Annotated in this window: 97 protein-coding genes and 3 pseudogenes (2 of these 100 only partly in view); 56 read left to right on the plus strand and 44 right to left on the minus strand. The window is 41.3% G+C overall.

Annotated features, from left to right (window positions below; genetic code table 11):
* On the minus strand, nt 1-98 hold the 5' end (the start) of the coding sequence (locus V7L01_RS26275; protein WP_335040009.1) for an NmrA/HSCARG family protein. It extends 793 nt beyond the left edge of the window; only the first 98 of its 891 coding nucleotides appear in the window; the start codon lies at nt 96-98; the stop codon falls past the left edge of the window.
* A 131-nt stretch (nt 99-229) separates the two neighbouring features.
* Here V7L01_RS26275 and V7L01_RS26280 point away from each other — a divergent pair, with 131 nt between their 5' ends.
* From V7L01_RS26280 to V7L01_RS26315, 8 genes and pseudogenes are all read left to right on the plus strand, one after another.
* The gene (locus V7L01_RS26280) at nt 230-1,147 is read left to right on the plus strand and encodes a LysR family transcriptional regulator (protein WP_335040011.1); all 918 of its coding nucleotides are present in this window, start codon (nt 230-232) and stop codon (nt 1,145-1,147) included.
* 284 nt (nt 1,148-1,431) lie between these two features.
* Nucleotides 1,432-1,611, plus strand: a pseudogene (locus tag V7L01_RS26285) (Uma2 family endonuclease); the annotation flags it as partial.
* A 159-nt stretch (nt 1,612-1,770) separates the two neighbouring features.
* A complete protein-coding gene (locus V7L01_RS26290; protein WP_335040013.1) occupies nt 1,771-2,118 on the plus strand; it encodes a DUF1493 family protein in 348 nt (115 codons plus the stop codon).
* Nucleotides 2,119-2,283: 165 nt separating this feature from the next.
* Nucleotides 2,284-2,931 (plus strand): histidine phosphatase family protein, encoded by a 648-nt coding sequence (locus V7L01_RS26295; protein ID WP_335040015.1) that lies wholly within the window; start codon nt 2,284-2,286, stop codon nt 2,929-2,931.
* 84 nt (nt 2,932-3,015) lie between these two features.
* Nucleotides 3,016-4,041 carry a glucokinase gene (locus V7L01_RS26300; protein ID WP_335040017.1) on the plus strand — a complete coding sequence of 342 codons (1,026 nt, stop codon included), beginning with the start codon at nt 3,016-3,018 and terminating at the stop codon, nt 4,039-4,041.
* Between the two features lie 45 nt (nt 4,042-4,086).
* Complete coding sequence (locus V7L01_RS26305) at nt 4,087-4,698, plus strand: hypothetical protein (protein ID WP_335040019.1); 612 nt, start codon at nt 4,087-4,089, stop codon at nt 4,696-4,698.
* A gap of 476 nt (nt 4,699-5,174) precedes the next feature.
* A complete protein-coding gene (locus tag V7L01_RS26310) occupies nt 5,175-5,573 on the plus strand; it encodes a fasciclin domain-containing protein (RefSeq protein WP_335040021.1) in 399 nt (132 codons plus the stop codon).
* A 752-nt stretch (nt 5,574-6,325) separates the two neighbouring features.
* On the plus strand, nt 6,326-6,574 hold the full coding sequence (locus V7L01_RS26315; RefSeq protein WP_335040023.1) for a DUF1816 domain-containing protein: 249 nt from the start codon (nt 6,326-6,328) through the stop codon (nt 6,572-6,574).
* Here the strand turns inward: V7L01_RS26315 and V7L01_RS26320 are convergent.
* Nucleotides 6,538-6,942 carry a DUF3775 domain-containing protein gene (locus V7L01_RS26320; protein ID WP_335040025.1) on the minus strand — a complete coding sequence of 135 codons (405 nt, stop codon included), beginning with the start codon at nt 6,940-6,942 and terminating at the stop codon, nt 6,538-6,540. The genes V7L01_RS26315 and V7L01_RS26320 overlap by 37 nt on opposite strands.
* Nucleotides 6,943-7,340: 398 nt before the next feature.
* On the opposite strand from V7L01_RS26320, the gene V7L01_RS26325 reads away from it, so the two are divergent.
* Nucleotides 7,341-9,653: an NACHT domain-containing protein gene (locus V7L01_RS26325; protein ID WP_335040027.1), complete on the plus strand. Its 2,313-nt coding sequence runs from the start codon at nt 7,341-7,343 to the stop codon at nt 9,651-9,653.
* A 368-nt stretch (nt 9,654-10,021) separates the two neighbouring features.
* Nucleotides 10,022-10,513, plus strand: a complete 492-nt coding sequence (locus V7L01_RS26330) for a response regulator (protein ID WP_335040029.1) — start codon at nt 10,022-10,024, stop codon at nt 10,511-10,513.
* On the opposite strand, the gene V7L01_RS26335 is transcribed toward V7L01_RS26330, so the two are convergent.
* From V7L01_RS26335 to V7L01_RS26350, 4 genes are all read right to left on the minus strand, one after another.
* Complete coding sequence (locus V7L01_RS26335; protein WP_335040031.1) at nt 10,476-11,693, minus strand: ABC transporter permease; 1,218 nt, start codon at nt 11,691-11,693, stop codon at nt 10,476-10,478. The genes V7L01_RS26330 and V7L01_RS26335 overlap by 38 nt on opposite strands.
* Nucleotides 11,694-11,799: 106 nt before the next feature.
* Nucleotides 11,800-13,266, minus strand: coding sequence for an efflux RND transporter periplasmic adaptor subunit (locus tag V7L01_RS26340; protein ID WP_335040033.1), 1,467 nt, complete (start codon nt 13,264-13,266; stop codon nt 11,800-11,802).
* A gap of 402 nt (nt 13,267-13,668) precedes the next feature.
* A complete protein-coding gene (locus V7L01_RS26345) occupies nt 13,669-13,908 on the minus strand; it encodes a hypothetical protein (protein WP_335040035.1) in 240 nt (79 codons plus the stop codon).
* Complete coding sequence (locus V7L01_RS26350) at nt 13,909-14,202, minus strand: hypothetical protein (RefSeq protein ID WP_335040036.1); 294 nt, start codon at nt 14,200-14,202, stop codon at nt 13,909-13,911.
* 134 nt (nt 14,203-14,336) lie between these two features.
* On the opposite strand from V7L01_RS26350, the gene V7L01_RS26355 reads away from it, so the two are divergent.
* On the plus strand, nt 14,337-14,696 hold the full coding sequence (locus tag V7L01_RS26355) for an ATP-binding protein (RefSeq protein WP_335040038.1): 360 nt from the start codon (nt 14,337-14,339) through the stop codon (nt 14,694-14,696).
* A 198-nt stretch (nt 14,697-14,894) separates the two neighbouring features.
* Nucleotides 14,895-15,659 carry an ABC transporter ATP-binding protein gene (locus V7L01_RS26360; RefSeq protein ID WP_335040040.1) on the plus strand — a complete coding sequence of 255 codons (765 nt, stop codon included), beginning with the start codon at nt 14,895-14,897 and terminating at the stop codon, nt 15,657-15,659.
* A 196-nt stretch (nt 15,660-15,855) separates the two neighbouring features.
* Here the strand turns inward: V7L01_RS26360 and V7L01_RS26365 are convergent, their stop codons facing one another.
* Nucleotides 15,856-16,386, minus strand: a complete 531-nt coding sequence (locus V7L01_RS26365; protein ID WP_335040042.1) for an orange carotenoid protein N-terminal domain-containing protein — start codon at nt 16,384-16,386, stop codon at nt 15,856-15,858.
* Nucleotides 16,387-16,608: 222 nt separating this feature from the next.
* Between V7L01_RS26365 and V7L01_RS26370 the strand changes: the two genes are divergently transcribed.
* Nucleotides 16,609-16,983: a hypothetical protein gene (locus V7L01_RS26370; RefSeq protein WP_335040044.1), complete on the plus strand. Its 375-nt coding sequence runs from the start codon at nt 16,609-16,611 to the stop codon at nt 16,981-16,983.
* Nucleotides 16,984-17,323: 340 nt separating this feature from the next.
* On the opposite strand, the gene V7L01_RS26375 is transcribed toward V7L01_RS26370, so the two are convergent.
* A complete protein-coding gene (locus tag V7L01_RS26375; RefSeq protein WP_335040046.1) occupies nt 17,324-17,959 on the minus strand; it encodes an HAD-IA family hydrolase in 636 nt (211 codons plus the stop codon).
* Nucleotides 17,934-18,908: a tRNA epoxyqueuosine(34) reductase QueG gene (queG, locus tag V7L01_RS26380; RefSeq protein ID WP_335040049.1), complete on the minus strand. Its 975-nt coding sequence runs from the start codon at nt 18,906-18,908 to the stop codon at nt 17,934-17,936. Before queG ends, V7L01_RS26375 begins: the two co-directional genes overlap by 26 nt.
* 152 nt (nt 18,909-19,060) lie before the next feature.
* Between queG and V7L01_RS26385 the strand changes: the two genes are divergently transcribed.
* On the plus strand, nt 19,061-19,993 hold the full coding sequence (locus V7L01_RS26385) for an alpha/beta fold hydrolase (protein ID WP_335040051.1): 933 nt from the start codon (nt 19,061-19,063) through the stop codon (nt 19,991-19,993).
* Nucleotides 19,994-20,070: 77 nt separating this feature from the next.
* Here V7L01_RS26385 and V7L01_RS26390 read toward each other — a convergent pair whose 3' ends face one another.
* A complete protein-coding gene (locus V7L01_RS26390) occupies nt 20,071-20,439 on the minus strand; it encodes a BON domain-containing protein (RefSeq protein WP_335040053.1) in 369 nt (122 codons plus the stop codon).
* A 268-nt stretch (nt 20,440-20,707) separates the two neighbouring features.
* Between V7L01_RS26390 and ilvN the strand changes: the two genes are divergently transcribed.
* Both ilvN and V7L01_RS26400 read left to right on the plus strand, forming a co-directional pair.
* The gene (ilvN, locus tag V7L01_RS26395; RefSeq protein WP_335040055.1) at nt 20,708-21,226 is read left to right on the plus strand and encodes an acetolactate synthase small subunit; all 519 of its coding nucleotides are present in this window, start codon (nt 20,708-20,710) and stop codon (nt 21,224-21,226) included.
* A 709-nt stretch (nt 21,227-21,935) separates the two neighbouring features.
* A complete protein-coding gene (locus tag V7L01_RS26400; RefSeq protein ID WP_335040057.1) occupies nt 21,936-22,136 on the plus strand; it encodes a heavy-metal-associated domain-containing protein in 201 nt (66 codons plus the stop codon).
* Between the two features lie 265 nt (nt 22,137-22,401).
* On the opposite strand, the gene V7L01_RS26405 is transcribed toward V7L01_RS26400, so the two are convergent.
* The 3 genes from V7L01_RS26405 to V7L01_RS26415 all read right to left on the minus strand — a co-directional run bounded on the left by V7L01_RS26405 (nt 22,402) and on the right by V7L01_RS26415 (nt 27,437).
* On the minus strand, nt 22,402-23,364 hold the full coding sequence (locus V7L01_RS26405) for a general stress protein (protein WP_335040059.1): 963 nt from the start codon (nt 23,362-23,364) through the stop codon (nt 22,402-22,404).
* 788 nt (nt 23,365-24,152) lie between these two features.
* Nucleotides 24,153-26,420, minus strand: a complete 2,268-nt coding sequence (locus V7L01_RS26410; RefSeq protein WP_335040061.1) for a pentapeptide repeat-containing protein — start codon at nt 26,418-26,420, stop codon at nt 24,153-24,155.
* 9 nt (nt 26,421-26,429) lie between these two features.
* Nucleotides 26,430-27,437 carry a zinc-dependent alcohol dehydrogenase family protein gene (locus V7L01_RS26415; RefSeq protein WP_335040063.1) on the minus strand — a complete coding sequence of 336 codons (1,008 nt, stop codon included), beginning with the start codon at nt 27,435-27,437 and terminating at the stop codon, nt 26,430-26,432.
* A gap of 159 nt (nt 27,438-27,596) precedes the next feature.
* On the opposite strand from V7L01_RS26415, the gene V7L01_RS26420 reads away from it, so the two are divergent.
* Both V7L01_RS26420 and V7L01_RS26425 read left to right on the plus strand, forming a co-directional pair.
* Entirely contained in the window at nt 27,597-27,860 is a 264-nt protein-coding gene (locus tag V7L01_RS26420) for a type II toxin-antitoxin system Phd/YefM family antitoxin (RefSeq protein ID WP_335040065.1), read from the plus strand.
* Nucleotides 27,850-28,185 (plus strand): type II toxin-antitoxin system RelE family toxin, encoded by a 336-nt coding sequence (locus V7L01_RS26425; RefSeq protein WP_335040067.1) that lies wholly within the window; start codon nt 27,850-27,852, stop codon nt 28,183-28,185. The genes V7L01_RS26420 and V7L01_RS26425 overlap by 11 nt, the downstream gene beginning before the upstream one ends.
* Nucleotides 28,186-28,517: 332 nt before the next feature.
* On the opposite strand, the gene V7L01_RS26430 is transcribed toward V7L01_RS26425, so the two are convergent.
* Complete coding sequence (locus tag V7L01_RS26430; protein WP_335040069.1) at nt 28,518-29,264, minus strand: creatininase family protein; 747 nt, start codon at nt 29,262-29,264, stop codon at nt 28,518-28,520.
* A gap of 106 nt (nt 29,265-29,370) precedes the next feature.
* Between V7L01_RS26430 and V7L01_RS26435 the strand changes: the two genes are divergently transcribed.
* Nucleotides 29,371-29,931 carry a hypothetical protein gene (locus tag V7L01_RS26435; RefSeq protein ID WP_335040071.1) on the plus strand — a complete coding sequence of 187 codons (561 nt, stop codon included), beginning with the start codon at nt 29,371-29,373 and terminating at the stop codon, nt 29,929-29,931.
* Nucleotides 29,932-29,993: 62 nt separating this feature from the next.
* On the opposite strand, the gene V7L01_RS26440 is transcribed toward V7L01_RS26435, so the two are convergent.
* From V7L01_RS26440 to V7L01_RS26465, 6 genes are all read right to left on the minus strand, one after another.
* Entirely contained in the window at nt 29,994-30,266 is a 273-nt protein-coding gene (locus V7L01_RS26440) for a cupin domain-containing protein (protein WP_335040073.1), read from the minus strand.
* 22 nt (nt 30,267-30,288) lie between these two features.
* Nucleotides 30,289-30,648, minus strand: coding sequence for a Mo-dependent nitrogenase C-terminal domain-containing protein (locus tag V7L01_RS26445; RefSeq protein ID WP_335040827.1), 360 nt, complete (start codon nt 30,646-30,648; stop codon nt 30,289-30,291).
* Between the two features lie 800 nt (nt 30,649-31,448).
* Nucleotides 31,449-32,906 carry a protein kinase domain-containing protein gene (locus V7L01_RS26450; RefSeq protein ID WP_335040075.1) on the minus strand — a complete coding sequence of 486 codons (1,458 nt, stop codon included), beginning with the start codon at nt 32,904-32,906 and terminating at the stop codon, nt 31,449-31,451.
* Nucleotides 32,907-32,953: 47 nt separating this feature from the next.
* Entirely contained in the window at nt 32,954-33,502 is a 549-nt protein-coding gene (locus V7L01_RS26455; protein WP_335040078.1) for a GIY-YIG nuclease family protein, read from the minus strand.
* Nucleotides 33,503-33,567: 65 nt separating this feature from the next.
* Nucleotides 33,568-33,897 carry a hypothetical protein gene (locus tag V7L01_RS26460; protein ID WP_335040080.1) on the minus strand — a complete coding sequence of 110 codons (330 nt, stop codon included), beginning with the start codon at nt 33,895-33,897 and terminating at the stop codon, nt 33,568-33,570.
* Nucleotides 33,898-34,350: 453 nt separating this feature from the next.
* Entirely contained in the window at nt 34,351-34,542 is a 192-nt protein-coding gene (locus V7L01_RS26465; protein WP_335040082.1) for a hypothetical protein, read from the minus strand.
* 269 nt (nt 34,543-34,811) lie between these two features.
* Between V7L01_RS26465 and V7L01_RS26470 the strand changes: the two genes are divergently transcribed.
* Nucleotides 34,812-35,324 (plus strand): GNAT family N-acetyltransferase, encoded by a 513-nt coding sequence (locus V7L01_RS26470; RefSeq protein WP_335040083.1) that lies wholly within the window; start codon nt 34,812-34,814, stop codon nt 35,322-35,324.
* An 82-nt stretch (nt 35,325-35,406) separates the two neighbouring features.
* Here the strand turns inward: V7L01_RS26470 and V7L01_RS26475 are convergent, their stop codons facing one another.
* A complete protein-coding gene (locus V7L01_RS26475; protein WP_335040084.1) occupies nt 35,407-36,024 on the minus strand; it encodes a class I SAM-dependent methyltransferase in 618 nt (205 codons plus the stop codon).
* A gap of 316 nt (nt 36,025-36,340) precedes the next feature.
* Here V7L01_RS26475 and V7L01_RS26480 point away from each other — a divergent pair, with 316 nt between their 5' ends.
* The 5 genes from V7L01_RS26480 to arsS all read left to right on the plus strand — a co-directional run bounded on the left by V7L01_RS26480 (nt 36,341) and on the right by arsS (nt 40,712).
* Nucleotides 36,341-36,628, plus strand: coding sequence for a Mo-dependent nitrogenase C-terminal domain-containing protein (locus V7L01_RS26480; RefSeq protein WP_335040086.1), 288 nt, complete (start codon nt 36,341-36,343; stop codon nt 36,626-36,628).
* A 192-nt stretch (nt 36,629-36,820) separates the two neighbouring features.
* Nucleotides 36,821-37,495: a response regulator transcription factor gene (locus V7L01_RS26485; RefSeq protein WP_335040089.1), complete on the plus strand. Its 675-nt coding sequence runs from the start codon at nt 36,821-36,823 to the stop codon at nt 37,493-37,495.
* 221 nt (nt 37,496-37,716) lie between these two features.
* Nucleotides 37,717-38,685, plus strand: a complete 969-nt coding sequence (gene arsM / locus V7L01_RS26490; protein WP_335040091.1) for an arsenosugar biosynthesis arsenite methyltransferase ArsM — start codon at nt 37,717-37,719, stop codon at nt 38,683-38,685.
* Nucleotides 38,686-38,700: 15 nt separating this feature from the next.
* Complete coding sequence (locus V7L01_RS26495) at nt 38,701-39,660, plus strand: inorganic phosphate transporter (RefSeq protein ID WP_335040094.1); 960 nt, start codon at nt 38,701-38,703, stop codon at nt 39,658-39,660.
* A gap of 47 nt (nt 39,661-39,707) precedes the next feature.
* The gene (arsS, locus tag V7L01_RS26500; protein WP_335040096.1) at nt 39,708-40,712 is read left to right on the plus strand and encodes an arsenosugar biosynthesis radical SAM (seleno)protein ArsS; all 1,005 of its coding nucleotides are present in this window, start codon (nt 39,708-39,710) and stop codon (nt 40,710-40,712) included.
* 709 nt (nt 40,713-41,421) lie between these two features.
* Here the strand turns inward: arsS and V7L01_RS26505 are convergent.
* The 4 genes from V7L01_RS26505 to V7L01_RS26520 all read right to left on the minus strand — a co-directional run bounded on the left by V7L01_RS26505 (nt 41,422) and on the right by V7L01_RS26520 (nt 46,693).
* Nucleotides 41,422-41,808 carry an endonuclease domain-containing protein gene (locus V7L01_RS26505; RefSeq protein ID WP_335040099.1) on the minus strand — a complete coding sequence of 129 codons (387 nt, stop codon included), beginning with the start codon at nt 41,806-41,808 and terminating at the stop codon, nt 41,422-41,424.
* Nucleotides 41,809-41,943: 135 nt separating this feature from the next.
* Complete coding sequence (locus tag V7L01_RS26510; protein WP_335040101.1) at nt 41,944-44,229, minus strand: PhoD-like phosphatase; 2,286 nt, start codon at nt 44,227-44,229, stop codon at nt 41,944-41,946.
* A 163-nt stretch (nt 44,230-44,392) separates the two neighbouring features.
* On the minus strand, nt 44,393-45,784 hold the full coding sequence (locus V7L01_RS26515; RefSeq protein WP_335040103.1) for a malic enzyme-like NAD(P)-binding protein: 1,392 nt from the start codon (nt 45,782-45,784) through the stop codon (nt 44,393-44,395).
* A gap of 210 nt (nt 45,785-45,994) precedes the next feature.
* Nucleotides 45,995-46,693, minus strand: coding sequence for a Uma2 family endonuclease (locus V7L01_RS26520; RefSeq protein WP_335040105.1), 699 nt, complete (start codon nt 46,691-46,693; stop codon nt 45,995-45,997).
* 396 nt (nt 46,694-47,089) lie between these two features.
* Here V7L01_RS26520 and V7L01_RS26525 point away from each other — a divergent pair, with 396 nt between their 5' ends.
* The 3 genes from V7L01_RS26525 to V7L01_RS26535 all read left to right on the plus strand — a co-directional run bounded on the left by V7L01_RS26525 (nt 47,090) and on the right by V7L01_RS26535 (nt 52,187).
* The gene (locus tag V7L01_RS26525) at nt 47,090-48,118 is read left to right on the plus strand and encodes a helix-turn-helix transcriptional regulator (RefSeq protein ID WP_335040107.1); all 1,029 of its coding nucleotides are present in this window, start codon (nt 47,090-47,092) and stop codon (nt 48,116-48,118) included.
* 122 nt (nt 48,119-48,240) lie between these two features.
* Nucleotides 48,241-50,946: a TonB-dependent siderophore receptor gene (locus V7L01_RS26530; protein WP_335040109.1), complete on the plus strand. Its 2,706-nt coding sequence runs from the start codon at nt 48,241-48,243 to the stop codon at nt 50,944-50,946.
* A 107-nt stretch (nt 50,947-51,053) separates the two neighbouring features.
* On the plus strand, nt 51,054-52,187 hold the full coding sequence (locus V7L01_RS26535; RefSeq protein WP_335040111.1) for a PepSY-associated TM helix domain-containing protein: 1,134 nt from the start codon (nt 51,054-51,056) through the stop codon (nt 52,185-52,187).
* A gap of 62 nt (nt 52,188-52,249) precedes the next feature.
* Here V7L01_RS26535 and psbA read toward each other — a convergent pair whose 3' ends face one another.
* From psbA to V7L01_RS26550, 3 genes are all read right to left on the minus strand, one after another.
* Nucleotides 52,250-53,332 carry a photosystem II q(b) protein gene (gene psbA / locus V7L01_RS26540; protein WP_334842041.1) on the minus strand — a complete coding sequence of 361 codons (1,083 nt, stop codon included), beginning with the start codon at nt 53,330-53,332 and terminating at the stop codon, nt 52,250-52,252.
* A gap of 351 nt (nt 53,333-53,683) precedes the next feature.
* Nucleotides 53,684-55,183 carry an MBOAT family O-acyltransferase gene (locus V7L01_RS26545; protein ID WP_335040113.1) on the minus strand — a complete coding sequence of 500 codons (1,500 nt, stop codon included), beginning with the start codon at nt 55,181-55,183 and terminating at the stop codon, nt 53,684-53,686.
* A 197-nt stretch (nt 55,184-55,380) separates the two neighbouring features.
* Entirely contained in the window at nt 55,381-58,392 is a 3,012-nt protein-coding gene (locus V7L01_RS26550; protein WP_335040115.1) for a DUF1574 domain-containing protein, read from the minus strand.
* Between the two features lie 441 nt (nt 58,393-58,833).
* Here V7L01_RS26550 and V7L01_RS26555 point away from each other — a divergent pair, with 441 nt between their 5' ends.
* From V7L01_RS26555 to mtnA, 10 genes are all read left to right on the plus strand, one after another.
* Nucleotides 58,834-59,088: a hypothetical protein gene (locus tag V7L01_RS26555; protein WP_335040117.1), complete on the plus strand. Its 255-nt coding sequence runs from the start codon at nt 58,834-58,836 to the stop codon at nt 59,086-59,088.
* A gap of 84 nt (nt 59,089-59,172) precedes the next feature.
* The gene (locus tag V7L01_RS26560) at nt 59,173-62,262 is read left to right on the plus strand and encodes a phosphoenolpyruvate carboxylase (RefSeq protein ID WP_335040119.1); all 3,090 of its coding nucleotides are present in this window, start codon (nt 59,173-59,175) and stop codon (nt 62,260-62,262) included.
* A gap of 129 nt (nt 62,263-62,391) precedes the next feature.
* Nucleotides 62,392-62,646: a hypothetical protein gene (locus tag V7L01_RS26565; protein WP_335040121.1), complete on the plus strand. Its 255-nt coding sequence runs from the start codon at nt 62,392-62,394 to the stop codon at nt 62,644-62,646.
* A gap of 172 nt (nt 62,647-62,818) precedes the next feature.
* Nucleotides 62,819-63,457, plus strand: a complete 639-nt coding sequence (locus V7L01_RS26570; RefSeq protein WP_335040123.1) for a COG4280 domain-containing protein — start codon at nt 62,819-62,821, stop codon at nt 63,455-63,457.
* A gap of 165 nt (nt 63,458-63,622) precedes the next feature.
* Nucleotides 63,623-63,928, plus strand: a complete 306-nt coding sequence (locus tag V7L01_RS26575) for a small RNA NsiR4-regulated ssr1528 family protein (RefSeq protein ID WP_100898458.1) — start codon at nt 63,623-63,625, stop codon at nt 63,926-63,928.
* A 245-nt stretch (nt 63,929-64,173) separates the two neighbouring features.
* On the plus strand, nt 64,174-65,136 hold the full coding sequence (locus tag V7L01_RS26580; protein ID WP_335040126.1) for an aldo/keto reductase: 963 nt from the start codon (nt 64,174-64,176) through the stop codon (nt 65,134-65,136).
* A 353-nt stretch (nt 65,137-65,489) separates the two neighbouring features.
* Complete coding sequence (locus V7L01_RS26585; protein WP_335040128.1) at nt 65,490-65,936, plus strand: hypothetical protein; 447 nt, start codon at nt 65,490-65,492, stop codon at nt 65,934-65,936.
* 540 nt (nt 65,937-66,476) lie between these two features.
* Nucleotides 66,477-68,384 (plus strand): 1-deoxy-D-xylulose-5-phosphate synthase, encoded by a 1,908-nt coding sequence (dxs, locus tag V7L01_RS26590; RefSeq protein WP_335040130.1) that lies wholly within the window; start codon nt 66,477-66,479, stop codon nt 68,382-68,384.
* A 952-nt stretch (nt 68,385-69,336) separates the two neighbouring features.
* A complete protein-coding gene (locus V7L01_RS26595; protein ID WP_335040132.1) occupies nt 69,337-70,068 on the plus strand; it encodes a class I SAM-dependent methyltransferase in 732 nt (243 codons plus the stop codon).
* A 504-nt stretch (nt 70,069-70,572) separates the two neighbouring features.
* Nucleotides 70,573-71,652, plus strand: a complete 1,080-nt coding sequence (mtnA, locus tag V7L01_RS26600) for an S-methyl-5-thioribose-1-phosphate isomerase (protein WP_335040135.1) — start codon at nt 70,573-70,575, stop codon at nt 71,650-71,652.
* 739 nt (nt 71,653-72,391) lie between these two features.
* Here mtnA and V7L01_RS26605 read toward each other — a convergent pair.
* On the minus strand, nt 72,392-73,813 hold the full coding sequence (locus tag V7L01_RS26605; protein ID WP_163939025.1) for an NADP-dependent isocitrate dehydrogenase: 1,422 nt from the start codon (nt 73,811-73,813) through the stop codon (nt 72,392-72,394).
* Between the two features lie 276 nt (nt 73,814-74,089).
* Here V7L01_RS26605 and V7L01_RS26610 point away from each other — a divergent pair, with 276 nt between their 5' ends.
* From V7L01_RS26610 to V7L01_RS26635, 6 genes and pseudogenes are all read left to right on the plus strand, one after another.
* Nucleotides 74,090-74,818 (plus strand): GUN4 domain-containing protein, encoded by a 729-nt coding sequence (locus V7L01_RS26610; RefSeq protein ID WP_335040137.1) that lies wholly within the window; start codon nt 74,090-74,092, stop codon nt 74,816-74,818.
* 25 nt (nt 74,819-74,843) lie between these two features.
* On the plus strand, nt 74,844-75,062 hold the full coding sequence (locus tag V7L01_RS26615; RefSeq protein ID WP_322685392.1) for a type II toxin-antitoxin system HicB family antitoxin: 219 nt from the start codon (nt 74,844-74,846) through the stop codon (nt 75,060-75,062).
* A gap of 65 nt (nt 75,063-75,127) precedes the next feature.
* Nucleotides 75,128-75,289: pseudogene (locus V7L01_RS26620) on the plus strand (type II toxin-antitoxin system HicA family toxin); the annotation flags it as partial.
* Nucleotides 75,290-75,341: 52 nt separating this feature from the next.
* Nucleotides 75,342-76,502: an ABC transporter ATP-binding protein gene (locus V7L01_RS26625; protein WP_335040139.1), complete on the plus strand. Its 1,161-nt coding sequence runs from the start codon at nt 75,342-75,344 to the stop codon at nt 76,500-76,502.
* Between the two features lie 111 nt (nt 76,503-76,613).
* Nucleotides 76,614-77,405: a superoxide dismutase gene (locus V7L01_RS26630; protein WP_335040141.1), complete on the plus strand. Its 792-nt coding sequence runs from the start codon at nt 76,614-76,616 to the stop codon at nt 77,403-77,405.
* Between the two features lie 384 nt (nt 77,406-77,789).
* The gene (locus V7L01_RS26635) at nt 77,790-78,326 is read left to right on the plus strand and encodes a hypothetical protein (RefSeq protein WP_335040143.1); all 537 of its coding nucleotides are present in this window, start codon (nt 77,790-77,792) and stop codon (nt 78,324-78,326) included.
* Nucleotides 78,327-78,424: 98 nt separating this feature from the next.
* Here V7L01_RS26635 and rsmG read toward each other — a convergent pair whose 3' ends face one another.
* The gene (gene rsmG, locus V7L01_RS26640; RefSeq protein ID WP_335040145.1) at nt 78,425-79,162 is read right to left on the minus strand and encodes a 16S rRNA (guanine(527)-N(7))-methyltransferase RsmG; all 738 of its coding nucleotides are present in this window, start codon (nt 79,160-79,162) and stop codon (nt 78,425-78,427) included.
* Nucleotides 79,163-79,198: 36 nt separating this feature from the next.
* The gene (locus V7L01_RS26645; protein WP_335040147.1) at nt 79,199-79,873 is read right to left on the minus strand and encodes an ABC transporter ATP-binding protein; all 675 of its coding nucleotides are present in this window, start codon (nt 79,871-79,873) and stop codon (nt 79,199-79,201) included.
* 317 nt (nt 79,874-80,190) lie between these two features.
* Here V7L01_RS26645 and V7L01_RS26650 point away from each other — a divergent pair, with 317 nt between their 5' ends.
* The 4 genes from V7L01_RS26650 (at nt 80,191) to V7L01_RS26665 (ending at nt 82,686) form a co-directional block, all read left to right on the plus strand.
* Nucleotides 80,191-81,150 (plus strand): Sll0314/Alr1548 family TPR repeat-containing protein, encoded by a 960-nt coding sequence (locus V7L01_RS26650; protein ID WP_335040149.1) that lies wholly within the window; start codon nt 80,191-80,193, stop codon nt 81,148-81,150.
* A 90-nt stretch (nt 81,151-81,240) separates the two neighbouring features.
* Nucleotides 81,241-81,693 carry a DUF3531 family protein gene (locus V7L01_RS26655; protein WP_335040150.1) on the plus strand — a complete coding sequence of 151 codons (453 nt, stop codon included), beginning with the start codon at nt 81,241-81,243 and terminating at the stop codon, nt 81,691-81,693.
* Nucleotides 81,694-81,701: 8 nt separating this feature from the next.
* On the plus strand, nt 81,702-82,133 hold the full coding sequence (locus tag V7L01_RS26660; RefSeq protein WP_335040152.1) for an NUDIX hydrolase: 432 nt from the start codon (nt 81,702-81,704) through the stop codon (nt 82,131-82,133).
* Nucleotides 82,134-82,476: 343 nt separating this feature from the next.
* Nucleotides 82,477-82,686 carry an antibiotic biosynthesis monooxygenase family protein gene (locus tag V7L01_RS26665; RefSeq protein WP_335040154.1) on the plus strand — a complete coding sequence of 70 codons (210 nt, stop codon included), beginning with the start codon at nt 82,477-82,479 and terminating at the stop codon, nt 82,684-82,686.
* A gap of 942 nt (nt 82,687-83,628) precedes the next feature.
* On the opposite strand, the gene V7L01_RS26670 is transcribed toward V7L01_RS26665, so the two are convergent.
* The 11 genes and pseudogenes from V7L01_RS26670 to mfd all read right to left on the minus strand — a co-directional run bounded on the left by V7L01_RS26670 (nt 83,629) and on the right by mfd (nt 93,096).
* Complete coding sequence (locus V7L01_RS26670; protein ID WP_335040156.1) at nt 83,629-84,315, minus strand: HAD family hydrolase; 687 nt, start codon at nt 84,313-84,315, stop codon at nt 83,629-83,631.
* A 509-nt stretch (nt 84,316-84,824) separates the two neighbouring features.
* Nucleotides 84,825-85,712, minus strand: a complete 888-nt coding sequence (locus V7L01_RS26675) for a hypothetical protein (RefSeq protein WP_335040159.1) — start codon at nt 85,710-85,712, stop codon at nt 84,825-84,827.
* A 9-nt stretch (nt 85,713-85,721) separates the two neighbouring features.
* Entirely contained in the window at nt 85,722-87,248 is a 1,527-nt protein-coding gene (locus tag V7L01_RS26680) for a DUF3696 domain-containing protein (RefSeq protein WP_335040161.1), read from the minus strand.
* 331 nt (nt 87,249-87,579) lie between these two features.
* A complete protein-coding gene (locus tag V7L01_RS35510) occupies nt 87,580-87,777 on the minus strand; it encodes a hypothetical protein (RefSeq protein ID WP_442937024.1) in 198 nt (65 codons plus the stop codon).
* A gap of 56 nt (nt 87,778-87,833) precedes the next feature.
* Nucleotides 87,834-88,154: pseudogene (locus V7L01_RS26690) on the minus strand (TRCF domain-containing protein); the annotation flags it as partial.
* 11 nt (nt 88,155-88,165) lie between these two features.
* The gene (locus tag V7L01_RS26695; protein ID WP_335040163.1) at nt 88,166-88,504 is read right to left on the minus strand and encodes a type II toxin-antitoxin system RelE/ParE family toxin; all 339 of its coding nucleotides are present in this window, start codon (nt 88,502-88,504) and stop codon (nt 88,166-88,168) included.
* Nucleotides 88,488-88,751 (minus strand): hypothetical protein, encoded by a 264-nt coding sequence (locus V7L01_RS26700; RefSeq protein WP_335040166.1) that lies wholly within the window; start codon nt 88,749-88,751, stop codon nt 88,488-88,490. The genes V7L01_RS26695 and V7L01_RS26700 overlap by 17 nt, the downstream gene beginning before the upstream one ends.
* Nucleotides 88,752-88,786: 35 nt before the next feature.
* On the minus strand, nt 88,787-89,098 hold the full coding sequence (locus tag V7L01_RS26705) for a type II toxin-antitoxin system RelE family toxin (protein WP_335040168.1): 312 nt from the start codon (nt 89,096-89,098) through the stop codon (nt 88,787-88,789).
* On the minus strand, nt 89,095-89,307 hold the full coding sequence (locus V7L01_RS26710) for a hypothetical protein (RefSeq protein ID WP_335040170.1): 213 nt from the start codon (nt 89,305-89,307) through the stop codon (nt 89,095-89,097). Before V7L01_RS26710 ends, V7L01_RS26705 begins: the two co-directional genes overlap by 4 nt.
* Before the next feature lie 52 nt (nt 89,308-89,359).
* Nucleotides 89,360-89,491 carry a hypothetical protein gene (locus V7L01_RS26715; RefSeq protein ID WP_335040172.1) on the minus strand — a complete coding sequence of 44 codons (132 nt, stop codon included), beginning with the start codon at nt 89,489-89,491 and terminating at the stop codon, nt 89,360-89,362.
* 35 nt (nt 89,492-89,526) lie between these two features.
* A complete protein-coding gene (mfd, locus tag V7L01_RS26720; protein WP_335040175.1) occupies nt 89,527-93,096 on the minus strand; it encodes a transcription-repair coupling factor in 3,570 nt (1,189 codons plus the stop codon).
* A gap of 240 nt (nt 93,097-93,336) precedes the next feature.
* Here mfd and V7L01_RS26725 point away from each other — a divergent pair, with 240 nt between their 5' ends.
* On the plus strand, nt 93,337-94,665 hold the full coding sequence (locus V7L01_RS26725; protein ID WP_335040177.1) for a hemolysin family protein: 1,329 nt from the start codon (nt 93,337-93,339) through the stop codon (nt 94,663-94,665).
* A gap of 83 nt (nt 94,666-94,748) precedes the next feature.
* Here the strand turns inward: V7L01_RS26725 and V7L01_RS26730 are convergent, their stop codons facing one another.
* Both V7L01_RS26730 and V7L01_RS26735 read right to left on the minus strand, forming a co-directional pair.
* Nucleotides 94,749-95,930, minus strand: coding sequence for an aldo/keto reductase (locus tag V7L01_RS26730; RefSeq protein ID WP_335040179.1), 1,182 nt, complete (start codon nt 95,928-95,930; stop codon nt 94,749-94,751).
* A gap of 618 nt (nt 95,931-96,548) precedes the next feature.
* On the minus strand, nt 96,549-102,377 hold the full coding sequence (locus tag V7L01_RS26735; RefSeq protein ID WP_442937032.1) for an amino acid adenylation domain-containing protein: 5,829 nt from the start codon (nt 102,375-102,377) through the stop codon (nt 96,549-96,551).
* Nucleotides 102,378-104,196: 1,819 nt separating this feature from the next.
* Between V7L01_RS26735 and V7L01_RS26740 the strand changes: the two genes are divergently transcribed.
* The 7 genes from V7L01_RS26740 to V7L01_RS26770 all read left to right on the plus strand — a co-directional run.
* Nucleotides 104,197-105,639, plus strand: coding sequence for a sugar transferase (locus tag V7L01_RS26740; protein ID WP_335040184.1), 1,443 nt, complete (start codon nt 104,197-104,199; stop codon nt 105,637-105,639).
* Between the two features lie 389 nt (nt 105,640-106,028).
* A complete protein-coding gene (locus V7L01_RS26745; RefSeq protein WP_335040186.1) occupies nt 106,029-107,462 on the plus strand; it encodes an oligosaccharide flippase family protein in 1,434 nt (477 codons plus the stop codon).
* A 7-nt stretch (nt 107,463-107,469) separates the two neighbouring features.
* On the plus strand, nt 107,470-108,525 hold the full coding sequence (locus V7L01_RS26750; protein ID WP_335040189.1) for a glycosyltransferase family 2 protein: 1,056 nt from the start codon (nt 107,470-107,472) through the stop codon (nt 108,523-108,525).
* Nucleotides 108,526-108,863: 338 nt separating this feature from the next.
* Nucleotides 108,864-110,090 carry an O-antigen ligase family protein gene (locus V7L01_RS26755; protein ID WP_335040192.1) on the plus strand — a complete coding sequence of 409 codons (1,227 nt, stop codon included), beginning with the start codon at nt 108,864-108,866 and terminating at the stop codon, nt 110,088-110,090.
* 136 nt (nt 110,091-110,226) lie between these two features.
* Nucleotides 110,227-111,315 (plus strand): glycosyltransferase family 4 protein, encoded by a 1,089-nt coding sequence (locus tag V7L01_RS26760; RefSeq protein WP_335040194.1) that lies wholly within the window; start codon nt 110,227-110,229, stop codon nt 111,313-111,315.
* 167 nt (nt 111,316-111,482) lie between these two features.
* On the plus strand, nt 111,483-112,676 hold the full coding sequence (locus tag V7L01_RS26765) for a glycosyltransferase family 4 protein (RefSeq protein WP_335040196.1): 1,194 nt from the start codon (nt 111,483-111,485) through the stop codon (nt 112,674-112,676).
* Nucleotides 112,677-113,208: 532 nt separating this feature from the next.
* Nucleotides 113,209-115,343, plus strand: partial view of a GumC family protein gene (locus V7L01_RS26770; RefSeq protein ID WP_335040198.1) — the 5' portion only. It continues 91 nt past the right edge of the window; the window shows 2,135 of its 2,226 coding nt (coding positions 1-2,135); it begins with the start codon at nt 113,209-113,211; its stop codon lies beyond the right edge, outside the window.

Genomic DNA, 115,343 nt, shown 5'->3' on the forward strand with positions numbered 1-115,343 from the left:
TTTCCGCGTTGGAGAAGATGACGTGCGATCGCACCGCCCTGATTGCCCGTGGCTCCGGTGACTAAAATGAGTTGCTCTGGTTTTGTTTGCTGTGCCATACGTGTTTTCTCACAATTGTTTATGGATTTAAAGTTTCAATTCATCTAAACAGTAACTTGTACAAGAAAAGAGAAAAAGTAGTTAAACTTCAAAACACTTGTGCAAAAAATTCAAAGATGCGGTGGCTTCAATGGACAAGCTCAAAAGCCTGATGATTTTTGTGCGCTCCGCCCAGTGTGGCAGCTTTTCAGAGGCAGCAAGGCAGTTAGGCATGGCTCCGTCAGCCGTGAGTCGAGCCGTATTGCGCTTAGAAGATAACTTGGGGGTGCGCTTGCTTGGGCGAACAACACGCAGTTTGACACTGACCGAAGATGGCAACCGATTTTATCAACGCTGTCAGCAAATTTTTAACGATTTAGAAGAAGCCGAACTCGAAGTTAAACAATCGCAGTCCCTGCCGCTTGGAACATTGCGGCTTGATCTGAGCTTTGCGTTTGGCAAACTGCATATCGCCCCGGCTCTCCTGCAATTTACCGCACAATACCCTGACCTCAAGCTGAATGTTTCGTTTAACGATCGCTTGATTGATCTAGTTGAGGAAGGTATTGATGCAACAGTGCGGATTGGACTGAACAGCGATAGCAGTTTAATCATGCACCACCTAGCAACTGCACGTTATATCACCTGTGCCTCGCCGCAGTATCTCGCTCAGAAGGGTATGCCCACAACGCCCACAGAGCTATCGCAACATCGCTGTGTCAACTTTATCTATCCGCAAAACCGACAAGAACCGACCTGGAAGTTTGAACAAGATGGCAAAGCAATTGACCTTGCTGTGGACAGTTATCTACGATTTGATAATTCAGAAGTCATTTTAGAAGCAGTTATTCAAGGCGCGGGTGTGGTTCAACTGCCTAAATTTATTGCCGCAAATGCGATCGCGCGAGGCGACCTTCAACCAATTCTTCAATCCTACGCGACTCAAGTTGGACTCTCGATCGCCGTGTTATATCCCCAGAAACGCTATCTCTTAGTTAAAGTGCGCGTCTTTGTTGAATTCATGACAGAATTGGTGACTGCCCTAAAGCGAACTGATGTGGTCGATTAAAACCTTTAACTCGCTCAATTGCCCGAAATCTCATGCCATTGACGTCAGCAATTCCAAATTCAAAATATTTCGGATGAGTCAGTGACTGAGGATAGAAGCGAGTCCGAGAGCATGAAGTCAATCAAATGCTGCCAACTGTCAAACAGCAAATACTTGGTGAGGCTAAGGATATCTTGAAATCATGTGTATTCGGGGAGTCTTGGATTGCCGATGGCAACCCTTGTCCTCTCCCATTATAATGATTATCATTTCTCTTAACTGTATATTTTATTTCTTGGAAGTCCCTAAAACATGGTAGTCGCTTCGGTTGGTTAATCGATCCAGGCGATCGCTCTGTTTTAGTTTATCCACCAAAGCAGCAACCAGAACTTTTACAAGAAGACCAAGAAATATTACCAGTTCCCGATTTAGTTAGCGGCTTTAAATTAACTGTAGGGCAATTATTTGGATGGTTGAAGTTATAAGTAATGGTATAGATTCATATCTAGCTTTGGAAAAACTAAAGGAATGCCTACAATAACCCTATCTTGCTACTAGCCTATAGAGGCTTAACCAGTATTTACTGCTAACAATTCCCTTGTTCATAGTATTCTTGCTAGTGGAGTTTGTCACCTAAAAAGCTTATGTCATTTACAGATAGATTTAAACAACTTGCAGCAATTCTTTCTAATGAACTGGGTGTGCAAACAAAAGATATTACTCTTAATACACGGCTTCGGGAAGACCTCAAAATAGATGGTGATGATGTTGATGAAGTATTTTGTAAAATTACTGAACAGTTTGGCATAGATTGGCAGGGGTTTATTTTTTACCGCTACTTCCGTGAAGAACCACATTTATTTTCTTTACTTTTTGAGTCTTACTATCGCAAACGTCACGGCATACTCAAAACAATTACCGTCAGCCATCTACTATCAGTTATTGAGTCTGGAGTTTGGTTTGAACCGTCCCAATCTGATATTTACATTTGAGTTCATTACACAATCTTAACTAATTTATACTTATAAGTTTTCCTGATCGTTAGTATTGTTAAATCTTATTACGATTTTTGTCATATATTAATATTTGCAGCCCTCCTTGCAGATATCTATATATTTGTTTAGCGGGGAATTCTATTCACCGGAATAATTAAACCCATGAGTCAAATAGTCTGGATCGCAAGACACGCTAACCGCCTCGATTTCGTAAACCCTGATTGGTTTCTCACCGCCGAACGACGCTACGATCCACCCTTGTCTGATGATGGTATGGTGCAGGCACAACAGTTAGCTAGACGATTGAAAAAAGAAAAGATTGCCCATATTTTCGCTTCTCCTTTTCTGCGAACCGTACAGACGGCAAACGCAGTTGCAGAAGCGCTAAACTTGCCGATCAAATTGGAAACAGGCTTGAGTGAATGGCTAAACCCAGTTTGGATGACAGAAGAACCTGAAAGACTCTCAACTCCAGCATTAGCAGAGTTATTCCCTAGAATTGACACCAGCTATACTTCGCGCATCGCCGCCAAATATCCTGAAACTCGCGAAAAAGTGCGAGAACGTTCTGGGCAAACTGCGAGATGTTTAGCTACTGAGTTCTTACCAGAACATATCCTGCTAGTAGCACACGGCGCATCGGTGTTAGGGGGAGCAATGGGGCTAGTGGGGGAAATTGCCAAAACAGAAGTTAAAGCTTCTTTATGTTCGCTGGTAAAAGTGGTACGCCAGGAACCAGAATGGTTATTAGAACTAACGGGAGATACTTCCCATTTAACCCACATAGAAGAAGTTATTCGATTTGCTTAAACCTCTGATAGAGATTTGTGTTCATGACTTCTGCTAGGTTGGGTATATCTTACAAAAAAGTAATTTAATTCACCAATAAATTCTATGACTTTGTTACTAGCAGGAGACATCGGCGGTACGAAAACTATTCTGCAATTGGTTGAAACATCAGATTCAGAAGCTTTACATACTATTTCTCAGGAAAGTTACCACAGTGCCGATTTTCCCGATTTAGTACCAATTGTGCAGAAGTTTTTGGACAAAGCTAATACACCAGTACCAGAAAAGGCTTGTTTTGCGATCGCAGGGCCCATTGTCAAAAATACTGCCAAACTCACCAATTTAGCCTGGTTCCTAGATACCGAACGTTTAGAAGAAGAATTGGGTATCCCGCATATTTCTTTGATTAACGACTTCGCCGCCGTTGGCTATGGCATTTCAGGTTTACAAAAAGAAGACTTGCTGACATTGCAAGTTGGCAAACCTCAACCCGAAACCCCCATTGGAATTATTGGTGCTGGTACTGGCTTAGGGCAAGGATTTTTAATTAAGCAAGGAAAGGACTATCAAGTTTTTCCCTCAGAAGGTGGACACGCTGACTTTGCCCCTCGGAACGAGATGGAGTTTCAACTGTTGAAATACCTGCTGGGTAAACATGATATCCAGCGCGTTTCTGTGGAACGCGTGGTTTCTGGAATGGGAATTGTGGCAATTTACCAATTTTTGCGCGATCGCAAATTTGCCGCTGAATCACCAGATATTGCCCAAGTCGTCAGAACGTGGGAACAAGAAGCGGGACAGGAAGAGAAAAGCGTCGATCCTGGTGCTGCAATTGGTACAGCTGCACTAGAAAAACGCGATCGCCTTTCGGAACAAACCTTGCAATTATTTATAGAAGCTTACGGTGCAGAAGCCGGCAATCTTGCCCTTAAACTCCTACCTTATGGTGGCTTATACATTGCTGGTGGAATTGCGCCCAAAATCCTCCCCTTAATTGAAAACAACGGTTTCTTATTAAATTTCACTCAAAAAGGCAGGATGCGCCGCCTGCTTGAAGAGATCCCCGTGTATGTTATCCTCAACCCGCAAGTGGGGCTAATAGGTGCTGCTTTATGTGCTGCTAGGTTATAACAGCTAGCATCATCAGTGAGATCGGCATCTCAAAAGGCATAAAATATGACAGTTAAAATTCTGTTGCCATTAATCGCCGCCACACTTGTTTGTGGTGGTTCTGTTTTTGTGGAAGCGCGTCAACCCAAACCTGCGGCGACTGTTGTCAAACCAAAGGTTTCTCAACCCGTGCAGCCAAAATGGAAGTTATACACCGCCCCAGATGGGCGCTTTACTATTTTGATGCCGGGAAACCCCAACAGAAATACCGAATCCCAAAAAACTTATATGGGGGAAATTACCTTAGAAATATTTGTCGCTCAACCACCAAAACAGCAAGTAGCATACATAGTTGCTTACAATGATTTTCCTTATAGTTATGGTCAAATAACTGACCCCCAAGCTGTACTTAATAATGCACGGGATATGGCTTTAAAGACTACGAAAAGTAATTTAATTAGTCAAAGGAATATTCGGAGTTCTAATAATCATCCTGGTAAAGAAATTGAGTATATCAATTCTGGAGGTAAAATTACTAGAAGTAGAATGTATGTTGCCGAAGGAAGACTATATCAAGTAATGGCAATAACTACAAAAAAACAGCAGAAAACATTAGCTAAAACTATTACTGGGTATTTAAATTCCTTCCATGTAGTTTTGAAAAAGCCAAATAACTAAAACTCTACTATATTAGTCTTGCAATCAATTGTGTGGCTAATATAGCGCTTTTTATTTGTATGCAATATACTTTGACCTCACTTCCATTCCTCTTTCCTAAAAAGCTATGGTGGTGTAAACAAGTAGAATTTACCCCCCTTAATCCCCCTTTCCAAGGGGGGATTAAGAAATCCAGTTCCCTCCCCAATACATACGGGGAGGGTTAGGGTGGGGTAAAACTCATACTAAAACCTCGTTTTCTTACAGATTCCGCAATACACCACAAACCGGATAAAAACTTTGGATTGTCGCTAACAATATTTTTCCATTCCAAACTTCTAACTCCTAAATTCTGCTATATTTTAATTATTTAATTTTTTCGCTCAGATTATACAACTTATACGCTACTCAACCGCTTATTAAAACATGATTTCTAACACTAGGATGTCATGCTATTAATTATTGATGACCAAATTAAATAAAACCAAGTGAAAGAAATGGCTGATACTACTGTTACTGCCGTTAACTCTGGTTCTTTTAGCACTCTAGTTGATGCAATCAAGGCTGCCAATTTGATAGATACTCTCAAAGGTGTTGACTCATTTATCGCCTCTGCATCTACAAATCAAGCTTTTGCAAAGCTTCCATCAGATACTGTAGAGACATTGCTTAACAATATTAATAAGCTCCAGGAACTCCTGAGGTATCATATTGTTTCCGGCAAGCTGATGCCCATAAAGCCGATTAAAGCTTCAAGTTTGAAAATTGACCCTTTTCATAGTTTCAATGCACATTATGAATCACAGCCTCAAAACCCGATGCTGTTGATGATAACGGTGTCATCCACATCATTGTTGATTCCTCAGTCAACAAACAAACGTATAGATAGCGAATAACGTGTATGGGCTAGGAACTATTTATAGTCACCACCTCACGACTACTTAAGTATTTACTAAGTAAAACGTTAAATCTTATACCTTATTTCTTAGAGGATGTTTGAAAAGTCCTCTTCTCGGTAGTGAAACGTTTTAGATCCCCCTAAATCCACGCCAGTTGCTCATGGGGGAAACCCCCAGACGCTCGCAGGCTCGCTAACGCTGCGCTATCGCCCTTGGCGTCTCCCCTTCTCCCAAAGGGAGAGGCTAACGCCAAGGGAGAAGACCGCACTGGCTCCCCTTAAAAAGGGGGACTTTGATTCCAGTTCCCCCCTTTTTAAGGGGGGTTAGGGGGGATCAATAAGTGCAAAGATACAGCCAACTACTTTTCAAACAACCTCTAAGAGAAAAGAGGTTTATTTTATATTTTTTGAGGTTGTTTTACTTAGTAAATACTTTAGACGACGACATAATTTATCTTCAAAGTTACCCGATCAATAAAAACAACATTAGCTAAATTAGTTTAACAATTTAGCTCTGAACATGAAATATTTATTAACAAGTCAAAATAATTTGATTATTGGTTGCAGCCAAAATCATATATCTACAGAAATCAGTCAATTTATGAAGGGCAAACATGCTTGTGTTTGTTGTTCAAATACTTTACTCCGTCACGTCAATTACCGAGGAGTTTACTGGCGTTGTAGCAACTGCCATCAGGAAATGCCAGAAGGCTATCTTTAATCAAGTTTAATTAATCATTGGTATCCCTTATGAATTTATTTCAATCTAATCAATCAGAGTTTGCCTGGTGGGTAGAAATTAACACCGTTGTTCCGCGCTGTACTTATTACTTTGGCCCTTTTGATAGTGGAAAAGAGGCGCAACTTTATAGAACTGGCTATGTCGAAGATTTATATCAGGAAGGAGCTAGAGATATCGTTGCACTAGTCAAACTATGTCAGCCTGATGCCCTAACAATTTTTCAGGATGAAGCAGAACTCCAAATATCTAGTTTTTGAAGCCCGTCTCGCAGATATTTTGCTAAAAGGGGTTTTTCGATAATATAACTGGTTGCATAGTTTTGAGGTATAAGCTCTACTACTTGTTTAATCAAATTGGTGAAGTCTTCTGGTACTTGACCTGATGAAATTCGACCAAGCCATATCAAAGCTATTACCTCTGTTTTTTCTTCCTCTGATAGTTCGTCAATATATTTATGTAGGACATTTACTGAACATCTTCCTGTGATATTGAAATCTTCTAAATAATCAGACAATTTATCTATAAATGTTTCTGATTTATTTATTCTCTCAGATCCCATTTTTCCATAAATTAATTCAGCCATTTCAATAATTTTATATATTTTGTTAACTGATAATAAACTCATATTTTTTATTTAAGTTGGAGTTAATAAACAAAAATCTAAGTATAGAGAAAACTTAGATTTTTGTTAAAAAAAGTTTTTGGATACATATATACTTAAATTTTTTGTATATAATGCAACTATAGTTTTTAAATCAAGCAAGTAAGTGCTAAATAACCCTTTAACTCATAATTGAGCATTACAGATCAGTGTTTGAATTCAGGTTTCGTCGAAAGGTTGAAATGTATAGGATAAATGTATAACGTTTGATTTCGATACAAAAAGTTAAAAAAAGGAAAGTATACTCTAGGGTTTTGTATAACTTTAAATTAGTAGAATGTTATTATCATAGAAAAATCTATAAGATAGCAGATTTTAATAAAAGTTAAAGTTCATGATTTGAGGAGCAGGGTTATTGTCGTATGGTCAAGCGATCGCTCCAAGCATCACTGACTGGAATTCAACAGGCTAAAACAGCATTTGCTCGCAAGGGGTGGACACAAGACAATCTAGCAGCAGAAGTGAACCTCAAGACTAGACAACCCATTTGGCGGTTTTTCAGTGGTCGTCCGGTTGAGCGTCATACCTTTATTGAAATTTGTTCTGTATTAGAACTGAATTGGCGGGAGATTGCTACCAATCCTCCGGCAGAATTCTTGGAACTAGAAGAATATACCAAGCACCCTATCTTGAATATTGATACATTAGTGGAGCAAGTGCGATCGCAACGCTTCGACAAAATTCAAGACCAGTGTGGTATTTTGCAGTTATTGGATATTAGCCGTCCCGTTGCGATCGATGACATATATATAGATGTGAATATTTTGGAGGAAATTGCCAGTCTTCAGTACTTAGAAATAGCTGAACTGCAAAACCTTGACCCCAAACAATTTGACCGTTTTGGCAAAGGTGAGGCCGATCAGAACCAGATACCTGGTACAGAGGCAGTTGAAAAATACTCCAAGCTGAGGGTGCTAGGTAAACCAGGAGTAGGTAAAACCACCTTTTTACAATATCTCGCGATTCAATGTAACCAAGGTAAATTTGCGGCGAATCAAGTGCCAATCTTCATCACCCTGAGAAATTTTACTGAAGAATCTAAAGCCACCAACGAGTTCAGCCTATTAAAATACATCCGCCAGGAGTTCCTCACATCTGGAATTTTAGATCCGTCAGTAATTGAAACATTACTTAGTGCAGGTAGAGTGTTAGTGTTGCTTGATGGCATGGATGAAGTTATTAACCAACAAAGCAATGCTGTCTTAAGCGAAATTCGCAGATTTTCAGAGAAATATCACAAAAATCAATTCGTGGCCACATGTCGAATAGCATCTCAAAAACTCAGACTCCGAGGCTTTGCCGATGTTGAGATTGCTCCATTTACCTCAGAACAAGTCATTGCCTTCGCTCAAAAATGGTTTGTGACATTTACCAAGACCAACATTCAAGATGGTCAAGCACAATCCGTTCAGTTTATACAGAAGTTGGAGTTAGATGAAAACTGGCAATTTCGCCAACTCGTGGTTACGCCCCTATTTTTGCATCTTGCTTGCTGGGTGTTTCACGCTCAAGAAAAATTTCCGACTAAGCGGACTGACTTTTATAAGCAAGGTTTAGACCTTCTATTGGGTAAATGGGATGAAGCCAGAGGCATTGAACGGGATGAAGTTTACCGAGGGTTTTTATTACCCCAAAAGCTGAAGTTATTGAGTCAGATTGCAGCAGCGACATTTGAGCAAGGTCAGTACTTTTTTGAGCAACGCATCGTTGAGCAATACATTGGTGACTATATTCAGAATCTGACCAACGTGCCAATGGATGCAGAGTCACTGCAAATAGAAAGCGAAGCAGCGCTGAAGTCAATGGAGGCTCAACATGGGCTACTGGCAGAACGGGCGCGGGGAATTTTTTCCTTCTCCTATCTGGCGTTTCAAGAATACTTTACAGCAAGAAAAATCGTTGCCAGCCATAACCTAGAGGCATTTGGGCAAGCTTTAGAAGGATTAGTTAGTCACATTACAGACCCACATTGGCACGAAATCTTCTTGTTTACAGCTACCATGCTCCGAAGTGCAGACTCTTTGGTACAGTTGATGAAGCAACAGATTGATGCACTGGTTGCACAAGACCCTTATTTACAAGAGTTTTTGACCTGGGCTAGCCAAAAATCTCGCACTATTCCCACGCAAACAAAAGAAGCGACAATTCGAGCATTTTACCTTGCCTTGAGTCGGACTCCTCACCTAGCTCCTCACTTTGCTCTAGCCAGCAGCCTCGACCAGGGAATGTTTCTGGATGCGGCTTTAGATAACCTGCTGGTGGAGTGTGCAATTGATGGGAGCCAGGACTTTGCTCACATTCACGCCTGTGGAGATGCTTTATCGAACATTCTGGGCATTGTTCTGGATGTTGGACTGCATAAATCTCTGCAACAACTCTCTGACCAATTGCCAAATTTTCGCCAAAGTCAACAACGGTTTGAACTATGGTCGCAAACGAACTATTCAGCTTGGGCTGAACAGGTAAATAAGACGGTGGTTAATTATCGCAACATTAACCACCAGTGGCAGTTTAGCCCTGAACAACAGCAAGTGCTGCAACGCTACTACGATGCTAATCAGTTACTACTCGATTGCCTGCATAGCAATTGTGAAGTGACGGCTGCTATTAGGCAGGAAATTGAAGCTACCTTATTGTTGCCTCAAAAAGAACTTGAAGACAGGGAATGGCAATAATTCTTTTAGTTAATTACGCAAATAGGTAGTTGCCAGATTAGTTTTTATTACGTTTTGTGTCGTAGTCAATCAACTAATTTAGTAAATCAAACAACACTTTGCCATATTAAAGAAAGTTTTTCATCTAATTTCTAGCAAAAATCCTTCTTTCGGTACTTTTCTTTGTAACCACTCTTCTACTGAGACAAAAGCTGCGCGTAGCTTACTTAGAGTAGTACGGAAATGTTTCCAATGAATGCACCTTTTGACAGAAGCAACTAGAGACGGGTTAGCGTAATTGTGCGAAGCTAGCCCAGTGCAATTTCGCATCTCTACTTACTCATTTTTCAACCCACTTTGCACTTACAGCTTTAATGGCAGGTCTTGTTATGAATTTAATCAATGGCTTTTGCTTGACAGTTGGGTTACTCAAAGATGTAGAAGTACTCGTTGTAGACAACGATCGCGATAGTAGAGATTTGTACGCTTTTTTACTCGAAGACTTGAGCGCAAATGTGATTACCGCAGGTTCGATAAAAGAAGCTTTAGAAATCCTGAGTTGGTTCACACCCAAGATTATTGTCTGTGAAATTAGGTTTTTAGGTGAAAGTATTTATACATTGCTAAATACATTGAGTGCTATGGAAGCAAACAATGGAAAGCATATCCCAATTATTGTGACTTCAACATCTACCACAGGTACTCATGACCAAATTCCAGATGTGGAGTTTGAAGAATATTTACTTAAACCATTCGGCCTTGACAAATTTGTTTCCACGATTAGGAATCAAGTACAGGAAGATGTGGCGGAAAATTCTTGTCCAGATGTATTAGTTTTACACACTAAGCACTTCTCAATGCCACAATTGGGTCGAGTTTAGCAGCGCGACGTGCAGGAACAACACCAAAGAATAAACCAATACCACCAGAGACACCAACTGCCATAGCAATCGCGGTTGGAGAAAGTGCCGCTTCTAAAGGAGTCAAGGCTCCCACTAATAGAATGCCACTGACGCCAACCGCAGTTCCAACTAAACCGCCAGCTGCGGAAACTATTACTGCCTCAATGATGAACTGTAGCAAAATATCTTGCTCAGTTGCGCCGATCGCTTTTCTCAATCCGATTTCTTGAGTGCGTTCGGTGACGGAAACAAGCATAATATTCATGATGCCAATGCCGCCGACAAACAGCGATATACTTGCGATCGCAGCTAGCATAATTGTCAATGCACCTGTAATTTGACCGACAGTTTGCAAAGCATCCTTTTGAGAACGGATAGTAAAGTCATCTTCACCATTAATTTTGTGCCGTAGACGCAGCAAATTAGTAATTTGAAATTCTGCTGCATCCACACTCTCTGAATCACGAGCCGCAGCAACGAGATAATCTAAGGCGATACCATAGGGAGAATTCTTTCCCACAAGTCGGTTTGCTGAAGTCGCGATCGGTATTAAAGCAGCATCATCATAATCTGCTCCCACGCTGGAACCTTTGGCTATTAACGTCCCAATCACTTGAAAGCTGGTATTTCCAATTCGCAATTGCTGACCGATGGCGTTACTATTACCGAATAGTTTTTCTGCCAAGTCTCCACCCAGCACAACGACTTGGTTACTTCGCTTGATATCTACCTCAGAGAAAAACCTGCCTTTATCAGTTTCAAAATCCCGCACCGACAAGAAGCTGGGAGTTGTGCCAATGATGTTGACATCGGTGTTTCTGTTGCGGTACACAACTACCTGTCTGCTGTTTAACTCTGGCGCAACTCCTACTACTGTTGGGACTTGAGAGGCGATCGCATCAGCATCTTGTAGCACCAGAGTTTTTGGCACTTCAAAGGAGATACGCTGAGTTTCTCGATTACCTGGTAGTATAAACAGCACATTTGGCCCTAATGACTCCAACTGTTTATTCACGTACTTTTGCCCACCTTCACCAATGCCAATCATGGCAATCACTGAGGCGTTGCCAATAACTATACCCAGCATCGTGAGGGCGCTACGCAGCTTATTTGATAGCAGGGTTTTACCTGCCATGTTAAGGCTTTCTAAAAAATTCATGTCAATTTTTGATTAAAAGTTTTTATCAGGGTTTGTAGTCAGCACTTTAGTGCTGAAAAATAAGGACTAAAGTCCTTACTACGAACTTGCTTATCCCAATTTGGGATTATTTATTTTGTTGTTCTTTTGCCTTCTCGGTTTTGTAGTCTTTGGGTGGATTCACAAAAACGCGATCGCCTTCTTTAACTCCCCCTATAATCTGAGTTTGGTCTTGGATTTGTGCCCCAACTGTAACTTCGCGGAACTGGGGTTTATTCTTTGCATCTGGTACAAGTACGCCAGTTTGACCCTTTTCGGTGACGATTGACACCGTTGGTAACACCAAGGCATCATTAACGCGATCGCCTAAAAAAGTCAGATCCACATTTAAGCCAGAACGCAGTTGATCTGTACCAGTATCCAGAGCAACCCGCACCTGGAAGGATGTTACACCTTGTTCCAGCACTGCTTCTGGAGCAATTAGGCGCACATGACCTTTAAAAACTCGATCGGGATAAGCATCAGCGATAATTTCCACCTGCTGTCCCGGTTTAATTCTGCCAAGATCGGCTTCGGGAACTTGAGCTAATACTTCTAAACCGCGTGCTACGGCGACAATTGAACTAGAAGTTGCCGATGCACTAGCAGATGCAGAAGTTGTGGGTGTGACAAACGCACCAGGATCGGCATACTTTTGGGTAACAATTCCCGAAAGAGGAGCGCGAATAATTGTATCTTCTAACTGCACTTGCACACCCTTCAATTGAGCTTTAGCCGCTTCAACAGCTGCTTGACGCTGGACAATTTCTTCAGAACGAGTCCCATCTTCCAACAGTACCAATGCTGCCCGTGCTTCATTCACTGCTGCTTGACGTTGGGCAATTTCCTCAGTCCGAGTCCCACTTTGAACTAACGAAAATCTTTTTTTAGCTTCTTCTAAATTGGCTCTAGCACTTTTGTCTTCGCTGAGGGCTTGATCGAATAATTGTTTTTTCTCTGCTCCCTCTTTGTATAGATATTGGTAACGTTTTACCTGTTCGCTGGTGTAATTCACCTTAGCTTGAGCCGCATCCACTTGGGATTGAGATTGAGCAATCTCTTGGGGACGATTACCAGCTTGAGCTTGGGTTAGCTGGGCTTGAGCTTGGGCTAACCGCGCCTTAGCTTGAGCGATTTCTTGAGGACGACTACCAGCAAGGGCTTCGGCTAGTTGTGCTTGACTTTGGGCTAAGTTAGCACGGTACTGGCTCTTTTGAGCCTCAATACCTGCGCTATCCATGCGGGCGAGAATTTGCCCTTGTTGAATGCGATCGCCTTGTTCCACATATAATTGCGACAGCACTCCAGGATTCTTCGGACTAATATTTACGCTCTGAACTGGCACGACTTTACCACTAGCTGTAATCCGCAAGGTGACGTTTTTCGCTGCTACTGGCACAGTTAATTGAGCAATATCTTCTTTATTTGTCCCTTGAATTACCAGGGTGTAGGTTGTAATCCCAGCAACCAAGGCACCCCCAGCTATCAGCCCCATTAGCCAGCGTAATGGATACTTAACTTTGCCAATAACAGGAATTTCTATCTGCGTAGCCATATCTAGAAGCCTATAAATCTTGTTTTATGGAAGTAGCCTGTAGTTATATGATGATGTCCATTAAATTGCCCATAGTAAAAGCACGCCAAATTGCACTCCGCGCTTGTGGGGAGTGGTTGAGGGTTGCTCTTAACTATGGTTAATTGAGCGGACATAAATATTAAAGGGCAGATGCAGAAATGCGGAGTTGTTAAAATTTTTAGATTAAATTTTTATTAATGAACTAACAACTAGACGCATAATTAGCTTCATAGTTGCTTAATCTTACTTCATAATATGTATTACATGTTTGTGTGCCTTCACCTGAATGGGTGACTTTAGCCACATTATTAGGTAAAAATTCGCCAGCAGACGTACTACAAGTGAGGTTGTGCTTTATTTCCCCCAGGCTAAAACCTGGTGCTACTCGTAGCTTGCTTCTACTTGGCCATTTTTGGCGGCGATCGCTACTGTTGCACCAAAGAAGTCACAAGACTTAGGATACTCGACTTGCAGTATTGAAGCATGATGCTTAACGTAGACGCAAAGCGCAAAGCCGGAGACTTTGGGTTTGTCGTCACACCGACGATCGTACCTAGTTACTTCATTGAAAAAATAAATAAAGTCGAATTTAATAAGCAAAATACCGAAATGAAAAAGCATTTAGACTAAATGCTTTCTCAAAATGCTCGATTGCTTTCTCATTTCAGTAGATTCAGCAAGCAAAAAGGCATATTGCTTTCTCAAAATGCTTGATTGCTTTCTCATTTCGGTAGATTCAGCAAGTAAAAAGGCATATTGCTTTCTCAAAATGCTTGATTGCTTTCTCATTTCGGTAGATTCAGCAAGTAAAAAGGCATATTGCTTTCTCATTTCGGTAGATTCAGCAAGCAAAAAGGCATATTGTTTTTTCAAAATGCTTGATTGCTTTCTCATTTCGCTAAATCGCGTACTCATTTTAGTATTTTCCGCAAGCAAAAGTTCGCATTTCGCTAACAGAGTCAAATTATACGGGAACAAATCTTTTTTGTCTAAAGCCCAATAATAGTGTTAATCATTGAAAGTGTTGTACTTAAAGTTGAAAGAAATTTATGAGTAACGAAAATCCAAATAATAGGCTCAATAAAGAGAAAGTTAAAAAAGCGGCGCAGCATCCCAATCGACCGGGAGAAAAATGCCAAGCAAAGCCTAACCAATATATACCCATCATCAATCAGAATAAGTGCGAAGGGAAACGAGACTGCGTAGAGGTTTGCCCTTACGACGTTTTTGAGGTGAGGCAAATTGACGATCAAGATTTCAACAAACTATCGTTTTTTGGAAAGCTGAAAAGCCGCGCTCATGGAAGAATTACAGCTTACACACCGCACGCCGATATGTGTTTGGCTTGCGGATTGTGTGTCGTTGCGTGTCCTGAAAAAGCAATTACCTTAACGAAAGTGATTTCTTAGCGATATAGGTTTTATCCATTTTCTTTAAGATGGGGTGGGATCGGCAAAGACAGAGAATTTAGTTGCAGTAGTCTGAGACTATGAGTTATTGCCCGTTGGATTCTAGATTTTGAAAAGCATATATTCTGAGTGACGCTAGTTACTATAGTTACAACTGGTAAGCTACTCTCTTCCCAGCCCAAGATTACCAATCTCCTTATGAAAAACACTATTACAATTACCGATTCCCTAGTTCCTAATGCTGTACCGAAACCAGCAATCATTCGGCTAGAAAACATTTTCAAGATTTATGGTAGTGGCGAAACAGAAGTACGAGCGCTAAATGAAGTCAACCTAATTGTGGAACAGGGCGAATATTGTGCAATCATGGGCCCCTCAGGTTCTGGTAAATCCACAGCCATGAATATTATCGGTTGTCTCGACCGTCCCACAAGGGGACATTATTATTTAGATAACCTCGATGTAGCTCAAATGGACGATCGCTCATTAGCACACATCCGTAATAAAAAGCTGGGGTTTGTGTTTCAACAATTCCACCTATTGCCCCAACTAACAGCCCTAGAAAATGTGATGCTGCCAATGGTGTATGCTAGCGTGAACCCAAAAGAAAGAAGCGATCGCGCAACAGAAGCACTGACGCGAGTAGGTTTAGCAAATCGTCTCAACAACAAACCAACTCAACTATCTGGTGGACAACAACAACGAGTAGCGATCGCGCGGGCGATCGTTAATCGTCCCGTGGTACTCTTAGCCGATGAACCTACAGGCGCACTTGATTCGCGCACAACCCAAGAAGTCTTAGATATTTTTACCGAACTCAATGCTAGTGGAATTACCGTTGTCATGGTAACCCATGAGCCAGAAGTTGCTCGTCAAACCCAGCGCATCGTTTGGTTCCGTGATGGTCAAGTAGTACACTCCAATCTCACACCATCTGACTTGAGTCAGTTGGCTGTCTCATAGATTATTAAAGTCCGCCTACTGCTTGGCAGAACTCGCAAGATAGGCGAACTTTGTTTGTGTAGCCAAGACTTTTAAGAATGCGAATTAAATAACATCCAAATATCGTTTTTAACCTCACCCCGCTTTTTATTTTTGTTAAAAGCGGGGTGAGGTTTTGTACTTTATTAAATCCGCATTCCCTAGTCCCCAGTCCCGATTACAAACTTGACGTTTTTCCAGTTTCTGCTTGCGTTTCAATCGGCTTAACATCGGTGTAACCAACTTCACCAGATATTGTCCGAAACACCGAAATTTGCTCGTCAAAATCTAATTTTTCAATCTGGGAAACCAGATCGGTAATTGCCTTAGTTGGTTGATAGGTACTTGGTAAGTCAACCACCTTATCCCCCATAGCTACTGCCCAAGCATACCAAACTAACAGCTGGTTGTTTTCTTTTATCGCCCCATAAGCACGGGAATATTCTGTATCTTTGCGGTTAACTATATCCCGCATAATATCTAGTTGCTGCTCATCTGACAACTCAAAATAATCTCCTAGCAGAAGTGGTGCTAACTCAGGTTCGGCAGCAGCAGGAGCAGCTGGTGTGATAGAATCACCCATTTTTTTATAAACTAAATAGAACCAGGCTAATTTTGCATCGGTATCTAAATTGTTAAACGCATCTACCAAATTTTGAGATTCATTGCTCTGGGCTTGAGAAATATCTTTATCGTAACTTGCAGTCATAATTTTATTTCCAAAGAAATTTTACACGCCAGACTAAGGCTTACCAAAGTTTGAGCATCAGATTCTACTATCAAGAGAAAGAGTTATATTAATTGCAAATTTCAGGTTTAATCTATCTTTTAATAGAGGTAAAGCCTCTCCTAAGGGAGCAAGGAAAGAACTAATTACTTTGCTATGCTCTTTTAAGTAAGCAATAAAAAATTTAAACTAAGGATTTTAATTATGCCTGATGAAGTAAAGCCCAATGTTAATGAAGCTCCCACCCATGATGCCCAATTAGCTGCTGAAAACATAGCTAGTGGTGAAGAAAAAGCGCCAAACGTCGATTTTGATGCTGATTATGCAACTGCGCAACAATTCAGCGTTAGTGAAGTCGATCGCACAGGTAAAGGCGCAGCAGCAGCCGAAGCAGCCACTGCACCTGACTATAAAACCTCTAAACCAGTAGAGACAAAAACTGAAGCGCAGTCAACTGGTAATCCTGATGATTATGTAGAGTTAGCAAAGGAAGTTGGGAATTCTAACACTGAGGGTGTAACTAATGTCAGTGATGATTTAGTAGAACAAGCTTTGGAAAAGGGCGAACGGAAAAATTAACTTTTCGTGAGATTTTGCTATTTTGTCGGGTGGGCATTGATATATGGCCCACCCTACTCTTTTGGTCAATCGTTAATAGTCGTTAATAGTTAGGATTTTCACTATTAATAAAGAGTTTTTGGTATATATCTTGCTCCTTCTGGGCGAAAGAAACTAATGATAAGCTATTCTACATTTAACTTGCATAATTAGGGCGGGCAAGATGCCCACCCCACAAGAGTTATATTAATTTTGAATAAGCAAACTAGATGTGGTTTAGCTTATCAGACTTATTTAAACCACGCCCCCAAGGGACATGGTTTGTTTTGGACTAATGACTCTCGCGTTGCGGTTTGATTAATTAACAACCATTCATCACTTCTAGTAATTCGCTAGGCCGCTGAATTAAATAATCTGGTTCTTGCTTGGCTAGTACTTCCGGTGAGTTAAAGCCCCAAGCCACTGCAATCACTTGGATATTTGCTTTTCTTGATGCTTCTATATCTCTAGTTTCATCTCCGACATAAATAACTTCTTGAGGCTTGAGTTGATTTTGCTTCAAGACATTATTGATTATGGTTGTTTTACCAAAAATTGTAATTCCTGAGTAGATAAAATCAAACAGGTGATTTAAACCGTTAATGGTAAGGAATTGCGTAACATTGTCTTTAGAATTAGAAGTGATGATGCCCAGTTTATATCCTTTAGCTTGGAGTTCCATTAATGCTTCTTTAATTCCCGGAATTGGCTTTAATTCTGGGATTTTGTTTTTTAATTCCCCTTTAACTTTTTTAACTAGAAAAGGTATCTTAAATAGAGAAACTCCTGAGTACTTAATAATTTCCCTAGATGTTAAGTTTTTAAGTAGGGCTAATTGCTCTGGGCTTATTTGTCTATAACCAAAGTCTACAGCTAGACGATTGGCAATACTTACAAGGGCATCTACCGTATCAGCAATTGTGCCGTCAAAATCAAAAATAATTACTTTCGGGGTCATTCTTTGGCCTGGATGCGTCAAGATTAGCTAGGGCGTTGCGTCGTAACATGTCTGGCTTAATCCGCCGCAAGGCAGATGCTGTAAATCGTTTATCCCATTCACGCTCTGAGATTTGGGCTAATTCTACCAGCTGTGGAGCAATATTGGCAGGATTTGGCTGAAACTCTTCAATATCAGTTGTGCTGGCAAAACGTTGATTCCAAGGACAAACATCTTGGCAAATATCACAACCAGCAACCCAGCCTTGTAAATGGGGTGTTATTGTCTCTGGCAATTTTTCTGCCCGATTTTCAATTGTATGATAAGCAATGCAGCGATTAGCATCCACAACAAAAGGCTGAGTAATTGCACCCGTAGGACAAGCCTGAAGACAACGAGTACAGCTACCGCAGTGTTCTGTATGCGGGCGATCGCTCTCTAATTCTAAATTGGTCAACACTTCTCCCAAAAATACCCATGAGCCATATTCTCGTGTAATTACATTACCATTTTTGGCAATCCAACCAATTCCGGCAAGTTGAGCCAACACTTTATCTTGCACCGGGCCAGTGTCTGCATAATAACGAGCTAAGACACCTTCATCAAGTGATTTTAGCCATGTGGCAAGCTGCTTGAGTTTTTTATGCATTACCTTGTGATAATCCCTTCCCCAACCATAACGAGAAATTTTGGCGTATTCCTCGCCTGCGGGACGTTGATGTGGTGTGTAGTAATTTAGTGCCACACACACTAGCGATCGCGCTTCTGGCATTACTAAGCGGATATCATGACGTTTTGGGTTAGCCATCCATTCCATATCGGCGTGATAACCCAGTTCAATCCATGCTTGCAACCTCTGCGCTTCTATAGCATCTACCCTATCTACAGCAGCAATTCCAACTTTGTGAAAGCCCAACTCGCTGGCTTTCTCTTTCACTAAACTGCTGCTTGTTACACAATACTGATTCATTTTTTTATCTGGATTTTGCCTCAATTAAGGCATCTTTATTCTACATTACGTAGTCAATGCTTTATTAACATTTGTTGCTTCTGTGAATCCCCGTCTCTTTAGAGCAGGGAGTGTCAAAATAGTATTTCCACGCTGATGAATTAAAGGAGACTGTGACCACTACATTACACTGGCAGGAACGGGTTGGTAATCAAAGGGATTGGATATGGCGCGGCTGGCAAACGCGCTACACTTACATTCGCCCTAGTCAAAATCACCACAAATCAATACCTCTGATATTGCTACATGGCTTTGGCGCTTCTATTGGTCATTGGCGACATAATTTAGCAGTGTTGGGCGAGCATCATACAGTTTACGCCATCGATATGCTGGGTTTTGGCGCTTCTGAAAAAGCCGCAGCTAATTACAGCATCGAACTCTGGGTTGAGCAGGTTTACGATTTCTGGAAAACATTTATCCGCGAACCAGCGATATTAATAGGCAATTCCAACGGTTCGCTGATTTCTATGGCCGCCGCCGCCACTCACCCCGATATGGTGCTGGGTATGGTGATGATGAGTTTACCCGACCCTTCACTAGAGCAAGAAGCAATTCCGCCTGTGCTGCAACCAGTTGTCAGAGCAATTAAAAATATTGTCGCTTCGCCGTTGATACTTAAACCTGTATTTAACTTCGTGCGCCGTCCAGGGGTGCTGCGTCGCTGGGCAAGTCTGGCCTACGCTAACTCAGAGGCAATTACCGATGAACTCATAGAAATTTTAGCCGGGCCTCCCCAAGATAGAGGTTCTGCCAGAGCTTTTAGTGCTTTGTTCAAAGCTGCGATTGGAATTAACTTTAGTCCCAGTGTCAAGACAGTATTACCAACCTTAACAATTCCGATGTTGTTAATTTGGGGACAAAAAGATCGGTTTGTTCCGCCAGCCCTTGCTAGTCAATTTGCCCAGTACAACGAGAAATTAGAAGTGCTGAATTTGGAGAATGTAGGGCATTGTCCCCATGATGAATGTCCAGAACAAGTCAACCAAGCTATTTTAGATTGGATTGAGAAATGGGTTGGCGATCGCAAACCGTTGGTTATTCCTTAAATGTTATAGTTTCAGTGCGATGGGGTAAGCAGTGCGATCGCCACACTTGAATTTTTTAATTTTTAATTTCTTAACACCTAGCCAATCGTGGCTTGGTTAGTGTCAACATCTGTAGCCCCATTCACAGAATTGGCTACAGAAACCATTTTGTTGAGAATTTCTTGACTGGGAACTTTACCTTTCAATACTACAGTGGTGCCTGTCTGAGCAACCCAAAGGGTATCAACATCATCGAGTTGGGGATCTTCATCAAATGCCAACGCTACCCGCTTTGCTAAACCACTTTGGTCGTATTCTCCATTTAATCCCACACGTTCTGGTGGTGTCGATTGCGTAGCACTAGGCGCAACGTTAGCATTGGGAGCTTCGGGTATTGCCTGTGCAGTCGGATTTACTTCCGCATTTGGAGGTTTTTCCATTCCAAATAATCTTTGTAACCAACCCATAAAAACTTTTCTCCTATTAGAGGCTTATCAAATCTGAGTATAAAGGGTTTACAAAACCACCGCATCTGCCAATAAAAAGATATGCATTCAATAAATCCAAGCTTGCAGTATGATTTCTGCCCAATTTATCTCTAGGAATGCAATGAGTGCAACTATTAAGTTTAAAATAGAAGGTCGCACTGAAAATTTAGTGCGGTAGCACGTCTAGCGTAGCCGTTAGCGAGTGTCTGCGTTACTCAAATTCCTGCTCTAGCCTCTGTTGGCGAAGATGAAACATACCCTTTCAGTTCTCGTAGAAGATGAGGCGGGTGTTCTTTCCCGCATTTCTAGTTTATTTGCGCGTCGTGGCTTTAATATCGAAAGCCTTGCTGTTGGCCCTGCTGAACAAGGAGGAGTCTCCCGAATTACAATGGTTGTACCTGGTGACGATCGCGTCATCGAGCAACTCACCAAGCAACTGTACAAGTTAGTCAATGTCCTTAAAGTACAGGACATTACCGAAACTCCTTGCGTCGAGCGAGAATTGATGCTTTTGAAGGTGAATGCTACTAGCAGCAATCGCTCAGAAGTGATCGAACTGTCTCAGATTTTCCGGGCGCGAGTCGTGGATGTGGCGGAAGATTCTCTTACCTTAGAAGTTGTGGGAGATCCAGGTAAAATGGTTGCGATCGTGCAGGTGTTGCAAAAATTTGGTTTGAGAGAAATCGCCCGCACTGGCAAAGTTGCTCTGACTCGTGAATCGGGTGTGAATACCGAGTTACTCAAGTCTTTGGAAGCAAAAGTTTAGTTGGGAACTTAAATAAAGGGTTGTAAATAATCTACTTGTGGGGGCGAACATCCGTGCGCCCTCAATCTGTTTTGCATCCATAGACGCGTATCAGCGAGCGAGTTGAGCGAGTTTCCTGTTTTACAGCTATTTTCAGATAAATAGACCACGCGGTAGGGGCGCAAGGCCTTGCGCCCCTACTAGTAACATATATGTCTTTCTATATGCACAAGATGATAATGGGCTTTTGTTGCGAACCCGATTGCATATCTATGCCATAAGATAGCTGCTTTTTTAATGTATATAGGATTTGAAAGTTGAATAAAAGTATCTATAGCATAGCAATAAGTTAAAAACTACAGATAATAGATTTTGTGACTTACTGATAAACGCTTGTATGTTCAGGCAGTGCTTCCAGAACAAATATGTTGAACAGAAACACCTATAGGAAAATCTGGAATGTCTGCTGGAATCCTCAGAACAAACTTTAAAAGCGGCTTTTTCTAAGTTGGTACTACTAAGTGTATTTTCATAAATAACTTTATATATTTTGGCATCTTAATTTGTTTTAACACTAGCAAATTCTGTTAATAACGATTTATGTACAACTATAATTTACTACGATCGCAGCGATCCCCAATTACCTTACTTCAGTAAGATGTCCGCTCGCTACCTCAACCGTTATTATATTTATTAAATGGAAATTCTAGTTTACGTAATGAGGTAAGTAATGGCAATTAAACTGAAAGTCCCGGATATTAAAGGTGATGACTGCGCCCAAAAAATAACTAAATCTATTCAGACTATGGTATCTGATGCCAAAGTAGATGTAGACGTTAATGCAAAAACCGTAACTGTAGATGGTGCGGCTTCGGAAGAGACAATTAAACAGATAGTTCAATCTGCTGGTTATACTATAGAGGGCTATTAATTACATTTCTAAATTTCTTAGGATATTTAGAAATGTAATTTAGCCAGCACAATTGCTTAATCAGAATATATTCGCCCGTTTTCCGGGCGGAATATTATTAACAAATTACTCTACTTGAGCAAGAATATCTTTCTGCTATGAAATACTTGGCTTTCTGCTTTCCTTATAAGCTGTAACAGATACAGCTAAAAAGTGTAGAAATTTGAAAGTATTGCTGTATATTTATTTGCTCTAACAAAATTGTTAAATTTTCCAGTAGCCATTTTCAAGAACGAATTAACATTGGGTCATAAATTTGACACTCTTGAACCCCATAATTGCTCAGTATAGAGCTAGCGCGTTCGAGTTCATTGTCTGTGCCACTAACGATGAGTATGTAATTACCTTGCTCAATTTGCTCGTTGTAAAAACGTGCCCACTCATCTGCTATTCCTAGCCTCATAGCGTCAAAGCGATCGCTTAAATTAACGCCTGTTGACCCTTTGAACTGGGAGAAGTCTTTACAAATTAAAGAAATCTGGTTTACTGGCAAACCTGCGACATATATATCGTTAATTGCCGCTTCCACATTATTTATGTCATTAAAGTCACTAATAGCATACTTGATCAGAATTCCACTTTTATTAGGAATGGCAGTAGCAGAAGTAGTTGTGGACAGATAATTTGTAGTTCCATACTCACTGTTGAAATGTTCGTAAATGCCAAACTCTTCAATACCCCAACGCTGTAAAATTGCTTCTACTTGAGCAATTTCAGCAGATGTACAATCCACGATTATTAAATAGTGTCCATACTCTACTCGCTCGTTATATGTTTTAGCTTGCTCCTCCGACATTCCCCAACCAACTAATGCACCAGCAAAAGTCCCAGTTGCAGCACCAATACTTGCACCTACAAGGGTTGTAACCAAAGCAGTTGCGGCTGCACCAGCCAGCATAATTGGCCCAACTCCAGGGATTGCTAAAGTACCAAGACCTACTAATAAACCAGTCAACCCACCAACAGCGCCCCCTGAAAGCCCTCCTACAGTTGCACCTTCGTCAGCTTTATCACCAGTGCGCTCTTTAGTTTCATTATCGACAATCTCATGATTGCGGTCTGCATTCTGTACAACTACAGATACTCTCTCCATCGCCAAGCCTGAATCTCTCAACTCATGTAATGCCTGTTCTGCATCTCTACGATGGCTAAATACACCTATAGCACGTTGATATTGATTTAAAACCATTATTACTCCTTAGTAGGGGAAAATTAATCGCCGACAAATTTAGTAGTTGAGTACTTATAATATTAAATACGAGTTTGTTTAACTGAAAATCATCCTAAGTAATAAAATATATTTGCAAACGCTGCGATCGCTACCCCTAAAACTCAACTAACTGCCTTTTTGCACAAGCAATCCCCCACTGCGGAAATTTTGCAGCAACGTCTTAATAAGTATGAGAAGCGGGGAGTTATCCTCCCAGCACAAAAGCAAAAAGTCGAAACCTGGATTATATTTTAAAATCACCGAGTTTAAAACAAAGTTAGAGAAAGAGTAGGTTAGTATCTGGAAAACCTCTCTCTAAATCTCTCTCCTAAAAGGAGAGAGACTTTGAATTTTCCCCCTTCCCGCGACGAGTTGGGGGTTAGGGGGTTAGGTTTTTTGTGTGCTTTTCCACATAACGTGAAAAGTCAGACGCATTAACAAGGCCGCCAACGCATTAACAAGGCCGTCTCCGCATTAACAATGCAAGCCAACGCATTAACAAGGCCGCCGCCGCATTAACAAGGCCGCCGCCGCATTAACAATGCAAGCCGACGCATTAACAATGCAAGCCAACGCATTAACAATGCAAGCCGACGCATTAACAATGCAAGCCAACGCATTAGTTTTGTAACCGTCTCCATAAAAATCCTTTGACGCAGACAGCATCAATTCTCGCTAATTACTGCTGTAACTCAACCTGCTAAAGAAATCAGGAAGTGCGATCGCTAATTTTGTAGACTACGTTAGCTCCAAAATCTAAAATGAGATTACTTTAGATATATCAGTAAATTCAATCCTGGAATTGTGCGCGAAAGTGTCCACAAAACTAGGGTGATGTAAATTACACCCAAACTCCATTGATACCAAGCAAGTGCAGAGATTATACCTGGTAAGTGTTCGTCTCGCAGGCGGATGTCGTTAAATCCTAATTTAACTAAGTTGTTGAGGCTAAAATCATAGTAGTTGAGCCAGTTCCAACGGCGATCGCTTTGGAGAGGCATATATCGTTCGCGAAATGTCTGATTCCTTGGGATCGTTGGCAAACGTCCAATCAACAATCGTAGCTGGCGAAATGTGCCGTCTTCTGTGAAGTAAGAAACATTCATTAAATCGTGATAACGACCTTGTTGGTAAAGTCGGATTAATAAAGCCACTGGCACGGGGACAATAATTATTAAAAGACACCCCAATGTCAGCCAAGGTTGTTGAGCATTGCGAAAGATGGCTAGTAAACTCAAGAATTCTAAAACGCTAAAACTGACTAATATCGAAATGGTTTCGTAAGATGTGGGAATAATTGGTACGGGATGCAGCCGCCGATAGCGATCCACTAGCCAAAATAATAAACCGAAATAAGCGATCGCTAATCCTCCCACACCAAACACTAACCAAAAATTTGTACCATAGCCACTCAACAACAACAGTACACTCAACGCCAACCAACTCCAAGCTTGCAGTAACCATCCACCTATAGACAGGGTTTCGCCAACAATTAAGCGATCGCTCAGTTGTGTATATTTTTCTAAATCGATATCTGCTAAGGTGAGTAACTCACTGCTTTTGTGAAAAGATTTTACCAGACGGCGCTGGGCGATCGCTTCGGCTTGAGTTGCAGAAAAACCCAGGTTAATCAAACTTGCAACGGAGGCACTATTAATATTTGTAGCCGTCAAACGGCGGCTCATTTCTACTAATCGCAGTCGTTGTTTTGTGTATTCCAGTTCATTAGCATCGGCAACTTGTTGTTGCTGACGAAAATTTTGCCCCAAATTCCGCAATATGTTCTCATTACCTTGCAATGTAGGGATGCAGAACATCTTACCAATCTGACCAGGATTACCTAAAATTTTTGCTTGGTTAGAGTTAAAAGTTAAACCAGGTACGCTTAAACAAGCTTCTGTCGAAAACATCGCATCGCTAAAATCTGCTTGGTTAAGAATGTTCGCACCTTGCATATTTACCAATTGGTTAAACTCTGTTTCCCGGAAGCTCACAGCTTGCTCAAATGTTGCTTCTGTTAAAAGGAGGAACTGATTAAAACTCGCTTTAGTAAACTGGACTTGATTGGCAAAGCGCACATCAGAAAAATCAGCATTTTCTTGCCACTGCACGCTATTGAATTTAGCCAACTGTTTAAAATTTGCTTCGTTGAAGTTGGCAGTTTTTTCAAAGATACTGTCTTGAAAATCAGCAGATTCCTGAAATTTGATTTTTTTAAAATTAGCTTTTTCAAAAAAAAGACTACCCTGAAAATTGCTTGGTTGCTGGAAGTTAGCACTGATAAAATTAACGGGACGAGCGAATCTGGTTTCAGTCCAGTTAGTGGGTTGGAGAAAAGTTGCACCTTGGGCATCCACAGACTGAAGAAAAAATGTATTGGAGAACTTCACTTCGCCATTGAAACGAGTTTGCACCAGTGTCAAAACACCACGAAAAACGGCGATTTCACTCGATGGAGTTGACTTTTTTCCTAAAAGCGATCGGCAATCTTTGGAGTTGGGTAAAGCGTAGATGCGGAGTAGCTTGTCGTCAGACATCGCTAGTGAATCCAAGCAAACGAAGCGCAAACGTTCTAGTTCTTGTTGTTCAGTAGTGGTGAAAATGGCAGCAATCGCTTGAGCATACAAGGGTGTTCTTAAACCCAAATCGCTGCCCACAAAATCACCCAAAATCAGAGCATAGCTGAGGTCTAAACCTAAAGATTTTGCATTTAATTCTTTTCGCAGCAGTTGGTAAAAAGCATCACGAAAGATGGCGTTTTCTGGACGCAAATCAATCACCATCTTCTGCAAATCTACGGTCAAATTGCCTTCGCGGAGTATGGGTGTGCGTAGTCGTTCTTGCAATAATTCCAGAGTTAAGAATGTGCGTTCTGGCTGCGTTGGCGCTGCCCAAGTAGGTAGGGGGAGGAAGAGGAGAAGAATTAAAAAAACGCAAAGGAACGCAGAGGAAAGCGCAGAGGAGCGCAGAAAAACTCCTCTATGTACCTTGGCGGAAGGCGAAGCGGCTATGCGTTTAAAAAATAATTTATGCAAATTGTTCGATCATTCGTCGCTAATCAGCAGAACAATTTTACCTGTCACAGACCCACTTTCAATTAGTTGGTGCGCCTTAGCCGCTTCTTTTAAAGGAAACTTGTGGCTAACATGGATTTTTAACTTGCCTTCATCGATCCAGGTGGCAGATTGTTCGAGAATTTCTGCATGATGCTGGAGACTGTCTTCCAATCCTAGCAACGCTGGTGCCAGCATTAATTCTAAACCAATGCGGAGATTGCGTAGTCTAGCAGTTTTCCAAACAGTATTGGCATCTGGTTCGAGAATCGTCACAATATCGCCATACACTCGCACTGCGGGGAAGGTTTTGTGAAAGGTTTCGCCGCCTACGGTATCAAAAGCCAAGTCTACGCCTTCGCCGCCAGTCCAATCTAATGCTGCTTGTACAAAGTCTGTTTGTTTGTAAAAAATTACATTATCGGCACCGAGTTCTTTGACAAAATTAGCTTTTTCCTCAGAACCCACTGTGGTAGAAACAGTAGCACCTTTGAGTTTCGCCAATTGAATTGCTACATGCCCGACACCACCAGCACCCGCATGAATCAAAACCCGTTCCCCAGGTTCCAATCGTCCCCGTTCATATAAAGCTTCCCAAGCGGTGATTAACGCCAAAGGCGCTGCTGCTGCTTCGGCAAAGGAGATAGAGGCAGGTTTCCGTGCCACAAACCGCTCATCCACAACGGTATATTCAGCATAATTACCTTGGTGTGCGCCCAAGCCACCATAGCAAAAATATACTTCATCGCCTGGGCGAAAACGCTGAACGCTAGCACCCACCGCTTCCACAATACCTGCACCATCGCATCCTAAAATTGTCGGCGTGCGATCGGGGTAGAAAGTGCCTCGGCTACGAAGTTTAGTGTCAATTGGGTTAATCCCAGCCGCCACCAAACGCACTAAAAGTTCAGTATTCCCTACAGGAACAGCAGGGTTTGGCACTTCCTGTACTTGCAGAACTTCGGGACTGCCAGCTGCTGTCATCAAGACTGCTTTCACAACTCTTTCCTCCTGGCTTTAGATGCACGTTCATTTGCAACTTTAGCGTAAGAGGGGGGATACAAAGTTATGTCTGAGGGAAAACTGCGTAGGCGTAGCCCGTCTTAGACATTGCCTTAAGGTTATAATAAATGTACATTTAAATGTACACTTATTGATATGCCAAAGTACCTAACCGTTACGGAAGCTCGACGACAACTATTAGAGTTGCCGAATGAGTTGAAAGATGAGCCAGTTATCATCACCAAGCATGGTAAGCCAGTAATGGCAGCACTTAGCTTTGAACAATTTGAATCTTTGTTAGAAACTCTGGCAATCTTATCCGATCGGGAGTTTGCCCATCAGCTACAGGAGAGTATAAGCCAAGGAGAACGGCAAGAAACCATTAGCTGGAAGGAAGCAAAAGCCAAACTTGGACTCTGATATACCACAACCCGTTAACACAGAGTATGAAATTGAACTGACGGCACTAGCTTTAGAAATGTTGGCTGGTGTTAAGGATCGGCGTCATCAGAAATCTTTGAGCGATAGAATAGACAAACTCAAAACAGATCCAGAAAAGCAGGGAAAACCTCTAGTTGAGAAGCTTAAGGGATATCGCAGTGTCAGGGCTGTCGGTCAACGCTACAGAATTATTTATAAAGTAGAACTAGAGAAAGTTGTGGTTTTAGTAGTTGGGGTAGGACTACGGGAAGAGGGTGACAAAGGGGATATTTATACACTCTTGCAGAGATTCTTGGAGGAATGAATAATGCTTGATGAAGGATCGTCCCTATCTCATTCTTGAAAAGGAAAAAACCGCGAAACATTATAATGCTTCGCGGTGTTCAGTGTGGTGTGAGGAGTTTAACTATATATCATGATAAAATACCTGCCCAATAACAACGCACTCGTAACAATTTTGGTAACAGACTTTTTTTGCAATGTTGATGTCATTTAGGTTTTTAATAACCAGCTTGTGCTTAACAAACGTGCTATTCATTCGGGTATTGAGAAGGAAAAATATATATTACTATTCTCAAGATATTTTATGCAGAGACGCAATTTTACTCGCATCTCTACAGCGTCTTTCCATGACTTTTATTCAGCGTTCACAAATTCCAAATATCCACTACTAAGTTCTTTCACCGCCAAGTCATAAAATTGCTTACCGTGTTCAGGCGTTGCTAAAGCCGGATTTGATCCCATACGTCCATCTGGATAACGCACTCGAAAGTCAGCAGCGCTATAAATCCGATGTCCGCTTGCAACTTCTGGTGAAAGATATGCTTGCTTAATCGCATTTGGATAAACGTACTGGGTGAGTGCTACTTCACTTGGCGTTGCATGAGAACCTTCTCGATCCCCATATAATTCTTTAGCTAGCTTATATACCGAACCGCACATAAACCAGTTTGCCACTTGACATTGCACATGTTGAGCATTAGGAATTTGCAAATCTTCTAAATGCGCGTAAGTTTCGGAAAAAGCAGCTTTCAGGGTTGCGATATTACCGCCATGTCCGTTAATAAAGTAGAACTTGCTAAAACCAGCTTTGGCTAAACAAGTTACATAATCTCGCACTACTTGAATTAAAGTGCTGGGGCGCAGACTGATTGAGCCAGGAAAAGCAGTATGATGCAGTGCCATGCCCACATTGATTGTAGGGCCAACGATCGCACCAGTTGCATCACCCACACCAGATGCGATCGCTTCTGCACAAATGGCATCAGTGCCAATTAACCCCGTTGGCCCGTGTTGTTCTGTGGAACCAATAGGGAAAATAATCCCCTTTGACTGCTGTAAATAAGCTTCGACTTCTTGCCAAGTACTTAAATGCAGTAACATTTTTGATGATTTTCCTCAATAAAATTGCGGTGGGACGAAACCTTTCTCTGCTAAACTCCCACTACCATGATTATGAACTCTCTAGATTTTCTGTGGTGGCGACGCTATGAAATTCCATCATCTCTGGCAAACTTTTATCGGATTAACTGGAATATTTTTGCTCGTCAACAGTATTTATAGCCCTTCTGCTATGGCGGGACGCTATGTTTTCAATCAAACGCCTCAAAGAATCGAGCGCTATTTTGGCCGTTATATTACCAAACAAACCAATGGCGATACCGTTAGCTATACCTATGCTCCACAAAGCTTTCGGCGGCTATTTCGTCAGTTTCCTAAAAGCAATTTCTCGATCGTCTTTGTGAACAATCAGGTTAAATATATCAAGCTAAATTTCAACGGTGATTTTTCTCAATACCAAGGAAGTTATAATTACGATCGAGCTGAGGCAGCAAAATTTTACAACTATATTTTTAGTTATCAGCCATCAATCTGGCAGAAACTTTCTGACAAATTTGGAGGGAATGAGACTATTTATTTCTATGAATATTGTTTAGGCGATGGAGTGGCAACAAGTTTCGAGAGATATGGATATAAGCAATTTACCGATTCTGCCACTTTATCCTATGACACTCGCTGCGAACCCCCTTATAGTAGAAATCAGAATTGAGTTTTGAGACGTTAGTATTGTGGATCGTCAACTAAACAACGGGGATCAATCTTTTCTGTTGACTAATCAAAGTAATAATGTTTTTTCACGTCCTTTGTAATTTCCCATGTGCAGGACATGCCAGCAGGAAAAGTCACCAAATCGCCTTTACCCATTTGCACTGGCTGTCCACCATCAGGAGTAACAAGAACATCACCTTCCAAAAAGTAGCAAGTTTCTTGAGAATCATAAGTCCAAGGAAATTTTGAGACTTCCTTTTGCCAAATTCCCCATTTAGAGACACCTAATTCATTGAGGCGTTCTTCCTTGGGTTGATGCTCAATTTTAATTTCCATATTGTGTTTTATCTAGTTATGTTCAGCAGTAGGATTGAATATCTTCTCCACACTGATCTACTAGATAACACAAAGCGCGAAAACGCAAGTAGACAAGTTCGTTATAAAGCGGATTAAGTTTGCACATTGGCGGAATATGCCCTATTTTGCGACCAAAAAGCATAATATCGCGTTCAAATGGACATTGGGCAGGAATAAGTTTAGCAATAAGTTTGGCTAATTTACGATTCTGAATGTCAATTTTATCCACCCATTGACGTAATGGTTGCAGTAAATCTAATTTAGGTCTAGCAAATTGCTTTTTACTACCTTTTTGATTCTTTTCTTCTAAAGGGCTAACAAAAGCAGGCAGAAAAATACGCTGATTAATTGTTTTAAGCATAGTAGTAGGCAAGGTTTTCCTTGTGTAGATGAACTATTTGCCGATTGGGAATATTAACATGTAATCTGTTAAGCAATTTGCATTATGCTTGTAAATTTAGGCAGTAAAAGAAGCACAAGGCAAATAATTTACATGCATCTTTGGGGGGAAATTGTTTAACTAATTGTTATTTAACCCCACCAAATCAGGAAGAACTGTCCCGTTAAATACAAAATAACAAAGAAAATATAAAAATGGCATTTCTTTAACTTATGGATTGCTAATATCCGAGATAGCAATCTTATATATTAGATATAAATGCCTGGTTCTAAAACTGCCTAGTATCTATAGATGGACTTTGGGTAAGAAAATAACAGTTTAGCTCTAACTCCATATAGACTTCGCTAGGATTAGCCTCTAATATCTAGCGATTTTAGGCTATTAAATATCTAGTAATTTGTCTGGTATGTTACACTAGCTAGCCTAGATATTATCTAATAAGTAGCAAGAAACTCTTTGATAAGTCCAAGCTAATATACTTAGAACTTATACCATTTACAAGAATATTTTGCAATAAATGCATCGCGTGTAAGGACGTAGAGCACTATGCCCCTAGCAATATAGCAGTTCTCACTTGGGCGCAATACAGTCTGAACCTCATCCCGTATTTGAGGTCTGCAAATACTCCCCTCTCATTACTAAGGAGACGGGTTAGGGGTGAGGTTTAAAAAAGTAGTTTATGCAAAGGAGAACCGTTACATATATATCAGATATTTTGTGAAATGGTTTAATTACAAAAAAATGGTATAATAACAAAAATCTTATTTCTTAAAATACCTCAAGCCGTAACGATCTTGATATTTGCTGATATACTCTACATTCTGTTGCTCTAATTTTGACAGCAATTTAGGTGGAAATGCTTTTGGTGAATATATAGGGCGATACCAAGGTTGCTTATTAAAGTAATCTTGTATTTCAGGAGTATCAAAACGGCGACCGTGACTAGCAAAAATCGAATTTCGCATAACATCTAGTTCAAAACCGTCTTTCCCATCCAAATCTGTATCAGTTACAAGTCTTTGGGAAAGCCAGAAATAAGTGCTGACAGCCGTGGTAGCATCTGGCGATATTGTATTTACCGAAGATGTAGATTGAGTTGGAAATGGGGTGGCTGGTATAAATTTAGGAGTTTCTATCACGGGGCTTGTGCCAGTTGACGGCGTTTGTGAAGGTAATACCGTTTTGTCTGCTGTAGATTGAGAAGATTTTGGTAACACTTGGCTAATAATCACAGATGCACCGATTAGCCCACCTGCAATCAAACTGCCGATGAGGATATTATTCTGACTATTACTTTGAGGGGTAGGCTGTGGTTTGACAGGCACTGTTTGAGGTGGCGGTGCAGAGACTACAGTCGGTTGAGTTAAGAGGGGTTGCGTCGGTGGAATTGGATTTGCTATGCTCTGCAAAGTATCCAGCATTGCTCTAGCTGTAGGATAGCGATCGCGCGGATGATATGCGATCGCTTTATCAATCACTCCTGCCATAATTGGGCTAACATGACTCGCGTACTGTCGCCACACAATTTCACCCGTCTGGGAATCCGTTTGTAGTTGTTGCGCCTGTTTACCAGTCAGCAAATAAATTACCGTCATTCCTAAACTGTATAAATCACTCGAATAAACTGGTCTACCTGCGGCTTGTTCGCTAGGCATATAGCCAGGTGTACCAATCACAATCGAACTGGTAGGATTGCCTTGAGAATTTACTACTGTTCCCATCGACTCCCGGATAGCGCCAAAATCAATTAGCACAGGTTTACCGTCCCGATGACGCACAATAATGTTATCCGGTTTAATATCGCGGTGAACGATATGCTTAGAGTGAACGTAATCCAGGACAGGTAATAAATTCATGAATAATTCCTGAACAGCGGCTTCACTAAATAGCCCTTGCTTTTGAACTTTTCCAGTTAGGGTATCGCCTTCAATCCACTCCTGAACTAAGTAAAATTGCCCACCTGAAGAGAAATAGGCATACAATGCTGGAATTTGGTCATTTGCGCCACCGAGTTCTTCTAGAATAGCTGCTTCGCGTTGAAACCTCTCTTGCACTAACTGGTAAATTTGGGGATTGTTGTGAATCGGTCTTAGCTGTTTAACCACACAACGGCGCTTTGAGGGCATATAGGTGTCTTCAGCTAGATAGGTTTCACCAAACCCACCAGCGCCCAGTGTGCGGATAACTTGATAGCGATCGTTCAGCAGCTGTATTGTCATGGGAGATTAGAAGCAATATTCATAAGATAGTTTTCCCAAAACTACCTTCATTTCAAATCTAGTAAACCTTCTTCTTTCAATTTCGGATTGAAGCGAATTTGCATTTGCAAACCACGCACTTCTAATAATTGCGTTGAAATTTCTGCTTCTACTCGCCGCGCCACATTTTTAAGAATTTTTATTTGTGCTAATTCATCATTAGCTGGATGTTGATATTTTGCCTGTTCTTCAGGTGTCATTACGACTTTGACATCAATGGGATGAGTCCATTTTTCCTTTTGATCCCCATTTCCCCAAGGGACACTGCCATTTTCAGCAATCCAAGCATTTTCAGTATTTTCTAAAATTGTGCGACTAGGGCGTTCAATAGTTTGAACTTTGACCCAATAGCATTGCTGTGGCTGACGGACTAAATGCTGCTTGAGGCTGAGATAAACATCACGAGAGTATCCTACAAATTGCAGCACTTTTTCTTGGTCAAAGATAGCATAGACACCGATTTTACCCTGAAATTGTTCGGGTAATTGGCCGCGATCGTCAATGTAAGGAATGTATTCTAGGGCTGCCAAAGAAGAAAGATTCGTTTCAAGAGCCATACATCAAATATTAAACTTACTATTTGCTTTCAAAATTGCTAACTAGGGAAAAAATATCTTTAAAATTATCCGTTATCCACTTTTTGGTAAATTGCACAAAGCCGACTGGGTTTAAAAATCTTAGCACTAAACATGAAATTTGGTGGTACGTTGATAATGGCGTATTCATCAGATTCATGATACTTTTCAAATTGTGCTGGCATTCCTTTCGTGGTAGTTAAGCTGTAAGGAACTGGTTGGAAAAGTAATTCTGTAAATTTAACTTGCTCGCACTGTAACTGTTGACGAATTTGGTTTAAGAAAGCCTCGCTGGTCAATAAATTGAATAGAGTTTCTTGAGCTTGTGCTTCGAGAGTGAAACTGCTATCAAAGTTCTGGACGATTTTAAGGGACATTTTCTGTATAGGTAGCTATTAACGACTAAGTGATGTATGGGATAGGCAAGAATCCAAAAGTGCTGACAACGAAGCCTGCCTTTTCGTGCAGATGAGCTTTCTGAAAAATTACCACTTTAAGATCAGCCTATTGGATTGTGTGACTTCTGTCAGCCACAGGAGGAAGCTAGCGTGATTAAGAATCGTGAAGTTTAGCAGATTTCTAAGGATAGATGATTTTTCCTTAAGGTTGTGCTGACAAACTTCAGATATTGTCCTAAAGCGATAGCCTATGGTGGGCTGCGCCTACGCACTTATCACACTAGCCCCCACCTTCCCTAAAAACGATTCTCACACAACAAAAATGAGTGGATAATCGTGATATAAACCACAACTATCCACTCAAAGTTTTGTAAATCGGGTTCACTAGAAAAACCCAAGTAGATTATTGAAACTTGGTAAACTTCAAACCAATTAACGTGACTCAGTTCCTTGATTGGGGCTACCTGCTACAGAATCATTTTCTGGTGCTTCTGGTGTAGCAGTGGGTTTAGCATCGCTCTTTTCATTATCGCCAGTTTTGCGCTTACTTTCGTCAACAGTGGTTTCGTAATTACCAGAAGCGGGTGTATCTTCTTGGCTACCAGCTTTTTGTGGTTCAGACATTATTACATTCCTAATAATTTTATTGTTGCTATCATCTTAAGAAGATTAGGAGTGGAAGTGCATCTATCCAGATATAGTTATGGCTGATTTCTACCTCTATCGAAAGTATTGTTTAGTACTACTCATGTATACTGAAAAAAATCCAGAAATGTAGAGTTTTTTAAGCTTACAGCGCTTTCTATGGTTAAGGGAGGTTTATTTTTGCCTGCCTGTACTAGGTGAATAATATGATGCGATCGTTGTGATACAAACTAATCATTGTGTAATTAATGAATCAGAGCAATCTATCGTTACCATCTGGGTGTATGCTTCGCAAGGCAACCTCTGGGGATCAGTGGTCGATTCGATTGCTGGTGTTTTCAGCGAAACTCGACCCAACCCAGTTAAATTGGCAGCAATTTTGGGTAGTTGAATGCGATACCTACGGCAGGCATTGCCTACGCAATCTGGTAGCTTGTGGACAGCTACGTAATTTCTCAGGCGCACAAGAACTTGGCAGTTTGGTCGTTGCATCAGCTTGGAGAGGTCGCGGTTTGGGTACTTTGCTAACCCAGCATTTGATTAATACAGCAACGCAACCACTTTATCTTGAATGTTTAGGTGAACGATTGGCGCAGTTTTACAGTCGCTTTGACTTTGTGCCAATATCTTTTGAAGACTTACCACAATTCCCCAAAACAAAAGGCAAGTCTACGCTCAAGGAGAAATTCAGATTCTCGCAATTAGCTAAAAGGCTGTTCAGAGTTCCTGTGGTGTTTATGAAACATCGAGATAATTCGTAATTCGTAATTAAAATATGCAGGAAAAGGCTTGATACAAGCTGTTTTCAACCTTTTACTTTCGCCTATTCCCCACTCCCCATTTTTAAATCTGAGGTTTAGCAAAAATCGTTAGCAACACAGGCCCTAGTAAATAGTGGTGATTCAAACACAATAACCCAGCCGAGGAGCCAAGAAGTTGACGTTGATTAGGGCTGTAGAATCTAATCCCAAGGGGAGAGACTGGCAATAATTGAGGTTCTGTCTCTTTTATGAAGGTAAAATCAACCAAGTAGAAGCGTCCACCGGGAGAAAGTACCCGTGCTATCTCACTAACCACCTGTTTAGGTTCCAAATAATGCAAAAAGCTGATAGTGCTGAAAACAGCATCAAATTGACCATCAGCAAAGGGAAGAGACTCAGCTTTACCCTCGACATAAATTAAACGTGGACGGTGGCGGTTGCTCTGTCTGGCTACCCGCAACATATTAGCAGATAAATCCAATCCGATCGCTTGCATGTCGGGAAACTGAGTAGCAAGACGCTCAAGTAAGCGTCCAGTACCACAGCCGATATCAAGTGCATTTGCTGACTCTGGTAAATCGACGTACTCCAGCAACCGTTTGTGAATGGCTCGATAAAACACTGAAGGAAAGAGCCAGTCGTAACTTGGTGCCCATCGGTCAAAAAGGAACTTTTTGTTACTAAAAAAGTCATTAGTCATTAGTTTTCGCAGCTTCCCTGAAGCTTGATGCTTTTTTTGGGTAAGTTTAGCTGCGCCTCCAAGAAGTGGGTTATAGCTTTGCAGTCTGGCAGCATCTAGCCTAGCGTTTGGCTACTTATGCTCGCCTTGGTAAATCATCCGGAATTTTGGCAATTGAATCTGTAGTTAACAGTATAGCTAGAGACTCATTCTATCTCTGTAGAGAAGCAAATAACGAGCAATAAGTGCATAAAACTATAGAACCTAACCGTATCTATTTATAGAGGTTCAAATACAACAAACTCAATCTAGCTTGAAATTATTAAGGTGAAAAATTATGACAAGTTTTACTCAAACCCGGTTACACAACGATTTACTGCATCCAGTCCGCGAGTGGTTGGAAACGATAGAAATTCATAACTCCAAATTAGCTCATTTCCTGTGCAAAGCTATTCCTGCTCAGTGTCCCTTTGAGCGAGACATCAAGCTGTTTGGCCGGAAGCTATTTCACATTCCTCCGATGTGTAAATTAAATCCCCTATACGAAGAAGTGGTTGGTTTGCGTTTTAAAGCGCTCTGTTATCTTGCCGATGAATGCGGTGAAGATGTCACAGTCTATTGCTAATAGCCAGTTGAATCCTTGTTCGATCGAGCCGCCATCGGTAATTGCAGACTTACGGTTGTTACTTACTCAGGTTTATACTAAGCTAACGTACACCTAATTAGATGTTTGGCTATTAAGTAGCCGACACCTCGCGAAAGTGTTTTCAGACCGTATTGTTGCTTACCGTATCCTGCTGAAATCATTAACATCATCATGACGCACATCTTACTGGTTGAAGATGAAGTCAAACTGGCACAATTTATCGAATTGCAATTGAATTATGAAGGCTATCAAGTCAGTATTGCCTACGATGGATTAACTGCACTCACCGCAGCGCGTGAGTTACATCTGGATTTAGTAATTTTAGACTGGATGTTGCCCGGTTTATCGGGGTTGGAAATTTGCCGCCGCCTGCGAAGTATTGCTGAGAAAGTGCCGATAATCTTATTAACCGTCAAAGATGAAGTGAGCGATCGCATTGCAGGCTTAGACGCTGTTGCTGATGATTATCTCGTTAAACCCTTCAGCGTTGATGAATTATTAGCCAGAGTTAGCGATCGCTTGCGAAGAAGCCAGCAAGTAGACGGGGCAGATGTTTTAGAATTTAAAGACCTAACTTTAAATCGTCGCACGCGGCAAGTGTTCCGAGATCGGAGGTTAATTGAGTTAACTGCTAAGGAATTTGATTTACTAGAATATTTACTGGCCCATCCGCGACAGGTAATTACCTGCGATCGCATTTTAGAAGAAGTCTGGGGTTACGGCTTCATGGGTGATGCCAACATCATCGAAGCTTACATTCGTTACCTGCGGCTGAAACTTGAAGCCAATAACGAAAAGTGCCTTATTCAAACTGTGAGTGGTGTCGGTTACACATTGCATGATTGAATTTGGGACGGGGCATTGAAAAGAGGCAGAGGGGCGGGGTGTTGCTCTTGCTGAGGGGAAAACTCTCCTTCCTTCCCCCCCTATCCAGTGTGAAATAACGGTAAAACCCCAAAGCTTTCTATTTTACGAAGATTTGGGGTTTTTGGCAATATCAGCAAAAACTCATCCAACTCAGAGCTAATTATATTAGGATGCAGAAGGCCGCGATCGTTTAAAATGGCATGACTTATTTAGAAACAGCAGCGCAATTCTACCGCGAAGTTGCCCAAACCCCGCAAGTTGGACTTTGTTGTGTGCAAAGTACACCCCTGCAACTACCAGGATTGAAAATTCCTTTGGCAATGCAGGAAATGAACTATGGTTGTGGCACCACTGTTCACCCCACCGAACTAGGAAACCAACCGACTGTGCTGTATGTCGGCGTTGGTGGCGGCTTAGAAGCGTTGCAATTCGCTTATTTTTCCCGCCATGCAGGCGCTGTAATTGCCGTTGAACCAGTTGGAGCTATGCGGGAAGCAGCCGCACGCAATCTGGAAATTGCTGCTCAAGAAAACCCGTGGTTTGACACCAGTTTTGTAGAAATCCGCGAAGGTGATGCTTTTAACTTACCCGTTGCAGATGCTACTGTCGATATTGTGGCGCAAAATTGCCTTTTCAACATCTTTGAACCAGAAGATTTAACCCGTGCTTTAAAAGAAGCTTATCGGGTATTAAAACCAGGCGGACGGTTGCAGATGAGCGATCCAATTGCCACTAGTCAAATTCCAGCACATCTCCAACAAGATGAACGATTGAGAGCCATGTGTTTATCAGGGGCACTCACCTATGAAGAGTATACTGAACGGATTACAAATGCTGGCTTTGGTCAAGTTGAAATTCGCGCCCGTCGTCCTTATCGTCTACTAGATTCCCAGACTTATAATTTAGAAAAACACCTACTTTTAGAAAGCCTGGATTCTGTTTCTTTTAAAGTTGCTATTCCAGAAGATGGTGCTTGTATCTTCACGGGAAAAACAGCAGTTTATGCTGGCTCGGAACCCTTCTTCGATGACTCAGCAGGCCATCTACTCCAGCTAGGTATTCCCGCAGCAGTGTGTGATAAAACTGCTGCTAAACTTGCGGCTATCAAGCCAGCAGAAATAATTGTCACCAATTCAACCTGGCACTATAGCGGTGGTGGTTGCTGTTAATTTATAAACCCCAAAATGTTGTTAATTAGTCTATTTATCGCCACGCTTTTTTTAGCATATTCCAATGGTGCAAATGACAACTTTAAAGGGGTAGCAACGTTGTTTAGTAGCCGAACAAGCAGCTATCAAACAGCAATTTTGTGGGCAACTTTTACAACTTTAGCTGGTGCGGTTGCTGCAACTTTTTTGGCCAGTACATTAATTAAAAACTTCTCTGGAAAAGGATTAGTGCCTGATGCGATCGCTAATACACCAGAGTTTCATCTGGCAGTTGCGATCGCAGCTGGTTTAACTGTGATCGTAGCTACCTTCATGGGGTTTCCCGTTTCCACAACTCACAGTTTAACAGGTGCGCTGGTTGGCGCTGGATTAGTTGCGATCGGACTCAAAGTTAATTTTGCAGCTTTGGAAACTTCGTTTATTTTGCCTCTATTACTCAGTCCAATCATTGCTATTCCTTTGGGAGCAGGAATTTATAGTTTATCTGGCTATATCAATTCAAAATGGAATCTATCAGTCAATCAGAAAATGATTGATACTTGCCATTTTCTCAGCGCTGGAGTTGTCAGTTTTGCTAGAGGATTAAATGATACGCCCAAGATTTTCTCACTCATTCTAGTTATTGAGTATTTTTCAATTCAGGGAGGAATGATCGCGATTGCGATCGCAATGGCACTTGGCGGTTTACTCAACTCCCAAAAAGTTGCAGTAACCATGAGTGAAAAGATTACCTCATTGAATCATCCTCAAGGCTTATCAGCAAATATAGTAACTGGAATTTTAGTCATTGCAGCTACTCAGTTTGGGCTTCCAGTTTCCACCACTCACGTTTCAGTTGGCTCTATTTTTGGAGTAGGCTTGACTGGCAAGAAACCCAATATGCGTGTTTTTTATCAGATACTATTATCGTGGATTTTAACTTTACCAACTGCTGCAATTATTAGTGCAATAACCTACAGATTATTGCAAGGTTAAAAAAATTGATTGAATATATTTCTGGGATGTTAAAGGAGTAGTAACTAATGCAAACTCAATCAAAAGTTACACTATCAACAGTCACTCCATTTAAAAACAAACTCAATTCCCCTTTGACAAAAAAGGGAATCACTGTTTTACAAGTTAATCTAGGTAAACGTTGTAACCTTGCTTGTACGCACTGTCATGTCGAAGCTGGGCCAAAACGTACAGAAGAACTTTCTCCTGAAGTTTGCGAACAATTGATTTCGCTAATCCATAAATTTCCCGAAATTAAAATTGTGGATTTGACTGGTGGCGCACCAGAAATGAATTATGGATTTAAGCCATTAGTAGAAGCAGCAAGAGCAACTGGTAAGCAGGTGATTGTTCGGTCTAATTTGACCATTTATTTTGAAGATGGATTTGGTGATTTACCAGAATACTTTGCTCAACACCAAATAAGAGTTGTAGCTTCCCTACCCTGTTACCTAGTAGATAATGTTGATAAAATGCGCGGTGCTGGTGTTTTTGATAGTTCAGTCAAAGCTTTACAGTGGCTTAACCAACTCGGCTATGGTAAAGAGCCAAATTTAATTTTGGACTTGGTATTTAATCCCCAGTTACCCACAAATGAAAAGTTTTCCTTAGCTCCCGAACAGACCAACCTAGAACGAGATTACAAAATGTTCTTACAAGAACATTTTAATATTGTGTTTAGCAACCTCTTCACTATTACCAATCTACCAGTTGGTAGAACCAAAATGCATTTAGAACGGAAAAAACTGTACGCCACATATTTGCAGTTTTTAGAGTCGCATTTTAATCCCAGCACAGTTGAACATTTGATGTGTCGCGACGAACTTTCAATTGACTATCTAGGCAATGTATATGATTGTGACTTTAACCAGATGATGAATTTACCTGCGAAAAATCGTAATGGTGAAACTTTGACAGTTAGCAAACTATTAGAAGGTGGCAGTTTAGACCTAATTAGTGAGATACAAACTGCTGCTTATTGCTATGGTTGTACTGCTGGATGTGGTTCTAGTTGTGGTGGTGCTTTGCTCTAAAGTTAGCTAAAGAATGAAGTTAGAAGCGATCGAATTTTGAACTCACCCTTCAGACTAACTTGTTTCCACCAAACGTCTACATCCAAAGCGGGTCAAAGGATTGTGATTTTCCACTGACTGGATAATAATATCCTTATGTCAGAAAAGGATAATTCTGTTAAAAATTACGTCACATATGCCTCACTAATAGTCAAATGCTTTACGATCGTACTTACTTAAGTCTCCTTACACCACACTAAAAAGCTGTGTGAATTGTTTAAATTTTCACGGCTTTTATTTTTTTACTGAAGATAAAACCAGCAAATCATTGAGCAATTAGCTCATGCACTTATTCATCACCTATTAACCCAAGCTTGATAAGCATTTTAGTTGATTGTTACAAGCATTACGCGATGTGCAACTTAATATTCTGAACTCTCTCCTGGATAGAGGCTTGGAATTTTAACCCTTGCCTATGAGCAAGCGAGGAGGGGCTATGATTCAAGTACATTAATTACTCCAAACTGCCAAAGCTTAAGCTTCCTTTTGCTGAAACTGGCTCAATAACCAAGCTCCAACTTCAGATTGATTTATTTCACGGCTACGGCGTAAAGCTTCTTCTAAAGTAGACATCGCCAGCCCAGGCAATACCTGTGATTCTTGAATACGTTTACTGCCTCGATCTGCGATCGCTGCTGTAAAAAAGCAAAACTATGATTTCCCCCCCTTTTTAAGGGGGGTTAGGGGGGATCAAACCCTGTATCTGCTCACACACACTATCAAACTGATTTAAAACTTGGCTATTTGTAAACCTGAGAATCTTTAAACCATGGCCCTCCAGAATATGAGTTCTCTCTATGTCATAATCTTGACCTCTATCTGTAAAATGACTATCCCCATCAATTTCTATCACTACTTTTAAAATGGGACAGTAGAAATCAACGATGAAATGATTAATCGTCCGTTGTTTTAAAACGCGAAATTGAAAAGTTCTCAGATATCCATACCAAAGCTTCTTTTCTGCTGGAGTCATGTTTTTGCGAAGTTCTTTTGCTCTTTCTACAAGCTTTGGATTGTAGGGTAGATGGAAATCGCTATTATTGAGGTTTTTGGTCATAGTTTCTAGATTTGATCCCCCCTGCCCCCCTTAAAAAGGGGGGTAATATATAGGTTATATTCGTACTTCCTTACCTTGTTTTACTTTGGCCAAGTGTAAGTATAACTAAAATTTTCATTCGCAGAGTAAAGCTGGTCATCGTAACAAGGACTTATTAGGCGTTAACTCGCTCTCAAAACGGCTGTAAACAACTTGGGTTGGATACCAAGAAGAAAACCAGTACAAATCTTGAATAACTTTGTAATAACTACTCCCATCTACTAACTCAAAGTGAACCAGACCTAAATTATTAAATCCAACTACTTCTCGCCCCTCCTGAACCCAACGAAATTTCCAAAACATCAGGGGTTGTAACCATTCCCATTTGGCATTTTCGGCTTGTTTCCAGGGAGCTATTAACGATGATATATCTGCTCCCAAGCGAGAAGTCTTAACACTGTTTCGAGGTATCCACTCCAATACACAATGCCACTCAGAGTTAGTCAGCATCTGGCGATTATGTTGTAATTGTTTATCGGAAATTTCTACCATATTGGGTGGATTAATCCAACCTATCCAATGTCGCACCTTTTCTGGTAGCAGCCAATGTTTTAATCGTGTATGAATAAGCCGCGTCAAAATCTCTTCATTCTTCAATGCACTAGCAGTTAATTGCACCAAGACAGACTGTAATTTGGAATGAGTCCGTGCGTAAGACAAGTGGGCAACAGAACTGTAGTGAATATCTCCTGATAGAATAACGACTTGTTGACGTTCCTCAAACAAAGTAGTTAGAAATTTCGCCAGTGCTTCAACATTAATGTTCCAGGCATCTCCAACATCCGTTGAAAAAACTTTCTCTTGTTGTAAGTGCCAATGGTGAATCCAATCAATCACTTGTAATCCAAATACATTGGTGGGCGCAATCACAAATGTATTTTGAATCTGAGTTTGTTCAACTATTTCTTGTAAAGGTAAAACTAGTTGTTGCTCAAAGGCTTTTGGGCACATCAGCATTGGCGGTGCAATTGGTTTTTGATCGGCTGGATAACCCCGCCAAGTGCGCGTATCCAGCACAATTACTTCATGGCAATCGCTTCTGACTATGTAATTCCAAGTCAGTGCTTCAGGATGTCGATCCAGAATGAACACTGAACCATCTCGGACTAAAATAGGTAAATCTGTGTGGGGATCGTAGGCTGGCATACCTACATAACGAGCGATCGCCTCATCAGCCTTGGCATCTCTCCCTTGGGAAGCTGACCAAGCTTGTGCTGCCGCTAACAGCTTTTCACCGGATTGACCTTCTGTAAATTGCTCGGGCGTATTGCCCCAGCTTTGAAATACCGTATAGCCTAACAAGGCATTTTGGACTATTCTTCTCCCCAAGGGACGCCCCAATACTCGCAAACACCAAGCTTGGTTTAGGTTCCAGTCATCACTAACATCATGGTCATCAAAGATGGTGTACATGGGAATATTGGCAAGGGCGCGACGCACTTTCCAAAGGGTATATATGAATTGGCGCAAATGCCGGACTTCTCGGTTCCACTTCTTGATAGCTTTGCTCCCGCGTGTTACTTGGTGTCCTTTGGGAAATGCGGACGGCCAACACACTGGCGACCAAGCTAGTAAATAACTAGCATAATATTCCCCAAGACTGAAAAGATGACTGGCAACTTTCTCAGCTTTATTATGTAATCCTGCTGTCAAGCCAGCTTGATTTGTCGCAACTTCAAATCGCTGTCCGGGGGGTAGCTGCTGGGGAGTGCAGTAGACTCCATTCACAGGAAGTTGTTCTTCCCAACCCAAGAGGGCATCGCCAAGAGTACTGGCAACCCACAACGAGGGTTCTGCTACATCGTCGCCGTAAATTTGATCGCCCGTGAGGAATAGCTGGTGAGGGCGGTGTTGGGGTTGATTCACTGATGCCTCAATCAGACAGTCCAGAATCGGCAGTGCATCAAACCCATGACCATGAGGTTTACGGCAGGAAGCATGGATAATTTGTAAATCTTGCAGCCGATTTGGCGGCAGCACAAAGGTTGGTTTTTGATGCTCAAAGTAGCTGATGCTGACTGGAGGAGAAGAGTTTGAGCATAAAGCTTGTTGTATTTGCAGGCTTTGGTCAGCGAGAGTGAATTGGAGATCGTATGCATAGATGCGGTTATTAGTTAAACGATCCCCCTCCATAGACCGAGCTGTTATAGCAGCAATGTGAAGATATTTGCCCAAAGCGACGGTAGAGCGTTGCCCCTCTAATAAGCAATTTCCCAGTGCTTTACCATCATTTGTTGTGCCATAAACCTTGAGTTCTACCTGACAAGACTGTTTCAGTGCCACCCATACCGTTACTGACTTCGGTTCAGTATGTTTTAGAATTGGCCCCGCCAAAATCAGCGGCAGTTCTTGTATAAACTCGCCTCCAGCTTGGTACTTCATTAAATTCAGACATCAATATCCCATCTGTTTCACTTTATCAGTCGATAGAGCAGTCGATTGTAGTCTAAATAATAAAGAATGGGCGAGATAATTTAAAGTTCTGAGCGGTGAAAGGCAGCGCTCAGAATTTTGTGCATCTTACAAGAATTATTCTTTTAATTTATTAATTCCCAGCGATACCTTCTTGACGCGCGGCTTGTTGTACAGCAGCAGCAACAGCAGTGACGACGCGCTCATCAAAGACTGAAGGTATAATATGTTCCCGATCCAAGTCTGAAGGCTTCACTAAAGAAGCGATCGCACTTGCAGCTTCTAGGTACATTGTGGTGGTAATTGCCTTTGCCCGACAATCTAAAGCACCACGGAATACCCCAGGAAAAGCTAAAACGTTATTGATTTGATTCGGGTAATCACTGCGACCGGTAGCGATCACAGCTACATCTTTACTGATTAATTCTGGCTGAATCTCTGGAATCGGATTTGCCATTGCAAACACAATTGGATCTTTCGCCATCGATTGCACCATTTCTGGTGTCAAAACTCCTGGTGCGCTGACTCCAATAAACACATCTGCCCCTTGCATTGCACCCGCTAATGTACCTTGAGCTTTCACAGCAAATTCGAGTTTTTCTTCTGTCAAATCGCTGCGACTGGTTGAGATAATCCCTTTAGAGTCGCACATCCAGATTTTTTCTGCCCCAGCTTTCCTCAGTAACCGAGCGATCGCTACTCCCGCCGCCCCAGCGCCATTAATCACGATGCGGATTTCCGCCATTGACTTATGTACCAGTTTCAGCGAATTAAATAATGCTGCCAAGGTGACAATCGCCGTACCGTGCTGGTCATCGTGAAAAACCGGGATATCTAACTCTTCGCGCAATCTTCTTTCAATTTCAAAGCAGCGAGGTGCAGCGATATCTTCTAAATTCACACCCCCAAAAACTGGCGCGATATTCTTGACTGTCTGGATAATTTCTTCTGTATCTTGGGTGGCCAGACAAATGGGAAAAGCATCTAGCCCCGCAAATTCCTTGAACAGCATTGCTTTGCCTTCCATAACTGGGAGAGCAGCAGCTGGGCCGAGATTTCCCAATCCCAAAACGGCGCTACCATCGGTAACAATAGCGACTGTGTTTTGTTTGATAGTTAATTTGTAAACTTCCTCTGGATCTTGAGCGATCGCTGTACAAATTCGACCGACTCCAGGCGTGTAAGCCATTGCTAAATCGGAAACACTCTTCAGGGGAATTCTGCTGGTAATGCTGATTTTGCCACCGCGATGCAAATTAAAGGTGCGATCGTAGACGCTGAGTAACTTGATGTCTGGCAATGCTTTGACTGCTTGCACGATGGTTTCAGCGTGTTCAGTACTAGCAGCATCCACAGTCAGATCGCGGGTAGACTCTTTGCGGGTTTGCTCGATTAAATCAATTTGACCGAGATTACCACCAGTGGTTGCGATCGCCTGGGTTATCGACGCTAACATTCCCACACGATTGGGAATCTGCAAGCGCAGTGTCAAACTAAAACTAGAATTTGGAGTTAGGTCTGCCATGTTGATTTTGGATTTTAAGTTTTAGATTTTATATTGAATTGAGACAAAAACTAAAATCTGAGCTTTATAGCCAGTGGAAACAATTTTTATTTATACCAATGCAGTTTACTAATATAAATGAGTAACAATTTAGTAATTGTACCGAAATACACCAGATATTTTTTTAAAATTTTGTCTGTGTAAATATTTGATATTTTCAAAGCACTTGTATTAAGTTTTACTAACCAGCCGTTCAACAAAATCCGTGTGTTCTTTTGAATTTAACCCTTGTTGCAGCACTGCTAAAACTGTCGTCATGTCTCCTGTAATCAGTGAGGTGACAGCTAACCACAAACCTGGAAATACCCTACTTTTAATCACACCATCTGCGTCTGCGACAAGTGGCAAATATTCACCGTTTTGCAAACAGAACCAGTCGAGTTTATTTTCTAAAGTTTGCCAGACGATATATTCTTGTACTCCGTTACGACGGTAGGCGCGTTTTTTGTCGTATAAATCAATAGATGCACTACTGGCTGCTACTTCCGCTACTAATTCCGGTGCGCCTTCTATGTAATCATCTTCACTGATTTGTGCCTGTCCCCTAGTTGGTTTATCTATTAACAGCAAAACATCAGGCTGTGGTTCATTATCTAAATCTAAGCGCACGGTAGCATTATCGCCTAGTTCTACGCTTGGGGTGGAAACTTTGTAATTCCCTAACCAGATAATTAAGTTTCCATTAGGTAAACCATGACTTCTAAAACGCAGTGGTGATGCCACGTAGACGACTCCTTCAATTAATTCTGCTTTTTTATTAGGCATTGCTGTATAGCGCCGCTCAAATTCGTGGCGGGTTAAGCGATCGCCACTTTCTAAAGGAGGGATAAAAGCGCTATTATTTAAGCCATGTTCCACAAAAGCCGCCATTACCTAATTCCTCATCCGCAGGAGTTGTAGCTTGAATTTAACATAGTGGAGCGCAAGGTTTTAAACAAGACCCCAATATGGCATCTAGGCCTTTTCGATGCAAATTTAGCGTTAATCTCAAGGCTTACCAAATAGCAGCTAGAATCAATCTCTCTGGTTTAAGCTTCTATAACTCGGTAAACTAAGTACAACATTTCATTAATTCGTAGCGAATCCTCTGCGTACCTCTGCGCTTACCTTTGCGCCCCTACCCTACGGGAAGGCGTTCGCGTAGCGTCTCGTAGAGAAGCGCCTATGCGTTTAAATTTCAACCCTCAATTCTCTATGAATTTACGCAAAGCTGTACTAAGCGATCGCCATATAATAATTAGGATAAAATCTCAATAAGCTACAAAAATGACCCTGTTTCTTTCAGCTAGAGAAGCTTGTCGGCAACAGCAAAATACTACTCCAACCTCTGAACCTACAAAAACCAACTCATATAATACTGGGTATTTAGCAGTGTTGGACGATCCAAAACAGCAAAGTCGGGGTTATGAATATGTAATGGCTTTCCCCACAGGGATTAACTTGTTAGTAGAACAATTTGACTTAGCCGAGGATTTAATTCTTGAGACAAATTGTTATAACCTTCCCTTTATGGAATTTAGTTTTGCAGTTATCGGAGATGATGAGTCAGAAATGATACCTGCTGGACAAAATTTTATCGCAACTTATTTTGATTTGGATCGGGAAATTCCTGGTAGTGGACTTTATTGGCGAGGAGGACAACGCATTCTACTAGTAGAAGTTGGAATCAACCCCCAACAATTTTTTTGCAGACATGAAGTTAGTGGCTTAGACTTTTTACCCAAATCACTCCAGTTATATCTAGAGACTGACAATATATCCTTTCTCAACTACTTCCGTATGGGGCAAACTACACCTGAAATGCAAATTATTTTGCATCAAATAGTTAATTGTCCTTTCCAAGGTTTAATTAAAGAAATTTACTTGCAAGCGAAATGCTTAGAATTAATGGCGCTGAAGTTGGAACCCGACACAGCAGGAGAACGGGAACTGATGCGATCGCGCATTTTACGAGGAGATGATATTAACCGACTTTACCACGCCAGAGAAATTTTAATCCGCGATTTTGACAATCCCCCCTCATTACTAGAATTGGCGCGACAAGTAGGTTTGAACGATTACAAGCTCAAAATCGGCTTCCGTCAGGTTTTTAACACAACAGTATTTGGCTATTTGTATGCTCACCGGATGGAGAAAGCCAGAAAACTACTTATGAGTCAACAAATGACCATAAAACAGATAGCTAAGATCGTGGGTTACGAATGTCCTAGTCGCTTCGCTGTGGCTTTTAAAAAGCGCTTTGGCATTCAACCAAGTCAATACTTAAATAGATTTCTGGTTGCCAAAAACACCTAAAAAAATCCGTTTCAGCATATACATTGATAAGATTTTTTGCTACGAATTCCCCTATGCTGTTGATAATAAATCCTAAATAAAGATTGCTGTAATCTGGGATACTAAGGTGTGTGGGGAGATAAATGAGCAAGCGAATATTTAAAATCTTCAGTTGCAGACTGGAGTGGCTGTCGATACTTTTAACAGTTTTGGTGGTTCAGCCTGCGAAAGCGGAAGATATTCCCATATCTGATTCATTGGTTAATCGGCTTCGCCCTGCGAAATTAGTGCAAGAAGCTACTAAACCAGATGAAGTAACTCGCAAGATTAAGCAACTAAGTGAGGTAGAACCTGCTATTAGCAGCGCCGAAATGTTACTGGTACAGTCGCCAGCATCAAACACGCCCCAAACTGAAGTTGTGCAAGTTACTTCAGTTAAGGCAAATCCCACTGCCAAAGGTCTGGAGATTATTTTACAGACTACCAAAGGCGAACAGTTGCAACTAGTCAATCAGAGTGCTGGTAGCAATTTCATCACTGACATTCCCAATGCCCAACTGCGCTTACCGAGTGGCGATGCATTCACATTCCGCTCTGAAAAACCAATTGCGGGTGTAACAGAGATAACAGTTACTAACTTTGATGCCAATACTATCCGAGTGACAGTGATTGGTGAGGGGAGTGTACCAACAGTCGAGTTGTTTGATAGTCCGAATGAGGGTCTGATCTTCTCTGTGACTAGTGCAGCATCGTTGGCGCAACAACAACCGCAAACTCAACCAACTCCTGAACAACAAAAGCCAGAGAATCAAGCACAGCCAAAACCATCAGCTGCGGGTGATGAACCAATAGAGTTGGTAGTAACGGGCGAACAAGACGGATATAGTGTACCAGATAGTACAACTGCGACAAAAACTGATACTCCTCAACGTGACATTCCGCAGTCAATTCAAGTTATCCCCCAACAAGTCATCAAGGATCAGCAAATCACGCGGATTAGCGATGCTGTACGTAATGTCAGTGGCGTGACTCCGCAAGGGGGGTATGCTGGGGCTACAGATAATTACAACATTCGGGGATTTACAACCTATGACAACTTGAGAAATGGTTTTTCCGCTCAGGATAACTTTGTGAATCCCACCAACATTGAGCGGATCGAAGTTCTCAAAGGCCCGGCTTCAGTGCTATATGGACAGTTTGAGCCGGGAGGTGTGGTGAATTACATTACTAAACAACCACTCAGCGAGCCTTACTACTCTGCTGAATTTACAGCCGGAAGTTTTAGCACTTATCGGCCTTCCATTGATATTTCCGGGCCGCTTAATTCAGACAAAACGTTGCTGTACCGTCTGAATGCTGCATACGAGAACTCTGGTAGTTTTATCGATTTTGGTAATCAGGAAGTATTGGCGATCGCACCAGCACTGAGCTACAAAATTGGTGATGCGACAACATTGACGCTGGAGTATGAATATCTCAAACTCGATCGCACCTATTATGATGGTCTTCCGCCCGATCCAAGCGTTTTTAAAGCTCCTATCAGTCGTTTTCTGGGGGAACCAGGCGATCGTTTCTCCAAAGAGACACACTCTGTATTTTTGAACCTCAATCATCGCTTCAGTGAAAACATCCGGCTTCGCAGTGGCTTTTCCGTTACGCTTGATGATTCTGAAGAGTCAGAGTTTCGCCCGAATAGCATTGATGCAGATGGTACCGTGCAGCGAAGGTTTGCTGCTGGCCCTGGTTATTTACAAAACTACTCTCTGCAAAACGATCTAATCGGTAATTTCAGTACGGGTTCCATCCAACATCAAGTTCTTGCGGGGTTGGAGTGGAATAAATATATCTATGGCTACGATTATCTGCGAAGTTCTACTTCAGTGACTCCCAGTATTGATTTATTCAATCCTGTGTATGGCGCTTCCCCGCCAGGAGAGTTTGATGAGGCCGCATCAAGGGATCGTTTTGAACGCAATACGATCGCTCTTTATCTGCAAGATCAAGTGACGTTGCTGCCAAATGTAAAACTATTGGTGGGCGGCAGGTATGACTTTATTCATCGCAAAAATCGCTCTCAATTGCTGGATTCTTTCGGTAGAGAACCGATTGATGATGCTACAGTTGAACGACTTTATGATGAGGCATTTTCCCCTCGCGTTGGCATTGTTTATCAGCCTTTACCGCCAATTTCTATTTACGCTAGCTACAGCCGCTCGTTTAATCCTAGTTCTTCGCAGACAGTAGATAGAACTCAACTGCCACCAGAACGCGGCACTCAGTATGAAGTGGGAATCAAAACGGAACTGATTAAAGACAGGCTATCCGCTACCTTTGCCGCCTATGACATTACTAAGGAAAATGTTGCTACAACCGATCCTGGTAACTCTGACTATTCCATCCCGATAGGAGAGGTGAAAAGTCGCGGTTTGGAATTTGACCTTTCTGGGCAGATTCTACCAGGCTGGAATGTGATTGCATCCTACTTCGTCAACGACGCATTTGTAAGTGTAGGTGACGAAAATAATCCTGTAGGTGAATCTCTTGTAAATGCTCCCGGTACTGGTGGTAGTCTGTGGACGAGCTATGAAATTCAAAGCGGTGGTATGAGAGGATTAGGGTTTGGTGGGGGAGTATTTTACACGGGCGATCGCGAAGCCACACTTCCCAACACGTTCAAAATCCCCTCTTACGTCCGCGCTGATGCCACCATTTTTTACAAACGCGATAACTGGCGGTTTGGACTCAACTTTAAGAATCTTTTTAATACTCAGTATTACGATTCTCAGGGCTACTATCTGCGTCCTGGTGCGCCGTTGACTGTTTTAGGGACAGTTTCTGTGGAGTTTTGACCCACCCTAACCTTCACCGATGCTCGCACTTCAGCAGTGTAATTCTTCCCCCAATGCATCGGCAGGATACAAGGGGGTAAAAAATCTAACTTGCTTTGGTGGGAATTATGAACCGAAAAAAAATACACGATATCGTTTTTTACCTACATCAATATATCGGTTTTATTGTTGGATTGGTGCTGGTTATCGTTGGCTTGACAGGTAGCCTGTTAGTTTTTGAGCAAGATTTCGATCGTTTTATGATTACTCAACAGTATGGACAGATTACTCCCCAACAGGTGCAGTTATCCCCAGAGTCTGTGCTGAATACAATTGAGGCGAAGTATGCTGCGCGAAGCGATCTCCATCTTTTTCGGATTTATTTACCAGATACTTCTTCTTCTCCCTACGTGGGGCAGTTGTCATCAACTGATGAGCAAAGGATAGAGGTTTTTGTCAACCCTTATACAGGCAAAATTATCGGTGAGCGTGCATCGGATAACACTCTAATAGGTATTCTCCTGAAACTGCACTACAGCCTAATGGCAGGCGAAACCGGAACTATGTTTGTTGGCATTGCTGCCTTTCTGATGTGTATCCTCACCATCACAGGTTTAGTTCTCTGGCCCGGTTGGCGTAAGCTAATTACCGGCTTCAAAATCAAGTTTGATGCTCATCCCAAGCGGGTGAACTTTGACATTCACAAAGTGGCTGGCATTGTCAGTGTGGTTTTTTTATTCTTTACTGGCTTTACGGGCTTTTGCTGGAATTTCTACGATTTGACTGAACCAATCATTTACGCTGTTACATTCACCCCAAAACCATCTGAGCTAGTATCCAGGCCAATTCCTGGTAAATCGGCTTTCGGACTGACAGAACAATTGAAAATTGCCGATGCTGCCTTACCTGGTGCTGTTACTAAAAGCATTTACTTGCCTGGTAAACCAGAAGATGCTTTACAAATTCGCATGAAGCTACCGCAGGAGAGTTCAGATTACGGTGATAGTAATGTTTATCTTGACCAGTACAGTGGTAAGGTTTTGCGAGTTGATAATGCTTTAAAGATGCCGTTGGGCGATCGCGTCCTCAACTCCTTTACTCCTCTGCATTACGGTACTTTTGGTGGCTTACCTACTCGCATACTCTATATGTTTGTCGGACTTACACCGTTGATTTTATTCGTTACTGGCTTTGTGATGTGGAAACATCGCTATAGAACAAAATCTCCTACAGGATTTATTAAACGCTCTGTTTTAAAATAATCACAACAAAAAAGCGCCCCCCATTTCTGGAGGGTGCTTTTTATTTAGCTAATACTTCAGAATTAACCGTTGATAGCAGGAGCAGTCATTGCTACAGGTCTAACTTCACCAGCAGCTAAGTCTAGGGGGAAGTTGTGAGCGTTACGCTCGTGCATTACTTCCATACCCAAGTTAGCGCGGTTGATTACGTCTGCCCAGGTGCTGATGACGCGACCTTGGGAGTCAATTACTGATTGGTTGAAGTTGAAACCGTTCAGGTTGAATGCCATCGTGCTGATACCCAAAGCGGTGAACCAGATACCGACGACAGGCCAAGCTGCGAGGAAGAAGTGCAGCGAACGGCTGTTGTTGAAGGAAGCATATTGGAAGATTAGACGACCGAAGTAGCCGTGGGCTGCAACGATGTTGTAGGTTTCTTCTTCTTGACCGAACTTGTAACCGTAGTTAAGAGATTCGGTTTCGGTGGTTTCACGCACCAAGGAAGAGGTAACCAAGGAACCGTGCATTGCAGAGAACAAGGAACCGCCGAATACACCAGCCACACCTAACATGTGGAAGGGGTGCATCAAGATGTTATGTTCTGCTTGGAACACAATCATGAAGTTGAAGGTTCCAGAGATACCCAAAGGCATACCATCAGAGAATGAACCTTGACCGATTGGGTAGATCAAGAATACTGCGGTAGCGGAAGCCAAAGGTGCGCTGTAAGCTACGCAAATCCAAGGACGCATTCCTAAGCGGTAAGAAAGTTCCCACTGACGACCAAGGTAGGCAGCGCAACCGATCAAGAAGTGGAAAACTACCAATTGGTAAGGACCGCCATTGTACAACCACTCATCTAAGGAAGCAGCTTCCCAGATTGGGTAGAAGTGCAAACCGATGGCGTTTGAAGAAGGAACAACTGCACCAGAAATGATGTTGTTTCCGTAGATCAAAGAACCTGCAACTGGTTCACGAATACCATCGATATCTACTGGAGGAGCAGCAATGAAGGCAATTACGAAGCAGGTGGTTGCAGCTAGTAGGGTAGGAATCATCAAAACGCCGAACCATCCGATGTATATACGGTTGTCGGTGCTGGTGATCCACTCGCAAAAGCGATCCCATACGTTAGCGTCAGAGCGCCGTTGTAAGGTTGTGGTCATTGTTTTATAAGTGCAATGGGTTGTTAAATATGGAACAAGCAAATTTATTTTGCCTGCTGAAATATAGTCTACATGAATTTACTTGGACGCAATCTGCGACTTAATATTCTGTAATAAAATTGTTTAACAAGCTCATAGAACTGTAAAGTTTTCCTACTATAAACAATAGTGATACAAGCTAATGATTTCAAGCTTTATAAGCCACTTCAAGACCAAACTAGCTATCAGTTTCAATGACGCGATCGCCTAGTTAGCTTACTTTACACTTCTTTACAATTAGCCTGTGGGAAAAATTTTATTTCTTGCTGATTTGTAACGAGATAATAAGTTCTATATTGTCTGATGTTTCAGTTAAAAATCAAAGTAGATGTAGGGCAAACTGCCTTCAGGAGCTAATAACCAAACAGCGTAAAAACATAGAGGTACGAAGACAAGTTTAAGAGGCCAGTTAAACTCTAACTTCAGTATCCGGTTGAATGCATAGACTACAGCCATCAGGGCAGCTACAGCTAGAAGTACCCAAGTGAGTTGGGATTGGCTCATATTTAAGGCTTCTACATAGACCTTTTCAGCAAACTGGGCGTCAGCAGGATAACCCCAAAGATGGCGAATTACCAAAGAAGAGTCTTGCAGGTTAGGTAGACGGAACCAAATCCAAGAGGTAAAAACCATCAGTTGGGTCAAAAACCAAGCTACAAAGATACCCAGAGGATTTTGCCAGAATTGTTCTAGATTTTCAAAGCGATCGCTCATAGCATCTGTAAGTCGATGAACCACCAAGGCTAACCCGTGGAATATCCCCCAAACTACATAACCCAAAGCAGATCCATGCCAGATACCAGCGATTACCATCACAATAAATAAATTCCAGCAGGTACGGACTAAACCGCGACGGGAACCACCTAAAGGAAAGTAGACATAGTTACGTAGCCAATCTCCTAAAGTCATGTGCCAGCGCCGCCAAAATTGTGAAATATTGGTGCTGAAATAGGGAAAGTCAAAATTCTCAGGTAGAACCAAGCCGAAAAGCATAGCAGTACCACGGGCAATGTCTACATAACCATTGAAATCTAGATATAACTGTAAGCCGTAGGCGAATGTCGCTAGCCAGAGATCGGTACTACCCGCCCGTTGGAGATTACCAAAACATAAATCGACGAAAATTCCCAGGTGGTCTGCAAAAATACCTTTTTTGACTGCGCCCCTAGCAATCAACCACAGCGCCTCAGCTACTTTATCGCTACTTGGTAACTCTAGTGTATTGAATTGATTTGCTAAGTTGTGGTAGCGCGTAATCGGGCCTGAAATTAGTTTAGCAAAGAATAATTTGTATGTGGCAAATTTGAGAAACCGATCGGAAGCAGGGGCACCACGATAGACATCTATTAAATAGGCAATGCATTCAAAGGTAAAAAAGGAAATTCCTAAGGGTGCAATTAATTTAAAAGAGCTATCTGATGAGTTTGTTTGCACATGAAAAACAAATTTGAATAAAGGAGTAAAATACTTAAAAGCTAATAACAGTAAAATATTTAAAATTATACCTAACCACAAAACTTTTAAACGACGACGATTCCAGTCACCTTGGGCAAATTGCCACTCTTCATTAGAAATTTGCCAGTCAAGAGAATGTTTTCCTGGCGATGTGTTGTTACCAATCTCCAGCCCGAGACGGAAATTAATAAATGTTAATGCCAATAGTAATGGTATGTACTGGATGTGCAGAGATGCATAGAAAACTAAACTGGCAATTAGCAGCGTCCATAATCGCAATTTCTGTTGTGCTAAAGACCAGTAAATTCCTAATACACTCAACAAGAACAGTCCATAGAAAATTGATATAAAGTTCATTTTTTAGTCATTACTTATTTGTTATTAGTCATCAATGATGGGGCATTGGAAAGACGCAGAGGAACGAGATGCCCTTAGCAGAAAAGAAAACTCTTTTCCCTTGCCCCCTGCCCCCTGCTCCCTGCCCCCTGCCCCCTGCTCCCTGCTCCCTGCTCCCTGCTCCCTGCCCCCTTGCTTCTTCCCCATTCCCCAATCTCCTACTTCACTGGCCAAGGAATCATGGGGTCATTAGCCAGCTTTTTGGAGACTTCGTATGCTCCAAAGCGGTTGAGGTGGCTGGGGTCAGAAAAGTAGTCATTTACTTTTAGCCACTGTTGACTCAAATCACGATAAATAAAGTTGGGATTAGTAGCCAAACGCAACATATATTGCTGAAATTCTTGCTCATATTGTCTACGCACTGGATCTAAATAATCTCCTGTTAGAGGCATGTTGACAAACACTAAGGAGATTTTCTGAGACTGGGTAAACTGAAGCACTTCTTGTAAGGCAGCATCCTGCTGTCCTTCTACTTGGAAAGATTTATAGTCGTTGTCGTAATTTCCGGGAACTCTAGAATGTTTTTGATAGTATCTAGCGGGATTAAAGCGAATAGATAAAGGTAGAAAGCCATCAAAGTCAACTGCTTGCTGGGAAGTACTTTCATCTGAAGTACCGTCTGTTAACTGTTTTTGCGATGCCACTGTCTGATTGCCACCAAGTGTTAACAGTTGTTTTTGCAGTAAACTTTTAATTTGGTCGCGATTTTGATAGCTACCAGAAACAGATGCTAGAGCTTGATTTAACGACTGATCGATGGCTTGATAGGTACTAATCTCCGGTTTTTCTTCTTCTGTCTTTTTTTCTGCCGAATTTACCGCATTTTCGGGTAAATCATTGCTGTTTGCAGTTGTTGATGTTTTTTGGAATGCTTGTTTATAACCAGCTGATGCAGCGAGCGATTTAAAGGTAATATCCTCGCGTCCACCGTTGAAAGCACGCGCACCATCTGCCCAGATGATTATTTTGGGTAGTTCTGATGGTTCCAGTACGTGGCGAATCACAAAGTCTACAACTTGGGCGGTAGCACCGTTGATCCCAAAGTTAAACACGTCAATATTTGGATAGCCCTGAGTCGCTAAAGCTTTAGAAAGTGCTGCCGGATCTACTCCCCTCAGAGCGCGGGAGGAGCCAATAATCAACACATCAGGGGGAGTCCCAGTTCTAGCTAAACGCTGTTTATACAGTGCTAATTGCTCGTCTAACTGCCTGACATTGAAACTTGGTAGCTGCGATCGCGCTGCTAAAAGAATAGCTGTTGCGGTGGCTTTTTCTTTCAGTGGGGCGGCTGCCAAATTATTTGTCGGCGTTTCATCACTTTGGGTAAATTCCGAGGCATTAAATACAGAACTTTGATTGGGAGGAGATTTTGTCTTGGAAGTGCTGGTAAAAAATGTCGTTTTCTGACTCTGATTTTTACCTGATGTCAAAGATGCCTTGTGCCCAGAAGATGATGATGGGAGCGAGACACTAGCGACTTTTGGCGGCGGCGTAGAAAGTGCAATAATTCGACCCAATACCCAATCAGTTTGGAGGGTGAGTAATAATCCCAGTGTTCCCCAAACTAGAGCAATTTTAAATCCTTGAGCATCAAGGTCATGTTCTGCTGGCTGCTGGCTTTCGGTAAATAGCTGACTTTTCAACAGGAATTTTTTCGCTGTTGAACTCGCCGTTGCCATCCAATCTCGCGCTACTTCGGTTACAAAACTTTGAACTTCTTCTGTCGTTAAGTCGGGGCGCAAAATTGGCTCACTAGTCTCAGAGGTTACCAGATCGTTAACGTATTTAGAAGTAGCAGCAAATTCTGGGGTTGCTTCTGGTACTAAACGCTGGCGATGTTGGAAATCAACGCCATAATGCCAAAAAGGTTCTTTATTCCCAGCACGGCGACCGTAGACACGTATTCCCATAATACCGGGAATTTTTAACTGGCGGATAAACTGCGTAATTTTACTTGCCACTTGTTGACGCCCTGGACAAAGAGGTGCATCACACATGATGTGCAATAAATCATTTTTGTTCAGCAGCAGTACGCGAACTCCACCTGTCAACAGACGCCAATCCAGGTCAGGATTGAGTAAACGCTCCAGTAAAAATACGATCGCTGGTTCATCGCCAGTACTTGCCAAATCTAGCGGTGATGTGGCAAAGGCGGGATATTTCGCAGCGGGTAAAGCCAGCCAATCAATCCAAGTGGGTTGCTCGCCTGCTTTTTGTCCGTATACGGTGGCGGCGAGAATGCCTTGAGGAGCGATCGCTTCTAGCTGGGGTAAAATCGCCTCTAAACACACTACTTTGTCTGGGATTGGGGCAGTTCCCAAGGGATCGAAAGCTGGGATACAAAAGATATGTAGCGTTGATTCTTTCAGAGAAACTTGGACACCAACTTTTAATCCTGACAATACCTCAGTTAATAATCGGGCGATCGCTTGTACATCTCCCCAACGCGCCCACTCCTTCAGCATTACCTCTGGTGGCGTCAAATCCACTCGCAGCAGCCAATCAGGCGCAGTTTCGCCGCTCACCTGGGAAACAATTACTGCATCTTGGTAGCCGGAAAGTTTGAGAGAACGCAACTTTTGTGCTATTGGTTCGGCAAGCAACGACGCATCAGGGCTATAGCTAGACTGGCAAAATATCCACAGGCGATTTTCTTCCGGCTGAGAGTTCTTTGGCTTATGTAGCTTAATCTTTGCCTGTATCGATACCCCTAAAGTACTCAGAGTTTCACTGAGATATCGAGCAATGGCTTCTGGGTTACCTTGGCGTGCCAAACTCTCGTTAGAGACAATCAGCGCCCCACCCGATTGTTTTAATTTTTCCGAGTCTGCTAGCAAGGCTTGCTCCACCTGCTCCAGATGCTTATCTATTTGATTTAAGTAAACCCGATGGCACCATTTGGGGCGCTGTTCCCCTTTTCTTCGGCCATAGACAAATACTTGATATATTGAGGGTTGTTCGTTGCTTGTGAGGATATCTACATCTGTTTGCTGTAGTGCATGTAGCAAGTCAGACAAAGTGCGCCAACGCTGCGGACACTCTGTACCTTCACAAAGAATATGAAGGTCATTTCCCCGCAACCTGACTTTCACTCCGAAAGTGTTGATCCCTGTGGCTTGGCTTACCCATTGCACTAAGGATTGCTGGCGATCTGGTAATACTGTTTTCATGGGAAGTTAACTTTACAGGAAGCGATTGTTGGGGGATAGTGCCTGCACTTGTAAACTAGAACCATAGGTCTATCACACTCTGACGTTTTTTTTTAACAATTTTGTTACCTTCGTAGCTCACAAAATCGGCCAAGATAGTCTTGTACAGGTTGCAAGTCTGACTAATGTTGAGTTTTGCGTTTATTTTACTAATAGGGAGTCAGAATTAAGAAGTTAGCAGCTAGGAGTCAGAATAATTCTATATGACTGGCTGATGACTTGTCGTTTAAAGCTGGACTCGCGTCCAGTGCGCTGACAGCCCTAATGGGCGAAACAAATAACAAGCTTATCTCATTTAGACTCCATCCCTCGATTGTTGGAGCCATCCTAACTCTTAATTCGTGACTCCTGTACAGACGCGATTAATCGCGTCTCTCCTAATTCCCTAACCAAAAATTAGCAATGCCTCCTGCCAACCAACAGCCCTCGACTAACCCCGCATCCAATCTGGATTTATTTACCATTCCCCAATCGCTCCTTTTACAAATAGGTACAGCGTCTATATTACTGCTGCTCATTAGCGGAAAAACCACAGTAAGAGCACTAGAAGCGATAGGGGAAGCGAGTGAAGAATTATTTCGAGGCGATCGCCTACCCAACCTAGACTTCCCAGACGAACACGAAATCAATCAAGATGAGAAGATATACACCAAATAATTATTTGCTCAGGATCAACCCAGTGAGCATTAAGTGCAAAACCTAGAACCGTAAACAGTAATTAGCTTTACAACAATAGAGAATATGGGTTCCCTTTTATACTCTTCGTCTCAAACTGCTGATATATACCCGGTGTCGGAATTATTTTTGCGTCATCGTCTCCAGGTAGTGGAAGAATTGTGGGAGTCAGTTCTCCGGCAAGAATGCGGTCAAAACATGGTAGATTTGTTGCGCCAGTTGCGCGATTTATGTTCGCCAGAAGGACAAGCAACAAATGACCAAGCATCTTCAGCCGTCAAATTAATTGAACAATTAAATATCAACGAAGCAATCCGCGCGGCTCGTGCTTTCGCTCTGTATTTTCAGTTGATTAATATCATAGAGCAGGAATACGAACAACGGCAGCAATTGAGTCGCTATGAAGCAGAAAGCGAGGAAACAGAGCCGGAAAGACCAGCCAATGTCAACTATTCCTCTAATCAAAGAGAAGATGATGCGCCTGTTAGCAAGGGACTAGCAGCAGAGTTACTGAGAAAGAGTTATCTAGAAAAGGCGCAAGTCAAACCCAAAGGTACTTTTGCTGCCTTATTTCCCTATTTATTCAAACTGAATGTACCACCCCAGCAAATTCAACGTCTAATTGCACATCTGGATGTCCGCTTAGTTTTCACAGCGCACCCGACGGAAATTGTTCGCCATACTATCCGCGATAAGCAGCGACAAGTGGTACAACTTTTGCAAAAGTTGGATGCCTTAGAAAACCATTCTGGGACTACACCAGGAGCATATCCTTGGGAAGCAGCAGATGTCCGCGAACAATTGCTCGAAGAAATTCGCCTCTGGTGGCGCACAGACGAACTTCACCAGTTCAAACCCACGGTGCTAGATGAAGTAGATTATGCTTTGCACTACTTCCAAGAAGTTTTATTTGATGGCATTCCCCAACTTTATAAACGTTTCAAACACACCCTATCCAATACCTTTCCTTGGCTAGAACCACCGAGTAAAAACTTTTGCTCCTTCGGTTCCTGGGTAGGCTCAGATAGAGATGGGAACCCATCAGTCACACCCGAAATCACCTGGCAGACAGCTTGCTATCAGCGCAAAATGGTGCTAGGGAGATATATTCAGTCAGTGAAAAATCTGATTGAATTGCTGAGTGTGTCGATGCACTGGAGTGATGTGTTACCAGATTTGCTGGAATCTCTAGAGTTGGATCAGTCGCAGTTGAGTGAGGTATACGACGCACTGGCGCTGCGTTATCGGCAAGAACCATATCGGCTCAAACTGGCTTATGTGCTGAAACGGCTAGAAAATACTCGCGATCGCAATCTAGCTTTGTACAATCGGGAAACGCCAAAAAATCAAGATAGCCCCCTGTATCTTTCGGGAGACGATTTTTTAGCAGAACTGCGGATGATTCAGCGCAACTTGACAGAAACAGGTTTAAGCTGTCGAGAATTAGAAAATCTGATTTGTCAGGTAGAAATTTTTGGTTTTAACTTGACACAGCTAGATATCCGCCAAGAATCATCCCGCCACGCCGATGCACTCAATGAAATACTCGAATACCTGCAAATATTACCTCAACCTTACAACGAACTCTCTGAGGAGCAACGAGTCGCTTGGCTAACAGGAGAACTGCAAACCCGTCGGCCGTTAATTCCGGCAGAATTGCCATTTTCCGAAAAAACCAACGATGTAATTGAAACCTTCCGCATCGTGCGATCGCTACAACAAGAATTTGGTCTCAACATCTGCGAAACTTACATTATCAGCATGTGCCGCGACGTAAGCGACGTGCTGGAAGTACTGCTGTTAGCCAAAGAAGCCAGACTTTTTGACCCCGCCATTGCTGTCGGAACAATTCAAGTTGTCCCCCTATTTGAAACAGTAGAAGACTTACAACGCTCCAGAAGCGTCATGCGGAAACTGTTTGAACTCCCCTTATATCGCGCTTTGTTAGCCGGCGGCTACGAACATAGAAAAGCAGAGAGTGTTGTGGATGAAAACTCATCCCCCCCTGCCCCCCCTGCTCCCCCTGCCCTTTCCTCCCCCCTCCCCCGTAACTTACAAGAAGTAATGTTGGGGTATTCTGACAGCAACAAAGACTCTGGTTTTTTAAGCAGCAACTGGGAAATTCATAAAGCCCAAAAATCACTGCAACAAATAGCAGAAAACTACGATCTAAATTTGCGGATTTTCCACGGACGCGGCGGTTCTGTAGGACGGGGTGGCGGCCCTGCTTACGAGGCGATTTTGGCTCAACCGGGTCATAGTATCAATGGGCGAATCAAGATTACCGAACAAGGAGAAGTTTTGGCTTCTAAATACTCCTTGTTGGACTTGGCATTGTACCACATGGAAACCATCACCACAGCAGTGATTCAAGCTAGCCTGCTGCGGACAGGGTTTGATGATATTGAACCCTGGAATGAGATTATGGAAGAATTAGCGGCGCGATCGCGTCAACATTATCGCGCTCTAATCTACGAACAGCCTGATTTTGTTGACTTCTTCCACGAAGTAACCCCCATTGAAGAAATTAGCCAACTGCAAATTAGTTCTCGTCCAGCCCGGCGTCCATCTGGTAAGAAAGATTTAAGCAGTTTGCGAGCTATTCCTTGGGTATTTAGCTGGACACAAAGCCGCTTTTTGCTGCCTTCGTGGTACGGCGTTGGCACAGCTGTACAAGAATTCTTGAACGAAGAACCAGAAGAACACTTAAAATTGCTGCGCTATTTTTACGTTAAGTGGCCCTTTTTCAAAATGGTGATTTCTAAGGCCGAGATGACCTTGGCAAAAGTAGACATGCAAATGGCACATCACTATGTCCAGGAATTGTCAAAACCAGAAGATCGAGTTCGTTTTGCCAAGGTTTTTGACCAAATTGCCAGCGAGTTCTACCTCACAAGGGATTTGGTGTTAAAAATCACCGATCACAATCGACTGTTAGATGGCGATCCTGTCTTGCAACGATCTGTGCAGTTACGCAATGGCACCATTGTCCCCTTGGGATTTATCCAAGTTTCACTACTCAAGCGTCTACGGCAGTCCCTAAATAGTAATGCTACTTCTGGAGTCATCCATTCTCGTTACAGCAAAGGCGAGTTACTGCGAGGGGCATTGTTAACTATTAATGGTATTGCAGCCGGGATGAGAAATACAGGTTGATTGAGAATGGGGAGTGGGGAATGGGGGATGAGGGAGCAGAGGAGGCAAGGGAAGAATTTTTAACTCTTGACTAATGACTAATGACTAATGACTAATGACTAATGACTAATGACTAATGACTAATGACTAATGACAAAAAATAGAATTTTAATTTGCACTTTTTTGGCGCTATCAGCAGGTTTTTTTGGTGGTTACACCAGTGGGCAAATTACCATGATGCTGCATAGCCAAAAGTGTCAAAATCAACCTTGGGGTTTAAAGGAGATGTGCAACGCTTGGATTACACCAGGAGCAGTATGGCAAGGTAGCACAACAGGGCTATGGACAGGTAGTATCTTAGGCGCGTTTGTTGGCGGTTTGGTGACGCGACAAGCTCGTGATTAATCTGTTGACTACCTAATCAAATGTGATTAACTGAATCGTGTTGCCCTACGATTGGGTATCAAAAGTATTATGAATTGGGAAATTGTTCTCGCTAGTTTTGCTAGCTCTTTAATTGAATTAGTCGAGATTCTCGGTATAGTCCTCGTTGTCGGCAGGTTGGCAGGTTGGCGTAATGCCCTTGGTTGGTTCAGGCGGTGGCATTGCTTTAACGTTACTGCTATCTCTGATCTTAGGAAAAAGTCTGACGCTGATCCCTGTAGATATTCTCAGAATTGTGGCGGGAGTTTTACTGCTACTTTTTGGGCAAAAGTGGACGCGTTCTATAGTTAGGTATTATGCCGGTCTTCCCAAAAAGCGTAAAGGTGGCGGGGAAGATAGCCTGGAAAAGCAACTAGCAAAAGATGAGAATCAATCTGGCTGGAACTGGTTTGCTGTTGTCACCACCTTTAAGGGTGCGTTGTTGGATAGTATAGAAGTAGCGATCGCAGTTGTAACTCTGGGTGCTGCCGAAAGTGAATGGCTAGAAGCAATTAGTGGCGCTGGTTTTGCGGCATTTAGTTTAATTGTGTTTGCCTTATTATTCAGAACGCCACTCCAGCAAGTACCAGTCAAACCAATGAAATTTGTGGCGGCAATGCTGCTGATGGGATTTGGTGTTTATTGGCTGGGTGCAGGATTGAATGTGGAATGGCCTGGTGGTCACTGGGCTATTATTTGGTTGCCTTTAGCTTGGGGTGTGGGTATGGCGATCGCCTCGGCAATTTGGCGCTGGCGAGTTAGTTTACAAAAAACAGAGGAAGCGATCGGTTAAGTGACAAAACGTTTGAGTTAATAACCCAAGCGTTTTGTTTTGTAAATTTCTCACGCCAAGACAGAAGGAATTGCAATTAATCATCGCTAGCAAAAAAGTCAGTAGGCGGGTTTGGTGTCAACAAGGCTGGTAAAATCTACCCATAGCGAAGAAGAGTAAATCACCATGCCTACCGAAACTAACCCAGGAAATCAAACCACCACAGGTGCTGATGCTATTGATGAAGCGATCGCACAGGGAATTGATTTTGATGGTTCTCCCATTCCACCTGCCAAGCTAGAACTTTATGGTAAAGTTATGGCGCTAGAAGGCAATAGACAGCGCAGTGGCGTATCTAATACTATGCGATCGCGCATTGTGCGAATTGGTGCAAAACATATTCCCCAAGCAGAACTCGATCAATTACTTGTAGATGCCGGTTTCGCGCCCCTAAAAGAAAAAGAAATTGCCTTTTTTTATAGTGGTAAATAATTGTTAATGTTTTACAACAGTTTTCATTTATTTTAACCAAATATGTTGTAGGGGCACAGCAATACTGTGCCCTCAATTGTTTACCTCAAACATCCCAAATTGCCATCGGTATTTTGATTTCTTTAGTTCTTTCCCGATCGGGTTGAAAAGTGTATCTTCAGCAAGATTTTGTCAGATATTCCTTGTGTTTGAATTGGCAGATGGCTATATGTACTTAAGTAATAGCTGATAGACTTGGAGAACACATGTCAGGAACTACGTCAAATTCAGAAATGCAATACCGAGTCCTCGGCAGTACAGGAGAGAAAGTTTCTGCGATCGGATTGGGTGGTTGGCACATCGCCTTAAAGCACGTTGATGAAGAACTGGGTATCCGCATTGTCAGAACAGCCATCGATCGCGGCATCACCTTTATGGATAACAGTTGGGATTACAACGGTGGAGTCAGCGAGATTCGCATGGGAAAAGCGCTGCGCGATGGCTATCGAGACAAAGTATTCCTGATGACGAAAATCGATGGTCGCTCTAAAAAAGCAGCAGCAAAACAGCTAGACGAATCACTCCAACGCCTGCAAGTTGATTGCATCGATCTCGTTCAGCACCACGAAATCCTTCGGCATGAAGACCCACATCGAGTTTTTGATCGAGAAGGGGCGAATGCAGCCTTCATTGAGGCGCAAGAAGCTGGCAAACTCCGATATATTGGTTTCACCGGGCACAAAGACCCCTATGTTCATCTGCACATGCTAGAAGTTGCAGCCACTAACGGGTTTAAATTTGATACAGCGCAGATGCCGCTCAATGTGATGGATGCCCACTATCGGAGTTTTGCAAAGCTGGTTGTGCCAGAACTGGTTAAGCAAAACATCGGCGTTCTGGGAATGAAAAGCTTGGCAAACGGTATTCTTTTACGGTCAAAGACTGTAACGCCAATTGAATGTTTACACTATGCTTTGAATCTGCCCACATCGGTTGTAATTACCGGAATCGACAGCATGAAGATTCTAGACCAAGCTTTTGAAGCAGTGCAGACGTTCCAGCCAATGAACGACGAGCAGGTGCGATCGCTTTTAGCAAAAACGGCAGAAGCGGCATCGCGTGGCGAGTTTGAACCTTTTAAAACCTCATCAATTTTCGATAGCACTGCCCAAAATCCAGATTGGCTAGGAGAGGAGCCACAGCGCCTCCAGCAATTGATGTCAGCGTAATGGTTTTTTAGTGTTGTATCTAGAGTAAGTTTACATGATGATACAACACTAAAAAATTTTGTAGTTTAGTATGCGATCGCAAGTTAATTAACTGAACAGCGATCGCTGATTTTTTTCTAAGTGCGATGTTTAACCACAAGCCGCTACGCGTCTAAGCTCATGTCTAAAATCTGTAAACTTTTGAATTCGATCCTTAATTACTAGCAAAAAAATCTTTACTCAAAATTCAATCTATCAAAATAGTGAATTCGTTTAATAACTAATGACGCAAGAACTTCTATCTAGGGAACGATATGGCGAACAAACTAAATGAAGTAGAAATAGTATACTAAGTCACATTGAGATTGTATTCTATGAAATTGAATTATGTTACAAAACAGCTTTCTACGGTAAAACGCTGGATGGCTACAACACTGTTTTGTATGTTAGCGATCGCTTTTGTTTGGCAAGGTGCATTTTTATCGAACACTTCAGCAATGGCTGCTCCTACTGCAACCTTGATTGCATCATCAGACGCAGGCGATAAAGTTCAAGAAAAAACCAGTAAAGATGCTGGAAGAGCCAAAAATTTCATCGAAGATACAAAAGATAAAGTTAAGGACGCTGCAAAGAGCAACGCCAGTAAAGTCGATCGAGCAACAGACGATGGTAGTGCTGTTGAGCGCAAAGCAAAGAGAGATGCGGCTACAATTCAAAGAAGAGCAGACGAAGATGCCGCTCGGACTAAAGAAGCAGTAGACAAGACAAAGAATGTTGTTGAACGTACCGTTGATAATATCAAGGATGCTTTTGGTAAATAGCAATCCTATTTGATTTCGTTCAAATCGAAAGAAAGCCTTAGATTCCCGACTATTGTAAAAAGTCGGGAATCTTGCTGTTTATAAATAATTTAGGAAAGTCTAAATTATTACACAGATTAATTTATATTTGTGCTGTGTTCTAATCCGCATATTATTTGCTAGTTATCTCAGAAGTAAGACAAAATTTTATAATTATTAATTTAGAAGGTTTATTTTACTAAAAAAATACTGAGTTTAGTTAAAGTGAGCGATCTAGTTAAGAAATTTCCGCAAACTGCTGCTGGGATATTTGCTTTTTATACGAGCTAAAATCTATTTTTAAGTATCATCACTTATTGACAAAAGTGCTGTGGTTTTAACTAATTGTAATCTTGTTGGAAGAATTGTTAATGAGTAACAAATTTTTCACCATTATCAATTACGAAGTTATACTTTCCGCTACAACTTAGTAACAATGTAAGAGTCTGATTATGTGAACAACCCGGCCGTGGGAAAATCAAAATACCGAAAACCTGAAGTTAGAGAGGAAAACCCTATAATATGCATCTGAGCGAAATCACCCATCCTAATCAGTTGCACGGTTTATCTGTTCGCCAACTACAACAGATTGCCCGTCAGATTCGAGATAAGCATCTCCAAACCGTAGCAGTGAATGGTGGGCACTTAGGGCCAGGGTTGGGTGTTGTCGAATTAACACTAGGACTTTACCAGACACTCGACTTAGATCGGGATAAAGTGATTTGGGATGTAGGACACCAGGCTTATCCCCACAAGCTGCTTACAGGACGCTACGATCGCTTCCACACCCTTAGACAAAAAGACGGAGTTGCAGGTTATCTCAAACTCTGTGAAAACAAGTTTGACCACTTTGGGGCTGGACATGCTTCTACAAGTATTTCAGCAGCATTGGGTATGGCTTTAGCGCGAGACTTGAAAGGAGAAAAATTTAAAGCCGTTGCTGTTATTGGCGATGGGGCGCTGACTGGGGGTATGGCTTTAGAAGCCATCAACCATGCCGGACACATGCCGAAAACTAACCTATTGGTTGTTCTCAACGACAACGACATGTCTATATCTCGCAACGTCGGTGCGATTCCGCGTTATCTGAACAAAATGCGTCTCAGCCAACCGGTGCAATTTATTAAAGATAATCTTGAAGAACAATTTAAGCAAATTCCCTTCGTGGGTGAATCCTTGTCTCCCGAACTCGGACGCATCAAAGAAGGGATGAAACGCTTGGCTGTTCCCAAGGTAGGTGCAGTTTTTGAAGAACTCGGCTTTACCTACATTGGGCCAGTCGATGGGCATAATCTCGAAGAATTGATTGCCACCTTCCAACAAGCACATCAAATACCAGGCCCAGTTTTGGTACATGTAGCAACAGTCAAGGGCAAAGGCTATGAAATTGCCGAACTAGATCAAGTTGGCTACCACGCCCAAAGCCCCTTTAACGTAGCAACTGGCAAAGCCATTCCTTCCAGCAAACCCAAACCCCCAGCTTATGCCAAAGTCTTTTCTCACACTCTGGTAAAACTTGCCGAACAAAACCCGAAAATCGTCGGGATTACTGCGGCGATGGCAACAGGGACAGGTTTAGATAAACTTCAAGCAAAACTGCCCAATCAATATATTGATGTCGGCATCGCTGAACAACACGCAATCACCCTAGCAGCAGGACTTGCAACTCAAGGGATGCGCCCCGTAGCTGCCATTTATTCTACTTTCCTGCAACGCGCTTATGACCAGATAATTCACGATGTCTGCATCCAAAATCTGCCAGTATTTTTCTGCTTAGATAGGGCAGGAATTGTTGGATCTGATGGGCCCACCCACCAAGGTATGTATGACATTGCCTATCTGCGTTGCATTCCCAACATAGCAATAATGGCACCCAAAGACGAAGCAGAACTTCAACGTATGGTAGTAACTGGTGTTAACCATACGAGTGGGCCGATCGCTATGCGCTACCCTCGTGGCAATGGCTACGGCGTCCCATTGATGGAGGAAGGTTGGGAACCGTTAGAAATTGGCAAAGGCGAAATTCTCCGCACTGGCGATGACGTGTTAATCGTTGCCTATGGGACAATGGTCTATCCAGGGATGCAAGCTGCTGAAATTCTCAGCGAACACGGCATTGAAGCAACTGTAATTAATGCCCGTTTTGTTAAGCCTTTGGATACCGAGTTGATTTTGCCTTTAGCTGAGAAAATCGGCCGCGTCATCACCTTGGAGGAAGGCTGTGTGATGGGTGGGTTTGGTAGTGCGATCGCTGAAGCTTTACTAGATGCAGATATTCTCGTTCCTGTGAAGCGATTCGGTGTGCCAGATGTGTTAGTAGATCATGCTGAACCCAATGAATCTAAGACAGAACTAGGTTTAACTAGCCATCAAATAGCAGAGAGAGTGTTGCAAGCTTTTTTTAAGCAGCAAGTATCTGCTGTGGTTTAGTTAATCCTTTGTAAAATGAATCGCCCACACTTGAGTAAATGCAATTTACTTCTTTGGTAGTGGGCGATCGCTATATCCCTCTCCTAAGAAGAGGGATATCAAATTTAGGAAAACTTTTCTACTTAACTACCTTCACCAATCGCAATAAAATTAAAAGGGGACTCACTCAACGCTTGTAAACGCAGTTCGCGGTAAGCGGTTACATCTTGCAAGTTTAAAAATTGGATTTTCATGTTATCTGTATTCGCAAGTGGTAGTTGTTAGAAATCATTTTTTCAGCGTCCAGCTCGCAGGGTAAAAGCATCTCAATCAGCCTTGACACAAGGAATTAGAATAATCTATTCTATTGCCAACGAAACAACAACTAAGAACCTGAATCATATTTATATAAGAATCATATTTAAAAAGTTAGATATATAAGGTTTCTTTGTATAAAGAGTGAGCGCTCTCTTTTCTCTCTGCACTTGCCCGCAGATAATCTCACACGCGATCGCAAGCATATCTCAATTCATCTAACTTAAAAATCTGTTCTAAATCCAGAGGATGACTGTCTTCTGCTCGCTTGCTGAGACAAGTGTCTCAACAACTTAGCTTTTGGAGAAAAATCAAAAGAAACGGCACTTGGATTTTATTTTTCGGATCTCCCTTAGTAATGGTTAAGATCCGCTCATTTTGCATTTTGGGTAGTTATTTACATTCTACCTAAGAGTGATTTTTTGGTGGATTAATATGATTTTTAATCATAATTATTGTTATATATATTTCTTACGGAATAGAGAATTTTAACTTTGTTATCTTTACAATCAATGTGTAACTGGTAACAAAGTAGATAAGTGATATCGCATCAGCAAGCTGGCACTTATTTAACGTTACTTTCATCCTCATTTTGTGAGGATGTCAAGTTATTATCATGTCATTTTTTTCTAAGTTACATAAATAAAGTGAGGTTTTGATGATTACAAATCTAGTTCCTGAGCGCAAAACATCGGAAGAAGAACGTTTTCAAGACGACTATTATTCTTATTTTGAAGCACCGGAAAATACTACACGATATACACCCGCAGCTTCTTTTCTGGATAACGTGTTTAAAGATGAATCATTCTCTTTGTTAGATTTAGGATGCGGTAACGGAGCTTTAAGCAAATATCTACCCGATCGATGTGACTACCTTGGAATCGATCACAGTGATTCTGCTATTGAATACTGTTTAAAAGCTTACCCTAATAGAAAGTTCATTACTAATGATTTATCAGATTTTTTGTCTCAACTTGCTGATAAAAATCAAAAATTTGATGCAGTTGTGTTAGCAGGTTTGTTATTTCACAGCGTTAACAAAGAAACTGAAGAAAAAAAAGACGACCAAGAAATTATTCAATTCTGTGTAGATAAAATAATAAGTCAAAGAGGATATCTTGTCATTATTGTGCCTTTTTGCTATGGAGATCATCCGTCTCACACTCTGTTCGTTAGAGCAGAATGGCTGCAAAAGTCAGTAGAAAAAATGGTAGAAAGTGCTAATGCAAAAATTGTTCACGAGAATATATCTCTCCAAATAGGTTTGCATGAAAAAGTTCGACAGCAGAAGGCAATTCCTGACTGGTTTATTCCCGACAGCAATACTGATTATTCCAGTATCTTTGTTGGAACATATATGGCAAGCTTAACATTTATCGCCTCACTTTAAGTTTTTGAGTTTCCTTGAACCTATTGTCTTTGTTAAGGCAAAATTTAGGGAATAAAGTTGTTTATTTACCCATTTGAAGTTAAAAACTTCTTAAACCAAAGAAATAGAAATAACCTCATTTTCTATTTCTTTCCTATAATCAATAATTAATTGACAAATATTTTTAGTCAGAAATGTTTGTCCGCTAGGTGAATTAACTGTAGGACTGCCACCGATTTGGTATCTATAATCGGTCATTTATATCCCACATTCCGCACTTCATAGCGTCAACATATGCGAAAGTGCAAAAAGACGTAGGGACACTGGGTTAAAAAGTAGAAATAAGAACACAGAATACTAAATTTGCATAAACGTCTTCTCAGCAAGAATTGTACTTGATAAAGTAACTATCCGGGCAGCAAAATCATAAAAAGCTAGAAATAGTGAATTGAATGGTTTTTAAAATGAAATCATCAGGGTATATTAAAGTAAAAAATATTGCCTATCCACTAATTAGCTTTTTTTATGACACTTTCCTCAAACCAAGTTTATCCCGTTATTTGGCACAACGACTCAGTGTCACTAATTGACCAAACGCGCTTACCCAACGAATATACATTTGTGGAAATTCACCGCAGTGAAGATATGGCGCGGGCGATTAAAACTATGATTGTCCGAGGTGCGCCAGCAATTGGTGTGGCTGCGGCTTATGGAATGTATCTTGGTGCAAGGGAAATTAAGACTAGCGATCGCACCGAATTTTTGCAACACTTAGATAAAGTAGCCCAGTTGTTGCGTTCTACTCGTCCGACGGCGGTAAATTTATTTTGGGCAATTAGTCGGATGCTGAAAGCCGCTTATGAAACTCTGGGAACAGTAGAAGAAATCAAGCAAACCCTTTTCCAAACAGCCCAAGCGATTAATACTGAAGATTTGCAAACCTGTCAAGCGATTGGCGACAATGGTTTAGCAGTCTTGCCTACTACCCCAGAAAAGCTGACGCTACTTACTCACTGTAACGCTGGGGCATTAGCTACTGCTGGTTATGGCACAGCCTTGGGGGTTGTGCGTTCTGCTTGGAGAGAAGGACGTTTAGAACGTTTATTTGCCGATGAAACTCGTCCTCGTTTGCAAGGTGCAAAACTCACCACTTGGGAATGTGTGCAAGAAGGTATTCCAGTTACATTAATTACTGATAATATGGCAGCCCATTGCATGAAACAGGGTTTGATTCATGCTGTAGTCGTGGGTGCCGATCGCATTGCTGCTAATGGTGACACTGCTAATAAAATTGGTACGTATAGTGTTGCGATCGCAGCTAAAGCACATAATATCCCCTTTTTTGTCGCTGCACCCCTTTCCACCGTTGATTTTGAATTAGCCGATGGTAGCAAAATTCCCATTGAAGAACGCGAACCAACAGAAATCTATCAAGTTGGTGATACTATTCTCACACCTGCGGGTGTAGATTTTTACAACCCAGCTTTTGATGTGACTCCAGCTGAGTTAATTACAGCCATCATTACAGAGAATGGAGCGATCGCACCTGATAAATTAGCTAAATCACAGTTACAGCAATTACCGGTTGGGTTAAATCCGAATTAATGGAGAACTTGCGCCGAGTTCTCGATAACTCTAAATCCGAATGACGGAAACTTTATAGGGGATTGCCCCAAAAAAATCTCCGACTTTTTAGAAAAGCCGGGGACTTTGTTTTTTGACTACTTTAAAATCTGACGCAATACGGTTCGGTTAAGGCAAGAGACGCGATAAATCGCCGTCTCTACAAAGGACTGATTCTTGTAAAGACGGCGATTTATCGCGTCTTTGGGATTAGCCGCGTGTCATCAAAAAACCTTATCTGAACCGTATTGAAATCTGACGGATCAAAATTTATCAGCAATTTTTTCAATAATTTTATCTAAACTTCATATTTGGACTAAATTCAATAAGCAAAATCCGCAATTACTTTCTCAAAATAAGCTTTGACTTTCTCAAATCCCAGTTTCCTTTCTCATTTTGGTGTTTTCCGCAAGTCAAAGAAGCTTTTGCTTTCTCAAAATGCCATTTGACTTACTCAAACCCCAGTTCGCTTTCTGATTTTGGTGTTTTTTGCAAATAAAATGCCATTTCGCTTTTTTAAAATGGTTTATTTATCAGAGGATGTCTGAGAAGTATTAAATATTTGTTGATCCCCTCTAATCGTCCTTAAAAAAGCGTGTATATACAAGTCAAATTACCCCCCTTAATCCCCCCTTATAAAGGGGGGAAACAAGAAATCCAGTTCCCTCCCCTTTACAAGGGGAGGGTTAGGGTGGGGTAATTCGACTTAACCCTAATAAAATTAACCAAAATGCTGAATAATTGCGTCGGCAAATTCAGAACATTTTAAGGGTTCAACTGGCGGTTCCAGCAACCGGGCTAAATCGTAAGTCACTTGACTATTGGCGATCGCATCGCTTAAACCTTTCTTAATTAGGTCTGCGGCTTCTTGCCAACCCATAAATTCCAGCATCATCACACCAGACAAAATCACTGAACCCGGATTAATCCGATCTAAGCCAGCGTGTTTGGGTGCAGTGCCGTGGGTGGCTTCAAATATCGCACTAGAATCACCAATATTTGCTCCTGGCCCCATTCCCAATCCCCCAACAATGGCGGCAGCAGCATCAGACAAATAATCGCCGTTTAAGTTCATCGTCGCCAGAATCGAATACTCATCCGGTCTGGTTTGGATTTGTTGAAAAATACTATCAGCAATCCGGTCATTCACCAAAACTTTCTCTTTCCATTTGCCATCGCCGTGGGTTGCCCAAATTGTGTTAAGAACAGTTTCGACTTCCTTGACAACTTGCGCTTTCTTGTCTGGAGTGAGATTATCAAACCCAGGTTCAATCTGGCGGGCGTTTTCTTCCAAGGAAATATTCGGATTTTTTTCCTTGTTACTCAAAATCCAAGATTCTTGTTCTGTAACAGTTTCTTGGCGAAATTCACTAGTTGCTAGTTCATAACCCCAATCGCGGAAAGCGCCTTCGGTGTACTTCATGATGTTGCCCTTATGCACCAAAGTCACTTGTTGCTTGTTTTTGGGCAATAGCAAAGCGTGTTTGATGGCACGTCTGACTAAGCGCTGGGAACCAGTTTTGCTGATGGGTTTGATGCCAATACCAGAATCAAGAGGAATGCGTTTTTTCCCATGTTCTGGGGTGGCGGGGATCAGTTCTTCATTGAGAATTTTAATTAAGCGATCGCCAATTTCGCTACCTTGTCGCCACTCAATGCCTAAATAAATATCTTCCGTGTTCTCCCGATAAACAATTACATCCAGCTTTTCGGGATTTTTGTGAGGTGAGGGCGTACCTGCATAGTAACGGCAAGGACGCACGCAAGCATACAAGTCAAAAATTTGCCGCAGCGCTACATTTAAAGAACGAATTCCTCCCCCAATGGGAGTAGTCAAAGGCCCTTTAATAGCTACACCATATTCTTCAATTGCTGTTAGAGTATCTTGAGGTAAATACTGATAAGTACCGTATAAATCACAAGCTTCGTCCCCAGCGTAAACCTTAAACCAGCTAATTTGACGCTGACCCTTATATGCTTTGGCTACAGCAGCATCTAACACCTTTTGGGTAGCAGGCCAGATGTCTATACCTGTACCATCGCCGCGAATAAAGGGGATAATTGGATTGTCCGGTACGATTGGTTCACCATTTTTGAAGGTGATTTTTGCTCCGGCTGCGGGGGGGGTAATCTTTTCGTACATCGTTCACACACTCCTAATCGATACGCTGCTATTCAAAAAATCCTTATGTGGCAGGCTTGTATATTTTGCTATGTCTTTTGTTCGCCAAGCCATAAGGCACAGATTTTCCCCCTATTCCCCTTGTACATTATTTGGGGATTAAGTGTGGGATTTCAGTGAAGCGATCGCAATTTTGTACGATCAAAAATAGTAAACTACTTTTCGCTATCAGTGCTTCACTTTAGAGAATGCCCGATAGCTTACCGCTCTTTCACTGACCGTTAACACAAGAATGGCATGACAGACCCAATGATTTTATCAGGCCCTGCAAATGACATCGACTCCCTCCGACAACCGTTAATCGCTGGGTCTGAAAAAGTCCAACAACAGATAATCCCACAGTTAGCTGAGTTGGGTAATGAGGGATTAGACGTGTTGATGGAATTTTTACTGAAACGACGTGAGAACCCAGCGACTTGGATTGATGGCAAAGCTTACCAAGTCCTTTACAGTTCTGATGCACCTCAAGTCAAAGAATTTTTGCGCTCCTGTTTTCCTGAAGGAATTGTACCTCTAAAATCAGAGTGCGGGATTAACTATAATTCTTTGCAACAGCTACTTGCTGTTCAAGACTTCCAAGCAGCCGATCGCGTCACCATCGAAAAAATGTGCGAACTATCAGGGCCAACGGCTGTACAACGAAAATGGTTGTACTTTACTGAGGTAGAAAATACCTCGGCTGTTGACTTGCAAACCATTAACAACCTCTGGTTAGTCCACTCCGAAGGTAAATTTGGTTTTTCAGTGCAGCGAGAAATCTGGTTAAGTTTGGGTAAAAATTGGGAGAATTTCTGGCCGAAAATTGGCTGGAAAACAGGTAATACCTGGACGCGATACCCTAACGAGTTTACCTGGGATTTGAGTGCGCCTAGAGGTCATTTACCCCTCTCTAATCAGCTTCGGGGAGTACGAGTCTTTGCTTCTTTACTCTCTCACCCTGCTTGGTCGAAGAATCCAGAAAAATGATTTTGAGCCTACGTACAAATAGATTATGATTAATCCCACGAACCGAGAATTCTACGTCATCATTGAACGGGATGAAGATGGCTACTATGTTGGAGAAGTTCCTCAGCTAAAAGCCTGTTACAGTCAGGGAGAAACAATTGATGAGTTGATGGTTAATATGAAAGAAGTAATTGAACTTTGTTTAGAAACAACAAGTGATGAAAAAATACCAGAATTTATAGGTATTCAAAAGGTAGTAATTTAATGCCAAAACTACCAGTTTTAACAGGTAAAACAGTTATCTAACGCCCTTGAGAAAAAGGATTTCATGCGGTGCGTCAAAAAGGCTCTCATGTACAAATGCAACATGAAGATGGGCGGTTAGTAACTATTCCTGTTCATGCTGGTAAAACAATAGGTAAAGGATTATTACGCAAAATACTACGCGATGTTGAACTTACAAGGGAAGAGTTTATAGGTTTGCTGGAATAATAGACTTGGGAAGTTTTCCACTAATCCCAAATCCACAATCTCAAATTAGATAATGGCAAATGTTCGTCTAGAAGATATTAAGCGTAGATTCAATAATGTTACCGCTATTGAGGATATTACCTTTGAAATTCCTGATGGCGAATTTTGGGTTTTAGTTGGGCCATCGGGTTGTGGGAAGTCTACAATTTTGCGAACGATCGCAGGTTTAGAAACCGCTACATCTGGCAATCTCTATATTGGCGATCGCTTGGTGAATAATATCCCAGCCAGACAACGGGATGTGGCGATGGTGTTCCAGAACTACGCTCTCTATCCTCACATGAGTGTGGCGGAAAACATCGGCTTTGGGTTGCAAATGCGGAAGGTTGACCGGAAAATCATTCAAGAACGGGTGATGAATGTGGCGCGATCGCTTTCTCTGGATCACCTGCTGGATCGTAAGCCCAAACAACTTTCTGGGGGACAGCAACAACGGGTAGCATTAGGGAGAGCGATCGCTCGCGAACCACAAGTGTTTTTACTTGATGAACCTTTATCTAATTTAGATGCCCAATTACGCGATGATACAAGGGCTGAATTGAAACAGCTACATCAAGAATTAGGCATTACAACTATTTACGTCACCCACGATCAAGTTGAAGCGATGACTTTGGCTGATAAAATTGTCGTGCTAAATCGCGGGCGAATTCAACAAATCGGCGATCCCCAAACTATTTATGCAAGTCCTGCTAATCAGATGGTGGCAACTTTTTTAGGCAGTCCACCAATGAATATTTTGCCTGCAATCTATGAAAGTAATGGTTTTGATGTGAGTGGGCAGTTATTAGCAATTCCAGCAGTTGTGAAAAAATTACAGTTGCGTCAAGGACACAGTTATGATTTGGGGATTCGCCCAGAGCATATTTTTATTAACGAACCGCCCTCCGGGTTCACAGTCGCCTACGGCGCTGATTCACCAAGTCGCCTTGGCGCAGCCTCTCGTAGAGAAGAGCGCCAAGAAGTAAATGAGGGTCAGCTGATCGTGGAAGTTAAGGTGGTGGAACCTTTGGGAAGGGAAACTTTGATTCGTGCTGGCTTACCTAGTTCTCCGGTGGTGTTAAATATTCAGGTAGGCGGGGATGTGCGTCCGCGTCCAGGCGATCGCCTTTCTCTACAACTCGATTTAAATCAATTGTTTGTATTCGATCCCAAAACTGGAGACAGAATCTTATAAATAATTTTTTTAACTGCCATAAATAATCACTAATTCCCAATTTTTTGTAGCCAGAATCTAAGAAAATAATAACTGCAATAGAGACTTAATGGATTAGCTGCAAAAACTTATATGACTATTAATCGACGCCATTTCTTGTTTTTACTCACATCAGGAGCGGGTGCTTTTGCATTAGATGCTTGTGCATTGGCAGAGAAATCTCCTCAGGGAAACACTGCAACTTCCGAGACAACACCAAATACAACACCAAATACAACAGCAAATACAACACCAAATATAACAGGGGCTATCCAACTACCGCCTTTACCTTACGCCTACGAAGCACTGGAACCACACATCGATGCCAAAACGATGCAATTTCACCACGATAAACACCACGCAACTTATGTGAAAAACCTAAATGCAGCGTTAGCCAAACATCCAGAACTCAAAGGCAAAAGTGTTGAAGAACTGTTGCAAAAACTTGACAATGTACCACAAAATATTCGCAATACAGTACGCAATAATGGCGGTGGTCATGTGAACCACTCAATGTTCTGGCAAATTATGAAGCCAAAAGGTGGGGGAGAACCAACGGGAAATATAGCCTCCGCGATTAATCAGAATTTTGGCTCTTTTGCAGCTTTCAAGAAACAGTTTAATGAAGCTGGTGCTGGTCGTTTTGGTAGTGGTTGGGTTTGGCTAGTGCGTAACAAAGGTGGCAAGTTGGAAGTGACAACTACAGCTAACCAAGATAGTCCCTTAAGTGCAGGTAAATATCCTATCTTGGGTAATGACGTATGGGAACATGCATATTATCTCAATTACCAGAATCGCCGCGCCGATTATTTAGATGCTTGGTGGAATGTGATTAATTGGGATGAGATTAACAAGCGATTTGCAGTAGCAAGTAAACTTGCCTGAAACTAGACAATATTTGAGAGTTATAGGCGCTTAAAAACTGGCAACAGAAACAATATTCTGCTGCCATTTTTTTAGATGTGATAAGGTAATCGTCATTCATTTTTTCAGAATGATTCGCTTGTATAGGACTATGATTTGATTTCTGACAAAGCTCACCCTAAACTCGAAAAGACTGATTCCATATTTCCTCCTCCCCACTGCCTACCTATTACACTTCGCGCAGCAAGTAGATAATTTCAAAAATAAAATATTGATTCCTATAGTAAGCAAAGCCATTGCATTGCATATTTTTAATTAAAAATTAACCAAAATTTACCAAAAATATTTCTTGTTTATGTATATGTTTTTAAGTAGAGTTCGATAAATTCTTTACTACTGTTTCTCATGAAAATTCGTAAAACTTTGCTTGGATTGACAATTGGTGTACTTTCTACAGTCAGCATTTTGGATATCTGGAACATTCAAAAAGTAAAGGCTGACTCTGTAATTGATACCAATTCTGATCTGTCAGTTTGTAGAAAATTTGTCGCTGGTACATACCTTACGACAATTAAAGATGCTAGTGGAAAGTTTGCTTCACGTGCGCTGATCGTTCTTACTGAAGAAGGCAACTTGATTACTAGTGACTCAAACCAAGGTGGTGTTACGGGTCAGTTTGATCCTTTTACCACTTCTCAGGGTACTTGGGCGTGTAATGGAAAGAAGGCGATTACAGGTCGGGCACTCAACTTTAGTCTTTCAAACAAGGGCGGTAGCGGTATTGCAAGAAATGATTATAGAGCTACTTTTAATCCAAGAACTCAAACGGTAGAAGGGACAATTGAGCTTCGTCTGTTTGGTCTACAAGGAAATCCACTACAAGGTAATGGACAAAATGGAGGGTCATTCTTCTTTACAGGTCAGCTTGTCACTGCTAGATAGGATGAGTTCATTAACTCAATAAGGATAAAGGCGGCATTGTCGATGTCGCCTATTAGTGAAAATTAGCAAACAGTCTACACATATTTTCGCACTCCTCCTTACAAAGGTTTTTGAGAAGGTACACCTATAGGACGGGGAAAATTAGCTGGTGTGTTTGTTACCTTACGTACATAAAGGCAATGACGGATGCTATTACTTAGAGGAGTAGTAAATTCTTCAATTAATTCAATCATACCACCTAGCTGGTTAACAGCATTTTGCAAAGCTGTGGTTTCTTCCTCTGTCCAATTACCACGATAAATTATGGCTAAACCATTTTGTTTGAGTAATGGTAGAGCATATTCTGCACAAACAGAGGCTGTCCCAACAGCGCGGATAAAGGCAATATCGTAGGCTTGTCGGTGTTGGGGTTGCTGACCAATTTCTTCAGCCCTACCAACGAGAGTTTTGGCATTAGTCAGAGCAATTTCACTTAAGATTTTTTCAATAAAAGTAATTTTTTTCCGGGTCGAATCCATCAGAGTAATTTTGCAATTAGGTGCAGTAATTGTTACTGGAACACCTGGAAAACCTGCACCTGTGCCAATATCAATCACAGATGCAGTTTCTCCAAGAGGTGGGAGAAATTTTCCCTGCGGCGCAATTCCTCGCAGAGAATCCCAGAGATGTTTTTCCCAAAACTCTTGGGGATCAACGATCCGAGTTAAATTTAGTTGGCGGTTACCTTCTAGGATTAACTCATAAAGCTTTTGAAATTGCGCTTGCTGTTGGACACTTGGTTGCCAATTGAGAGTTTGCTGCCAGATTTCTGCCATCTCAGGCAATAAGTTAGTCATTTGTCATTAGTTATTATTTCTTCCCCTGCTTTCCTTTTATACTGCTGGTAGAGGTTCTTTAACTTTGGCTTCTAGTGACTTTGGGTCTACTGATTGTAGTTCGCCGTGGTTGAGTGTCCAGCAACGGTCTGCGATCGCTAACAAATCCCCAGCATCGTGTGTCACTACCAACAGCGTCCAATCTTGTTTCAGTTTCGCTAATAAATTTACCAGTTGCCGACGCATTGACCAATCTAACCCAGCTGTGGGTTCATCCAATAACAGTAAATTTGGCTGGCGAATCAATTGTACTGCCAAAGCTAAACGTCGTTGCTGACCACCGCTCAAAGCATGGGGGGCGACGGAGAGCGATAAATGCTCTAATCCAACCTCGCTCAGGGCCTGTCTGACTCGTTCTGACCCTAACTCAGGATGTCCTAAACGCAATTCTTCTAAAATTGAACCACCACAAAAGTGCCGCTCTGGAAACTGAAATACCAACCCAGCTAACTGTTGTAGCTGTTCGGCTATGAGTTCTTGCTCCCGCCAGAAGAGTGCGCCGCTAGTGGGTTCGGCTAGCCCGGACAAAATTTCTAGTAAGGTACTTTTTCCCGAACCACTAGGGCCAATAATCAGACCTAGCTGCTGGGGTGCTAATTCCATATCGATCGATTTGAGAATCGCTGTTGGGCACGCTGTGGGATGATAATTTAGATTTCGGAGATAGAGCATTTGTTAAAATTACCAAAAAGTCAGTAAATTACTGATTAGCTACACTGAGAGCATCTGGGAAATTTTGGAAAAATTTCTAGCGCATTACCTGGATTAACACCTTAATTTAGCAGCCAGAATAATCCACTTTTTCTCCATTGTCGCAGACTCACCCTTAAAACTTTGGCTATAACCAGCCTGGGAACATGGAAAAATTACCAAAGTCAACTTTTATATAAGAAAATTTTGGTTGAAGCAGAGGCAAGTTAAAATTAACCATTTTTGCATTCTAAGTAACACATACAACTATTTCAACCGCAATTATTCTGAGGGTTAAAATGACTAAAAGGTTTTCTTCGCCTCGATTAGTAGTGTCTCCGAGAATCACTACCCTTGCTCAGACTGCTTTAGGCGCTGCGATCGCCTTTGGCGTTGCCCCTTGGGCAATCGCACTTAATTTGTGGGTAAATCCCTCCCTGGCTGGCGATCCGTTTCGCAATCGCGAACCTCATCAAATTGGCGACCAAACAGAAGCAGCTTTTAAAGCGATTTTCCAACAGGGCAACTATCCAGCAGCAGAGCGTTATCTAGAACAAGCACTAACCAAAGAGCCAAATGAACCTCTAGCTTATGCCATAAAAGCATCTTTAGCATACGGAAATAAGGATTGGGCTAAACTAGACACATACAGCAAAAAAACTCTAGAAACCGGACAAAAACTGATTTCTAGCGATCCATTACGTGGTAATTTATACACTGCTGTTGGCCATTTTTTAGAGGGTGCAGTAGTTATCAGCCGTGAGGGTACAGTCAACGGTGTACCGGAAGCCTTTAGCCGGTTGCGGCAAGTTTATGAATATTTAGACAAAGCCGAAGCAATTTCTGCCAACGATCCAGAACTGAATTTAATCAAGGGTTATATGGATTTATTATTGGCGGTTAATTTGCCTTTTGCTAGCCCAGATCAGGCAATTGGACGTTTAGAACAAAATGCTGCTCCTCGGTATCTAGTGGATCGGGGTATTGCTCTTGCTTACCGGGATTTAAAACGGTATCCACAGGCACTAGAGTATGTCAACCGGGCGATTACAACCACATCAGATAATCCAGAAGTTTATTATCTTAAAGCCCAAATTCTTAAACAGCTGGGGCAAAAAGAAAAAAGCCAGCAGATGATCCAGGAAGCGATCGCTAATTTTGACAAAGCATTGGCTAAAAAATCCCAACTTCCAGGCGGTTTAGTCAAACAAATTGAGGGTGAACGCAGCAGGGCTGTTAGTTTGAAGAATCCTGGGTAATTGGCTATAGGGCATTGGAAATAATTCAGTCCCCACTCCCCACTTTGATATGCTTATTTGCAGAAGAGTTAATTGAGATATTAGACCAAAATGGAGATTCAGTTCCGCGAAATTAATCCTTTCGATGTGTGGATTTGGCTGAAATTCAGCACAAATCCTTCTACACGTGAAAAGCAGTATGTAGAAGAAGTTTTCAATTCCTGGTTTTATCTGGGTAAATTGGGTGCATTTAATGCAGAAAATCTTCAGGTGCAGGACACCGGACTCGATATCAGCTACATGAATTATGATGAGCAAGGCTATGACAAAAGCTTACTAGCACTGATGCACAACATTGGTGAGTTTGAATATGAGGGTCAGTGGGGGCGTTGTTGGTTTGACTTAGGAACCAGTGATGCGATCGCTCTAGATATTTTAATCAACGCCCTCAGCCAGCTAAGTCAGGAATATGTGACCATTGAAGAATTGTACATCGGTGGCGAAAATCCAGATTGGCCTATTGAGGGTAGCGAAAGTCGTCCTCAATCTATTTACGATAATTAGTTACAAAAATGAATAAAGCAGGGGAAATTCGGGTAATAGCCTTAGGGTTAATTCGGAATGGCGAACGCATATTTCTTTCTGAAGGCTACGATCCTGTAAAGCAAGAAACATTTTATCGGTCTTTGGGCGGTGGTGTTGAATTTGGCGAAACCAGCCGCGCCGCCTTAGAACGGGAGTTTCAAGAGGAAATTCAGGCAGACTTAACGAATATTAAATATTTAGGTTGTATAGAGAACCTATTTACATTTAATGGTAGGCAAGGTCATGAAATTATTCAGCTTTATCAATGTGACTTTGTTGATTCAAAATTTTATCAACTGGAAAGTTTAGTTTTTTCAGAATCACAACATCATAAACATAGAGCGTTATGGATAGATATCTCTCGCTTTAAATCTGGGGAATTAAGATTAGTACCTGAAGAGTTTTTTAAATATTTATAAGATATCTGGAAATTTCCTAAGATTACTTTGCTGTTAATTATGCTACCGCACTCAGCAAAGACACAATATAACGGTTGAGACTAACAGGTAAGCTGTTCTTGAGCAAGAGGAGCAGGGGAGCAAAAACGCTTATCCGAGTAGTATTGAGCGGCACTCTGCGTCAATCACAATCCGACTATGGGTACATTACTCAATTATTGTGCAATGCTATTGTCTAGCAGAACAGATTCTAGGAAAAACCTTTATGGATTCGGATTCATCTGTAGTGCTAATCAATGTTTTTGCTGTTCCTCAAGGTTTGGAAGATGAGTTTCTTAGTAAATAGCATCAAACTGCCCAACTCATGAAAAATGAGCCTGGGTTTATTGAAACTAAGCTACACCGTAGTCTTGACCCAACTTCTCGGTTTCAATTTATTAACATTGCAAAGTGGTCTACTCAAGAAGCTTGGCAAGCAGCATTTTCTAAACGTTTAGCTCAACAAGAAATTTTTGAGCAACAATTGCCAGTTGAAGCCAACCCCGCCCTCTACAAAGTTGAAGTGCAATATTAAGTTCAATATAATCGAACGAATGGCACGCTTGAAAACGTGAAACCTTTGCTCTTGGCTCTTTATTGGGGAGAAGCTAGCCGCTTGCGTTTCTTGATTTCAAATCAAATTCTTAACCAATTTCTCCTGCCCTCAAGCCTCAAAAGTCACTTAAATAAAGGTTTAGCGTTTTTCAAGTGTGGCATTTTGCTCTTAGCCTTTGGATTTATGAAATTTAATTATTGCTAATTGCGTTTGATTATTAAACTCACTATTCATAGACTATTATAAAAGCCTTATTGATGGAAGCAAATTCTGAACAATTGCCTTAACAGTGTAATCTGCATTCGCTTCTGTTCTGTCTAATCAATGTCTAGCTGTTTGAAAAGCTGTAAAATATTAAGTATCAAGTTTTTGTTAAATTTGCTCAAATCAGGATAAATCTATCAAAGGTTATATTTCAATCTAGACTCCGTAATTCTACCTTCTAATATGCCTAACGATAGAAGACTTGAGAGCAAGCCACAAGCTAATTATTATATATAATTAACTAACAAAAACTTGAAATTCTTAGCTGTAAATGAATATACAAATTCAACAGTTATTAATCCAATCAATGGCAACATCTCTAGACGATCCACTAATTGATTGGCAATCAGAAAATCTTTTAAAGATATTAGTATTTGTTTTTATATTTTGTATAGCAATTGCCATAAATATTATTAGTAGTAAAGTTGAACATGCAATTATTTTTGCTTTTGTATGCACGCTCATTTCTGTGGCTTTTCTGATAATTAAATAAGCGTAACTCTCAATCCAACTTGTACTGGGAAGTTGGTTGAGAGTTGAGTCGATGGTCAGAGCAGTCTTATTTGGAGGACAATTAGATTGCTCGAAGATTACCTATTGCAGATTGATTCAAGGTCAAGTAGAAATGAGTTTTTTACTTGACCATTTTTGAAATGATTATGTCCTGGATATTGCTTTAGCTGTTAGAGGTGAACTGTCATAGTGTGTTAACAAGTCAGATGGATCGTCGTAAATGGCGATCGCATCTTTTAATTGACTATCATCAAAACCACCACAACGAAGCGCGATCGTGCCAACACCAGCTTTATTTGCAGACTCAATATCGTAAGGAGTATCTCCCAGCATTACAACAGAGGATGCTTGCATATTCAACTTGCTCAAAGCAGCTTCGACAATATCTGGGTCTGGTTTGGAAGCTTCGGCATCATTAGATGTTGTCGCCTCATCCTGACTCAGGAGGTCATCAACTTGTGCAGCTTTCAACAATACTGATAGTTCTTCACTGGTTGCTGAAGTGGCGATGATTAGACGCAACCCAACAGATAGCATCTTCAATATTAGCTGCCGCGTACCATTGGCAGGAGCCAGATTTGTTGCAAACTTGTTAACGATCAGTTCTTTGCGTTTGTCAGCAATTTCCTTACCCTTTCCTTGTCCATCGGAAAGTCCTGGTGCGAACTTAGGAATAATCTGGTCGCCTCCCATGCCAATCAGCGGTCGGACTTGCTCGAACTTTACCTCATAGCCAAAGGTAGCAAATGCTTCTACCCAAGCTTGAGCATGGGCATCATTACTAATAACAAGCGTCCCATCTACATCCAAAATTACGCCTTTATATGCCATTGAGAAATCTCTCGGTTACTTTAGTACCTCTACGCTACTGAAAAATTGTTGCCATAACCTCTACCTTGGTTGTTACTTCCAATGACAGAACTACTGTAAATGTGGAACCAACTCCCAGTTTATAAGTGAGGTTGAAGGGAGCAGCGGCAGCAACTTCACTAGTCCTTTAGCGATCGCTAGTTATAAAAGAGTGCTATCAAAAGGATATAGTTTGATAAAATCAGTTGCTTTGCTTTGGAATGAACCGACAAGAGCTATGCTAATTGGTAGAAACATAAGGCTGTTGGAGAAACAGATTTGCCCAAGCGGACTTTTCCGGTAGAGTGTCCTTACAGTTTGGTAGAGATTGTGGACTATGATTTCTACCCCGGTGAACCAAGCAAGTTACTAGATGAATCAGAGCAGTAATCTCAACCTGAAATGTTAAATAATTCTAGCTCAGTATTTAAACTCTAATTAACACAAATCATCTGTGAAATCCTATTTAAAGGGATTTACTAGAGAAGACTTTACAGACCATTATCATGTTCACCTTCACCGTAATATCTTAAAAATCTGAACTTCTTGTTAACATATTTATAGTGAATTCTTGTTGAGGATGGTCGTTGAGTAACCCTGAAACGATGTTCTTTAGTTTGTGCTAAATATTCATCTTTTAGATATGAATCTTTAGCTGCTTCTTGCTGATTTAATGTTAACCTCTTTGCCGCATATTCAATAATTTGCTCTCTATAAGTTTTAGTTTTAACAATATCTTTTAAGAAAGCATTTGAAAACTCATATTCGTAAATTGGTTTGCTGTTTAACTTTTTAAACATAATGTTTAATGCCGTTTTAAACTTTTCGATTTCATCTAAACTGTCAGGCCAATAGTCTGATACCAAATTAATATGATTAAGCCATTCAGTTGGTTTGGCGATAACCAAAGGAGCTATTTCAAAAGAGTGGCACTCACATGAAAAAAAATAACCTCTTTTGATTCTATTAGCACCTAAACATAAATATATTTTTTCCCTTCTATCAATTACTATGTGCATCAGCTCTAGAAAAGCAAGTAAGGTTAAGTCTCCAATTTCGCTACAGTCTAGAGAAGGTTGAACCAAGCAAGAAGTTAGGTTTTTAGAGTTATGTATACACTCTTTAGTGTTGTTAAAAGCTCTATATATAACTTGAACTATTCGCAGGTTCCAATCTCTATTTAGCCGCCAAGGTGGTAATTGTGGAGAATCCCAAAGGAGCTTTTCTAGCTCGTCTGTCCAATATATTTTTGTTATTTGATAATCATTAATATAATCTAAGTTTTCTAATAAATGCTGTAAAAAATCATCTCTTTTTTCTGCATCATGCCAGTCAGATTCAGATACAAACATAATTCCAGGATCAAAAACAGTTTTCACAACTTTTCCCTATTTTTCACCTTTACTACTATTACTTCTAGACAATTGTCGCTTCCTTAGCCCTGCTTTTAAAATATTTTCCTGTTCTAATGCAGCTTGATCAAAGAAGTCTACAGGCCAATTAATAACTCCAAAGTTTTCATCAATACAGATTTCTTCACAGACAGAACCAGAATCAGTTGCACTAATAAAATATATACCAATTAGTGCTTTTAATACGCCTGTTTCATCCTCTACAATTCTTCTGACTAATCTATTTATAATATGATCGCTGTGAGTCTCTACTATCACTTTCTTCCCAGATTTAGCTAATGCAATAAAATAATCAGCCAACTGCATCTGAAGATTTGGATGTAAATGAATTTCTGGTTGTTCAAGCAGGAGAGTATTTCGATGTGGCATCCTCAAACCTTCTAGAATAATGGGAAATATTTGACTTACTCCAAAACCAACATCAGCAATGCTAACACGAGTTTTAGAAGCACAGCTTGAATTAAGATTTAAATAGACAATTTCATTTATAAGCTCAGATTTCAGCCCTTTTATATTCATCAAATCAAGCCACTCTTGTACGGCAGCAGATAAAGTTAATTCCTTTTTAGGCTTGAATGAGTTAGCTTTTTGATCATAGAAATAGTGATTAGAAACAGTTTTATCTTGATCAATTAAATAAATATATGCTGCATTCTCACCTTTCACGCCGATTTCTGTAATTTCATCTTCATATATATATCTTCTAGATGGTTCTTCTCTTAGAGGGCCTATGTAGCTATATGAAGAAAGAATCGTTTGAAGCAAGTTGTTTATTCTATAAATTGAAAACGAAACATCTGAAAAGTTAGCAATTTTCTCAGAATCAGCTTCAATCGAGATTGGCCCGATTGAAAATAGACTAGTGAATTTTATCTTTGCAGACACAGATCCACCTTCATTATTTGATTCTTCTCGAGAAATTCTATTTTTTAAATTTTTCCAAATAATTGTGTATAAATCATTGTCGCCAAGTTGCACATCAATTGAAGCACCTGGTATCTTCTGTTTATCTGAACCTACTGCCTCAAGATTAAACTGGAATTCTTCAACGATTATCGTTTTAATATGATTTTTATTCTTGCTTCTAGGTTTAGGCGCTCTCAACACAACCTTCACATACACAAGAATGTCGTGAGGCTGAGGGAGTAATCGTTTAGGAAAAAGATCCCCCAGTAAATATCTCAATGGCATGGCATTTACCCTAGAGGCTGATCTCTGATCCTCTTTAGTAAGCTGAAAGTTAAGCTCAAAGCATAATTTGTTGTCTAAGTTTTTCTCAAAAACTATGTTTTCAAATGAGCCTAAATGTACAAATCTTCCATTTAGTAAAAGAATTTGATTTGGAGCTTGACTTTCAAGAGTTTGTTTTAGCAGAAGTACACTTTGCAAAATTGAACTTTTACCACAGCTATTAGTTCCACATAATATAGTGATTGGTTTAAAGTTTAAATTTTCTAATTCTTTGAATCCCTTGAAGTTTTTTAAAGAAATGTTTTCCAACATATATTTTTGCCTTCAAGTCACTCTGTTACTCAATCAAGTATACTTCTGGAAGATGAATATTTTTAGTTTAATTATAATAAACTATAGAATCTTCTCTATAGTGCTGTACTTTCTGCAAAATTATACTGCGAAATAGAGTCAGTATCTAGCAAATACATCAACTTTACCTATTCTCGCTCACGGGTTTGGGCCTGATAGCGTAACTTGCGAGCGTATGCTTGACTATCTGTAATATCAGGTTGTGAGTTGATCACACCTTCGCTCTGCCAATACAGCACTTCCGGCTATTATGCAATACAGTTTTTTTCCTTGCCCTCTCCCATCAAAGCTTTCAGATTTGAGGATGTACCTGATAGCTGTCGGAAGTGCTGTAAGCAACAAGTTCGGCTCCTGTCTTGGGAGGATTTGCTAAAACCTGTCTCACAGAAAGAATCCGAAGAATGTATTCAGAAAGAGGAAGGTTAAGCCGAGAAGCTTCAGTAAAAAGCTCGTTTTCTAGCTCTGGTGGCAAATCAAGATTAATACTCACTCTGGTTATCCTCTGTAGGTTTGGTTCTTAATTGATAGAAACTTGAGCAAAATTTATCAAACACTAGCTGCCTCTGGAATCGCACCTTGCATTCTCCCAAAAGCATCAATCAAATTCTGTAATTGTTGATCTGCTTTAAAAACTCCTAACCCACGCACCGTCACTTTACCTGGAGAATACACAAAGCGGGTCTTGAGATTGTCTGGTAAATTCGCCGCCAACAAATTCCAAGCGGGTTCTTCCATTGGTGTTTCTAAAACGACGTGCTGCTTTTGTTCTGGCTTAATGCGGCTAAATCCGAGTTTTTTCGCTAGCTGTTTGAGTTCCATGACTCGCAAAAGTTGATTTGCAGAGACTGGTAAAGTACTATAGCGATCGCCTTGAAATGCTAAACTCCACCTTCTAACTCCTCTAGATCGTCTACTGTCAGTGGTGCTTGGCCACTATGGCGCACATACAATACATTAACTGTAGTACCTCGAATCGTAAAAAGTACTCGGTATACATTTTTGGCTTTCCCATAAAGAAGTTGACGTACTTCTTCTGGAAAAATTTCATTTTCGACTGCTAAAGCACAACGTTGGGGCTTCTCTTGTAGGGTAGCAATAGCATTCATCAATCCTCGAAACCAACGATCGGCAAATTCAGGATTCCGCTCTCGATACCAGCGATAAGCTTGCTCAATCTGAGCTTCGGCGATTGGGGTAATCTCAACCTGAAATGCCATACTTTTGCTGCATTTCTTGAACGAAATCCCCAATGGGGCGAGTTTGACCAGCGTTGAGTTCCTCAAAACCTTGTCCAATACCTGCAATTGTCTCCAACTGATCGATCAGTTGGCGTAATTTCGTGGGGTCGATTTTGCCAGGGTCTAGAAAGGTGACGAGAACTTGAGAGCGATCGCTAATATCTTGCGGTAGCTGGGTAAGGTGAATTTGTCCATCCTGATAAATGCCTTCGATAGTTTTTATCATGAGTTAAAGTTGGGTTGGTATTTTCTTTAATTTTACTAACTAGACTCAAAGGGCTGGGTCTGGAATTCTTGCCTGCTCAAGCGTAAATCATCTTTATAAACTTCTCTACGATGCCCTACTCTGACAACGGTTACTACTAAGACATCATCGTAAATATGATACAAAATCCGATAATCGCCTACTCTGATGCGATAACGATTTTCACCATTTTTTAATTTGCCGACACCATCAGGGCGAGGTTCAAGAGCTAATTGTTGAATTTTGCTTTCTAACCTTTCCTGAATATCTACGGGTAACTTTTTGAGTTGTTTAGATGCACTTTTGGAAATTTCTACTCGGTAGCTCATGCAGTTTTTTGCTGATGTTCTGACCAAGTTAGAGTGCCATTTTCTCCGATATCTTTTAATCCCTCTTCAAAGTCTCTTTCGTCAGACTCGTCTTCTTGTTTGCGGATTTTTAACAGTGCTAAAATCTCTTGTAAGGTATCGTCATAAGCCAGTTCTAATTGTTCATTAATAGCCTTGATTAACGCTTGCCTTTTAGTTGTAGTTTCCATGTTTCTACTTTTTTTAACTGCTCGTCACTGTCTAGACTTTGAACACCTTATTTTACTCTAAATCACTCGTCTGAAATGCCAGTGCTTTTAATACCCGACAACCAGCGAACAGCCAGAAAATGCTACATGGGCGATCGCCACATTGTTTGGGCTTAACTATAATTCTTCTAAGTAAGTCTGGCATAGGTTTCCACTTGATGACTAATCTTTTTATCCCAATTAAACACCAACCGCCTCTGGAATCGCACCTTGCATTCTCCCGAAAGCATCAATCAAATTCTGCAATTGTTGATCTGCTTTAAAAACTCCTAACCCGCGCACAGTCACTTTACCAGGAGAATACACAAAGCGTGTTTTGAGATTGTCTGGTAAATTTGCCGCCAATAAATTCCAAGCGGGTTCCTCCATCGGTGTTTCTAACACGACGTGCTGCTTTTGTTCTGGTTTAATCCGGCTAAATCCAAGTTTTTTCGCTAGCTGTTTGAGTTCCATGACTCGCAAAAGTTGATTTGCAGGGACTGGTAAACTACCATAGCGATCGCTCCACTCAGCTGCAATCTGTTTTAATTCTGATTTAGATTTAGCTGTGGCCACCGCCCGGTATGCACTCATCTTTTGATCCAAATCGGTAATATAATCTGCTGGGATAAACGCCGTCAGGTTGAGGTCAATCTGGGTATCCTCCACTTTCGGAATTTCTTGTCCTCGGATTTCCCGAATTGCTTCTTCCAGCATTTCCATGTATAAATCAAAACCGATGGCATCCATTTGACCGGATTGTTCTGCACCTAGCAAGTTACCCACGCCTCTGATTTCCATGTCGCGCATCGCTAGCTGATAGCCAGAACCTAGCTGAGTAAATTCTTGAATAGCTCGTAATCGTTGCCGTGCTGCGTCAGATAATGCCCGTTGCTTCGGATAAAATAACCAAGCATGAGCTTGGATACCTGCACGTCCCACACGACCGCGTAATTGATACAGTTGTGCCAAACCAAAGCGGTGAGCATCTTCAATCAAAATGGTGTTGACTCGCGGAATATCTAAGCCAGATTCAATAATTGTCGTACAAACAAGGATATCTGCATCGCCATTGCTGAAGGTGAGCATGGTTGATTCTAACTCGCTTTCATCCATTTGACCGTGAGCGATCGCAAACCTAGCTCCCGGTATCACTTCTCGTAAATTGGCTGTTGTCTCTTCAATTCCATCCACTCGTGGAACTACATAAAATACCTGTCCACCTCTGTCTAATTCTTGACGAATAGCAGTGCGAATACTTTCGGAATTTATTGGTGATAGATGAGTTTTAATCGGTCGTCTGGTTGGAGGTGGCGTGGTAATCAAACTCATTTCCCGAATCCCCGACAAGGACATATACAAAGTTCGGGGAATGGGAGTTGCAGAAAGGGTAAGCACATCCACTTGAGTTTTCAAGCTTTTAATTTTCTCTTTCTGGTTTACCCCAAACCGCTGTTCTTCATCCACTACCAACAGTCCTAAATCCCGGAATGTCACGCCTTTACCTAAAAGTTGGTGCGTACCAATTACTACATCTAATTCACCCGTTGCCAATCGCTTTTGAATATCGCGGCGTTCTTCAGCGGAACGAAAACGGTTGAGCAAACCGACATTTACCGGGTAGGGTGCAAAACGTTCTTTGAGTGTGTGGTAATGCTGCTGTGTTAAAATTGTCGTTGGCGCAAGGAGTGCCACTTGTTTACCGGCGGTGACTGCTTTAAAAACAGCACGAATCGCCACTTCCGTCTTACCGAAACCGACATCGCCACAAACTAAGCGATCCATTGGGCGATCGCTTTCCATGTCGCGTTTTACATCTTGTACAGCTTTGAGTTGATCCGTTGTGGGTTGGTAGGGGAAAGAATCTTCCAATTCTTCCTGCCAAGGCATATCGCCTGGGAAGCTAAAACCTTGTTGTTGCGATCGCGCCGCATACAGTTTCAACAAGTCCACCGCCAATTTTTTAATCGCTTTGCGGACTTTATTCTTGGTATTTTCCCAAGCTTTACCGGTCATCCGATTGAGTTCCGGTGCTTTATCACCTGCGGCGCGGAACCGGGATAAAGCACCTACTTGATCGGCTGCGACTCTTAGTAACCCGTCAGCATACTGCACCACCAAATAATCACGGGTTTCGTTATTAATCGTCAAACTTTCTAGCTTGACAAATTTGCCAACACCATGATTTCTGTGAACCACATAATCGCCCGGACGCAGCTTATTGGGATCGACTTGTTTAGATGTCGCTTTGTGGCGCTTGCGGATATAGCCGGGAGTCGCTAAGGAATGCTGCCCAAAAAATTCCCGATCTGTAACGATTACTATTCGGTATGTAGGCAGGATAAAACCTTCTAATTCCGCCAGCCCAGAATATTTGAGGGCTATGGGAATATGGTTGATTTGCAGCTTATCTATTGCTTGGTAGTCGCGGGGATTCGGGATAAACTGAGCCGGACAATCATGTTCTTGCAATAAAGAGACGGAACGCGAAGGTTGAGCAGAAAGCAGCCAGATCGAGAAATTGCGATCGCGTTCTTGGCGGATGGTTTCAGCTAGTTTAGCAAATTGGTGCGGCGTGACTGGAACAGGACGGCTGGCAAGATTAATCCCACTATTTTCCTCTGACAGTTCCGATAAGTATAATGTTTTAAATTTTGCAACATCAACCAGACAATCATCAAACGACCGATGAATTTTCGGGAGGTTTAATTCTTCCCTATTCGCCAGTCTCCATTGTTCCTCGGCATTTTCTACCCAGCGATCGCTATGAGCATGACACTGTTCTGGCTCATCAATGGCAATCAGGGTGTTTTCTGATAAGTAGTTTAGCAGGGACGCTGGTTGCTCGAAAGCCAACCCCAAAAAGCGACGACTACCCTCCAGTGATGAGTTCTCAGTGCTAAGTTCTGAGTCAGAATTTAACTCAGCACTCAGCACTCGGAACTCATCGCTATTTTTCAGTGCCGCCATGACGATGGGAGCAAAGCTAGTGGGGGTAAGAATTAACTGGTCAACTTTATCGAGGGCGGAACGTTGGGTTGCAGGGTCAAATTCCCGCATTTGCTCGATTTCATCGCCAAACCATTCCAGCCGGACTGGAAACTCAGATGAAACTGGGTACACATCAACAATATCGCCCCGTCGGCTCCACTGTCCTTCTGTTTCCACCAGAGGTACTCGTTCGTATCCCAGAATAGTTATTTTCTCACTGAAGGCATTCAAGTCTAATTCCATCCCCCGCTTCAAGGTAAGACAGAATTGCCCAAAAGCTTCTGGTGGTGGTAAGTGGGGTTGCAGCGCCCCTTGAGTCGCCACAATCGCTAAATTTGTCATTTGTCCTACCCTGCGGGAAGCCGCAGAAGCGTCTATGTCATTTGTCCTTTGTTCTTGGTTTGTTTCTGATGACAACTGACTAATGACTAATGACTCTTGATTTTTGAGCAAATCTGCCAATACCTGCATTTGCCCCCAACTCATCTCAGTTTCCGGGTCAAAAGGTTCGTAGGGAGAAGCCTCGGAGGTGGGGTAAAAATGTACTGTTTGCCATCCCATTGCCTCCAGTTGTGCGTAAACGCGTCCAGCTTCTTCCAGAGTGGCGCAAACCACAAACAAATTTTTGCTCTGCGACTGTGCCAATGCCGAAGCCACCAAACCCTTGGGCAGTCGAGGAAGTCCATTTAACCGCAATTCTTGTTGTCGGTTTAGCTTAGAAATAAATTCAGTGGTGAGCGGCGATCGGCCTAATGCACGCACAATAGAAGAAAATGACATAAGTACTACTAGCGGTGGGAGTCTTTGTGGGTCAGCAAATCTTAAGGCAGTTTATGTCAACTATTTTAAAAGTGTTAACAGCTTTCTTATTCCTTCAGTGGAAGAATAATCCACAGTGACTAATAAACTTAAGAACTATAACTACTACTTTGTATATAGTCAAAGTATTTATCGAAGCACCTTTAATACTAGATACTAGGGATTGAGCTACGTTCGCTCTGATAAGCGGCAATTTTAAACATGTCCTCCATCACTTTTGAAATTTTAATCATTTTGGTGCTAATTATTGCCAATGGCGTGTTTTCTATGTCTGAGATGGCGATTGTCTCGGCCCGGAAAGTAAGGTTACAACAGCTTGCCAATCAAGGAGATGCCAAGGCAATGGCAGCATTGAAATTAGCGGAGTCTCCAAATCATTTCCTGTCAACTGTTCAAGTGGGTATTTCCCTGATCGGTATCCTAACTGGTGCTTTTGGAGGAGCAACAATTGCCAACCGACTGGCAGTCTATGTAAAACTTGTACCTTTGTTAGCACCTTATAGTGAACCGATATCTTTTGGAGTAGTGGTTTTGATCATTACCTATTTGTCACTCATTGTTGGCGAATTAGTACCAAAGCGTCTGGCATTAAACAACCCAGAAAAAATTGCATCGGCTGTAGCTATTCCAATGCGTGCCTTATCGGCGATCGCTTCGCCAATGGTATATCTTTTAAGTGCTTCAACAGATTTGATCTTACGAGTGCTGGGAATTACAGCTTCTACCGAGCCGCAAGTCACCGAAGAAGAAATTAAAATCTTAATTGAGCAAGGCACTGAGGCGGGAACCTTTGAGGAAGCTGAACAGGATATGGTAGAGCGAGTCTTTCGTTTAGGCGATCGCCCTGTCAGCTACTTAATGACACCCCGTCCAGATATTGTCTGGCTAGACTTAGATGACTCTGCCGAAGAAAATCGCCAAAAGATGGTTGATAGTGCCTATTCTCGGTATCCAGTTTGTCAGGGGGGACTTGACAATGTATTGGGTGTGATCCCAGTTACCGACTTATTAGCCAGGAGTTTCCGAGGGGAAGCGCTAGATTTAACAGTCGGATTGCGACAGCCCGTATTTGTACCAGAAAGCACCCGTGGCTTGAAAGTTTTGGAATTGTTCAAGCAAACCATCACTCATATGGCGCTAGTAGTCGATGAATACGGCGTGATTCAAGGATTAGTCACTCTCAACGACATCATGAGCGAAATTGTGGGTGATGTTCCTTCAACTGATGGCCAGGATCAACCACAAGCTGTGCAACGCGAAGATGGTTCCTGGCTTTTGGATGGAATGTTACCTGTAGAGGAGTTTTTGGAACTTTTCGGTATGGAAGAGTGGGAATCTGACGAACGCGGTAGCTATCAAACTTTAGGCGGTTTTGTGATCACCAATTTAGGACGTATTCCTGCCGCAGCAGATTATTTTGAATGGCAAAGTATGCGAATTGAAGTGATGGATATGGATGGTAACCGCGTTGATAAGGTGCTAGTCGTACCTAAGGGAAATAAATCACCGGATACGGCAAAATCTGATTAGTGTTGGGCATTGGGAATAGGGCATTGGCATCGATCGTTGTTTATTCCCATGTACCCTACCCCATGCCCCATTACTACAATTTGTCAAGTCTTCGATAGACGTTGGACGGCCTCACCTGCCAACATCTGATGGGCTTGTGCTAAAACTTGGGGGATTTTATCGGCGTGGGGATTGTGGGCGAGACATTGCCGCAAGTCTAATTCGTCTAGCCGATCGGCCTTGTTACCAGGAAACCAGTGGCTGCCATTACCAAGCAAGTTGTAGCGCATTTTGGCATACTCTACCAGATCGTAGGCGATCGCTAAATTTCGCAGCCACAAAATTACCCGAATATTTACCTCACCAGGGGTTTCGTCGAAGGTTGGGAGATTTGTTTCCCAGGATTTTTCCCAATCTTCTCCCAAAGTAGCGATCGCTTCTGATTCCAACCTTGCTAAAATTGGCGGCAAAATTTCTGATGCCCGATCTACTAATTCTAAGGTCTTCAGGTGTTCGTCAAAATCTTCTGGTTTTGCTGCTCCCAAACTCAAGGTATGCACTTCTTGATGGCTCAAACAAAACAAATCATTAAACACCATTGGACTCAACGGGGCGCAAAGATTTACTAATTTTTGTGGAGGTTCGTACAACAAACCTCCTTTATTAGATGGGCTAATGATAAACACCCCCATATCGTGGCGTTTAGCTGCTTCAATTGCCGCCCAATTCCATTGATTAATGTAGTACCAGTGCAGGTTCACGTAATCAAATTGATTGGTATTAATTGTCTGCACAATCATATCTGTTGAACCGTGTGTGGAAAAGCCAATAAATCTAACTTTTCCCTCTGCTTGCAACTGCTGGGCTACTTCCAAACAGCCACCGGGACGAATGCTGTCATCTAACGACTCAGGATGATTGATGCCATGCAACCCTAAAAGGTCAACATAATCTAGTTGGAGATTTTTCAATGATTGTTCAAATGTTTCGCGGAATTCTTTCGCATCTGCCTTTGGGCTGATTTTGGTCTGAACAATCAACTTTTCGCGGGGAAACTTGGGCAATATTCTCCCCAATTGCATCTCGGAAGTGCCATAACCACGGGCAGTTTCAATATGATTAATTCCAACCTCGACTGCCCTTCTAATAGTCGCTTCCAGATTCGCCTGGTTATCAGCAGGAATTTCATTATTGGGAACATCTTCCCATTTGAACTGATATCTCATGCCACCGCAGGAAAACACTGGCATCTGTAATTCTGTGCGTCCAAATCGTCTATATAGCATCAGTAGATTGTGGATTACTTACCAACTTAAAATCTAAAACAACAGCCATTCAAGCCTACAGTGCCACAATAATTAAGGACTTCCAAAAAATAAATTATCCAGTAGGTGCGTTACGGTGAGCCAGCGCTGTGGGCGGGTTTCTCGATTTGCCGCGACTGGCTGCCTTCGCGTAGAAGGAGCGTCATCCGAAGGGCGTTAAGCCTAACGCACCGCCTACAGATAAGAGGTGCGTTACGCTGTCGCGTTAACACACCCTACAACCTATTGGTTGGAATATTTTTTAATTGGAATTCCCTTACCTCTGTTCAATCTGTGACACTAGCAAAATTCATCACATTCTTAAATCGGTCAGGTCTTTTGGTTATTGGACTGCGACCAGTATTCCAGTTCCACAGAATAATTATCTCATCCTAGTTAGCGCTAGGAAGCATTTCTCCATTATTCTCGCAATTGGTATTTCGGCTAAGACATGACAAAACGACCCAGCAGTGCTGAGTTGAGGCTAGAACAAATCCAATACCTTAATTTAAAATCTTCAAGCCCCGTACCCTCTTGGTTTGTTTCAATCAAAAATTAAAAATTGGTTGACTTCTTTTGCAAAGCTAGGTGGTTGTCAGATTAATTCTTTGGAGACTGCGCTTGGATTAAGCAATTTCTCAATGTTTCGGCTAACACCTGTACATACGGTTCATTAAGTAGCTCAAGGTGAGATCCGGGAACGTAATGGATATCTAATCCTCCAGCAACTATTTCCCCCCAGCCGAATTGAGGATCGTATTGTGTGCCTATAGCTTCGTCCCGATTTCGATCCTCTGTTCGCAAGAGGATAGCTCGACCAAGGTAAGGTGAAAAGATATATTCACTGACTGCTTGAGTGTTAATATCTATAATTTTTAAGTGCTTGTCAGTTTCAGGTAAATCTAGTGCTTCTTCTAAATAACGGTTATATGTATTTTGAAGATGAGACTTACGCCAATAACTCCATCTCACAATCCTTTGCAAAAGGTAGGCAGGCCCTTGTCGAACAATATTATTTAAATGCAAGAAAATTCGCTTGAGAAATGATGCTCGCCAGCTATAACCTGGACGACAACTATCAAGCATAACTAAAATACCAACTTGTTCGCCTTGCTCTTGGAGTTGCCGAGCCATCTCAAAAGCAACTACACCGCCAAAAGAATAACCTCCCAGAAAATAAGGGCCATTGGGCTGAATGGTCTGAATTTCTTGAATGTAGTGGGTTGCCATGTCTTCAACCCGTGCATGGAAAGGATGTTTTCCATTTAGCCCTTGTGGTTGTAGTCCGTAGAATGGCTGTTCCGATCCCAGAAGCAGTGCCAATTCCCGGAAACACAAGACTTCTCCACCCAATCCGTGAATACAGAAAAAAGGTGGCTTGGAACCATTGGGTTGAATTTCTACTAACGATGACCAAGTAGTTTTTGATTTGTCTAAGGTATTTACTACAGCCTTGTTTGCTGCTAAATCTTCTTGGCAGATTTTTTTGGCTAGAGCTTCTACAGTCCCTGACTGGAAGAGAATGGCAAGAGGCAGATTTTTATTGAATGTCTTCTCAATTTGCCAAAATAGTTTTACTGCTAAGATGGAGTGTCCTCCTAGCTCAAAGAAGTTATCCTTGACGCCAATGGGCTGGACACCTAAAGTTTGTTCCCAAATCTGTATTAACTGGCGTTCCACTTCATTGCGGGGAGCAACAAAGGTGGCTTCCGATTCTTGCCTTGATAAGTCGGGTGCAGGTAAGGCACGGCGGTCTACCTTGCCATTGGGGGTTAGGGGCATGGTGTCCAGCAAGACGAAAGCTGAAGGGAGCATGTACTGTGGGAGCTTTGTTAACAGGAAGCTCCGGATGTCACTAATTGTGGATGCCCAGTCTGGATTCGGGGTAATGTAAGCTACTAAACGTAGATCCCCAGCAACATCTTCACGGGCAATGACTACAGTTTGGAGCACATCTGGGTGTTGAGCTAACACCGTTTCAATTTCCCCTAGCTCAATGCGTATCCCTCGGATCTTAACTTGATGATCTCGGCGACCAAGAATTTCTAGTGAGCCATCTGGACGATAGCATCCGCGATCGCCTGTATAATAAAGCCAATCCTCTTCATCATTCCGAAAAGGGTTCTTCACAAAGCGAGAACGGTTTTCTTCTTGGGCATTGATGTAGCCCAAACTGCGGAATGGAGTTCGGATTACAATCTCACCCGGTTCACCGATGCCACAGGGTTGCTGATTTGCTGTAAAAACTAGTGCTTGGGTTTGAGGAAGCGGCAATCCTACTGGCTGTACTCCTGGTGTACACTCAACAGGTACTTGGTAATAACACTTTGCCAAAGTTGTCTCTGTCGGCCCGTAGAGATTGACAATTTCACCTGATTCTGGAAAAGCATCCCGCCACCGAAGTACAAGTGTTTCCTTCAGAGGTTCTCCAGCCAAGAACAACCAGCGTAAGTTACGTAATGAGATTCCTGAGGGCACATTGGCTAACCATAATTGCGCTAGCGAAGGAACTGTGTGGAGTACAGAAATTTGTTCATCTTCCAAGTAACGCAGAATTTTAGTCGGTTCTAGGTTATCCTCTTCTTCTGGCAAACATAGGGTTGCACCACTAGTCAAAGGTAAGAAGATATCTCTGAGAACGACATCAAAGGAAAGACCCGTTAATTGGGCAACGCGGTCTTGCTGATTAATTTCAAAGGTCTGCCGCTGCCAGTTCAGGAAATGCGCCATCCCTTTATGACACCCCAGAACCCCTTTCGGTACACCAGTGGTGCCGGAAGTAAAGAAAATATAAGCTGCATCGTCGGCAGCAATTTCAGGCAGGTTTACTGCTTCAGGACTCTTTTTGATTGAATTTATGGCTTCTCCTGTGTCTGGGTTGACACAGATGATAGTTAAAGACTTCCATATATTTTCGTCTTCTGGGCGCTGACCATCAATATATAATATGTATTTAGCTTTAGCTTCCTGTAGCATGAGCCGTTGGCGATCGCTGGGAAGTTTCGGATCGAGGGTGAGTAGCACACCGCCACTCAAGAGTACGCCAAGCATACTAGCAATCAGCCCAAAGCTTCGTGTGCCAAACACGGCTACGACATCTCCCCGCTCCACTCCGTAAGACAACATAACCCGTGCTAAGGTTTGAGCGCTTTTGCCTAATTCTCCATAGTTCCAAGTGCGAAATCCTTGACGGAGTGATGAATGTTCTGGCGTGCGATTTACCCAAGAGGTAAACATTGTTGTCGCCAATTCATACCGTGGTTCTGGCAAAACCGCCTGTGGTTCTGGCAGCAAAGGTCGCGCTTCTGGTGTGACAAGGGAATATAAACTAATTTGGCTCTCCGGAGCAGCAACAATTTGATTCAGCAAGTGATGGAACTGATGAAGCATTTCCATCATCCGTTCTGAACTAAACAGATCGGTGTTGTAGACTAAATCAAGTTTGATACCTTGGTTTTGTTCTGTAACGTACAGGGTTAAGTCAAATTTGGAAGCTGTTTCTAGCATCGAGACTGGTTCTATAGCCACTCCAGGTAGTTCCAGTTGGATGTCCCTGAAGTTGAGCATATTAAACCACACTTGAAACAGTGGGTTGCGGCTGGTATCTCGCTCTGGTTGAAGTTCTTCTACCAGTTTCTCGAAGGGCATATCTTGATGAGCATAAGCATCTAATGCCATCTGGCGAACTCGATTTAACACTGAACGAAAACTAGGGTTGTCGGCAAAATCAGTCCGTAAAACAACGGTGTTAATAAAAAATCCAATCAGCCCTTCAATCTCAGAACGGTTACGGCCGGCAATGGGAGAACCGATGAGAATATCTTCTTGCCCAGTGTAGCGGTGCAGTATTGTCCCAAAGGCGGCCAGCAATGTCATGAATAGCGTGATCCCCTCTTGATGCGAGAGTTCTGTGAGTGATGCACTCAAAGTCTGCGGTAGCATCAGAGATTGGGCTGCTCCTTGGTAAGTTTGCACTGGTGGCCGTGGTCTGTCAGTAGGCAATTCCAGTACAGTATTAGCACCTGCTAACTGGGTTTTCCAATAGTTAATTTGCTTGGAAAGTACCTCACCTGATAGCCATTGCTGCTGCCATACAGCAAAATCTGCATACTGAATCGGTAATTTTGCCAGTGGGGAAGGCTTACTGCTCAAAAAGGCTTCATAAAGTGCTGTTAACTGCTGCCAGAGAATGCCGATTGACCAGCCATCTGAGGCGATGTGGTGCATCATTAACAAGAGGATGTGCTCCTCTTCCTCTACTTGGAGCAAAGTAGCTCGCAGCATCAAGTCAGATTCTAAGTTGAAGGGGTGTTGCACCTCTTGATTTAGGAGAAATTCTATTTGCTCTTTTGTTACCTTAATGATTTTGAGTTCCACTGGCCGAGGCGTGCCAATTACTTGTATGGGGCTACCATCAGGCGATCTAATAAAGTTGGTTCGCAGTGCCTCGTGATGGACAACGATCGCATCTAGCGATCGTTGCAATACACCCACATTTAACTTGCCCGTTAAGCGCTGTGCATTAGAGACGATATATGCTGGGCTGTTGGGTTCTAACTGCTCCAAAAACCATATTCGCTGCTGGGCAAAGGATAAAGGGACTGATTCCCTATTGGTTATTTGGGGAATAGTCTGATTTTGGGGATCGTTTTCTGAAGTTTGGTTTTGAGCGTTCCCGTTTCGGGTTGCCGTAGGCATCGCTTGAGCTAAAGTAGCGATCGTTGGATTCTCAAATAAGAGTTGCAACGGTATTTCTATCCGAAAGACCTGCCGAACCAGAGACATCACTTGAGTGGCCAGCAGTGAATGACCTCCCAATTCAAAAAAATTGTCGTGGATGCCTACTTGTTCCAAACGCAAAATTTTCGCCCAAATGCCAGCTAAGACTTCTTCTGTCGAATTCTGAGGTGGAACAAAAGTTGAGAGCCTAATATCAGATGTATCAGGTGCAGGCAAGGCGCGGCGGTCTATTTTACCGTTGGGATTTAATGGAAGGGTGTCCAAAAATACAAAGAAACTAGGCACCATGTATTCAGGAAGCCGAGTTTCTAAAAAGCGACGCAATTCAACCTGGCTAGGGATTTGCTCTGGACTGGCAACTACATATGCCACGAGTCGCTTGTCCCCAGGTACATCCTCTCTAGCTATGACTAGAGTCTGTGTCAGTGCTGGATGTTGCCCTAATATGGCTTCGATTTCTCCTAATTCAATTCGGAAGCCACGAATTTTTACTTGGTGGTCAATCCGACCAAGAAACTCGATATTACCATCGCTCAAGTAACGTGCTAAGTCCCCAGTTTTGTAAAGACGTGCCCCTGTTTCAGAGCTAAAAGGGTTGAAAATGAACTTTTCTATGGTCAATTCTGGACGGTTAAGATACCCTCGCGCTAGACCAATCCCGCCAATGTGCAATTCACCTGATTCACCAATAGGCACGGGCTGCAAATTTTCATCAAAGATGTGAATCTCTGCATTATTAATAGGGCGACCAATGGGAGCGATCGCATAATTAGTGCCACGCTGGCAAGTCCAGAAAGTGGTATCAATGGAAGCTTCTGTCGGGCCATAGCAATTATGCAGAACATTGTCCAAATTAAGTTTGGCAAAGAAGCGTTCTATGAGTTCGCCAGGTAAAGCTTCACCACCGCAGGTAATATGCCTAATGAATCGGCAATTCTCAATTCCTTTCTCTTCCAGTAAGACACGGAGTATGGAAGGTACTAAGGCTAGGACGGTAATTTGCTGCTCAGTAATCACCCTCACAAGGTAGGCAGTATCTTGATGCCCGCCAGGGCGAGCTACGAACAATTGCCCTCCAAAGCATAATGGCCAGAATATCTGCCACACCGAGGGATCGAAGCTAAAAGAAATAGTCAGTAAAACTTTGTCTGCCTGAGTCAACCCAAAAGTTGTTTGCTTCCAGCAGAGTTGATTGCAAATCCCACGGTGAGCGATCGTTACACCCTTGGGCTGTCCTGTAGAGCCTGATGTGTAGATTACGTAAATAAGGTTATCAGGTGTCGTTTCATTGACAGGATTTTCTTGGCTGTTCTCAATGTTCGCTTCCCAACCTAAGTCTAGACAAACCACTTGCGCCTGATGCGGTGGTAGGTTCTTGACCAATTTTTCTTGGGTTAACAACACCGGTGTCTGGGTGTCTTCCAAGATGAAAGCTAAACGTTCTGAAGGATATGCAGGATCTAAAGGCACATAAGCACCTCCAGCTTTGAGAATTCCCAGCAATCCTACTATCATCTCCAGAGAGCGCTCTAAGCAAATACCTACAAGGACTTCCGGCCCAACGCCTAAACTACGTAAGTGGTGTGCTAGCTGATTCGCCCGCTGGTTTAACTGCTGATAGGTCAGTTGTGTATTTTCAAATACTACAGCAGTTGCTTGGGGCGATCGCTCTACTTGCATCTCAAACATTTGATGGATACACAGATCCAGATCGTGAACTGCTTGGCTATGATTCCATTCCTGTAGAACTTGAGTGCCAATTATGTGAGTTAAGGTATCTAACGGAATATTTTGCTTACATTCTGAACTCTGGCTATTTATCTGCATTTTTTATATATCAACTTTATCCAATATCCTATTTTTAACTAAAATTTTAAAATCCAATTAAAATCAAAAAATTGCATTGTTTCATTGTTTAGATACAGGCAGGGGCAAGCATTTGACTTGCGATTTTACCTTAATTGAACAAATATAATTTTTATTTTACAAAAGAAACTATTTATATATAAAGTAAATTTTAATTTTGTAAGTTGCGTTATAGCGGATCTCACCATTAATCTCAATGTATTACGGCAAAAAAATATTTATTATTACTATTTTAATTAATCCCTCTTGCTGCGTAACACTCGCGATTTCATATTTACTTTATAAATAGCCTCTACCTTGATAACTAAAATATAATACTGTAAAAACTCTATCCTTTCTTCTTAAAATTCGCTGAGGAGAAAAATAATTATTACCGAATCTTCATTCTATTTCTTCATATGTAAAAATAGTGTGAAGTTATAATTATGATTTGCTTAAATAATTAAGTTACCGTCATGAATTGCATACACTAGTACACATGAAGAGGGCCTGGGCATTGGGGATCGGTACCAGTTGCGATAATGGAGGAAACCTCCGTAACACACTGGCTTCTTAGTACTTTCAAGTCAGGTCTGCAACTTCAGACAAATGCAGTTTCTTAAGAAAGCGTTACCCTGACTCAGTAAAACTCTCAGCATCTGGGTTTCATCTCACTATAGAGAAGGTGAAAACCTATTACATTGACTTAGTATCTGTGTCAACGTGACATAAGATACAGACAAAATATTTGTTTTTTTCTGGCAGCGAATACCCATTCAAGCTTTTTGGCTACAAACAAAGGCTTGCAGCAAATCTAATGTTGATTTTTTTATGGTGTTACCACTGGGTCTCAACCCTCAATTTTTGATAGACAAGATTAGAACAGTCCAAAATGTAATATATAGAGGCAAAAAAATTAGATTAAAAAAACGATCCTTTCTCAGGAGGTAAAAATGCCTATAATGCAGATATGACAAGACTCACAAATTTCAAACATTGTTGACTTATTAGAATTTATTATCATTAAGCTATAAGCAATTCTCTAGAAATGCTTTATGAAACTTGACCCAAGTTTAACCACGACATAAGATATGTAAATTTTTGTAACAATATTCAAACTTTTGATGCGTTTTCCTGTAAGTTATGTTTGTAAGTTTTGTTAGTCAGTAATTATGCGTAAAGAAATAGAGAATTTCTAAGCAAAGCTGAATTAGTCTAGCTAAACATGCTACAGTATTTTCGGAAGGGATATCACTGTTTCATACAAGTACAACTCTGCAATGAAACTGTAGTAATTCAGTTAAACTATTACGCAACTTAAAAATTCTAATATTTTTACCTGACCTACTTGAATTATTAACATCAAAAATTTTATTCAAGTATAAGTTAACTCATTAACAAATTTTTTTCGGTATCAAAGCTCAAAATTTCCAGACTAAACTGGATTCTACCCTGCAACAAAAGCTAAGTATATGGGTAGTAACCGCGCCCAAACCGACCCTGGAAGATACTTCCGATCGAAAACTTAAAGTTACTCCAAAGAAAATGGTTAATAGTAGACTACAAAAGTCAGGTTTCTTTGAAATAAAAATGAATGTGAAATACCCCACTTGTCTTATATAAGTTTCCATCAAATTTTAACTACACCAGGTGTTCCTAACTTATGAGTAATCAAAGCATTACAACAAATAAATTCAGTGAAGTGCCTTTGGATTTACGTGCATCTGCATTTGTCAGGGTACGTAAGGGTTCGTGGTGGTTGAGATTAACAACATTGTTTTTAGTCGACTATACTCTTTTATCCTTAGCTTGGATTTTAGCTGGATATCAATCTTCTTATGACTATTTTACTTGGGATATACGGAGTCATTATTTACCCATTTTGATAACTATTGGGATTCAAATAGGATCGCTAGCTCTCCAAGGTATTTATCGAGAAGGTCAAAAACGCTACGACTATTTAAATATTATCAAATCGCTAACTTTTGCTCATGGATTAATACTCCTTGTTTGTTCTTTGTATCAACCAGTTGTTGATATTACACGCCCAAGATTAATATTATTATCTTGGTTGTTAAGTATCTTATTTATTTGTACTGGTAGATATGCTGTAAATATTACTCTTGAATATTTACGCAAGCAGAAAAAAATAGTTCGTTCTTCTGTATTTATTATTTGCGATCCTCAAGATCATGAGCAGATTGCAAGCTTTATAAAAAAAGAAAAACATTACATAGTATCTGGAACAGCTAATGCTAATTCATTAGATAGATATCAACGTCAACAAACATTGAAGCAACTTAATGAATTAGGTGTAACAGAAGTTTTTATATCTTGGGATGCTCTAAAAAATAGAATGTTTTTATGCTGGTTATTTCAAGCATCTGGCATTCAAGTACATATTTTACCAATGGAATTAAAACCAATTTATAGAAACGTAGAATTTAATAAAATAGGAGGAATGCCTTGTCTAAGTTTGGATTGCCCGATAATTACAGGTAAAGATTTTTGGATAAAGCGTACTTGTGATTTTTGCTTCGCGACTTTATTTGTAATGTTAACCTTCCCTATTTATATAGCTATAGCTATAGCTATAAAACTGGACTCTCCCGGCACAGTATTTTATAAGCAAACCCGTATAGGTTTACATGGGCAACAGTTTAAAGTATGGAAATTCAGAACCATGAGGTCTGATGCAGAAAAATTACAGAAAGAATTAGAGGCATTAAATGAAACGAAAGATGGGATTATCTTTAAAATTAAAGATGATCCTCGCGTTACCCGTATTGGAAAATTTCTCCGTCGCTACAGCTTAGACGAATTACCTCAACTTTTTAATGTTATCTTTGGAGAAATGAGTATAGTAGGACCTCGCCCTTTACCTACTAGAGATGTTGATAAGTTTTCTGAACATCATTTTATTCGACATGAAGTTTTACCTGGGATTACAGGTCTTTGGCAAGTCTCAGGTCGCTCGAATATTTTAGATTTTGAACAAGTGATTAATCTCGATCTTAACTACATCGAAAATTGGTCGCTTGGCTTAGACTTTGATATTCTCCTTAAAACAGTTATGGTAGTTTTGAAAAAAGAAGGTGCCTACTAAGGTAACAAAAACTAAACCATACCCGACAGCAATCATTATGCGTTTTACGTATTGATACAAAGGTTGGATTTGATAGGAAAATTTTTCACGCATTAAAGATTTTTCTACTTAAGTGAGTGAAAAACTACCTATTTAAGTCGGGTAAAATCTTTCGGATTTACAAGCCAAAAGATTAATACATCTTGCTTGGAATCAGTGGCACACTCAAGCGTGCGATGATATAAGCAAGCTAAACAAAAATGCATTTTGCACTGAAGTCGTATGACTGGATATCTATCTATGGAAAAGCTAAAAAAAATTTATAGCAGTATATCAAAAAAAGTAAGTCATGAGATTTATAGATATTGCTGATTCAAAATTAACGAAATAGGCTGATTAATAATTTCAGAATGGTAGAAAAGTACAAATTAATAAGTAATTCCCTCTCAATGATAATGAATCGGTTAGCACAAAGCATTACAGCCTTTGTATTAACCGCTGCTATTGCTCGTACTCTAGGAGTTGAGGCTTTAGGGCAGTATTTACTAGCGTATAGCTACTACTTTATGTTTGTGGGCATTGCTTCCCAAGGACTAAAGGTATTGTTTACCAGAGAACTAGCTCGTGAACCAGAAAAAACATCTATTTATTTAATGAGTGGTACCTGGTTGCAATTAATATTTAGTTTTTTGAGTTATGGGGCATTAGTTATTGTAGTGTTTTTACTTCCCTATAATTCAAAAACTTCTATTGTTTGCTACATCATGGGCTTAACGATTATTCCTTTCGCACTTTCCAACATTACGGAGGCAATTTTTCAAGCTAAAGAAAAGATGCATTTGATTGCCATTGCTACAGTCCCAGTGTATATCCTACGCCTAATAATAATGATCTGGGCGATGCAACTGAAGTATGGAATTGAATCTCTGGGAGCGATACTATTTTTGTCGGAAACATTAATTCTGGTAATTGAATGGATTCTGATCGCACGGTTAGTCAAAATCCAATGGCAGATTGATAGAGTTTTTGTAGGTAATACAATTAAAAATGCCCGAACATTTATTGCTATTGAAGCAATGGCTGTAGTCAGTAACAGAATTCAAATCTTAATTCTTTCATTGTTAGGAAATGAGTTTTTAGTAGGTCTTTTTGGTGGAATAGTACAACTGCTACAACCCTTTTTGATTATTGCTAACAGTATAACTGTAGCAATGTTCCCGAGACTTTCGAAAGTAGCAGGCCAAGGGCAGGAAAAGCAGCAGCAAATAGCTGAAAGCTTTGTTGAAATTTTACTAACTATGGGATTACCCTTGTTCCTTGGATTATTATTTTTTGGCAAAGATTTACTAGTTTTTATATATACCCCTAGCTTTGCTCAAGGAAGTTTAGCGCTGAGTATAAGTGCAGTATCACTGCTTTTATTGCCGTTCATACGTACACTATGTTATGTACTTGTAGCCAATCATTTTGAGATAGTGAACCTGCGTGAAGTAATTATTACAACTACATTAGGAAGCTTGGCAGGTGTATTATTAGTTCCGCAATATCATTTGCTAGGTGCAGCTATAATGGCATTGCTAATGACTGTTCTTGGCTTTAGCCAGTATGTTTACTTTACCTATACTCTCTTATTTCCATTAAATTTATGGCGAATAATTCGCCGTCCAGTTATAATCGGCACTTTGATGCTAGGTGTATTTTTAATTTTAAAAAATATTAATTTAGACTTTTTATTAACTCTGATTGTTGCAACTTCATCCTATATTTTATTTGTTATTTTGATGAGTATTCATGCTTTAGGCGGGATTGATGTTGTATGGCAAAAATTTGTAAAAAAGGGATGAAGTTTCAATGCTCGACCCTACTTCTAAAATAGCAAATTTAGAAAATCTTCAAATAACTACAGCAATGAATACTGAATATCTTCAAGCAGAAAAACCAATAACCCAAAAATCACCAATGGTAAATCAAAGTAACCAAACAATAGTTAGTGTCGTGATTCCTACACGCAATAGACCACAAATTGTTGCTAGGGGTGTCAAAACTGCATTAACTCAAACCCTGCAATCAATTGAAGTGATTGTGATAGTAGACGGCCCCGATCGGGAAACAGTAAATGTACTATCTCAGATAGCCGATTCAAGATTGAGAGTGATCGAACTACCAAAAAATGTTGGGCCATCAGGGGCTAGAAATACTGGCGTGAGAGAAGCTAAAGGAACTTGGATAGCCTTTTTAGATGATGATGATGAATGGCTTCCACAAAAATTAGAGCGCCAACTTGAAGTAGCAAAGAATTCTCCTTATGATTTTCCAATTGTCGCTAGTCGTTTCATTTCCCAAACTCAAAAAGGTGAGTTTATTTGTCCAAGAAGGCTACCTAATACCTCTGAACATTTAAGTGAATATCTTTTTGCGCGTAACTCCTTTTTTAAAGGAGAAGGCTGCATACAAACCTCAACTATTTTCGTGAAAAAAGAGTTAGTGCAAAAAATGCCTCTAGAAGAAAAATTTTATAGACACGAGGATTGGGAGTGGTTGCTTAGGGTTAGTGCTATTGAAGGTGTAGGAGTAGAGTTTGTACCTGAGCCTATGGCAATCTGGCATTCAGAAATGGGAATCAAGCGCTTAAGTAATATCAACGACTGGCAATATTCCTTGGATTGGATTCGTTCCACCCGCAATTTAGTAACACCAAAGGCTTATTCAGGCTTCATTGCAACAATTATCACTCCTTCTGCCTCCCTAGTAGGTGATTGGAAAGCCTTCTTTCCTTTGTTGTGGGAAGCTCTACGCTGGGGCAAGCTCCGACCGATTGATATATTCTTGTACTTAACCATGTGGCTCTTTCCTCAGCAGCTTAGGCAACAAGTTCGCTCTATTTTCGCCAAGAAGTCTAAAACATAAAAGGCTTTTCACAAAAGAAAGGCAGAAGACAAGAATAGTTACAAAAAACCTTGAAGCGTGAATTTTAATACCACTAGAAAATGGGATTGTGGCTATAACTATAGTGCGAGATAGAAAATGTCTGTGCTTAAATTATACGTTTTTAAGCTTATGTTGCTTCTGTCTTCGGGCTTCATGAAAACAATGATATACCAAAAATACAGCCATCTCATTAAAAGTGAGTGAAGTGAATAGAAAGAGATAGTAAAGTATTTGTCAAAATCGACTCAGACGGTAATCAAAAATTTTTGGTTTGATTTAATTATTTATACGATGACCTTTACAAAATCTACTAAAAAATGAGGAAAATTTTAATCTTCGCTGAACAATTAGTTACCATAATTTTTTTGATGATCTATTCAGGAACTCCACTAGATCCGTTTATCACGGATGGATTCACTGTCAAAGAAGGTGATAGAACCATATTCCGGTTGCTTTTCACTTTTACCTATATAGTTACCCTTTTCTTAGTTACTCTACGTTGGAAGAAGGTTACTTATGTATTTAGAAAAGATAAATTTATTTGGGTATTACTTCTAGTTTGTGCATTTTCTAGTTTTTGGTCTATAGATTCAGATATTACTATCCGTCGTGTTTTTGGTCTGGCAGGAACAATGCTCTTTGGGCTTTATTTAGCTTCACGCTACACCTTAAAAGAACAACTGAAGTTATGTGCATACATGTTTGGCATATCAGCAGTAATGTGTTTTTTATTTGTTCTATTAATCCCACAATATGGTATGGGAACGGATATTGACACAGCTGCTTGGCGAGGAATATACGCACAGAAAAATGTTCTTGGCAAGAGATTTGTACTTAGTGGAGCAATATTTTTCTTTCTTGCTATGACTAATGGAGAAAATCGCTGGGTTTCATGGCTTGGTTATGTTACTTCTGGAGTACTTGTATTCTTCTCTAAATCAACAACATCTCTAGGTAATTTTATAATCATTACAGCAGCTTTTCTTATTTATTCTCGAATTTTAAATTTAAAATATAAAGTAATGATACCTATTCTAACCTTCCTATCAACCATTAGTATAGCTTTTTATACATGGTTTATCTCACAAGCTGATACAATTCTAGGCTCAGTAGGCAAGGACACAACACTCACTGGACGTTCAGAATTATGGCCTGCTGTGTTGGAAATGATTGCGAAAAAACCGTGGCTAGGATATGGCTATGGAGCATTTTGGATAGAGCAGAATAGTGATTATTCTATTGTTATACAAAGAATACAATGGGATGCTCCTAATGCTCATAATGGTTTTTTGGATGTGTGGGTAACCTTGGGTCTACTAGGAGTTTCGGTTTTTCTAATTGGGTACGTTGTTAATTTATTAAGAGCAATATATTTAATCAAGTTGAATCAAACATCCGAAAATTTATGGCTTTTAGTTTATCTTACTTTTATTATTCTTTCAAATCTAACTGAAACTTCATTGTTAGAGCAAAATAGTCTGGAATGGATACTTTATGTATCAGCAATATTATCAAGCAAACTTTCTACACGCTCAAATTTTTAAAATAGAATCAATAAATTTCCGCTGTTTTAGGAAAAGTCTAGGTAGTGTTGAATCTGGGAAAATTAATCAAACGATAACTTGTGATTTCGTTGATACATTAATTAAAAATAGACCAATTATTTAAAACTTACAGCTTATGTCTCAAACTAATACTATCAAAATTATCATGTTAGGTCCTAGCTTACTCCAGCAGGGTGGTATTTCCGGTTACGAGAAACTTTTTTTGGAGTATGCTCCTTCGGAAGTGCAAATATGTCATATTATTACTCACAATGAAGGAACTATAGCATTCAAAGTAATGGTGTTTTTGAAAGCTATATGGAAATTTATGTGGATGTTAATAACGGAAGAAGTTGATATTGTTCAACTTGAAATTTCACAGCGCGGCAGTGTTTTTAGACAAGCAATTATGGCACTTTTAGCTTGGGTATTTCACAAGCCAATAATTTTTCATGCTCATGGTAGCCAATTTCATCTTTTCTACGCTGGACTTGCAAAATGGATGCAGAAATCGTTAAGTTGGGTATTTTGCAAGTGTCAACGCTTAATTGTGTTATCCGAAAGTTGGAAAAGCTTCTACATAGAAAACCTTGGTCTGAAACCCGAACAAGTAGTAGTTTTTTACAATCCAGTAAAAGTGCCTGTTGAAGTTCCACTCCGTTCAGTTTCTAGAAAAGTGAACTTACTTTTTTTAGGACGAATTGGTCAACGTAAAGGAGCATTTGATTTGATCAAAGCCTTTTCTTTTTTGCCTACTGAATATAAAACCAGATCGAGTATGATTATGGCAGGAGATGGAGATATAGAACAAGCACGCAATTTAGTTAAGAATTTAAATCTAGAAAATTATATACAATTGCCTGGCTGGATAGGATCGGATGAACGTGATATTCTTTTAACTGAAGCAGATGTTTTTGTCTTGCCCTCTTATAACGAAGGTCTTCCATTAGCAATGCTGGAAGCAATGGCTTGGGAGTTACCAGTCATAGTTACACCAGTAGGAGGAATACCTGAGATAGTTACTCAATCTGAAAATGGATTAATCGTTAATCCAGGCAATGTTGAGCAGTTATCAGATGCTGTAAAGTCTTTGATTGAAAACGAGGCTTTGAGGCTTTCTTTAGGATCTAAGGCGAGAACAAGTGTTTTTGCTCTTGATATCAAAAATCACTGGGTTTCTTTCCTTGATTTATATCGTTCAGTGTTAAATTTAGCTCCTCAATAATGTCAATACAAACAGCTAGCAACTGCAACGCTGAAAGCTACAAGTATGCAGATATACAGGTGATTCAACCCAATTTTGCCAGGTATTACTAAAATTTCACCACAAAAGGCAGATTTTAAAATTGACAAGTCAGTGTTTTACTAAACTCATTAAGAATTGAGATTATTATGGCATTACCTAAGAAAGTACTAATTATCGTTGAAAATCTGCCAGTTCCCTTTGATCGGCGGGTGTGGATGGAAGCTACTACTTTACAAAAAGCTGGGTATGAAGTTACTGTAATTTCACCGACAGGTAATGGCTTTGAAAAAGACTACGAAGTTATTGAGCAGATTCACATCTACCGTCATCCTCTACCACCGGAAGAAAGTTCGGTTATTGGCTATCTCCGAGAATACAGTTGGGCAATTAACTGGCAATTTCGTCTAGCTCAACGGGTATGGCGAGAACGTGGTTTTGATGCCATCCACATTTGTAATCCGCCAGATTTACTTTTTCTAGTAGCAGGATGGTTTAAATTATTTCATGGCACATGGGTTATCTTCGATCATCACGATCTCAGTCCGGAGATGTATGAAGCTAAGTATCAACGGCGGGATATTTTTTATCATGGATTACGCTGGGCTGAACGCTTGACCTATGCTACAGCAGACATAGCAATTTCAACGAACGAGTCGCACCGAGAGGTAGCACTTACCCGTGGCCACAAGAAACCAGAGAAAGTCTTTGTAGTTCGTAGTGCGCCTGACCTTTCGCGCTTTCGCCGAATGCCCCCAAACCCCAATTACCGTAAAGGTAAAAAGTACTTAATAGGGTACATGGGTGTTATGGGCGAACCAGAGGGAATTGATTATCTCCTGAGAATGGTATATTACATTGTCCAGAAAAAAAATCGCTCCGATATCCACTTTATGCTAATCGGTAGTGGGCCTGCCGCTGAAAAACTTAAGGCTTTATCTAAAGAGTTAGAAGTGACTGAGTTCGTAGAATTTACAGGGTTTAAGCAAGGGGAAGAACTTTTAGAGCGGCTTTCTAGTTGCGACGTGTGTGTAGAACCTTCTCCAACATCTGCTTATAACGAAAACTGCACGATGAATAAAATCCTCGAATACATGGCAATGGGAAAAGCAATTGTCCAGTTTGATTTGCGAGAGGGAAGACGTTCTGCACAAGAAGCATCTCTTTATGCCAAGCCTAATGATGAGGTGGAATTTGCCGAGAAAATTCTAGAGCTTCTAGATTCTCCTGAACGTAGAGAAAAGATAGGAGCCGAGGGGCGACGCAGAATGGAGAAGATACTTGAGTGGCAATATCAAGCTCCGAAACTGTTAGAGGCTTATGATAAAATTTGGCAAAGCTAGTAGTTACTTTAAATTTCGGAATCGCTATTAAGTGAATCTGAGTAATGAGTAGATATCTATGGACAAAAATCGTAAACTAACTAGAGGGTGAGTTTTTTACTGGACTAAGTAAATTTGGAAAGCATAAGCGATTTGAGAAGGGGTAGAGCCATAGTCATATAATCTTCTAGGAAAAAAATCAAGCCCTTAATAATCGAGAAATAAATTTTAATCTTAATGGCTGATGCTAAAAAAAAGAAATAAATAAATGTAGCGGCGCTAAAGAGTTGGTTTATATAGTACGACAGAGAGTTAGCACACCTTTAACTGAACTCAAATCCCGAATTTACCAATTTTTTTGCTTATTTGCTTACTAGCATGGCATACAACGATATTGCACTATTGTGCCAGAAGAGGAACTAAATTTGTAACTTAGATAGTCTATACTATTGTCATATTGTCAAATCGCATCAGTCTTGTCAATTGCAGTGGTTTGTGCATTCTCTAAGTCAATTTTTAGTTTCTTGCTTAAGACCTGTACTTTGGAAGATTTATGTTAGAAAAATCTATGGAATCTAGAGAATCTATTGATTTAGACCTTAATCGTTACTTATTGATATTGAAACGATGGTGGCTACCTGCTACTGCGATATTTGCAGCTACAGTAATGCTAAGTGCTGTAGCTACACAATTTATGAAGCCTTCCTATGAAGCCGAAGGAAAACTGTTATTTAGAATTCCTTCTTTTAAAGTAGTAGGATCTAATCTTTTACCTACTAATACTGAAGGAGGAGATGCAGGAGATTTAAAATCGCTGCTAGCAACTCAAAATCCGATAAACACTCAGATAGAAGTTATTTCTTCTCCTGCTTTGTTGCAGCGAACAATAAACAAACTACAACTGAAAGACCAAGAAGGTACACCTCTAGAAGTAGAAAAACTGCGGAAATCTTTGGTATTAAAAGTTGTTAGTGGGACGGATGTATTGCGAATTAGCTATGCCAGCCCTGACCCCCAACAATCAGCGGCAGTGGTCAACACAATCATGCGTCTCTATTTAGATAATGATATTCTGACAAATCGCTCTGAGGCGGCAGCAACTCGTCAATTTATTGCGAGGCAGCTTCCTAAAACTCAAGAGGCTGTTAATAATGCAGCAGTAGCACTACGTATATTTAAACAGAAGCATCAGATAGCAGATCTCGACGAGGAGACAAAGTCAGCCGTTACGACTATTGGAAATCTAGACAATGAGATGAATAGTGTTAAGGCTCGACTGGACGAGGTAAATGCCCAAACCAATGAACTGCGCCAGAAAGTAGAGCTAAATTCTCAGGAAGCGATCGCTGTCAGTGCCCTCAGTCAGTCACCTGCCGTGCAAGGAGTTCTTACACAACTTCAAGAGACCGAGCGGCAGCTAGCAATTGAGCGTAGCCGTTTCCTAGATGACAACCCCATAATTATTAACCTAGAAGCAAAGAAAGCTAGCTTAAAATCTCTCCTGCAACAGCAAATTGGTCAAACTGTTGGGAATCAAACACAATTACCGCAGAACGTATTGCAGATTGGAGAACTCAGACAAAGCCTGATCCAAAAGTTTCTACAGTCAGAAATAGAGCGCTTTGGTTTAGCTAAAAGACTCTCCTCTCTATATAGTTCTCGTTCTACCTACGAACAGCGGGTGAAAATGATCCCCCAGTTAGCACAAAATCAGCAGGAGTTACTACGGAAGCTTGAAGTCGCAGAATCTACATATCAAACTCTATTGAAAAAGGTTCAAGAATTACAGTTAGTTGAGAATACAAATACAGCCAGCTCGCGGATTATTGCTGAGGCTTTAGTGCCAGATAAGCCAGTAGTGACCAAAAAAATTATTGTTTTGCTGCTAGGAGTAATGTTCGGTTTATTTTTGGCCACTACAACTGTTCTCTTTTTAGGCATGAGAGATAGATCTCTGAAAACACTTAAGGAAGTCAGAGATGTATTTAGATATACGTTACTCGGAATTGTTCCTTTGTCTGTTAAAAAGGTTCGCTCCCGTTATTCAAATGTAGAATCAATAACTCAAAAAATCGCAGTCAGAGATACGCCTTACTCTTTAACTAGCGAAATGTACCGGATGATTCAAGCCAATCTGAAATTCCTGAGTTCAGATAAAGTGCTTAAAACTATCGTGATAACTAGTGCAGTTCCTAAAGAAGGCAAGTCTACAGTTTCAGCTAATTTGGCAGCAGCGATCGCTCAACTAGGACGTAAAGTTTTACTAATTGATGCAGATATGCGAATTCCTTCTCAGCACCATCTCTGGCAACTAACCAATGAAGTTGGTTTGAGTGAGGTTCTTGTAGGTCAGTCTGAATTTGAAGTTGCTGTATCTAAGGTAATGGATAATCTTGATGTTTTAACTGCTGGAGTTAGACCTCCCAACCCACTTGCTTTACTTGACTCAAAACGGATGGCATCATTAATTGAAAATTTTTCATCTCAATATAACTATGATTTTGTAATTATTGATGCTCCTCCTCTCCTTTTGGCAGCCGATGCTTTGACTTTAAGCCAAATGACTGATGGGATTTTGTTAGTAGCTCGCCCTGGGGTAATTGATTCTAACAGTGCTAACGCTGCTCAAGAGATGTTAGAGAGATCCAATTACAATGTCTTAGGTTTAGTCGTAAATGGAGTCATTGA

This window comes from Nostoc sp., from assembly GCF_036917095.1.
In the GTDB taxonomy this organism is placed as follows: Bacteria; Cyanobacteriota; Cyanobacteriia; order Cyanobacteriales; family Nostocaceae; genus Nostoc.

Bases quoted from the DNA above. Each gene is read 5' to 3' on its own strand.
- V7L01_RS26280 (WP_335040011.1), top strand. From the start codon at position 230: ATGGACAAGCTCAAAAGCCTGATGATTTTTGTGCGCTCCGCCCAGTGT.
- V7L01_RS26290 (WP_335040013.1), top strand. From the start codon at position 1,771: ATGTCATTTACAGATAGATTTAAACAACTTGCAGCAATTCTTTCTAAT.
- V7L01_RS26295 (WP_335040015.1), top strand. From the start codon at position 2,284: ATGAGTCAAATAGTCTGGATCGCAAGACACGCTAACCGCCTCGATTTC.
- V7L01_RS26300 (WP_335040017.1), top strand. From the start codon at position 3,016: ATGACTTTGTTACTAGCAGGAGACATCGGCGGTACGAAAACTATTCTG.
- V7L01_RS26305 (WP_335040019.1), top strand. From the start codon at position 4,087: ATGACAGTTAAAATTCTGTTGCCATTAATCGCCGCCACACTTGTTTGT.
- V7L01_RS26310 (WP_335040021.1), top strand. From the start codon at position 5,175: ATGGCTGATACTACTGTTACTGCCGTTAACTCTGGTTCTTTTAGCACT.
- V7L01_RS26315 (WP_335040023.1), top strand. From the start codon at position 6,326: ATGAATTTATTTCAATCTAATCAATCAGAGTTTGCCTGGTGGGTAGAA.
- V7L01_RS26320 (WP_335040025.1), bottom strand. From the start codon at position 6,942: ATGAGTTTATTATCAGTTAACAAAATATATAAAATTATTGAAATGGCT.
- V7L01_RS26325 (WP_335040027.1), top strand. From the start codon at position 7,341: ATGGTCAAGCGATCGCTCCAAGCATCACTGACTGGAATTCAACAGGCT.
- V7L01_RS26330 (WP_335040029.1), top strand. From the start codon at position 10,022: ATGAATTTAATCAATGGCTTTTGCTTGACAGTTGGGTTACTCAAAGAT.
- V7L01_RS26335 (WP_335040031.1), bottom strand. From the start codon at position 11,693: ATGAATTTTTTAGAAAGCCTTAACATGGCAGGTAAAACCCTGCTATCA.
- V7L01_RS26340 (WP_335040033.1), bottom strand. From the start codon at position 13,266: ATGGCTACGCAGATAGAAATTCCTGTTATTGGCAAAGTTAAGTATCCA.
- V7L01_RS26345 (WP_335040035.1), bottom strand. From the start codon at position 13,908: ATGCTTTTTCATTTCGGTATTTTGCTTATTAAATTCGACTTTATTTAT.
- V7L01_RS26350 (WP_335040036.1), bottom strand. From the start codon at position 14,202: ATGAGTACGCGATTTAGCGAAATGAGAAAGCAATCAAGCATTTTGAAA.
- V7L01_RS26355 (WP_335040038.1), top strand. From the start codon at position 14,337: ATGAGTAACGAAAATCCAAATAATAGGCTCAATAAAGAGAAAGTTAAA.
- V7L01_RS26360 (WP_335040040.1), top strand. From the start codon at position 14,895: ATGAAAAACACTATTACAATTACCGATTCCCTAGTTCCTAATGCTGTA.
- V7L01_RS26365 (WP_335040042.1), bottom strand. From the start codon at position 16,386: ATGACTGCAAGTTACGATAAAGATATTTCTCAAGCCCAGAGCAATGAA.
- V7L01_RS26370 (WP_335040044.1), top strand. From the start codon at position 16,609: ATGCCTGATGAAGTAAAGCCCAATGTTAATGAAGCTCCCACCCATGAT.
- V7L01_RS26375 (WP_335040046.1), bottom strand. From the start codon at position 17,959: ATGACCCCGAAAGTAATTATTTTTGATTTTGACGGCACAATTGCTGAT.
- queG (WP_335040049.1), bottom strand. From the start codon at position 18,908: ATGAATCAGTATTGTGTAACAAGCAGCAGTTTAGTGAAAGAGAAAGCC.
- V7L01_RS26390 (WP_335040053.1), bottom strand. From the start codon at position 20,439: ATGGGTTGGTTACAAAGATTATTTGGAATGGAAAAACCTCCAAATGCG.
- ilvN (WP_335040055.1), top strand. From the start codon at position 20,708: ATGAAACATACCCTTTCAGTTCTCGTAGAAGATGAGGCGGGTGTTCTT.
- V7L01_RS26400 (WP_335040057.1), top strand. From the start codon at position 21,936: ATGGCAATTAAACTGAAAGTCCCGGATATTAAAGGTGATGACTGCGCC.
- V7L01_RS26405 (WP_335040059.1), bottom strand. From the start codon at position 23,364: ATGGTTTTAAATCAATATCAACGTGCTATAGGTGTATTTAGCCATCGT.
- V7L01_RS26420 (WP_335040065.1), top strand. From the start codon at position 27,597: ATGCCAAAGTACCTAACCGTTACGGAAGCTCGACGACAACTATTAGAG.
- V7L01_RS26430 (WP_335040069.1), bottom strand. From the start codon at position 29,264: ATGTTACTGCATTTAAGTACTTGGCAAGAAGTCGAAGCTTATTTACAG.
- V7L01_RS26435 (WP_335040071.1), top strand. From the start codon at position 29,371: ATGAAATTCCATCATCTCTGGCAAACTTTTATCGGATTAACTGGAATA.
- V7L01_RS26440 (WP_335040073.1), bottom strand. From the start codon at position 30,266: ATGGAAATTAAAATTGAGCATCAACCCAAGGAAGAACGCCTCAATGAA.
- V7L01_RS26445 (WP_335040827.1), bottom strand. From the start codon at position 30,648: ATGCTTAAAACAATTAATCAGCGTATTTTTCTGCCTGCTTTTGTTAGC.
- V7L01_RS26450 (WP_335040075.1), bottom strand. From the start codon at position 32,906: ATGACAATACAGCTGCTGAACGATCGCTATCAAGTTATCCGCACACTG.
- V7L01_RS26455 (WP_335040078.1), bottom strand. From the start codon at position 33,502: ATGGCTCTTGAAACGAATCTTTCTTCTTTGGCAGCCCTAGAATACATT.
- V7L01_RS26460 (WP_335040080.1), bottom strand. From the start codon at position 33,897: ATGTCCCTTAAAATCGTCCAGAACTTTGATAGCAGTTTCACTCTCGAA.
- V7L01_RS26465 (WP_335040082.1), bottom strand. From the start codon at position 34,542: ATGTCTGAACCACAAAAAGCTGGTAGCCAAGAAGATACACCCGCTTCT.
- V7L01_RS26470 (WP_335040083.1), top strand. From the start codon at position 34,812: ATGAATCAGAGCAATCTATCGTTACCATCTGGGTGTATGCTTCGCAAG.
- V7L01_RS26475 (WP_335040084.1), bottom strand. From the start codon at position 36,024: ATGACTAATGACTTTTTTAGTAACAAAAAGTTCCTTTTTGACCGATGG.
- V7L01_RS26480 (WP_335040086.1), top strand. From the start codon at position 36,341: ATGACAAGTTTTACTCAAACCCGGTTACACAACGATTTACTGCATCCA.
- V7L01_RS26485 (WP_335040089.1), top strand. From the start codon at position 36,821: ATGACGCACATCTTACTGGTTGAAGATGAAGTCAAACTGGCACAATTT.
- arsM (WP_335040091.1), top strand. From the start codon at position 37,717: ATGACTTATTTAGAAACAGCAGCGCAATTCTACCGCGAAGTTGCCCAA.
- V7L01_RS26495 (WP_335040094.1), top strand. From the start codon at position 38,701: ATGTTGTTAATTAGTCTATTTATCGCCACGCTTTTTTTAGCATATTCC.
- arsS (WP_335040096.1), top strand. From the start codon at position 39,708: ATGCAAACTCAATCAAAAGTTACACTATCAACAGTCACTCCATTTAAA.
- V7L01_RS26505 (WP_335040099.1), bottom strand. From the start codon at position 41,808: ATGACCAAAAACCTCAATAATAGCGATTTCCATCTACCCTACAATCCA.
- V7L01_RS26510 (WP_335040101.1), bottom strand. From the start codon at position 44,229: ATGAAGTACCAAGCTGGAGGCGAGTTTATACAAGAACTGCCGCTGATT.
- V7L01_RS26515 (WP_335040103.1), bottom strand. From the start codon at position 45,784: ATGGCAGACCTAACTCCAAATTCTAGTTTTAGTTTGACACTGCGCTTG.
- V7L01_RS26520 (WP_335040105.1), bottom strand. From the start codon at position 46,693: ATGGCGGCTTTTGTGGAACATGGCTTAAATAATAGCGCTTTTATCCCT.
- V7L01_RS26525 (WP_335040107.1), top strand. From the start codon at position 47,090: ATGACCCTGTTTCTTTCAGCTAGAGAAGCTTGTCGGCAACAGCAAAAT.
- V7L01_RS26530 (WP_335040109.1), top strand. From the start codon at position 48,241: ATGAGCAAGCGAATATTTAAAATCTTCAGTTGCAGACTGGAGTGGCTG.
- V7L01_RS26535 (WP_335040111.1), top strand. From the start codon at position 51,054: ATGAACCGAAAAAAAATACACGATATCGTTTTTTACCTACATCAATAT.
- psbA (WP_334842041.1), bottom strand. From the start codon at position 53,332: ATGACCACAACCTTACAACGGCGCTCTGACGCTAACGTATGGGATCGC.
- V7L01_RS26545 (WP_335040113.1), bottom strand. From the start codon at position 55,183: ATGAACTTTATATCAATTTTCTATGGACTGTTCTTGTTGAGTGTATTA.
- V7L01_RS26550 (WP_335040115.1), bottom strand. From the start codon at position 58,392: ATGAAAACAGTATTACCAGATCGCCAGCAATCCTTAGTGCAATGGGTA.
- V7L01_RS26555 (WP_335040117.1), top strand. From the start codon at position 58,834: ATGCCTCCTGCCAACCAACAGCCCTCGACTAACCCCGCATCCAATCTG.
- V7L01_RS26560 (WP_335040119.1), top strand. From the start codon at position 59,173: ATGGGTTCCCTTTTATACTCTTCGTCTCAAACTGCTGATATATACCCG.
- V7L01_RS26565 (WP_335040121.1), top strand. From the start codon at position 62,392: ATGACAAAAAATAGAATTTTAATTTGCACTTTTTTGGCGCTATCAGCA.
- V7L01_RS26570 (WP_335040123.1), top strand. From the start codon at position 62,819: ATGCCCTTGGTTGGTTCAGGCGGTGGCATTGCTTTAACGTTACTGCTA.
- V7L01_RS26575 (WP_100898458.1), top strand. From the start codon at position 63,623: ATGCCTACCGAAACTAACCCAGGAAATCAAACCACCACAGGTGCTGAT.
- V7L01_RS26580 (WP_335040126.1), top strand. From the start codon at position 64,174: ATGTCAGGAACTACGTCAAATTCAGAAATGCAATACCGAGTCCTCGGC.
- V7L01_RS26585 (WP_335040128.1), top strand. From the start codon at position 65,490: ATGAAATTGAATTATGTTACAAAACAGCTTTCTACGGTAAAACGCTGG.
- dxs (WP_335040130.1), top strand. From the start codon at position 66,477: ATGCATCTGAGCGAAATCACCCATCCTAATCAGTTGCACGGTTTATCT.
- V7L01_RS26595 (WP_335040132.1), top strand. From the start codon at position 69,337: ATGATTACAAATCTAGTTCCTGAGCGCAAAACATCGGAAGAAGAACGT.
- mtnA (WP_335040135.1), top strand. From the start codon at position 70,573: ATGACACTTTCCTCAAACCAAGTTTATCCCGTTATTTGGCACAACGAC.
- V7L01_RS26605 (WP_163939025.1), bottom strand. From the start codon at position 73,813: ATGTACGAAAAGATTACCCCCCCCGCAGCCGGAGCAAAAATCACCTTC.
- V7L01_RS26610 (WP_335040137.1), top strand. From the start codon at position 74,090: ATGACAGACCCAATGATTTTATCAGGCCCTGCAAATGACATCGACTCC.
- V7L01_RS26615 (WP_322685392.1), top strand. From the start codon at position 74,844: ATGATTAATCCCACGAACCGAGAATTCTACGTCATCATTGAACGGGAT.
- V7L01_RS26625 (WP_335040139.1), top strand. From the start codon at position 75,342: ATGGCAAATGTTCGTCTAGAAGATATTAAGCGTAGATTCAATAATGTT.
- V7L01_RS26630 (WP_335040141.1), top strand. From the start codon at position 76,614: ATGACTATTAATCGACGCCATTTCTTGTTTTTACTCACATCAGGAGCG.
- V7L01_RS26635 (WP_335040143.1), top strand. From the start codon at position 77,790: ATGAAAATTCGTAAAACTTTGCTTGGATTGACAATTGGTGTACTTTCT.
- rsmG (WP_335040145.1), bottom strand. From the start codon at position 79,162: ATGACTAACTTATTGCCTGAGATGGCAGAAATCTGGCAGCAAACTCTC.
- V7L01_RS26645 (WP_335040147.1), bottom strand. From the start codon at position 79,873: ATGCTCTATCTCCGAAATCTAAATTATCATCCCACAGCGTGCCCAACA.
- V7L01_RS26650 (WP_335040149.1), top strand. From the start codon at position 80,191: ATGACTAAAAGGTTTTCTTCGCCTCGATTAGTAGTGTCTCCGAGAATC.
- V7L01_RS26655 (WP_335040150.1), top strand. From the start codon at position 81,241: ATGGAGATTCAGTTCCGCGAAATTAATCCTTTCGATGTGTGGATTTGG.
- V7L01_RS26660 (WP_335040152.1), top strand. From the start codon at position 81,702: ATGAATAAAGCAGGGGAAATTCGGGTAATAGCCTTAGGGTTAATTCGG.
- V7L01_RS26665 (WP_335040154.1), top strand. From the start codon at position 82,477: ATGAAAAATGAGCCTGGGTTTATTGAAACTAAGCTACACCGTAGTCTT.
- V7L01_RS26670 (WP_335040156.1), bottom strand. From the start codon at position 84,315: ATGGCATATAAAGGCGTAATTTTGGATGTAGATGGGACGCTTGTTATT.
- V7L01_RS26680 (WP_335040161.1), bottom strand. From the start codon at position 87,248: ATGTTGGAAAACATTTCTTTAAAAAACTTCAAGGGATTCAAAGAATTA.
- V7L01_RS26695 (WP_335040163.1), bottom strand. From the start codon at position 88,504: ATGGCATTTCAGGTTGAGATTACCCCAATCGCCGAAGCTCAGATTGAG.
- V7L01_RS26700 (WP_335040166.1), bottom strand. From the start codon at position 88,751: ATGATAAAAACTATCGAAGGCATTTATCAGGATGGACAAATTCACCTT.
- V7L01_RS26705 (WP_335040168.1), bottom strand. From the start codon at position 89,098: ATGAGCTACCGAGTAGAAATTTCCAAAAGTGCATCTAAACAACTCAAA.
- V7L01_RS26710 (WP_335040170.1), bottom strand. From the start codon at position 89,307: ATGGAAACTACAACTAAAAGGCAAGCGTTAATCAAGGCTATTAATGAA.
- V7L01_RS26715 (WP_335040172.1), bottom strand. From the start codon at position 89,491: ATGCCAGACTTACTTAGAAGAATTATAGTTAAGCCCAAACAATGTGGC.
- mfd (WP_335040175.1), bottom strand. From the start codon at position 93,096: ATGTCATTTTCTTCTATTGTGCGTGCATTAGGCCGATCGCCGCTCACC.
- V7L01_RS26725 (WP_335040177.1), top strand. From the start codon at position 93,337: ATGTCCTCCATCACTTTTGAAATTTTAATCATTTTGGTGCTAATTATT.
- V7L01_RS26730 (WP_335040179.1), bottom strand. From the start codon at position 95,930: ATGCTATATAGACGATTTGGACGCACAGAATTACAGATGCCAGTGTTT.
- V7L01_RS26735 (WP_442937032.1), bottom strand. From the start codon at position 102,377: ATGTTTGAGATGCAAGTAGAGCGATCGCCCCAAGCAACTGCTGTAGTA.
- V7L01_RS26740 (WP_335040184.1), top strand. From the start codon at position 104,197: ATGAGTAATCAAAGCATTACAACAAATAAATTCAGTGAAGTGCCTTTG.
- V7L01_RS26745 (WP_335040186.1), top strand. From the start codon at position 106,029: ATGGTAGAAAAGTACAAATTAATAAGTAATTCCCTCTCAATGATAATG.
- V7L01_RS26750 (WP_335040189.1), top strand. From the start codon at position 107,470: ATGCTCGACCCTACTTCTAAAATAGCAAATTTAGAAAATCTTCAAATA.
- V7L01_RS26755 (WP_335040192.1), top strand. From the start codon at position 108,864: ATGAGGAAAATTTTAATCTTCGCTGAACAATTAGTTACCATAATTTTT.
- V7L01_RS26760 (WP_335040194.1), top strand. From the start codon at position 110,227: ATGTCTCAAACTAATACTATCAAAATTATCATGTTAGGTCCTAGCTTA.
- V7L01_RS26765 (WP_335040196.1), top strand. From the start codon at position 111,483: ATGGCATTACCTAAGAAAGTACTAATTATCGTTGAAAATCTGCCAGTT.